Annotated in this window: 103 protein-coding genes and 1 tRNA gene (1 of these 104 cut by a window edge); 44 read left to right on the top strand and 60 right to left on the bottom strand. The window is 63.1% G+C overall.

Annotation, left to right across the window (positions count from 1 at the left end; genetic code table 11):
• Nucleotides 1-5: 5 nt before the first annotated feature.
• Nucleotides 6-1,508: an IMP dehydrogenase gene (gene guaB, locus NKI66_RS22785; RefSeq protein ID WP_023810190.1), complete on the bottom strand. Its 1,503-nt coding sequence runs from the start codon at nt 1,506-1,508 to the stop codon at nt 6-8.
• Between the two features lie 305 nt (nt 1,509-1,813).
• Here guaB and NKI66_RS22780 point away from each other — a divergent pair, with 305 nt between their 5' ends.
• On the top strand, nt 1,814-3,235 hold the full coding sequence (locus NKI66_RS22780; RefSeq protein WP_023810189.1) for an MFS transporter: 1,422 nt from the start codon (nt 1,814-1,816) through the stop codon (nt 3,233-3,235).
• Nucleotides 3,236-3,246: 11 nt separating this feature from the next.
• Here the strand turns inward: NKI66_RS22780 and NKI66_RS22775 are convergent, their stop codons facing one another.
• Both NKI66_RS22775 and NKI66_RS22770 read right to left on the bottom strand, forming a co-directional pair.
• The gene (locus NKI66_RS22775) at nt 3,247-4,041 is read right to left on the bottom strand and encodes an RlmE family RNA methyltransferase (protein WP_023810188.1); all 795 of its coding nucleotides are present in this window, start codon (nt 4,039-4,041) and stop codon (nt 3,247-3,249) included.
• Nucleotides 4,042-4,063: 22 nt separating this feature from the next.
• A complete protein-coding gene (locus NKI66_RS22770; RefSeq protein WP_023810187.1) occupies nt 4,064-5,422 on the bottom strand; it encodes a Ppx/GppA phosphatase family protein in 1,359 nt (452 codons plus the stop codon).
• A gap of 392 nt (nt 5,423-5,814) precedes the next feature.
• On the opposite strand from NKI66_RS22770, the gene NKI66_RS22765 reads away from it, so the two are divergent.
• From NKI66_RS22765 to NKI66_RS22750, 4 genes are all read left to right on the top strand, one after another.
• Nucleotides 5,815-6,747: a lysylphosphatidylglycerol synthase domain-containing protein gene (locus tag NKI66_RS22765; RefSeq protein WP_023810186.1), complete on the top strand. Its 933-nt coding sequence runs from the start codon at nt 5,815-5,817 to the stop codon at nt 6,745-6,747.
• 176 nt (nt 6,748-6,923) lie between these two features.
• Nucleotides 6,924-6,997, top strand: a tRNA-Gln gene (locus NKI66_RS22760).
• A gap of 214 nt (nt 6,998-7,211) precedes the next feature.
• The gene (locus NKI66_RS22755) at nt 7,212-7,814 is read left to right on the top strand and encodes a hypothetical protein (protein ID WP_352753057.1); all 603 of its coding nucleotides are present in this window, start codon (nt 7,212-7,214) and stop codon (nt 7,812-7,814) included.
• 70 nt (nt 7,815-7,884) lie between these two features.
• The gene (locus tag NKI66_RS22750) at nt 7,885-9,564 is read left to right on the top strand and encodes a hypothetical protein (RefSeq protein WP_023810184.1); all 1,680 of its coding nucleotides are present in this window, start codon (nt 7,885-7,887) and stop codon (nt 9,562-9,564) included.
• A 99-nt stretch (nt 9,565-9,663) separates the two neighbouring features.
• Here NKI66_RS22750 and NKI66_RS22745 read toward each other — a convergent pair whose 3' ends face one another.
• Nucleotides 9,664-9,885: a hypothetical protein gene (locus NKI66_RS22745; protein ID WP_023810183.1), complete on the bottom strand. Its 222-nt coding sequence runs from the start codon at nt 9,883-9,885 to the stop codon at nt 9,664-9,666.
• Nucleotides 9,886-10,154: 269 nt separating this feature from the next.
• Between NKI66_RS22745 and NKI66_RS22740 the strand changes: the two genes are divergently transcribed.
• Nucleotides 10,155-11,159, top strand: coding sequence for a L,D-transpeptidase family protein (locus tag NKI66_RS22740; RefSeq protein WP_023810182.1), 1,005 nt, complete (start codon nt 10,155-10,157; stop codon nt 11,157-11,159).
• Between the two features lie 69 nt (nt 11,160-11,228).
• Here the strand turns inward: NKI66_RS22740 and NKI66_RS22735 are convergent, their stop codons facing one another.
• The gene (locus tag NKI66_RS22735; protein ID WP_013532294.1) at nt 11,229-11,915 is read right to left on the bottom strand and encodes a D-lyxose/D-mannose family sugar isomerase; all 687 of its coding nucleotides are present in this window, start codon (nt 11,913-11,915) and stop codon (nt 11,229-11,231) included.
• 190 nt (nt 11,916-12,105) lie between these two features.
• Here NKI66_RS22735 and NKI66_RS22730 point away from each other — a divergent pair, with 190 nt between their 5' ends.
• On the top strand, nt 12,106-13,164 hold the full coding sequence (locus NKI66_RS22730; protein WP_023810181.1) for a D-TA family PLP-dependent enzyme: 1,059 nt from the start codon (nt 12,106-12,108) through the stop codon (nt 13,162-13,164).
• Nucleotides 13,165-13,338: 174 nt separating this feature from the next.
• Here the strand turns inward: NKI66_RS22730 and NKI66_RS22725 are convergent, their stop codons facing one another.
• From NKI66_RS22725 to hutI, 8 genes are all read right to left on the bottom strand, one after another.
• Nucleotides 13,339-14,103: a heme ABC transporter permease gene (locus NKI66_RS22725; protein ID WP_023810180.1), complete on the bottom strand. Its 765-nt coding sequence runs from the start codon at nt 14,101-14,103 to the stop codon at nt 13,339-13,341.
• Between the two features lie 135 nt (nt 14,104-14,238).
• A complete protein-coding gene (locus NKI66_RS22720; protein WP_352442518.1) occupies nt 14,239-16,020 on the bottom strand; it encodes a glucan ABC transporter ATP-binding protein/ permease in 1,782 nt (593 codons plus the stop codon).
• Nucleotides 16,021-16,530: 510 nt separating this feature from the next.
• The gene (locus NKI66_RS22715; protein WP_352753039.1) at nt 16,531-25,113 is read right to left on the bottom strand and encodes a glycoside hydrolase family 94 protein; all 8,583 of its coding nucleotides are present in this window, start codon (nt 25,111-25,113) and stop codon (nt 16,531-16,533) included.
• Nucleotides 25,114-25,381: 268 nt separating this feature from the next.
• Nucleotides 25,382-25,969, bottom strand: a complete 588-nt coding sequence (locus tag NKI66_RS22710; protein ID WP_352678533.1) for a HutD/Ves family protein — start codon at nt 25,967-25,969, stop codon at nt 25,382-25,384.
• Nucleotides 25,970-25,981: 12 nt separating this feature from the next.
• Nucleotides 25,982-27,652 (bottom strand): urocanate hydratase, encoded by a 1,671-nt coding sequence (gene hutU, locus NKI66_RS22705; protein ID WP_128305092.1) that lies wholly within the window; start codon nt 27,650-27,652, stop codon nt 25,982-25,984.
• A 26-nt stretch (nt 27,653-27,678) separates the two neighbouring features.
• Nucleotides 27,679-28,497 carry an N-formylglutamate deformylase gene (gene hutG / locus NKI66_RS22700; protein WP_352753035.1) on the bottom strand — a complete coding sequence of 273 codons (819 nt, stop codon included), beginning with the start codon at nt 28,495-28,497 and terminating at the stop codon, nt 27,679-27,681.
• Complete coding sequence (gene hutH / locus NKI66_RS22695; protein WP_352553968.1) at nt 28,497-30,038, bottom strand: histidine ammonia-lyase; 1,542 nt, start codon at nt 30,036-30,038, stop codon at nt 28,497-28,499. The genes hutG and hutH overlap by 1 nt, the downstream gene beginning before the upstream one ends.
• Nucleotides 30,035-31,270, bottom strand: a complete 1,236-nt coding sequence (gene hutI / locus NKI66_RS22690) for an imidazolonepropionase (RefSeq protein WP_352611669.1) — start codon at nt 31,268-31,270, stop codon at nt 30,035-30,037. The genes hutH and hutI overlap by 4 nt, the downstream gene beginning before the upstream one ends.
• Nucleotides 31,271-31,368: 98 nt before the next feature.
• On the opposite strand from hutI, the gene NKI66_RS22685 reads away from it, so the two are divergent.
• Complete coding sequence (locus tag NKI66_RS22685) at nt 31,369-32,721, top strand: formimidoylglutamate deiminase (protein WP_352753033.1); 1,353 nt, start codon at nt 31,369-31,371, stop codon at nt 32,719-32,721.
• Nucleotides 32,718-33,458 carry a histidine utilization transcriptional repressor HutC gene (hutC, locus tag NKI66_RS22680; protein WP_352611667.1) on the top strand — a complete coding sequence of 247 codons (741 nt, stop codon included), beginning with the start codon at nt 32,718-32,720 and terminating at the stop codon, nt 33,456-33,458. The genes NKI66_RS22685 and hutC overlap by 4 nt, the downstream gene beginning before the upstream one ends.
• A gap of 148 nt (nt 33,459-33,606) precedes the next feature.
• Here the strand turns inward: hutC and NKI66_RS22675 are convergent, their stop codons facing one another.
• Nucleotides 33,607-33,951, bottom strand: coding sequence for a RidA family protein (locus NKI66_RS22675; RefSeq protein ID WP_352721281.1), 345 nt, complete (start codon nt 33,949-33,951; stop codon nt 33,607-33,609).
• A gap of 227 nt (nt 33,952-34,178) precedes the next feature.
• Here NKI66_RS22675 and aztA point away from each other — a divergent pair, with 227 nt between their 5' ends.
• From aztA to NKI66_RS22655, 4 genes are all read left to right on the top strand, one after another.
• Nucleotides 34,179-34,988, top strand: coding sequence for a zinc ABC transporter ATP-binding protein AztA (gene aztA, locus NKI66_RS22670; RefSeq protein WP_352753030.1), 810 nt, complete (start codon nt 34,179-34,181; stop codon nt 34,986-34,988).
• On the top strand, nt 34,988-35,863 hold the full coding sequence (gene aztB / locus NKI66_RS22665) for a zinc ABC transporter permease AztB (RefSeq protein WP_031212890.1): 876 nt from the start codon (nt 34,988-34,990) through the stop codon (nt 35,861-35,863). Before aztA ends, aztB begins: the two co-directional genes overlap by 1 nt.
• A 27-nt stretch (nt 35,864-35,890) precedes the next feature.
• Complete coding sequence (gene aztC, locus NKI66_RS22660) at nt 35,891-36,832, top strand: zinc ABC transporter substrate-binding protein AztC (RefSeq protein ID WP_352753028.1); 942 nt, start codon at nt 35,891-35,893, stop codon at nt 36,830-36,832.
• A gap of 150 nt (nt 36,833-36,982) precedes the next feature.
• Complete coding sequence (locus NKI66_RS22655) at nt 36,983-37,321, top strand: protein tyrosine phosphatase family protein (RefSeq protein WP_127270126.1); 339 nt, start codon at nt 36,983-36,985, stop codon at nt 37,319-37,321.
• 13 nt (nt 37,322-37,334) lie between these two features.
• Here NKI66_RS22655 and NKI66_RS22650 read toward each other — a convergent pair whose 3' ends face one another.
• Nucleotides 37,335-37,802 carry an Lrp/AsnC family transcriptional regulator gene (locus NKI66_RS22650; protein WP_128305084.1) on the bottom strand — a complete coding sequence of 156 codons (468 nt, stop codon included), beginning with the start codon at nt 37,800-37,802 and terminating at the stop codon, nt 37,335-37,337.
• 137 nt (nt 37,803-37,939) lie between these two features.
• On the opposite strand from NKI66_RS22650, the gene hppD reads away from it, so the two are divergent.
• The 3 genes from hppD to NKI66_RS22635 all read left to right on the top strand — a co-directional run bounded on the left by hppD (nt 37,940) and on the right by NKI66_RS22635 (nt 39,719).
• The gene (gene hppD / locus NKI66_RS22645) at nt 37,940-39,052 is read left to right on the top strand and encodes a 4-hydroxyphenylpyruvate dioxygenase (RefSeq protein WP_128305110.1); all 1,113 of its coding nucleotides are present in this window, start codon (nt 37,940-37,942) and stop codon (nt 39,050-39,052) included.
• 68 nt (nt 39,053-39,120) lie between these two features.
• On the top strand, nt 39,121-39,345 hold the full coding sequence (locus NKI66_RS22640) for a type II toxin-antitoxin system Phd/YefM family antitoxin (RefSeq protein WP_023813589.1): 225 nt from the start codon (nt 39,121-39,123) through the stop codon (nt 39,343-39,345).
• On the top strand, nt 39,342-39,719 hold the full coding sequence (locus NKI66_RS22635) for a type II toxin-antitoxin system VapC family toxin (RefSeq protein WP_023813588.1): 378 nt from the start codon (nt 39,342-39,344) through the stop codon (nt 39,717-39,719). Before NKI66_RS22640 ends, NKI66_RS22635 begins: the two co-directional genes overlap by 4 nt.
• Before the next feature lie 18 nt (nt 39,720-39,737).
• On the opposite strand, the gene NKI66_RS22630 is transcribed toward NKI66_RS22635, so the two are convergent.
• Genes NKI66_RS22630 through hmgA form a run of 5 tightly spaced genes read right to left on the bottom strand, consistent with a single transcriptional unit; the run spans nt 39,738 to nt 43,793 of the window.
• Nucleotides 39,738-40,274 carry a DinB family protein gene (locus NKI66_RS22630; protein ID WP_023813587.1) on the bottom strand — a complete coding sequence of 179 codons (537 nt, stop codon included), beginning with the start codon at nt 40,272-40,274 and terminating at the stop codon, nt 39,738-39,740.
• 4 nt (nt 40,275-40,278) lie between these two features.
• Nucleotides 40,279-40,566: a hypothetical protein gene (locus NKI66_RS22625; protein ID WP_128305083.1), complete on the bottom strand. Its 288-nt coding sequence runs from the start codon at nt 40,564-40,566 to the stop codon at nt 40,279-40,281.
• Nucleotides 40,567-40,570: 4 nt separating this feature from the next.
• Nucleotides 40,571-41,584: a fumarylacetoacetate hydrolase family protein gene (locus NKI66_RS22620; RefSeq protein ID WP_128305082.1), complete on the bottom strand. Its 1,014-nt coding sequence runs from the start codon at nt 41,582-41,584 to the stop codon at nt 40,571-40,573.
• Complete coding sequence (locus NKI66_RS22615; RefSeq protein WP_352753055.1) at nt 41,581-42,468, bottom strand: MBL fold metallo-hydrolase; 888 nt, start codon at nt 42,466-42,468, stop codon at nt 41,581-41,583. The genes NKI66_RS22620 and NKI66_RS22615 overlap by 4 nt, the downstream gene beginning before the upstream one ends.
• Before the next feature lie 11 nt (nt 42,469-42,479).
• Entirely contained in the window at nt 42,480-43,793 is a 1,314-nt protein-coding gene (gene hmgA / locus NKI66_RS22610; protein ID WP_352753025.1) for a homogentisate 1,2-dioxygenase, read from the bottom strand.
• An 87-nt stretch (nt 43,794-43,880) separates the two neighbouring features.
• On the opposite strand from hmgA, the gene NKI66_RS22605 reads away from it, so the two are divergent.
• Together NKI66_RS22605 and NKI66_RS22600 are read left to right on the top strand one after the other, a co-directional pair.
• Nucleotides 43,881-44,342 carry a MarR family winged helix-turn-helix transcriptional regulator gene (locus NKI66_RS22605; protein WP_352553949.1) on the top strand — a complete coding sequence of 154 codons (462 nt, stop codon included), beginning with the start codon at nt 43,881-43,883 and terminating at the stop codon, nt 44,340-44,342.
• 154 nt (nt 44,343-44,496) lie between these two features.
• Nucleotides 44,497-45,003, top strand: coding sequence for a DUF2380 domain-containing protein (locus NKI66_RS22600; protein WP_023813581.1), 507 nt, complete (start codon nt 44,497-44,499; stop codon nt 45,001-45,003).
• Nucleotides 45,004-45,011: 8 nt separating this feature from the next.
• Here the strand turns inward: NKI66_RS22600 and tdh are convergent, their stop codons facing one another.
• Both tdh and NKI66_RS22590 read right to left on the bottom strand, forming a co-directional pair.
• Complete coding sequence (gene tdh, locus NKI66_RS22595) at nt 45,012-46,046, bottom strand: L-threonine 3-dehydrogenase (protein WP_013532321.1); 1,035 nt, start codon at nt 46,044-46,046, stop codon at nt 45,012-45,014.
• A 52-nt stretch (nt 46,047-46,098) separates the two neighbouring features.
• Entirely contained in the window at nt 46,099-47,286 is a 1,188-nt protein-coding gene (locus tag NKI66_RS22590) for a glycine C-acetyltransferase (protein WP_352753021.1), read from the bottom strand.
• 330 nt (nt 47,287-47,616) lie between these two features.
• On the opposite strand from NKI66_RS22590, the gene NKI66_RS22585 reads away from it, so the two are divergent.
• Nucleotides 47,617-49,683 carry a putative bifunctional diguanylate cyclase/phosphodiesterase gene (locus NKI66_RS22585; RefSeq protein WP_352753018.1) on the top strand — a complete coding sequence of 689 codons (2,067 nt, stop codon included), beginning with the start codon at nt 47,617-47,619 and terminating at the stop codon, nt 49,681-49,683.
• Between the two features lie 74 nt (nt 49,684-49,757).
• Nucleotides 49,758-50,498, top strand: a complete 741-nt coding sequence (locus tag NKI66_RS22580; RefSeq protein ID WP_023813578.1) for a polysaccharide deacetylase family protein — start codon at nt 49,758-49,760, stop codon at nt 50,496-50,498.
• Here the strand turns inward: NKI66_RS22580 and NKI66_RS22575 are convergent.
• The 3 genes from NKI66_RS22575 to NKI66_RS22565 form a co-directional block, all read right to left on the bottom strand.
• Nucleotides 50,486-50,935, bottom strand: coding sequence for a type II toxin-antitoxin system VapC family toxin (locus tag NKI66_RS22575; RefSeq protein WP_023813577.1), 450 nt, complete (start codon nt 50,933-50,935; stop codon nt 50,486-50,488). The two genes, NKI66_RS22580 and NKI66_RS22575, sit on opposite strands and share 13 nt — an antisense overlap.
• 8 nt (nt 50,936-50,943) lie before the next feature.
• Complete coding sequence (locus NKI66_RS22570) at nt 50,944-51,186, bottom strand: type II toxin-antitoxin system Phd/YefM family antitoxin (protein ID WP_023813576.1); 243 nt, start codon at nt 51,184-51,186, stop codon at nt 50,944-50,946.
• A 77-nt stretch (nt 51,187-51,263) separates the two neighbouring features.
• Entirely contained in the window at nt 51,264-51,689 is a 426-nt protein-coding gene (locus NKI66_RS22565; RefSeq protein WP_023813575.1) for a MarR family winged helix-turn-helix transcriptional regulator, read from the bottom strand.
• Between the two features lie 115 nt (nt 51,690-51,804).
• On the opposite strand from NKI66_RS22565, the gene NKI66_RS22560 reads away from it, so the two are divergent.
• The gene (locus NKI66_RS22560) at nt 51,805-52,212 is read left to right on the top strand and encodes a hypothetical protein (RefSeq protein ID WP_023813574.1); all 408 of its coding nucleotides are present in this window, start codon (nt 51,805-51,807) and stop codon (nt 52,210-52,212) included.
• 144 nt (nt 52,213-52,356) lie between these two features.
• Here the strand turns inward: NKI66_RS22560 and NKI66_RS22555 are convergent, their stop codons facing one another.
• Nucleotides 52,357-54,402: an NADH:flavin oxidoreductase gene (locus tag NKI66_RS22555; RefSeq protein ID WP_023813573.1), complete on the bottom strand. Its 2,046-nt coding sequence runs from the start codon at nt 54,400-54,402 to the stop codon at nt 52,357-52,359.
• A gap of 101 nt (nt 54,403-54,503) precedes the next feature.
• Here NKI66_RS22555 and queF point away from each other — a divergent pair, with 101 nt between their 5' ends.
• Nucleotides 54,504-54,965 carry a preQ(1) synthase gene (gene queF, locus NKI66_RS22550; RefSeq protein WP_010915503.1) on the top strand — a complete coding sequence of 154 codons (462 nt, stop codon included), beginning with the start codon at nt 54,504-54,506 and terminating at the stop codon, nt 54,963-54,965.
• Between the two features lie 9 nt (nt 54,966-54,974).
• On the opposite strand, the gene NKI66_RS22545 is transcribed toward queF, so the two are convergent.
• From NKI66_RS22545 to NKI66_RS22530, 4 genes are all read right to left on the bottom strand, one after another.
• On the bottom strand, nt 54,975-55,574 hold the full coding sequence (locus tag NKI66_RS22545) for a hypothetical protein (protein WP_023813572.1): 600 nt from the start codon (nt 55,572-55,574) through the stop codon (nt 54,975-54,977).
• A gap of 4 nt (nt 55,575-55,578) precedes the next feature.
• Nucleotides 55,579-56,058, bottom strand: coding sequence for a DUF3828 domain-containing protein (locus NKI66_RS22540; protein ID WP_023813571.1), 480 nt, complete (start codon nt 56,056-56,058; stop codon nt 55,579-55,581).
• A 96-nt stretch (nt 56,059-56,154) separates the two neighbouring features.
• A complete protein-coding gene (locus NKI66_RS22535; RefSeq protein WP_352753015.1) occupies nt 56,155-57,804 on the bottom strand; it encodes an ABC transporter substrate-binding protein in 1,650 nt (549 codons plus the stop codon).
• A gap of 41 nt (nt 57,805-57,845) precedes the next feature.
• The gene (locus tag NKI66_RS22530) at nt 57,846-59,396 is read right to left on the bottom strand and encodes a trimethylamine methyltransferase family protein (RefSeq protein ID WP_013532332.1); all 1,551 of its coding nucleotides are present in this window, start codon (nt 59,394-59,396) and stop codon (nt 57,846-57,848) included.
• Between the two features lie 90 nt (nt 59,397-59,486).
• On the opposite strand from NKI66_RS22530, the gene NKI66_RS22525 reads away from it, so the two are divergent.
• Together NKI66_RS22525 and mutL are read left to right on the top strand one after the other, a co-directional pair.
• A complete protein-coding gene (locus NKI66_RS22525; protein WP_352721293.1) occupies nt 59,487-60,389 on the top strand; it encodes a LysR substrate-binding domain-containing protein in 903 nt (300 codons plus the stop codon).
• A gap of 275 nt (nt 60,390-60,664) precedes the next feature.
• Nucleotides 60,665-62,539, top strand: coding sequence for a DNA mismatch repair endonuclease MutL (gene mutL / locus NKI66_RS22520; protein ID WP_352753053.1), 1,875 nt, complete (start codon nt 60,665-60,667; stop codon nt 62,537-62,539).
• A gap of 72 nt (nt 62,540-62,611) precedes the next feature.
• Here mutL and NKI66_RS22515 read toward each other — a convergent pair whose 3' ends face one another.
• The 4 genes from NKI66_RS22515 to NKI66_RS22500 all read right to left on the bottom strand — a co-directional run bounded on the left by NKI66_RS22515 (nt 62,612) and on the right by NKI66_RS22500 (nt 65,826).
• Nucleotides 62,612-63,502 carry a DMT family transporter gene (locus NKI66_RS22515; RefSeq protein ID WP_023813567.1) on the bottom strand — a complete coding sequence of 297 codons (891 nt, stop codon included), beginning with the start codon at nt 63,500-63,502 and terminating at the stop codon, nt 62,612-62,614.
• Between the two features lie 12 nt (nt 63,503-63,514).
• Nucleotides 63,515-63,841: an antibiotic biosynthesis monooxygenase family protein gene (locus tag NKI66_RS22510; RefSeq protein WP_023813566.1), complete on the bottom strand. Its 327-nt coding sequence runs from the start codon at nt 63,839-63,841 to the stop codon at nt 63,515-63,517.
• A gap of 58 nt (nt 63,842-63,899) precedes the next feature.
• Nucleotides 63,900-64,775 (bottom strand): alpha/beta fold hydrolase, encoded by an 876-nt coding sequence (locus tag NKI66_RS22505; protein WP_023813565.1) that lies wholly within the window; start codon nt 64,773-64,775, stop codon nt 63,900-63,902.
• A 157-nt stretch (nt 64,776-64,932) separates the two neighbouring features.
• A complete protein-coding gene (locus NKI66_RS22500; protein ID WP_023813564.1) occupies nt 64,933-65,826 on the bottom strand; it encodes a DMT family transporter in 894 nt (297 codons plus the stop codon).
• Between the two features lie 91 nt (nt 65,827-65,917).
• Between NKI66_RS22500 and NKI66_RS22495 the strand changes: the two genes are divergently transcribed.
• Nucleotides 65,918-66,844: a LysR family transcriptional regulator gene (locus NKI66_RS22495; protein ID WP_352611651.1), complete on the top strand. Its 927-nt coding sequence runs from the start codon at nt 65,918-65,920 to the stop codon at nt 66,842-66,844.
• A gap of 39 nt (nt 66,845-66,883) precedes the next feature.
• Here NKI66_RS22495 and NKI66_RS22490 read toward each other — a convergent pair whose 3' ends face one another.
• Nucleotides 66,884-67,519 carry a hypothetical protein gene (locus NKI66_RS22490; protein ID WP_352753011.1) on the bottom strand — a complete coding sequence of 212 codons (636 nt, stop codon included), beginning with the start codon at nt 67,517-67,519 and terminating at the stop codon, nt 66,884-66,886.
• A gap of 77 nt (nt 67,520-67,596) precedes the next feature.
• Between NKI66_RS22490 and NKI66_RS22485 the strand changes: the two genes are divergently transcribed.
• Complete coding sequence (locus tag NKI66_RS22485; protein WP_031213688.1) at nt 67,597-67,830, top strand: DUF2093 domain-containing protein; 234 nt, start codon at nt 67,597-67,599, stop codon at nt 67,828-67,830.
• 121 nt (nt 67,831-67,951) lie between these two features.
• Here NKI66_RS22485 and lpxK read toward each other — a convergent pair whose 3' ends face one another.
• The 6 genes from lpxK to NKI66_RS22455 all read right to left on the bottom strand — a co-directional run bounded on the left by lpxK (nt 67,952) and on the right by NKI66_RS22455 (nt 73,583).
• Complete coding sequence (lpxK, locus tag NKI66_RS22480) at nt 67,952-68,977, bottom strand: tetraacyldisaccharide 4'-kinase (RefSeq protein ID WP_352753009.1); 1,026 nt, start codon at nt 68,975-68,977, stop codon at nt 67,952-67,954.
• A gap of 1 nt (nt 68,978) precedes the next feature.
• On the bottom strand, nt 68,979-70,295 hold the full coding sequence (gene waaA, locus NKI66_RS22475) for a lipid IV(A) 3-deoxy-D-manno-octulosonic acid transferase (protein ID WP_128305059.1): 1,317 nt from the start codon (nt 70,293-70,295) through the stop codon (nt 68,979-68,981).
• The gene (locus NKI66_RS22470) at nt 70,292-71,083 is read right to left on the bottom strand and encodes a lysophospholipid acyltransferase family protein (protein WP_013532344.1); all 792 of its coding nucleotides are present in this window, start codon (nt 71,081-71,083) and stop codon (nt 70,292-70,294) included. Before NKI66_RS22470 ends, waaA begins: the two co-directional genes overlap by 4 nt.
• A gap of 5 nt (nt 71,084-71,088) precedes the next feature.
• Entirely contained in the window at nt 71,089-71,334 is a 246-nt protein-coding gene (locus tag NKI66_RS22465) for a DUF4170 domain-containing protein (protein ID WP_352753006.1), read from the bottom strand.
• A gap of 103 nt (nt 71,335-71,437) precedes the next feature.
• Nucleotides 71,438-72,253 (bottom strand): 3'(2'),5'-bisphosphate nucleotidase CysQ, encoded by an 816-nt coding sequence (locus NKI66_RS22460; RefSeq protein WP_352611647.1) that lies wholly within the window; start codon nt 72,251-72,253, stop codon nt 71,438-71,440.
• On the bottom strand, nt 72,240-73,583 hold the full coding sequence (locus NKI66_RS22455) for a TldD/PmbA family protein (RefSeq protein ID WP_352611646.1): 1,344 nt from the start codon (nt 73,581-73,583) through the stop codon (nt 72,240-72,242). The genes NKI66_RS22460 and NKI66_RS22455 overlap by 14 nt, the downstream gene beginning before the upstream one ends.
• A 168-nt stretch (nt 73,584-73,751) precedes the next feature.
• On the opposite strand from NKI66_RS22455, the gene NKI66_RS22450 reads away from it, so the two are divergent.
• The gene (locus tag NKI66_RS22450) at nt 73,752-74,168 is read left to right on the top strand and encodes a VOC family protein (protein WP_352753003.1); all 417 of its coding nucleotides are present in this window, start codon (nt 73,752-73,754) and stop codon (nt 74,166-74,168) included.
• Nucleotides 74,169-74,191: 23 nt separating this feature from the next.
• Here NKI66_RS22450 and NKI66_RS22445 read toward each other — a convergent pair whose 3' ends face one another.
• Nucleotides 74,192-75,442 carry an NAD(P)/FAD-dependent oxidoreductase gene (locus NKI66_RS22445; RefSeq protein WP_352753001.1) on the bottom strand — a complete coding sequence of 417 codons (1,251 nt, stop codon included), beginning with the start codon at nt 75,440-75,442 and terminating at the stop codon, nt 74,192-74,194.
• Nucleotides 75,443-75,555: 113 nt separating this feature from the next.
• A complete protein-coding gene (gene epmA, locus NKI66_RS22440; protein ID WP_352752999.1) occupies nt 75,556-76,596 on the bottom strand; it encodes an EF-P lysine aminoacylase EpmA in 1,041 nt (346 codons plus the stop codon).
• Between the two features lie 117 nt (nt 76,597-76,713).
• Between epmA and efp the strand changes: the two genes are divergently transcribed.
• Entirely contained in the window at nt 76,714-77,283 is a 570-nt protein-coding gene (efp, locus tag NKI66_RS22435) for an elongation factor P (RefSeq protein ID WP_128304774.1), read from the top strand.
• A 47-nt stretch (nt 77,284-77,330) separates the two neighbouring features.
• Here the strand turns inward: efp and NKI66_RS22430 are convergent, their stop codons facing one another.
• Nucleotides 77,331-78,197 carry a hypothetical protein gene (locus NKI66_RS22430; RefSeq protein ID WP_352752996.1) on the bottom strand — a complete coding sequence of 289 codons (867 nt, stop codon included), beginning with the start codon at nt 78,195-78,197 and terminating at the stop codon, nt 77,331-77,333.
• A 122-nt stretch (nt 78,198-78,319) separates the two neighbouring features.
• On the opposite strand from NKI66_RS22430, the gene NKI66_RS22425 reads away from it, so the two are divergent.
• The 3 genes from NKI66_RS22425 (at nt 78,320) to NKI66_RS22415 (ending at nt 81,433) form a co-directional block, all read left to right on the top strand.
• A complete protein-coding gene (locus tag NKI66_RS22425; RefSeq protein WP_352752994.1) occupies nt 78,320-79,624 on the top strand; it encodes a hypothetical protein in 1,305 nt (434 codons plus the stop codon).
• Nucleotides 79,625-79,927: 303 nt separating this feature from the next.
• Nucleotides 79,928-80,746, top strand: a complete 819-nt coding sequence (locus tag NKI66_RS22420; protein ID WP_352752992.1) for a hypothetical protein — start codon at nt 79,928-79,930, stop codon at nt 80,744-80,746.
• A 144-nt stretch (nt 80,747-80,890) separates the two neighbouring features.
• Nucleotides 80,891-81,433: a dihydrofolate reductase family protein gene (locus NKI66_RS22415; RefSeq protein WP_352752990.1), complete on the top strand. Its 543-nt coding sequence runs from the start codon at nt 80,891-80,893 to the stop codon at nt 81,431-81,433.
• A gap of 41 nt (nt 81,434-81,474) precedes the next feature.
• Here the strand turns inward: NKI66_RS22415 and NKI66_RS22410 are convergent, their stop codons facing one another.
• The 5 genes from NKI66_RS22410 to NKI66_RS22390 form a co-directional block, all read right to left on the bottom strand.
• Entirely contained in the window at nt 81,475-82,338 is an 864-nt protein-coding gene (locus tag NKI66_RS22410; protein ID WP_352752988.1) for a patatin-like phospholipase family protein, read from the bottom strand.
• Entirely contained in the window at nt 82,335-83,675 is a 1,341-nt protein-coding gene (locus tag NKI66_RS22405; RefSeq protein ID WP_352752986.1) for a M16 family metallopeptidase, read from the bottom strand. The genes NKI66_RS22410 and NKI66_RS22405 overlap by 4 nt, the downstream gene beginning before the upstream one ends.
• A 4-nt stretch (nt 83,676-83,679) precedes the next feature.
• Nucleotides 83,680-85,068: a M16 family metallopeptidase gene (locus NKI66_RS22400; protein WP_352442467.1), complete on the bottom strand. Its 1,389-nt coding sequence runs from the start codon at nt 85,066-85,068 to the stop codon at nt 83,680-83,682.
• Between the two features lie 302 nt (nt 85,069-85,370).
• Entirely contained in the window at nt 85,371-85,925 is a 555-nt protein-coding gene (gene rsmD / locus NKI66_RS22395) for a 16S rRNA (guanine(966)-N(2))-methyltransferase RsmD (protein ID WP_352752984.1), read from the bottom strand.
• Nucleotides 85,922-87,934, bottom strand: a complete 2,013-nt coding sequence (locus NKI66_RS22390) for a pseudouridine synthase (RefSeq protein WP_352461310.1) — start codon at nt 87,932-87,934, stop codon at nt 85,922-85,924. The genes rsmD and NKI66_RS22390 overlap by 4 nt, the downstream gene beginning before the upstream one ends.
• 182 nt (nt 87,935-88,116) lie before the next feature.
• Between NKI66_RS22390 and NKI66_RS22385 the strand changes: the two genes are divergently transcribed.
• Nucleotides 88,117-88,566: a nucleoside deaminase gene (locus NKI66_RS22385; protein WP_352752982.1), complete on the top strand. Its 450-nt coding sequence runs from the start codon at nt 88,117-88,119 to the stop codon at nt 88,564-88,566.
• Nucleotides 88,567-88,606: 40 nt separating this feature from the next.
• On the opposite strand, the gene NKI66_RS22380 is transcribed toward NKI66_RS22385, so the two are convergent.
• Nucleotides 88,607-89,287, bottom strand: a complete 681-nt coding sequence (locus NKI66_RS22380) for a hypothetical protein (protein WP_023813543.1) — start codon at nt 89,285-89,287, stop codon at nt 88,607-88,609.
• A 206-nt stretch (nt 89,288-89,493) separates the two neighbouring features.
• Entirely contained in the window at nt 89,494-92,487 is a 2,994-nt protein-coding gene (gene ileS, locus NKI66_RS22375; protein ID WP_352752980.1) for an isoleucine--tRNA ligase, read from the bottom strand.
• 43 nt (nt 92,488-92,530) lie between these two features.
• Here ileS and NKI66_RS22370 point away from each other — a divergent pair, with 43 nt between their 5' ends.
• Nucleotides 92,531-92,788 (top strand): hypothetical protein, encoded by a 258-nt coding sequence (locus NKI66_RS22370; protein WP_127257956.1) that lies wholly within the window; start codon nt 92,531-92,533, stop codon nt 92,786-92,788.
• On the opposite strand, the gene NKI66_RS22365 is transcribed toward NKI66_RS22370, so the two are convergent.
• The gene (locus NKI66_RS22365) at nt 92,778-93,584 is read right to left on the bottom strand and encodes a MipA/OmpV family protein (RefSeq protein WP_023813541.1); all 807 of its coding nucleotides are present in this window, start codon (nt 93,582-93,584) and stop codon (nt 92,778-92,780) included. The genes NKI66_RS22370 and NKI66_RS22365 overlap by 11 nt on opposite strands.
• 194 nt (nt 93,585-93,778) lie before the next feature.
• Between NKI66_RS22365 and NKI66_RS22360 the strand changes: the two genes are divergently transcribed.
• A complete protein-coding gene (locus NKI66_RS22360) occupies nt 93,779-94,333 on the top strand; it encodes an HdeD family acid-resistance protein (RefSeq protein WP_023813540.1) in 555 nt (184 codons plus the stop codon).
• 18 nt (nt 94,334-94,351) lie between these two features.
• On the opposite strand, the gene NKI66_RS22355 is transcribed toward NKI66_RS22360, so the two are convergent.
• Complete coding sequence (locus tag NKI66_RS22355; RefSeq protein WP_023813539.1) at nt 94,352-95,332, bottom strand: bifunctional riboflavin kinase/FAD synthetase; 981 nt, start codon at nt 95,330-95,332, stop codon at nt 94,352-94,354.
• A gap of 6 nt (nt 95,333-95,338) precedes the next feature.
• On the bottom strand, nt 95,339-96,199 hold the full coding sequence (locus tag NKI66_RS22350; RefSeq protein ID WP_023813538.1) for a TIGR01459 family HAD-type hydrolase: 861 nt from the start codon (nt 96,197-96,199) through the stop codon (nt 95,339-95,341).
• A gap of 230 nt (nt 96,200-96,429) precedes the next feature.
• On the opposite strand from NKI66_RS22350, the gene NKI66_RS22345 reads away from it, so the two are divergent.
• Together NKI66_RS22345 and NKI66_RS22340 are read left to right on the top strand one after the other, a co-directional pair.
• Nucleotides 96,430-98,415 carry a TadE/TadG family type IV pilus assembly protein gene (locus NKI66_RS22345; protein WP_023813537.1) on the top strand — a complete coding sequence of 662 codons (1,986 nt, stop codon included), beginning with the start codon at nt 96,430-96,432 and terminating at the stop codon, nt 98,413-98,415.
• Nucleotides 98,416-98,546: 131 nt separating this feature from the next.
• Entirely contained in the window at nt 98,547-99,179 is a 633-nt protein-coding gene (locus NKI66_RS22340) for a LysE family translocator (RefSeq protein ID WP_023813536.1), read from the top strand.
• A 39-nt stretch (nt 99,180-99,218) separates the two neighbouring features.
• On the opposite strand, the gene NKI66_RS22335 is transcribed toward NKI66_RS22340, so the two are convergent.
• Nucleotides 99,219-100,088 carry a LysR family transcriptional regulator gene (locus NKI66_RS22335; protein ID WP_164892996.1) on the bottom strand — a complete coding sequence of 290 codons (870 nt, stop codon included), beginning with the start codon at nt 100,086-100,088 and terminating at the stop codon, nt 99,219-99,221.
• 81 nt (nt 100,089-100,169) lie between these two features.
• Between NKI66_RS22335 and NKI66_RS22330 the strand changes: the two genes are divergently transcribed.
• Complete coding sequence (locus NKI66_RS22330; RefSeq protein WP_023813534.1) at nt 100,170-100,919, top strand: CTP synthase C-terminal region-related (seleno)protein; 750 nt, start codon at nt 100,170-100,172, stop codon at nt 100,917-100,919.
• 48 nt (nt 100,920-100,967) lie between these two features.
• Here the strand turns inward: NKI66_RS22330 and NKI66_RS22325 are convergent, their stop codons facing one another.
• Nucleotides 100,968-101,792, bottom strand: coding sequence for a DUF2189 domain-containing protein (locus tag NKI66_RS22325; protein ID WP_352611822.1), 825 nt, complete (start codon nt 101,790-101,792; stop codon nt 100,968-100,970).
• 300 nt (nt 101,793-102,092) lie between these two features.
• Here NKI66_RS22325 and NKI66_RS22320 point away from each other — a divergent pair, with 300 nt between their 5' ends.
• Nucleotides 102,093-103,316, top strand: coding sequence for a TadE/TadG family type IV pilus assembly protein (locus NKI66_RS22320; RefSeq protein WP_352752977.1), 1,224 nt, complete (start codon nt 102,093-102,095; stop codon nt 103,314-103,316).
• A 142-nt stretch (nt 103,317-103,458) separates the two neighbouring features.
• Here the strand turns inward: NKI66_RS22320 and NKI66_RS22315 are convergent, their stop codons facing one another.
• Complete coding sequence (locus NKI66_RS22315; protein WP_352611824.1) at nt 103,459-104,175, bottom strand: glutathione S-transferase family protein; 717 nt, start codon at nt 104,173-104,175, stop codon at nt 103,459-103,461.
• A gap of 106 nt (nt 104,176-104,281) precedes the next feature.
• Between NKI66_RS22315 and NKI66_RS22310 the strand changes: the two genes are divergently transcribed.
• Both NKI66_RS22310 and NKI66_RS22305 read left to right on the top strand, forming a co-directional pair.
• The gene (locus NKI66_RS22310; protein WP_352629684.1) at nt 104,282-104,638 is read left to right on the top strand and encodes a winged helix-turn-helix transcriptional regulator; all 357 of its coding nucleotides are present in this window, start codon (nt 104,282-104,284) and stop codon (nt 104,636-104,638) included.
• A gap of 59 nt (nt 104,639-104,697) precedes the next feature.
• Nucleotides 104,698-105,207, top strand: coding sequence for a CAP domain-containing protein (locus NKI66_RS22305; protein WP_352752974.1), 510 nt, complete (start codon nt 104,698-104,700; stop codon nt 105,205-105,207).
• Between the two features lie 9 nt (nt 105,208-105,216).
• Here NKI66_RS22305 and NKI66_RS22300 read toward each other — a convergent pair whose 3' ends face one another.
• From NKI66_RS22300 to NKI66_RS22290, 3 genes are all read right to left on the bottom strand, one after another.
• On the bottom strand, nt 105,217-106,749 hold the full coding sequence (locus tag NKI66_RS22300) for a DHA2 family efflux MFS transporter permease subunit (RefSeq protein WP_023813528.1): 1,533 nt from the start codon (nt 106,747-106,749) through the stop codon (nt 105,217-105,219).
• A 301-nt stretch (nt 106,750-107,050) separates the two neighbouring features.
• Complete coding sequence (locus tag NKI66_RS22295) at nt 107,051-108,232, bottom strand: HlyD family secretion protein (RefSeq protein ID WP_352752972.1); 1,182 nt, start codon at nt 108,230-108,232, stop codon at nt 107,051-107,053.
• Nucleotides 108,229-108,708, bottom strand: coding sequence for a MarR family winged helix-turn-helix transcriptional regulator (locus NKI66_RS22290; RefSeq protein WP_023813527.1), 480 nt, complete (start codon nt 108,706-108,708; stop codon nt 108,229-108,231). The genes NKI66_RS22295 and NKI66_RS22290 overlap by 4 nt, the downstream gene beginning before the upstream one ends.
• Before the next feature lie 213 nt (nt 108,709-108,921).
• Between NKI66_RS22290 and NKI66_RS22285 the strand changes: the two genes are divergently transcribed.
• The 4 genes in view from NKI66_RS22285 to NKI66_RS22270 are tightly spaced (at most 39 nt apart) and all read left to right on the top strand, a layout consistent with a single transcriptional unit that may run on beyond the window.
• On the top strand, nt 108,922-109,530 hold the full coding sequence (locus NKI66_RS22285; protein WP_352752970.1) for a CDP-alcohol phosphatidyltransferase family protein: 609 nt from the start codon (nt 108,922-108,924) through the stop codon (nt 109,528-109,530).
• A gap of 39 nt (nt 109,531-109,569) precedes the next feature.
• A complete protein-coding gene (locus NKI66_RS22280; RefSeq protein WP_502900961.1) occupies nt 109,570-111,354 on the top strand; it encodes a bifunctional alpha/beta hydrolase/class I SAM-dependent methyltransferase in 1,785 nt (594 codons plus the stop codon).
• 5 nt (nt 111,355-111,359) lie between these two features.
• A complete protein-coding gene (locus tag NKI66_RS22275) occupies nt 111,360-112,730 on the top strand; it encodes a phosphatase PAP2/dual specificity phosphatase family protein (RefSeq protein WP_352752966.1) in 1,371 nt (456 codons plus the stop codon).
• A protein-coding gene (locus NKI66_RS22270; RefSeq protein WP_352752964.1) for a hypothetical protein crosses the window boundary here: on the top strand, nt 112,727-113,129 show its 5' portion. 41 nt of this gene lie beyond the right edge of the window; 403 of the gene's 444 nt are visible here — the first part of the coding sequence; the start codon lies at nt 112,727-112,729; its stop codon lies off the right edge, out of view. Before NKI66_RS22275 ends, NKI66_RS22270 begins: the two co-directional genes overlap by 4 nt.

Genomic DNA, 113,129 nt, shown 5'->3' with positions numbered 1-113,129 from the left:
ACTGGTCAGGCTCCGCCGGGATAATTCGGGCTTTCGCGGGTAATCGTGACGTCATGGGCGTGGCTTTCACGAAGTCCGGCATTGGATATGCGCACAAAAGTGGCGCGCTCGCGGAAATCGGCAAGATCACGGCCACCAACATAACCCATAGCGGCTTTCAGCCCGCCTGCAAGCTGGTGCAACACTCCGGACACAGGTCCTTTGTAGGGAACCTGCCCCTCGATGCCTTCAGGGACCAGTTTCAGCGTGTCGCGCACCTCGGCCTGGAAGTAGCGATCGGCGGAGCCGCGCGCCATGGCGCCAACCGAGCCCATGCCCCGATAGGCCTTGAAGGAGCGGCCCTGGTGCAGATAGACCTCGCCAGGGCTTTCGTCGGTTCCAGCCAGCAGCGAGCCGATCATGGCGGCACTGGCGCCGGCGGCCAGCGCCTTGGCAAGATCGCCGGAATATTTGATGCCGCCATCGGCGATCACCGAGACGCCGGATTTGTGCGCCGTCTCGACAGCCGACATGATGGCGGAAAGCTGCGGCACGCCGACGCCGGCAACGATGCGGGTGGTGCAGATGGAACCCGGACCGATGCCGACCTTGACGGCGTCCGCCCCGGCGTCGATCAGCGCCTGCGTGCCCGCGGCGGTGGCGACGTTGCCGGCCAGGATGCGGACCGAGTTGGATAGTTTTTTCGCCCGCGTGACAGCGTCGAGCACGCGCTGCGAGTGGCCATGCGCGGTGTCGATCACCAGAAGGTCGACGCCGGCATCGATGAGGCGTTCGGCGCGCTCGAAACCGTCATCGCCAACGCTGGTGGCGGCGGCGGCACGCAAGCGGCCCTGCGAGTCCTTGCTGGCGTGCGGGTTGAGCTGCGACTTCTCGATGTCCTTGACGGTGATCAATCCGACGCAATTGCCCTGCCTGTCGACGACCACCAGCTTTTCGATGCGGTGCTGATGCAGAAGCCGCTTGGCCTCGTCCTGGTCGACGTTCTCCTTGACTGTGATCAGGTTGTCACGGGTCATCAGCTCATGGACCTTCTGCGCCGGATCGGACGCAAAGCGCACGTCGCGATTGGTCAGGATACCGACCAGCCGTCCGATCTTGTGGCCGCCGCTGCCGCCGTTCTCCACCACCGGAATGCCCGAGATCGAATAGCTGCGCATCAGGCCAAGCGCGTCGGCGAGCGTCGCGTCGGGGCCGATGGTGACGGGATTGACCACCATGCCGGATTCGAATTTCTTGACCTGCCGCACCTGCTCGGCCTGTTCGGCCGGCGAGAAATTACGGTGGATGACGCCAATGCCGCCGGCTTGGGCCATGGCGATGGCGAGCCGCGCCTCGGTGACGGTGTCCATCGCCGCAGAGAGGATCGGCACGTTGAGGTCGATGTCACCGGCGATGCGGGTGCGGACATCGGTCTCGCCGGGCATGACCTCGGAATGGCCGGGCTGCAGCAGCACGTCGTCAAAGGTCAGCGCCAATGCGCCGGTAGACGTTTCGATGATTTTTGCCATGGCCAGTCCCTCGATATAAACGCGGTGGGGGAATACAAAAAAGCGCTGGACCGGAATGGACAGCGCCGACTCGTTTCTTCCCTTTCAGGATTGGCGCTGGCTGGTACCACGTCCGAGCGCCGATGAAAAGCCGATGATTTCACGCTCCCGGAAAGGTGACTTTTCGGCGAAGGATGCGACCTGTGGTTGCCGGTCGCACAAAAGTGACAGCAAATTAATGCGACATGCCGGCGAAGGCATGGTAACCGCCCGCCTCAAGGCCGACATGCAACCGGCAACGCAACATTCAAGTCTGGACGCGTTCCTTGAACCGCACCATTCCGCTTATACTGGCGGTCGCCCTTTTCATGGAAAACATGGATTCGACCGTCATCGCGACATCGCTGCCGGCGATCGCCGTCGACATCCACACCAGCCCGATCGCGCTCAAGCTGGCGCTGACCGCCTATCTGGTATCGCTGGCGATCTTCATTCCGATCAGCGGCTGGATGGCAGACCGTTTCGGCGCCAAGAATATCTTTCGCGCCGCGATCGCGGTCTTCATCGTCGGGTCGATCGCTTGCGCCCTCTCCGGTTCGCTGCCGGCTTTCGTGGTGTCGCGCTTCCTGCAAGGCATCGGCGGCGCCATGATGACGCCGGTCGGGCGGCTGGTGCTGGTGCGCGCGACACCGAAAAGCGAACTCGTCGCGGCGATGTCCTGGCTGACCGTTCCGGCGCTGGTCGGACCGTTGGTGGGCCCGCCGGTCGGCGGCTTCATCACCACCTACTTCACCTGGCATTGGATTTTCCTGATCAATGTGCCGATCGGGCTGATCGGCATCTGGCTGGCGACGCGTTTCCTGCCGGAGACCGAACCCGCGCAGACCCCACCACTTGATTTCATCGGCTTCGTGCTGAGCGGGCTGGCGGCATCCGGCGTGGTGTTCGGCCTGTCGGTGGTCAGCTTGCCCTATCTGCCGCCAATCGTCGGTGTCCTCACCGTGGCGGTCGGCCTCGTATCGGGCGCGCTCTATCTGCTGCATGCGCGCCACGCCAAAAACCCGCTGCTGGCGCTCGAATTGTTCCACAACCAGGTGTTCCGCTCCTCGGTGCTTGGTGGCGGGCTGTTCCGCATCGGCATTGGTGCTGTGCCGTTCCTGCTGCCGCTGATGTTCCAGATCGGCTTTGGGCTGACGCCGTTCCAGTCCGGCATGATCACCTTCGTCTCTGCAATCGGCGCCATCGGCATGAAATTCGTCACCGCGCTGATCTTCCGCGTCGCTGGCTTCCGCCGCGTTCTGGTTGTCGGTTCACTGGTCGCCGCGGCCTCGATCGCCATCAACGGCCTGTTCACACCCGACACACCCTATCTCTTGATGCTGGCCATGCTGCTCGTCGGCGGCTTCATCCGCTCGATGTTCTTCACTGGCGTCAATGCGCTCGCCTATGCCGAGGTTTCGGCTGAAGACACCAGCAAGGCGACGCCGATTACCGCGGTCTTCCAGCAGTTGTCGGTCGCGCTCGGCGTGGCGCTGGCCGGCGGAATCCTGGAAGTATCGACGTCAATCCATGGCGGCCCGCTGTCGCTGGACGACTTCCACATTGCCTTCTTCATCGTTGCAGCGGTGTCGGCGGCGGCATCGCTATCCTTCGTCCGGCTGGCGCCCGATGCCGGCAACGCCATCTCCGGTCACGGCCGGCTGACAACACCCAAGACGCTGGAAACGGTGAGCCCGCCCGGCAATTGATGCGGCTGGCTTTACGTTTCGTCGTCCTCCGGCCCCTCGCTATGGCTCCGGGCGCTCGAGTCCTTCGGAACGTCCACTGGACGTTCCGATCCGCCTGGCGGACCGGCCTCTCGCCCTTTAAAATCCTTGGCCAGCAAATAGAGCTCGACCGATTCATCCCGCGACGCCGGCGGCTTGACGTGATGCACGGAGCGGAAGTTCTTCTTGAGCATGGAGAGCAGTTCGTTTTCGGCGCCGCCCTGGAAGGTCTTGGCAAGGAAATGCCCGCCCGGCTTCAGCACCGACAGCGCGAAATCGGCTGCCACCTCGCACAGATGCATGGTGCGGATATGGTCGGTCCGCTTGTGGCCGGTGGTCGGTGCCGCCATGTCGGACAGCACGATATCGGGATCCCCGCCCAACGCCTCGGCCAGCTTTTGCGGCGCCAGCGGATCGAGGAAATCCATCAACAGCACCGGCGCGCCGGGCACGGCGTCCATTTCGAGATAATCGATACCGATGACATGCGGCTTGTCGGCCGTCGATTTCGTCCGCGCGGCCGCAACCTGGCACCAGCCGCCGGGGGCCGCACCAAGATCGATCACCTTCATGCCGGGTTTCAGCAGATGATGCTTGTCGTCGATCTCGATCAGCTTGTAGGCCGCGCGCGAGCGATAGCCGTCAGCCTTGGAGCGCTGGACATAGGGATCGTTGATGTGGCGCTGCAGCCAGCGGCGCGACGATTCCTTCAGCCCGCTCTTCTTCTTGATCCGCGTCTTCAGCACACGAATGCTGGCGGACCCTGGTTTTTCCGGTTTCTTCGTCATTGCTTATTTCTTCGGTTCGGGCTCACGCTCTGCCACGCCCATCGTTGCGCCAGACGCCATCATCGGCCATCAGTTCGCTCAAAATACCTTCGCGCAGGCCACGATCGGCGACTCGCAGCCGCTCGGACGGCCACACGGCGCGGATCGCTTCGAGGATAGCACAGCCGGCCAGCACCAGATCGGCGCGATCGGCACCGATGCAAGGGTTGGCGCAGCGCTGCTGGAAATCCCAGCCAACCAGTCTTTCGACCATGCGATCGACGCTGTCGCGGTCCATCCACAGCCCGTCGACACGGCGGCGATCATAGCGCTCGAGCTCAAGGTGGACACCGGCCAGCGTCGTCACAGTGCCTGACGTACCCAGCAGATGGAAATTCGGACTGGCCTTGAGATGGCTCAGCCGATCGCGACCGTCGAAGCTGGCCAGCCGGCCGGCAACGTCGTCGACCATGGCGGCAAAGATCTCGCGCGTCACCGTGCGACCGCCAAAGCGCTCGGCCAGCGAGACGACGCCGACCGGCAGCGACGTCCACGACACGATATGATTGGCCAGCCTTGGCGAACGGCGGCCAGCGAGATCGATGAGCGCGATTTCCGACGAACCACCGCCAATATCGAACAGGACGACGCCTTGGGTGTCCCGCTCGACCAGCGAGCCGCAGCCGGACACCGCCAGCCGCGCCTCGGTCTGGCGGTCGATGATCTCAAGCTTCAGGCCGGCCTCGCGTTCGACACGGTCGATGAACTCGACGCCGTTTTCGGCCGTGCGGCAGGCCTCGGTGGCGATCAGCCGGGCTTTCCTGATTTTGCGGTTGCGCAATTTGTCGCCGCAGATTTTCAGCGCCTCGACCGCGCGGTCCATCGCCGGCTGGCCGAGCCGGCCATTGGCGGTGAGCCCCTCGCCCAGCCGGACGATGCGAGAAAAAGCGTCGATGACGCGGAACTGGCCATGCCGCGTCGGCACGGCGACCAGCAGCCGGCAATTGTTGGTGCCGAGGTCAAGAGCCGCAAACACCGGAAGCTCCTGGACCGGCGGCCGACGGGCGCTCTGTTCCGGCCGTGGCACTACAGCGGCGGGCGAGGCCATCGATTCCGCCGGTCTGTGGGACTCCGCCGCCGGGACACCGGTTTTGCCCGGCGCCGGCGATCGATTCTCCGTGGGACGTGCTTCGTCGCGCGCAAAAACCTTGCGCCCGCGCCTTCGCTTGCGCCGCTTCTTGGGCTTGCCTTTGTGGGGTGCGTCGCCCGCCTGCCCGTCCGCGGAGCGGAGCTCCGTCGGGCGGCGTTGCTGCCAGCTTGCGTTCCCCGGGCCAGCCGACCCCTGGGAAGCGCTGGACACGCCCACCTCCGGCGCGCCGGCGCCGGTGTCGTGGTCTTCCACTGTCGTTCCTTCCGGCGCCGCGCGAACCTATGATGGACGCAGCAGGCGCTTCAGTGTTTTAAGTTGCCGCCAGACTAACAGCGCCGCGCCCGATCACCAAGAGCCGCGTGCCGAATTTTGCCGGCAGGCCGCAAACCGCCGTTCCGGTGCGGCCGCGTAATGAACCCGCACGCCGCAGATGCCGGCGCTACGCCTGCCGGCATCTCTTTCGGCCGCTCACGACGGACAAATCTTGCCGGCCGCCGCTGCGACAAGGGTTCGCGGTTGAATAGCCGGCTTCGATGAGGCATTTCTGAAATGAGCGGAAGAATCCGGCAAGCCGGCCTCCCACCAGCCACGGAAAAGGAAGCGGACCCGCAACGCATGGCAGTCAGGCAATGAATTGGCAGGCAATGAACTGGAGACGCTATTTCTGGCCGGTTGTCGGCATCGCCGCCGTGATCTTCTCGCTGCTGCTGCTCTGGCACGAACTGCGCGGCGTTTCACTCGACGACGTCTGGGACGGTATCACGGCCATTCCGACCCGGGGTTGGGTCCTTGCCGCGCTGTGTTCGGTCATCGCCTATGCCTCGCTTGCCGGCTACGACCACATCGCGCTCCTGCATATCGGCAAGCGCGTGTCGTGGCTGTTCGTCACGCTGTGCTCCTTCACGACCTATGCGCTGTCGCACAACATTGGCGGTTCGGTGTTTTCCGGCGCCGTCATCCGCTATCGCGCCTACGGCACCAGAGGCCTGACCGGTCAGGATGTCGGCGTGCTGGTGGCGATCTGCTGGATCACCTTCGTGCTATCGACGATTCTCGCCTCTGGCCTCGTTCTGGTGTTCGAGCCAGAGGTACTCGACCGGTTTTCCGGCATCGCTCATCATGGCCTGTCGGAAGCGGCCGGTATCGCGATGCTGCTGCTCGTCGCCGCCTATGTCTTCGGCAGCTGGCTGCATCTGCGCCCGCTGAAGATCGCCAGCTTTCAGCTCCACTATCCGGCGCTGCCGATCGTCGCCCGGCAGTTGCTGATCGGCCCGATCGAACTGCTGGCCGCCGCCGCGATCATCTTCTTTGCCCTGCCAGCAGCCCACAATCCCGGTTATTTCGTCATTCTCGGCGTCTTCCTCGTCTCCTTCTCGATCGCACAGATCTCGCATGCGCCGGGCGGGCTCGGCGTGTTCGAGGTGGTGTTTCTCGCCGGCCTGTCGGACATGGATCCGGTCGGCGTGCTGGCGGCGCTGCTGGTGTTCCGGCTGTTCTACCTGATCATCCCGCTGATTCTGGGCCTGGGGGTGGTGCTGTTCTTCGAACGCTCGCAGTTCAGCCGGACGGAGCCTTGAGGCGCGGGATTGGACTGGGGGCCGCGCGCCGGCATCTGAAGAGTGGTGTCTGAAATCACCTGACGAAACCTGCCATTGAACCACAGAGCAGGCTTGACTATTTTCCGCTGGCGGCTACAAGGCAGCGCTCACAGCGGCTTGCCCGCTCGGCCCGCACGGTTCATGACCGCGCCTGCTGGGGAATAGGTTAACGGTAGACCCACGGACTCTGACTCCGTTAGTCCTGGTTCGAATCCAGGTTCCCCAGCCAAAATCCCACAAGCAAACCGATGATTTAGCACGCCAATTTGGCATCGTTTTCATCTGCATCGCTATGTCAGTTACGCACAGTACCGGGCTTTTACGGGCGCTACCCGCAGTTGCCCGCAATTGAGCCGGTCGAGATTCCCGGAGCGAAAAAGATCGTTGCCGCCGGCGCGTGCTACTCGCTAAGCTTCATGAAGGTTCCAGCACAATGCCGCGTCATGCTCACTGACAGCCAGTCCATTTTCGAAAGCATCAAGGAGGGCTGCTTGACGCTCTCCGATGACGAGTTCGTCATCGACAGGCTGGTGAAGTATTTCGGCAATGGGAGGATCCGATGGCATGTCGAATTCCGTGGGCATCGCGTCGAGCTGACGACAGGCCAGCTCAAGAAGCAGCCGACCTTCCGCAGGAAGATACTCGAACAGGCTGGGGTGCTGCCGCCCCAGCGTGCCGGAACCGACTACAGGCGATGGGCACTCGATCTGAGGAAGAATGCCATCGAGCTTCCGTGGCGGGATAGGCCGGTGGACGTCGGTTTCGCCATCGACAGGCTGACCAGCCATGGCGATGAGCGCTGGACGGTCGAATACCAGGGCAAGGCCATCAAATTCACGACGACCAAACTCCGCAGGCAGGTGAGTTTCCGCAAACGCATGCTGGCCAAGGCCAAGGTGTTGCCGCCTCAGTTGGACCCGGCTGCCTATCGGAAGTGGATGGACTGGCTCATTCAAAACGCCACTGACCCGCAGCCCGGCGATGTCTTGATGACGGAAAAAAGTTGGCTCGACGACCTGCCAGAGCTAGCCGGCTGGCAAAAATGAAGCGCCGCTTAAGGACCAGCTAGCAGTGGTGGCAATATCTAGAACAACAGCCCAAACTTGAATGGAAGACATGGACCGCTTCGACCTCGGCACCTACCGCCGCCCCATCTCCACTCGCTCGGCAGAAACCCAGCGTTGGTTCGATATCGGCCTCAACTGGTGCTACGGCTTCAACCATGAGGAAGGCATCAAGTGTTTTCAGAAGGCGCTGGAGACGGATCCTGACTGTCCGATGGTTCATTGGGGCATCGCCTATGCCGCCGGACCTTTCTACAATCTGACCTGGAAGGAGCATGGCGAGGCCGAGGCCGGCAGCGCGGCCAAGCGCTGCTTCGAGCATGTCCAGCTTGCGCGGGCCAATGCGGTTGCCGCCAACGAAATCGAGAAGCGGCTGATCGAGGCGTTGGCCGCCCGCTTCCAGAAGCCGCACCGGGTGAGCCCCGAGGAATTCGAACGGTGGGGTGACGCCTATGCCGCCGCGATGCGGCTTGTGTACAGCGACTTTCCCGACGACCATGATGTGATGGCACTGCTGGTCGAAGCGCTGATGATGCGCACGGTGCGGCGGCTGTGGAACCTCAAGACCGGCGCGCCGGCTCCGAATTCCGATGTCGTCGAGGCGCTCGATGTCTGCGAGCGGTCGATCCGGCTTGCCGATGAAGCCGGCGCGGCACAACATCCGGCGATCGTCCACCTGCACATTCATCTCCTGGAAATGTCCACCATGCCGGAGCGCGGCATGCGCTCGGCGGATCTGCTCGGCGAGATGTGCCCCGATGCCGGACATATGAACCACATGCCGGGGCACATCTATGTGCTGTGCGGCGAGTATGAGAAAGCCAAACGTGCCAGCGAAAAGGCGGTGCGCGCCAACGACCTCTATCTGGCCTATGCGGACGAGCCGACCTACTATTTGCTGGGCTGCTGCCACGATCTGCACCTGATGATGTTTACCTGCATGTTGTCGGGCCAGTACCGGCCTGCACTGTGGGCCGCCGACAGAGTGCGCAGCCTGGTCACGCGCGAGGTGGTCGCCATCCAGGGCCGGCCCAAGCTCACGCAGACGGTGGAAGGCTACCATGCGATGAAATCGCATGTGCAAGTGCGCTTCGGCCGCTGGCAGGAGATCATCGACGAGCCTGTAACCGCGGAGCCCGGCCTCTATGTGCTGACGGCGGCCATGCAGCACTACGCCAAGGGCGTCGCGCATGCGACGCTTGGGCAATTTGCTGAGGCCGAGCGCGAGCGCGAAGAGTTCCATCGGCATCTGAAAGGTATTGCGCCCGAGCGGCGCTTCCTCAGCAACCCGGCGCAGGCTTCGCTGGCTGTCGGTGTCGCTCTGCTCGACGGCGAGCTGGCGTACCACCAGGGCCGGCATGACGAGGCCTATGGCCATTTGCGGCAGGCGGTCGAGCTTGACGACAATTTGTCCTACACCGAACCGTGGGCCTGGATGCACCCGCCGCGCCATGCGCTGGCGGCGCTGCTTCTCGACCAGAGCAACGCGCAAGAAGCAGAACAGGTCTATCGCGACGACCTGGGCCTGAGCGGCACGGTGCAGCGCTGCGCCCAACATCCGAACAATGTCTGGGCACTGCACGGGCTGGTAGAATGCCTGAAACGGCGCGGCGAGACTGATGAATTGCCGATATTGCAGACAAGCCTTGCCGCGGCGATGGCCAAGGCGGATGTGCCGATCACCTCGTCCTGCCTGTGCAGGACGAGCGCGCAGCAAGGCTGCTGTCACTGACGCGAAGTCAGCCTGTCGCCACTGTTGCGGCCGATCGGCTCGCCAAACAAATTGTCGGCCGATCGTCGTTGGCGGTGGAAACCTCGCCGCCCGGTCGTGTCACCTGCCGATCAGCCAAGGCTCCATGCCGCGTCGTTCCACGCCTTCGTCGATCAGCACGGAGCAGTCTATCTCATCGTGAAGCTGGGCGTTTGGGTCAGACGAAAGCCAGGAAGCATAGGACCGAAGCTGCTTGAGCCTGGCTGTTTTCTCCAGCCGTGCCTGGCGCTCATCCTCGGCTGGTTGAGCCGGTCTTCTGTCCTTCTGGGCAGGAAATGTCATCCTGGCTCTCCTCGGTCACTGAGCCTATGAAAACAGGCGCTCAATGGGACCTTGGCCCATTGCCAACACAGGCGCTGACGAGAGTCGCCATCCATCTTGATGATGGCGGACCCTTATCAACAATGCACCCGCGCCACCGCCGGGTGCTCCTGGTCCGGGTTCGCTGCGGCGCATCGGCACTCGGCAGCCGGACTCAGATGCAGGGAAATGGAACCAGATCGGCCGTGCGACGTCATAGAAGCAGGTGCTCATACAGGAGTGTGACCTCCATGATCAGGCTCGTTCTTGCCGCGGCCGCCATGCTCGTCATGGCATGCGATGCAACGGCGGCGGCAAAACTGGACGCGGCCACCGTCAACAACGCCCAATTTGACGGCAGCGAAGCGAAAGGCGTCAGTGTGACCGTGCTGAAGGCGCAAATCCTCCTGGATCGTGCACGCTTCTCGCCAGGCCTGATCGACGGCCGCCAAGCAGAGAACTTCACCCGGGCAGTCAGTGCGTTTCAAGCGGCCAACGGATTGCCTGCCGACGGCAAGCTTACCCGCGAGACATGGGACAAGCTGGTCGCGACATCCTCGCGCCCCGCGCTTGAGACCTACGAGTTGACGCGCAAGGATGTGCGTGGACCGTTCACCAGGCGAATTCCGGCGCGCATGGAGAGGATGGCCCGCCTGCCCCGGCTCGCCTATCACAATGCCTTGGAAAAGATGGCGGAGCGCTTCCACATCAGCGAGCAGCTGCTTGAACGGCTCAATCCCGGCATCGGCTTCAGAAAGGCGGGGCAAAAGCTGCTGGTGCCAGCTGTCGCCCGAGGTGATCCGCCGCAAGACATTGGGAACGTCGAGGTCGACAAGAGCGCTCGCCAGGTTCGCGTGCTCGACCCTTCCGGCAAAGTGCTTGCGACGTACCCCGCCTCGATCGGGAGCCAGGAGAAGCCCGCGCCGAGTGGCGAGGCAGAGGTCAAACGCGTGGTGCGCCACCCAACCTATCACTACGATCCAGAGTTTGCCTTCAAGGGGGTGAAGACCAAGCGCCCCTTCACGATCGCTGCCGGACCAAACAATCCGGTGGGATCGGTCTGGATCGATTTGTCCATCGATAGTTATGGCATTCACGGGGCGCCGGACCCAGGCAAGATCGGAAAGACCTTCTCGCATGGTTGCATCAGGCTGACCAACTGGGATGCCGAAGACCTCGCCTCCGAAGTGCAAAAAGGCACAAAGGTCGTCTTCAAGGACGAAGCGGCAGGATCGGTCGAACAAGGATCGCAGTAGGTAGGCGCTACCGGCTAACCCGCTTTCGATCGTGGGGCTGGCGTCACCGAAGGCATGGGGCGGCGCCCCCTACCCCAGCCACTTCTCATAGTCGGACACCAGCAGGTGGATCGGGGCAACGTCTTCGTCGATGTTGGAAAAACGGCCGATCGGTTCGCGAAACACATTGTCGGTGAGATCGTCATTGACGGTCGAGACCTCGCCGATCAGCACGTCCTTGCCCTCGGCCCAGAAGGCATGCCAGACGCCGGGCAGCAGCGTGACGCTCTGGCCCGGGTCGAGCTTCAGGAGCCCACCCGCAGGCAGCCTGTGGATGGTTCCGTCGACCGGCACCGAGACCTCGGCCTTGGGATCGATGCCGCCGTCGCGGTCATGCATGAACAGTTCCAGCACCAGCTTGCCGCCGCCACGGTTGATGATGTCCTCGGCCTTGATGTTGTGGCGGTGCATCGGCGACAGCTGGTCCTTGCGCGAGATCATGATCTTTTCGGCATAGAGCATGCCCATGCCCTTCTTCATGTCCTCGTAGCGGCCGTTGCGAACGGTGAACAGGAACAGGCCGAGTTCCCTGAATTTCTCTTGCCCGTAATCGGTGATGTCCCAGCCAAGCCGCGAGGTGAATACGGCCGACGAGTCGACCTGACGCGCCTTCGCCTCCTGCGGCGACCAATAGGCGAAGGGCGGCATGATGTAGCCGAACGAGCGGATGAAAGCGTCGGCTTCGCGGATGATGTCGTTGATGGCGGAGCGCTTCATGATCATGATCCCTTCGTATCGATTTGTCTGGCAAATCGCATAGCCGAACGTCGATGCGGTGTCGATCCATCTCGCCGCCTGTCCGGCGTTGCGCTTAGGCGCATGGACCACAAATCCGCTTCGCTGGCCGCGTGACATCACGGATTTTCAGGGCCATAAAACCCGCGGATTCCTCATGGGGTGAAAGATGATGCCGACCGTTCACGATCTCGATACGCCATCCATCCTGATCGACACCACGCGCGCGGAAGCCAACATTGCCCGCGCCCAGGCGCATGCCGACAAGAACGGGCTGAAGCTCAGGCCGCATATCAAGACGCACAAATTGCCCTACTGGGCGAAGAAGCAGGTGGCGGCCGGCGCCGTCGGCATCACCTGCCAGAAGATTGGCGAGGCCGAGGTGATGGCGGATGCCGGGCTGACCGATATTTTTCTTCCCTACAACATCCTTGGGCGCGCCAAGCTGGAGCGGCTTCTGGGGCTGCACGGGCGCGTCACCCTGTCGGTGACAGCGGACAGCATGGAGACGCTCGAAGGGCTGGCAACCACCTTCACCGATGCCGGTCATCGCTTGCAGGTGCTGGTTGAATGCGACACCGGCATGGGCCGCTGCGGCGTGCAGTCGGCTGATGAAGCGGTCGCGCTGGCAAGACAGATCGACAGAGCCGGCGGCCTCGCCTTCGGCGGACTGATGACCTACCCGGCCGCCGGGCGGGCAGCGGAGGCCGAAGCCTGGCTCACCGAGGCCAAGCAGGCACTTGCCGCGTCGGGCCTCGCCTGCGAACGCATCTCCAGCGGCGGCACGCCGGATATGTGGCGCTCCAGCGATACATCTGTTGTCACGGAGTATCGTCCAGGCACCTACATCTATCTCGACCGCTATCAGGTCGCCAAAGGCGTCGGCGGCCTCGACGACTGCGCGCTGACGGTGCTGTCGACGGTGGTCAGCCATCCCACAGCGACGCGCGCTATCCTCGATGCCGGGAGCAAGGCGCTGTCCAGCGATACGCTGGGTCTCGCCGATTTTGGCGAGTTGCTCGGCGTGTCGGGAGCGCGGGTGACGGGCCTGAGCGAGGAGCACGGCACCGTCACGCTTTCGGGCGACGGCAAGCTGCGCATCGGCGAGCGCGTGCGTGTCGTGCCCGACCATTGCTGCGTCGTCACAAACCTGTTCAACGAGGTCAATCTGGTCGACGGCGACACGGTGCTGGAAACGTTGCCCGTGGCGGCGCGGGGAAGGATGGGGTGAGGGTCATCGTCAAGGCCAGCGAAACGCCGCAGTATCTTCAGCACGCCGGCGGGACAGCGCCCCCTCTGGCCTGCCGGCCATCTCCCCCTCAAGTGGGGAGATCAGCAGCTTCAGCGCCCCACTCACTGCTCAGAGATAGACGTTGGCGAAAGCGAAAATTACAGTCGACGCGCGTCAGTTGGCGGACCGCTCGGCCTGCCGTGCCGCAACCCTGCGCGTGGCAATCACCCGGCGGCGGCGGATTTCGGTGCGCATCGCCATCAGGTGCAGCGCGAAGAACAGCACGGTGAAGCCGAGCGCCATCACCAGTAGCGGCCATAGCAGGCTGGGATCGATGGTCGAGCCGCCCATGCGGAACACCGAGGCCGGCTGATGCAGCGTGTTCCACCAGTCGACCGAGAATTTGATGATCGGGATGTTGATGAAGCCGACCAGCGTGATGATGGCGGCGGCCCAGGCGGCGCGGCTTGCGTCGTCGAGTGCGCGGGTCAGCGCGATGATGCCGAGATACATCAGGAACAGCACGAAGACCGAGGTCAGACGCGCATCCCAGACCCACCAGGTGCCCCACATCGGCTTACCCCAGATCGAACCGGTGATCAGCGCCAGCGCGGTGAAGACGGCGCCGATGGGGGCTGCGGATTTCAGCGCGACATCTGCCAGCGGGTGCCGCCAGACAAGCGTGCCCAGCGCCGAGACCGCCATCAGCGTGTAGCACATCATGGCCAGCCAGGCGAAAGGCACGTGGATGTACATGATGCGGACGGTTATGCCCTGCTGGAAATCCTCAGGCGCGGCGAAGCTCATATAGAGCCCGACGGCGAGGATGAGTGTGGCGATCGTGGCCAGCCACGGCACGACCTTGTCCGCCAGCCCGACGAAGCGCGTCGGGTTGGCGAGATCCATCCAGCCGGTCAGGCGTGAAGTCGTGTCGCTCATGCGTTTCTACATAAACCGCCGCGGCGTTCGGGGCAATCGAGCGTGGTGTCGCAGACGCAATTGGGGCGGCCGTGCCTGTACTCTCACCTGGACCTATGGTCCGACCTCCCACAAGGGGAGGTCGGAGAAAGAAGCTCAGGCGGCTGCTTCCTGCTGTTGCTGTACGGTGCGGCTGAGGCGGCGGACTTCCTCGTCGTTGAGCAGGCCGCCGGCGCGCAACAGGCTGGCAAAGCGGCCATTGCGCAGCGACAGCTCGGTGAAGCCGCCCATCTCGACCACCCTGCCCTTGTCCATGAACACGACCAGATCGGCGTCGCGAACGGTGGTCAGGCGGTGGGCGATGATGAAGGTGGTGCGGTCGCGGCGCAGTTCGTCGATCGCTTCCTTGACGCGGTCCTCGGTCTCGACGTCGAGCGCGCTGGTCGCCTCGTCGAGCACCAGGATCGGTGCGTCCTTCAACACGGCGCGGGCAATGGCGATGCGCTGACGTTCGCCGCCCGACAGCTGGCCGCCACGTTCGCCAACCACCGTGTCGTAGCCATTGCTCTTGGACAGGATGAAGTCCTGTGCGGCAGCCGCATTGGCGGCGGCATGAATCTCGTCATTGCTTGCATCGGCGCGGCCAACACGGATGTTGTCCTCGATCGAGCGGTTGAGCAGCCCGGCATCCTGGAACACGGTGGCGATCGAATGGCGCACCGACTTGCGGGTCACGGTACGGGTGTCGATGCCGTCGATCAGGATACGGCCATGGGACGGCGAGAAGACACGCTGCAGCAGGTTGATGAGCGTGGTCTTGCCGGCGCCCGTCGGGCCCACAATGGCGACGGTCTGGCCCGCCTGCACCTCGAAGGACACGTCGTCGATGCCTTGGCCGGAATTGGCAAATTCGAAGCCGACATTCTCGAAGCGGACATGGCCGGTAACGTTGGCAAGATCGCGTAGGCCGTCCGGCTCGGCGGCATCAGCCGCGGAGTCCTCGAGATGGTAGAAATCCTCGAGCTTGGCACGGGCCTCGGAAATCTGGTTGGCGAAAGCCGACATCTGGTCGAGGCGAGCGATCAACATCGTGGCAAAACCGGTGAAGGCAATGACGTCGCCGACACCCAACTGACCACGAGTCACAAGATAGGAGCCGATCGACAACACGATCAGCATCGAGATTGCCGATGACAGACGGTGCAAGGCATTGGCCAGCGCCCACCAGTCGAGCACGGGGTTCTGCGCGTCGAGCAGGTTCTTGACGTAGCGGCGCAGCGTATCGGCCTCGTGGCCGAGGCGATTGTAGCTCTGCAGCACCGCAACGTTGCTGACCGAGTCGGTCACATGCGCGAACACCTTGTGGTAGTGACGCTCGACCGCAGCCTGGCCCGCCTTGGTGCGGCGCATGACCATCCGGCCGATGCCGACATAAAGCAGCCCGAGGCCAAGCAGCACCAGCGACATGCGCAGGTCCATGCTGATCGCGGTCGGAACCAGCAGCACGAGGGCGACAGCCGTGGACAGATGCTGGCGCATGAATTCGAGCCAAAGGCTGAACAGGGTTTCGACGGCGCGCAGCATCGTGTGCAGCGCATTGGAGGTGCCGTGCTGATGGTGCCAGGCGAGCGGCATGGTGATCACACGCTCGAAGGACTGGCACAGCACTTCGCTGCGCCGAGCATGGGCGAAGCGGTCAGCGCCGCGCGCCACCATGACGAAAGCAACGATGTTGAAGGCGCCGAGACCGGCCCACATGACCAGCGTGGTGAAGACAGAGCCACGCTCGGAGATGGCGCCGATGACGCGACCGAACATAATCGGCTCGAGAAGCGCTACGATGGCGAGAGCCACGTTGGCCGAACAGATCAACGCAACGCGTTTCCTGTCTGCGGCCAGATAACCGAGAGCTCGCCAGTAGATTTGCAGAAGGGTCACCCCAGTTACTCCGCCACGCTGTTTATTGTGCACTGCATCATTTTATTCGTACCGGTTGATACGTCGCAAAACAATGGCCGTGTACCCCTTCAGTTCCCTTAGAGCGAACAAAAGATGGCGACGTTCCGAAATCTGCCGTGATCACCTAACGGTTTGAGAAGACAGGTAAAATGTCAGGCATGCGGCGAAATCATGGCAGTTGGCACGTGCTGCCACAATTTTAATCAGCAACAATGTCGGGCGGATGACTAAGGCCGAAATCGCCTTTTGCGAAGTATAGAGCGAAACAAAGCTGCAGGGCGCCCTTCCAGGTGAAGGGAGGCCAAACTCTCACTGCTCGTGGCGCCCCTGTCGGATGCCTCAAGCCTTTGATTTCATGCACTCCTCGGTGGCATGTCCTTCAATCGGCAGGCGGCAACGCCAGGCGGGACGGCCTCTCATCCCGCCGTGGCGGCAAAAGTCGCGCCCCGGATCCCAGGCCCGAGCGCATAGTTTTTGAGCAACATTGCATTAAGCCGGGATCCGGATGACCACCTCGGCAACTTCGCCGTCCTTCAGTTCGACTGCCGAAACCTTGGTCTTTGCCCCATTCACCTCCAGCGACACGGCCTTGGCCTTATTGTCGCGGATGACGCGAACCCTGAGTTCCGCTCCCAGCATTTTGAGATTTGCCGAGTAACCGTCCCAGTGGCTCGGCAGCTTCGGCTTGAACTGGACACGCTTGCCACGCCGTTCGATGCCCAGAATGCCTTCGACCGCAGCCCTGTAGAGCCAGCCGGCAGAGCCGGTGTACCAGGTCCAACCGCCACGGCCGCCCTTGCCGTTGCCTGCATTGTCGTCGCCGGCATAGATATCGGCCGCCACGACATAGGGCTCGACACGATAGTGCTCGGCCGTGGCCTCGTCGGTCGCATGGTTGACGGGGTTCAGCATCGAGAAACAGCGATAGGCCTCGTCGACCTGTCCCATCTCGGCAAGCGCGATGACGAACCATGTGGCGGCGTGGGTGTACTGGCCGCCATTCTCGCGCACGCCGGGCGGATAGCTCTTGATGTAACCCGGGTCCTTTTCCGTCCTTGCGAAGGGCGGCGTGAACAGCTTGACGATCTTCAGCTTGTCGTCGACGAGCAGCTTCGTTGCTTGCTCCATCGCGGTCGTCGACCGTGCCGGATCGCCCTCTCCCGAAAGCACGCTCCAGGACTGGGCGATCGAGTCGATCTTGCACTCCTGCGAGTTGCGAGACCCCAAAGGGGTGCCGTCGTCGAAACTGCCGCGCCGGTACCATTCGCCGTCCCATGCGGTGCTCTCAAGCGCCCGCTTCAGAACATCGGCATGCTTTGCCCAGGCCTGTGCTCGCTTGGCGTCGCCCTCGGCCTTGGCGACGGGGGCGAAGTCGCCCAGCGTCTTCAGCAGGAACCAGCCGAGCCAGACGCTCTCGCCCTTGCCCTGCTCGCCAACGCGGTTCATGCCGTCGTTCCAGTCGCCGCCGAGGATCAGCGGCAGGCCCGCGGGGCTGCTGCGCTTGATGGCGAGATCGAGCGCACGCGCGCAATGGTCGTAGAGCGACGCTGTCTTCTTCGAGATTTCCGGGGTGAAGAAGGCATCGTGCTCGCCCTCGCCCAGCGGCTGTCCATCGATGAAGGCCAATTGCTCCTTCAGGATGGTGGCATCGCCGGTGACCAGCAAATAGCGCGCCGTGGCGTGGGCAAGCCAGACCACGTCGTCGGAGATCAACGTACGCACGCCAGCACCCGTGCGCGGCAGCCACCAGTGCTGCACGTCGCCTTCGGGGAACTGCCGCCGCGCCGCGTTGAGGATTTGGTCGCGCGCCAGTTGCGGGTCATGCGCCAGCAGCGCCAGCGTATCCTGCAACTGGTCGCGGAAGCCGAAGGCACCGCTGGCCTGATAGAAGGCGGAGCGGGCACGGATGCGGCAGGCCAGGCTCTGATAGGGCAGCCAGTGATTGACCATGGCGTCGAGCGCCTTGTCAGGCGTCTCGACCTGGATGGTGTCGAGAAAGCCGCGCCATTCGCGCTCATTGTCGGCCAGCCGCTGGTCGAAATCCTTGACCCGGTGCTCTTGCACCAGCGCGCTAGCCTCCTCGGCGGACTCGGCGTCGCCGAGCAGCCAGAGCAGCGTCACGTCGCCGCCAGCCGGAATCTCGACATCGCGGGCAATCGCCGCGCACGGATCGTCACCAGCCTCGACACGGCCAGACAGCGCCGCACCACTCAGCACCGCCTGGGGTAGCTCGCTGGAACCATGCCGGCCCAGGAACTCCGATCGGTCTGTTGTCACCGAATGGACGCCACCGTCGGCCGCGAGGAAAGCAACGCGCTCGCCGAAATCCAGCCCGTAGGGGTTTTGTGCCAGCAGCGCGCCGCTGGCGGCATCCCGCGACGGGACGATGGTTGCCGCCGTGCGCGACCGGTGCCCGCCGAGCACCCATTCGGCATAGGCATAGACACGCAGCCGCGCCGGCACCGAGCCGGAATTCTGGATGCGCAGCCGTGAGATCTTCAGCGGATCGACCGGATCGACGACATGGGTGAGATCCATCGACAATGGTCCGCGCTTCGAGCGGAAGGTCGAGAAACCCTGGCCATGCCAGGCCTCGTAGGTCATCGAGGGATCGCGCACCATGGCGGCGAGCGGCGAGAATGCCTTGCCGCTCGCCTGATCGTAGATATAGAAGCCCTCGCCCGGCCGGTTCGAGACCGGATCATTCGACCACGGCGTCAACTGGTAGTCGCGGCTGTTTCGGCTCCAGGTGAAGGCGGCGCCCTCGGCCGAGGTATGGAAGCCGAACGAGGCGTTGGAGACGACGTTGATCCACGGCTGCGGCGTCGTGCGCCGGCCGGCCAGGCGCACGACATAGTGCCGCCCGTCGCCGTCGAAACCGCCAAAGCCGTTCCACTGGCTGAGCCCGCTGCCATCGGCGCTGACATTTGCCACCGCCTGCGAGGCAGGAGCATGCGTCGTGGGTGTCGGCGACGGCAATTCACGCGGAATCGGCAATGCTGCCAGAGCGTCCCGCGCCTGCAGAGCCGCCGCCTCGGCGCGCTCGATCTGGTCGAAGATGGTGCCATTGCGCGTGTGCAGGACCACCCGGGCGACAGCGAGCAGCGTCTTGTAGGTGGTCTCGTCCATGAGGTCGCGGCGCACCGCGAAAATGTGCTGGCGCGGTCCGAGCTCCTTGCCGCGCAGGCGGCTGTTTTCGCACAGCGTCTCGACCGCCCGTTGCAGGTCCTGGACATAGGAGGACGCCTGCTCGTTGACGACGACGAAGTCGATCATCATGCCGCGGGTGCGCATATATTCCTGGAAACGCAGCGCCTGGGCAACGATTTCGAGATCGGCGACATCGCCGATCCTGACCAGGAAGATCGGGAAATCGCCGGAAATGCTTGTCGGCCACAGGCTCGACTGCTTGCCCAGCCCCGTGGCGATGGATTCAGCGGGAAGACGCAGGAACGGATCCGGATAGATCAGGTAGCGCGCCAGCTTCTGCACATTGGCGGCATCGGTCAGGCTGAGGCCCATATGGCGGGTCTGCACCTGGCTGCGCGTCCAGGCAAGCATGGCCTGGCGGGCAAAGCTCTCCGGATGGTCGAGGCGGGCGATGGCTTCGTCCAGCTCGGTGCGGCCAGCGCCGACGACGGTCCAGAAGGTCAGCGATATCTTCTTGTTGGCCGGCACGCGCACCTGGCGGCGGAGCGACGCGACGGGATCGAGCGTAAAGCCTGAATGGCCGCCCAGCCTGGCGCCCGGGTCGAAAGCGGCTGCGTCGACGATGGTACGGCCACGGCCGATGAAGGCGCGCCTGTCGGTCTCGGCCTCGGCATCGCGCGCCGATCCGGACGGATCGGTGACGAAATGCACCATGGCGATATCGGGCTCGCTGGTCTCGCGCTTGCGCCGCGTGGCGAAGATCGCCGCGTTGTTCGCAGAGATTTCGGTTTCCACGAACATCTTCGAGAAGGCCGGATGCGCGTTGTCGGACGCCTCCAGGCCGAGCACCAGTTCGGCAAAGGAGGTCACTTCGATGTGACGGTCGGACGGACCGTCATTGTAGAGCGTGACCCGACGGCCCTCGCCATTGCCTTCCGAGATGACGATGCATTCGACCTCGGAGCGCAACGTGCCCACCGATTTGACGAAGCTCGCCTTGTCGTCGGAGAACAAGGTCTGCGCCTTTTCCTCGGCGGCGCGCTTCGGTTCGGCTGTAGCCGACCACCAGTCACCTGAGCCTGCGTCACGCAGGAAGATGTAGGAGCCGAGCCGGTCCTCGGTCGGATCCGGTTGCCAGCGTGTGACGGAGAGATCGCCCCAGCGGCTGTAGCCCGAGCCGGTCGCGGTGACCATCACCGAATAGCGGCCGTTCGACATGACGTTGGTCGACCGCAGCGACTGCAGCGGATTGAGCACGATGCGGGTGTCGGGGCTGTCGACTTCGGTCTCGTCCTTGGAGCGTTCGTCGGCCTCGGTCCTGACGGTCGCGGTCGGGATGTCGCGCGGCGCCCTCTCCTGCAGCAAGAGTTCGGCCGATTCGATGACCGGGTCGCTGTGAAAGCGGTCGCGCATGCGACCTTCGAAGATGGCGTCGGCAACCGCCGCGATCGACATGCCCGAATGGTGGGCCATGTAGTTCTGGACGACGACGTGATCCGTGCCTTCCGGCACGCGCTGCGGCGTGAAGTCGACGGCATCGTAGTAACCGTGGCGGCCGAGCGCCCCGATCTCCCGCAATCGGGCGAGATTCAGCACGGCTTCACGCGGGTTGAACTGGGCCGCGAGTATGGTGGCGTAAGGCGCGATCACCGTGTTCTGGCCAAGGCCGCGCTTCAGCCCGAGACCTGGAACGCCGAAATTTGTGTATTGGTAGGTCAGTTCGCGGTCGCGCGCATTGTAGGCGGCCTCCGAAATGCCCCACGGCACGTTCTTCTGGCGGCCGTACTGGATCTGGCGCTTGATGATCAGCTTGCTGGTCTGGTTGAGGATCGAGCCCTGCGGCTCCTTCATCACCAGCGGCGGCATCAGGTATTCGAACATCGAGCCGGACCAGGACATCAGGGCGCCCTGGAAACCGATTTCGACGATCGGCCGGCCAAGCCGGAACCAGTGCTCGGTCGGCAGGTCGCCCTTGGCGATGGCGAACAGGCTGGTCAGCCGCGCTTCGGAAGCCAGAAGGTCGTAGCAGCTTTCGTCGAGCTGGTGCTCCTCGACCCGGTAACCGATCGACAACAGCTTGCGCTCCGGCCGCATCAGGAAGGAGAAATCCATCTCGAAGGCGTAGCGGCGCGTGCGCTCGCGCAAGGTGAGCAGCTTGGCACGCAGCGCCTCGACGGCATTGTCGTCGCTGTGCGCGTCATGGACGTGCGCTTCGCAGGTGGCTTCCAGCCTTGCCGCCCAGTCGACGATGACGTCGCTCTGGGGCGACACGGCCTCGGTATGGATGGCGGTGGCCAATTTGCGGATCTCGCCGGCCAGCACAGCCAGGTTGATGGTGCGGATCGACGCCATTTCGGGCTGCGCCTTGATGGTGTCGACAGCGCGCCGCATGCCGTCGAGACGGTCCGCGAGACGCTGGCGCAGCGGGCGCAACTGACGGCGGTCGTCGGGCAAATCATCGAGGCTTTCGCTGAGGATGGTGACCGTGTCGAGAATGCCTTCGAAATCGCCCTGGAGATGGACGGAGGGCGCTTCGGCCCATTCGGCGCAGGCCGCCGCCACCGCCACCAGATGGCCAGCGAGATTGCCGCTGTCGACAGCCGAGATGTAAAGCGGATAGAGCGGCTTCAGTGTCGTCGTGTCGTACCAGTTGAAGAGGTGACCGCGCTCACGCGGCATGCCCTCGATCGTCGCCATGGTGGCGTCGATGCGGGTGATGGCGTCGGACAGGCTGATCCAGCCGAAGTCGCGGGCGGAGACGACGGACAGCAGGTAGACGCCGATATTGGTCGGCGAGGTGCGTGGCGCCACCACCGGCGCCGGGCTTTCCTGGAAATTATCGGGCGGCAGATGGTGGTGTTCTGCCGTCACGAAGCTTTCGAAATAGTGCCACGTGCGCCGCGCCACCGTGCGCAACGTGTGGATGTCGGCCTGCGATATGCGCAGCCGATCCTCGGTTTCAGCCGAACGGCTGATCCAGCTGGCGATGGCCGGCGAGCCAATCCAGAACAGGGCGAAGAAGAAGGCGACGAAGGCGCCGGTCGAATCGGCCAGCACCGGAATGGCAAGGCCGACGAAGCCGATGATCACGGCGCCATACATCATGCCGTAATACGACCCGACATCGTTGTCGCCCGCCTTATGCGCCTGCGAGGCGGTGCGCCATTCCAAAAGGTTCTGGCGGCTGACGAACAGCCGGTAGAGGGTACGCACGATGGCATCGCCCATCATCCAGGCGTTGTGCGCCATCAGCACGATTTTCAGCGCCACCATAGCGGTGCCGAAAGCGACGTCGCGCGCCAGGGCCGAGAAATGGCCGCGCGGCGTCTGGTCGCCGCTCTTGGGCAGGATGGCGTTGACGATGTCGAATGTCGGCGCCATGAACAGGCTGAGGATCAGCAGGGCCTGCCATTGCGCGGCCTGCGTGAAGGGCAGCAGCGTCCAGCCGGCGATCGCCGCCATCACCCAGAAGATCGGCGTCAGCGAGCGGCGCAGATTGTCGATCATCTTCCAGCGCGACAGCGCCGGCACGCCGGAGCGCGGATCGAGCATGAAGCCGAGCAGCTGCCAGTCGCCGCGCGCCCAGCGATGGTGGCGCGAGGCGTCGACCGAATATCGGGTCGGATAGTCCTCGACCAGTTCGACGTCGGTGACCAGCGCCGCGCGCGCGAGCGCGCCTTCCAGCAGATCGTGGCTGAGGATGGTGTTTTCCTCGATGCGGCCCTGCAGCGCGGCCTCGAAGGCGTCGACATGATAGAGGCCCTTGCCGGTGAAGGACCCGTCGCCGAAGACGTCCTGATAGAGATCGGACACGGCAAAGACATAAGGGTCGAGGCCGCGATTTGCCGAAAACACCCGCTGGAAGAACGACGCATCGTCGCCTGATGTCAGCGACGCGGTGATGCGCGGCTGCAGGATCGCATAGCCGGCCGTGACGACGCGCTTGCTGGCATCGAAATGCGGCCGGTTGAGCGGGTGGCAGAGCTTGCCCACGAGGGTGGCGACCGCGTCACGGGTGGTGCGCGTGTCGGCATCGAGCGTCATCACATGGACGACGTTCTCCGGCAGCGGCACGTCGAGCGGCAGGAACGTGGTGTCGCTGTCGCCGCGCAGCAGAAGATCGAGCTCGTGCAGCTTGCCGCGCTTGCGCTCCCAGCCCATCCAGGCCCCTTGCGCCGCGTTGAAGAGCCGGCGCCGGTGCAGGATGTAGAAACGCGGCGCGCCTTCGGAGGGATAGCGGGCGTTGAGACGGGCGATTTCGGTACGGGCGAATTCGAGGATTTCGGTGTCCGCCGCATCGATCTCGGTCTTCGAGTCTGGCCAGTCCGACAGCAGCGCGAAATGGATTTCATCGGCCGTGTTGGCGAGATGATGCACCTCGATGTTGCGGATGTTTTCCTCGACATCGTCGCGCGAGCCGATCAGCGACGGCACCACCACCAACGTGCGCGCCTCGGGCGGCACGCCGTGTCGGTAATCGTAGCCGACGAGGCGCGTCGGTTTCAGGAACAGCGATACGACCGTGTTGAAGAAGGCGAGCGCGCCCTCGCTGGCCGGCACGGCAAAAAGCGCCAGCATGAGGACGATCGAGGGCACCGACAGGCCGAGATTGGCAAGCGCGTTGCCGGAGAGGACGAGAAGCAGGGCCGTCAGCGCAAACACGGGTACGACGATGCCGAGCCACCCGGTCTTGCGGAAGGCACGCTTGACCGTCTGGCTGATGGTGGGCCGGTAGCCGATCGCCTTCTCCAGCTCTAGCCGGCGTGGGCCGACGAGAAAGAAGCCGACATCGGTGTGGGCGGACCCGGTTAAAACGACGTCGCCATCGCCATCACTAGCAGCGTGGCCGGCCAGCTCGATGGCCTTCTCGGCAACGCGATATTCCGAAAGGTTCGAGCGGCGCGCCAATTCCTCGATCGCGGTCCGGTACTGATCGCGCGAAAAAAAGTCGAGCGCGGCGAAATCGGTGCGCTCGCGCAGCACGGTGTCGATGCGGCTGACGCCTTCGAACCACACCGTCCAGTCGACGTCGTTGATGAGGCGCAGGCCGCGGATGATGTTGCCCGTTGTCACATTGCCGCTGGACAGCGTGTGATGTTCGGAAATGATGATTTCCTCGGCATCGGAGCCGGTCTTTTCAAGCTCGCCTTCCAGCCATTCCAGAGCCTTGCCGGCATTCTGCGATCCATCGCGCAACCGATAGAGCAGCTGGGTGGCGAAGGTGGTGTCCTGCGCGTGGGCGCTGAAGTTGGACAGGATCGCCTGCCGGTCGGCGCTGTCGTCGGTGGCCAGGACCTTGTCGGCCACATCGTTGGCGATCTGGCGCATCTGGCGGGTGCGATTGACCCTGACGGCCAGCCGGCGGAGATTTTCGATCAGGACGAAGCGCAACAGCGAAGGCAGCGCCCAGAGTTCGCCGATCTTCAGCGGCTCGACCGACTGGAAACCCTGGACGATGGACTTGAACATCGTCGCCGAAACGGAACTGTCCGAATGCGCCACATAGGTCCAGGCCAGCGCCAGCGCGCGCGGCACAGTGCCGTTGTCAGGCAGTTTCAGCGTCGGCAACTGACGATAGAACCGGCGCGGCAGGTCGCGCTTGACCTGGAAAATGGTCTCTTCGACCAGGTAATTGTTGTCGAGCAGCCATTGTGCCGCCGGCGTGATCGTCTCGCCCCTCGCCTGCGCAGCATTGGTCGACCGGTAGACTTCCAGGATCTTCTTGGCGCTATCCCGGATACGGGCCTGAAAATCAAAGGGCGTCAGGCCGAACAGGTCCGTGAGGTCGCCTTTTGCCAGGCTTTCGCCAAGCAGCCGAAGGCGCTCTTCGGGCAGGTAATTGGAACGGATCGGCTCTTCGGTAATGGCCGGGAAGCTTGCGCTTGTCTTCTCGATTTGGGCAGGATTCGTCTGAATATTCATTGAAAATTCCGTAAGCGGGCACTGCGCGGCGTCACCGCCACGGCAATGGCCCTAAAACCGGTTCAAATGCAATTGGTTGCATAAACCCCACTTGGCGAAAGTTTGTTTCCGCACCGCGACAGGGCGTCATCTCTCAGCAAGACTCAAAGACAAGCACCCTACTTCCCCGCCAAGCCAGATCGGCGGAGAGGATTCAGGCTTTTTCGTGATGCCGCCAGCAGCTTACGCTATATTTCGCCGGTACCGCGATCATGTTTGGAAACAAGCGTTAATCGTTGCCGGCGACGGCGCAGATCCGGATCACGAACAGCGTTGCCTCATGGGCGGGCTGGACAAGCAGGCCGGTGCTGACCGGACCGGACCGCAGCGTGTCGAGCGGCCCGAGGCGAACCGGTTCAGCGGCGGGCACGCTGACGTCGCCGTTCAAGCACAGGATGAGCGTTGTGCCGGCTTCAGTCCGGATTTCCACGGGGGCCGAAATCACCAGGCGTTCGACCGAATGCGTCATCCGGCTTCGGCGGGTCATGACATTGAGATCAGTGATCGGTCCGCCGATCAGCGCGGCCGAGGTCCGCACGTCGGCAGGGAAAGAAAACAGGGCAGTCGTCCTGTTTATGGATGTCGGCGGGTGGCCGGCAATCTCGAGGACGATGCCCTCGCCTTCGAGCACGGCAAGGGTGCGATCGATCCCGGCAAATTGCGAGAAAGGACCGCTCAATTCGACGCGCGCCATCGAGACGCGCCAGTCGAAATCGTCGAGCCCGGCACCAGTGGGCGAGACGGCGATTTCCGTCGTCACGCCGCCGCCGTTCTTCCACGGCATCGACCGGTATTCGGCTGCCCGCAGAACACGCATCGGCTCAACCAATCAGCCGAGAATGCCGGGCAAATTGAGCTGGTGCTCCTTGGCGCATTCGACGGCGATCTCGTAGCCGGCATCGGCGTGGCGCATGACACCGGTCGCCGGGTCGTTCCACAACACCCGCTCCAGGCGCCTGGCGGCTTCGCGCGTGCCGTCGGCGACGATCACCATGCCGGCGTGCTGCGAGAAACCCATGCCGACGCCGCCGCCATGGTGCAGCGACACCCAGGTGGCGCCGGACGCCGTGTTGAGCAATGCGTTTAGCAGCGGCCAGTCGGATACCGCGTCCGAGCCGTCCTTCATCGATTCCGTTTCGCGGTTCGGCGAAGCGACCGAGCCGGAATCGAGGTGATCGCGACCGATGACGACAGGCGCCTTCAACTCGCCCTTGGCCACCATTTCGTTGAAGGCGAGCCCGAGCCGATGCCGGTCGCCGAGGCCAACCCAGCAGATGCGCGCTGGCAGACCCTGGAAGGCAATGCGCTCACGCGCCATGTCGAGCCAGTTGTGCAGATGGGTGTTGCCGGGCGTCAGTTCGCGCACCTTGGCGTCGGTCTTGTAGATATCCTCCGGATCGCCCGACAGGGCCGCCCATCGAAAGGGGCCGATGCCGCGGCAGAACAGCGGACGGATATAGGCGGGCACGAAGCCGGGGAAGGCAAAGGCGTTCTCGAACCCCTCCTCCTTGGCCACCTGGCGGATGTTGTTGCCGTAGTCGAGCGTCGGCACGCCGGCGTTCCAGAACGCCACCATCGCCTCGACATGTTCGCGCATGGAGGCGCGGGCTGCCTTCTCGACTTCCTTGGGGTCGCTGACGCGCTTCTCGCGCCACTCGGCCATCGTCCAGCCCTTCGGCAGGTAGCCGTTGATGGGATCATGCGCCGAGGTCTGGTCCGTGACCATATCGGGGCGAATGCCACGCCTGAACATCTCCGGCACGATGTCGGCCGTATTGCCAAGCAGGCCGACCGACTTCGCCTCCCCGGCCTTGGTCCAGCGTTCGATCTTTTCCAGCGCCTCGTCGAGCGTGTCGGCGCGCTCGTCGACGTAGCGGGTGCGCAGGCGAAAATCGATCGAGTCCGGATTGCATTCGATGGCGAGACAACAGGCGCCGGCCATGACGGCGGCGAGCGGCTGGGCGCCACCCATGCCGCCGAGACCGCCGGTCAGGATCCATTTGCCCCGGAGATTGCCGCCATAGTGCTGGCGGCCGGCCTCGACGAAGGTCTCGTAGGTGCCCTGCACGATGCCTTGCGTGCCGATGTAGATCCACGAGCCGGCCGTCATCTGGCCGTACATCATCAAGCCCTTCTTATCGAGCTCGTTGAACTTTTCCCAATTCGCCCAGTGCGGCACCAAATTGGAATTGGCGATCAGCACGCGCGGCGCGTCGGGATGGGTGCGGAACACGCCGACCGGCTTGCCGGACTGGACCAGCAAAGTCTCGTCATCGGCCAGTGTCCTCAAGGAGGCGACGATGCGGTCAAAGTCGTTCCAGGTGCGCGCCGCCCGGCCGATGCCGCCATAGACGACCAGCTCGTTGGGATTTTCTGCAACATCCGGGTCGAGGTTGTTCATCAGCATGCGCAGCGGCGCTTCCGTCAGCCAGGAGCGCGCGCTGATTTCGGTGCCGCGCGGGCTGCGGACTTCGCGGATGTTGTGGCGAGGATTGTTCATGGCGTCACTCCATAAAGGACCTGATGTCAGACGCGCGCCCAGGATGTCGCGGTCTCGAGGATTTTCCGCAGGGTGGCGCGGATCGGTGCTGCGAACTCGGCGTCATAGGGCACCGGCCAATTGTCCGGCGTGCCCTTGCCATCGGGCTCGCGCATATAGCCGCGGTTGGAGAGTTCCATCTGCAGCGCATGCACACCTTGTTGCGGCTGGCCGAAATGGCGTGTGATCCAGCCGCCTTTGAAGCGGCCATTGATGACAGAGGTTCCACCGGTTTCGGCCATGATCTGGCCGACCATCGCCTGCAGCGTCGGATCGGCGCTCCTACCGTCATTGGTGCCGAGATTGAAAACCGGCAGCGTGCCTTCGAAGAGGCGCGGCAGCACTGAACGGATCGAGTGGCAGTCATAGAGCACGATCTTTTCGTGCAAGCCACGCAACCGGTCGATCTCGACCTGCAAGGCGGCATGGTAGGGCACGAAGAATTTCTCGCGACGTTCGTCGATCTCCGACGGCCCCGGTTCTTCGCCCTCGCGGTAGAGCGGATCGCCATCGAAGGTTTCGGTCGGGCAGAGGCCGGTCGTCGCCTGACCGGGGTAAAGCGAGGCGCCGGAGGGATCGCGGTTGACGTCGATGACGGTGCGCGAGATCGCCGTGTGCACGACAGTTGCCCCCAGGCTGCCGGCGAAATCATAGAGCTTGTCGATCCACCAGTCGCAATCGCGGCGACCGAGCCAGGGCGACATCAGCCGGTTCTCGAGGCCGGCGAGATCGATACCGGTGTGCGGGATCGACACCAACAACGGGGCCATGCCGGGCGTGACGGTGAGCCAGGGCGTGCCTGCCATCATGCCGCTCCAGAAATCGACGGCAGCGTTATCGCGCCGGCGGCCTTGATGGTCGCGCCGCTGCGCACCATGGCGATGGCCTTTTCCATGTCGGGATGGAAATGCCGGTCATTGTCGAGATGCGGCACCTCGGCCCGGACCAGCTTGCGCACCGCTTCCAAGGCATCGCTCGACGCCAGCGGCGCATGGAAGTCGCAGCCTTGCGCGGCGGCCAGCAATTCGATGCCGATCACTGCCGTTGCATTCTCGACCATGCCGATCAGCCGGCGCGCACCGTGCGCGGCCATCGAAACATGGTCTTCCTGGTTGGCCGATGTGGGGATCGAATCGACGCTGGCCGGATAGGCTTTCTGCTTGTTTTCCGAGACGAGAGCCGCCGCCGTCACCTGCGGGATCATGAAGCCGGAGTTCAGACCGGGCTTCGGCGTCAAGAAGGCCGGCATGCCCGAAAGTGCCGGATCGACAAGCATGGCGATGCGGCGTTCCGACAGCGAACCGATCTCGCAGACCGCGAGCGCGATCATGTCGGCGGCGAAGGCCACCGGCTCGGCGTGGAAATTGCCGCCGGAAAGCGCGGTGTCGTCCTCGGCGAAGATCAGCGGATTGTCGGTGACGCCATTGGCTTCGGTGCCCAGCGTGTCGGCCGCCTGGCGCAGCACGGTGAGTGCGGCGCCCATGACCTGCGGCTGGCAGCGCAGGCAATAGGGATCCTGCACGCGTTCGTCGCCAACCCGATGCGATTCACGGATGGCGCTGCCGGCCATCAGATTGCGCAGGGCGTCGGCCGTCTCGATCTGGCCGGGATGCTTTCTCAGCACATGGATGCGCGGATCGAAGGGGGCGTCAGAACCTTTTGCCGCGTCGGTCGATAGGGCACCAGCGACCAGCGCCGATTGATAGAGCACTTCGGCCTCGAACAAGGCGGCCAGCGCATAGGCGGTCGAAAACTGGGTGCCGTTGAGCAGCGCCAGGCCTTCCTTGGCGCCCAGTGTCACCGGCTCCAGTCCATGTGAGACGAAGGCGACCTTGGCCGGGAAACGGCCATGCGGGGTAAAACATTCGCCGACGCCGATCATCACCGCGGTCATGTGCGACAGCGGGGCAAGGTCCCCGGAGGCGCCGACCGAACCCTGCGCCGGCACCACCGGGATGACGTCGTTGGCCAGCATTGCTTCCAGCAATTCGATGGTTTGCGGCCTCACGCCGGACGCGCCCTGCGCCAGGCTGGCGAGTTTCAGCGCCATCATCAGCCTGCAGACAGCAACAGGCATCGGCTCGCCGACGCCGGCGGCGTGCGACAGAACGATGTTGCGCTGCAAGGTCTCGAGATCCTCGGCCGGGATGCGGACGCTGGCCAGTTTGCCAAAACCGGTGTTGATGCCATAGACCGGTTCGCCCTTGGCGACGATCCTGGCGACGGCCTCGGCGCTCGCCTTGATCTTTGGCCGGCAGGCGTTGTCCAGCTTGGGCACGGCGCCACGATAGATGGCGCGCCAGTCCGCCAGCGTCGCATTGCCGGGCTTCAGGGTCAGTTCGGTCATTGTCCTCTCCAAATGCGGGCATGCAGCGGGTTGAAGCCCATGCGGTAGACGAGTTCGGCGGGGCGCTCGATGTCCCAGATCGCCAGGTCGGCGGACTTTCCGACCTCAAGCGTGCCGGTTTCTTCCAGCAAACCAAGCGCGCGGGCCGCCTCGCGGGTGACGCCGGCAAGACATTCATCGACGGTCAGGCCGAACAGGGTCGCGGCCATGTTCATGGTCAGAAGCAGCGAGGTCAGCGGCGAGGTGCCGGGGTTGTTGTCGGTGGCGACAGCCATCTTGACGCCGTGCTGGCGAAACAGGCTGATCGGCGGCTTCTTGGTTTCGCGGATGAAATAGTAGGCGCCGGGCAGGATCGTCGCCACGGTTCCGGCCTTGGCCATCGCCGCTGCACCTGCATCATCGGTGTATTCGAGATGGTCGGCCGACAGAGCGCCGTAGCGGGCGGCGAGTTCGGCGCCATGCAGGTTGGACAGCTGGTCGGCATGGAGCTTGACCGGCAGGCCGGCCGCTTTGGCCGCATCGAAGACGCGCGCCATCTGTTCCGGCGAAAAGGCGATGCCCTCGCAGAAACCGTCGACGGCATCGGCCAGCCCCTCGGCGGCAACCGAAGGAAGAATCTCATTGGCGACCAGATCGATAAAAGCGTCCTTGTCGCCCTTGGCTTCCGGCGGCAGCGCGTGAGCGCCGAGGAAGGTCGTGCGGATCGTCACCGGCCGTTGCTCGCCCAGTTGGCGGGCGGCACGCAGCGACTTCTTCTCGTTTTCGAGGTCGAGGCCATAGCCGGACTTGATCTCGACGGTGGTCACGCCTTCGGCGATCAGCGCATCGAGGCGCGGCAGCGATTGAGTGACCAGTTCGTCTTCGCTGGCGGCGCGCAGCGACTTGACCGAGGAGACAATGCCGCCGCCGGCCCGGGCGACCTCTTCATAGGTGGAGCCGGCCAGCCGCATCTCGAATTCGTTGGCGCGGTTGCCGGCATGGACCAGATGGGTGTGGCAGTCGATCAGGCCGGGTGTGATCCAGCGGCCCTCGCAATCGATCGTCTCGACGCCCTGGGCAAGTGTTGGGGGCAGCTCCGACTCGGGGCCGGCATAGACAATGCGGCCGTCACGCGAAGCGACCGCGCCGTGTTCGACGATGCCAAGTCCGGCAGACCCTTCGGCCATGGTCGCGAGCCGCGCATTGCGCCACAGACGAAGATCCCCTGCCCGGCTTTTGCTCTGTCCAGCCATCATCTTTTCCGTTTCAATCGATGACGATTATGTATATACATATCGAAACGCACTGCAAGTGCCATCATCGCATGAGAGACAGAGAACCGGAGAGAAAAGTGGCAGCGATCTTTGCGGAACAGGCGCTCCTTCCCAATGGCTGGCGCGATAATGTGCGGATCACCCTGGCCGAGGGGCGCATTACAGCCGTTCAGCCTGGTGCCGCTGCGACAGCCGACGACGAACGCCACGCGATCCTGTTGCCCGGCATGCCCAATTTGCACAGCCACGCCTTCCAGCGCGGCATGGCCGGCCTTGCCGAGCTTCGCGGCCCCTCCGCCGACAGTTTCTGGAGCTGGCGAGAGGTGATGTACCGCTTCGCCCTGTCGATGACGCCCAATCAGGTCGAGGCGGTTGCAGCGCAGCTCTATGTCGAGTTGCTGGAGGCCGGTTTTTCCCGCGTCGGCGAATTTCACTATCTGCATCACGACCGCGATGGAAAACCCTATGCCAACCTCGCCGAGATGGCCGAACGCATTGCGGCCGCGGCCGGCGAGACGGGCATCGGCCTGACGCTGTTGCCGGTGTTTTATGCGCACTCGTCTTTCGGCGGTGCCGTGCCAAACGAAGGCCAGCGGCGATTCATCAACGATGTGAATCGGTTCTCGCGGCTTGTTGAGAAATGCCGCGAATCGGTTCGTGCACTGAATCAGGCTGTCGTCGGCGTCGCTCCGCACAGTTTGCGCGCCGCGACACCGGAAGAACTGATTGAGGTGACTGCCATAGCACCGGATGGGCCTATCCACATCCACATTGCCGAGCAGGTGAAAGAGGTCGAGGATTGCCTTGCCTGGTCGGGCGCGCGGCCGGTCGAATTTCTGCTTGGGCATGCCAAGGTCGACAAGCGCTGGTGCCTGATCCACACCACGCACATGACCGATGCTGAAACCGTTGCCATGGCCAGGAGTGGCGCCATCGCCGGCCTTTGCCCGATCACCGAGGCCAATCTCGGCGACGGCACTTTTGCAGCGCCACTGTTCAGAGACCATGGCGGCCGCTTCGGGGTCGGCTCCGATTCCAACGTGCTCATCGGCCTCCCGGACGAGTTGCGCCAGCTCGAATATTCGCAGCGCCTCGCCCGCCGCGCCCGTAATGTGCTGGCGGTCGCCGGCGGCTCGACTGGCCGCGCGCTGTTCGACGCCGCACTCGACGGTGGCAGCGTCGCGCTTGGCGCCGGTGCTTCCGCGATCGCCGCCGGCGCCTCGGCCGATCTCGTCTCGCTCGATCCCAAAAATCCCTCGCTGGCTGGCAAGACCGGCGACGCAATTCTCGACGCCTGGATCTTCGCCAATGGCAGCAAGGTCGACTGCGTCTGGGTGCATGGGCTCAAACAGGTCAGCGGCGGCAGGCATGTGAAGCGAGAGGCCATCGCCGGGCGGTTTCGCAGCGTGATGACGGCGCTTTCGGCATGAGCATGGCCGACACAGTGGTAGCGGAAGGTGGCGGCTCGCTGCACCAGCGCATCCTGACCGACATTAGCGAGAAGATCACGTCCGGGGCCTGGGCGCCCGGCCATCGCATCCCGTTCGAGCACGAATTGAGCGTGCAATACAATTGCTCGCGCATGACGGTGAACAAGGCGCTGTCACAGCTTGCCAAGGCCGGGCTGATCGAACGCCGCCGCCGCTCAGGCAGCTTTGTGCGCCGGCCGCAGTCGCAAGCGGCGGTGCTGGAAATCCACGATATCCGCATCGAGGTCGAAGCGCTCGGTCTGCCCTATCGCTACGAGCGCGTGATGCGACACAAAAGGCGCAGCAGCGCCGGGGACCGCGCCTCGCTGGAATTGGGCTTGGCCGGACCGGTTCTGGCGCTGGAATGCGGGCATTTCGCCGGCGAGCGGCCGTTCGCGCATGAACAGCGGCTGATCAACCTCACCGCCGTGCCCGAGGCAGCGGACGAGGAATTCGTGGCCATCGCACCAGGGCCATGGCTGATCGGCCGCGTGCCGTGGAGCGAAGCCGAGCACCGGATTCGCGCTGTCGCAGCCGACAGGCATATCGCCGCGGCACTCGACATAGAAACCGGTGCGCCTTGCCTGGTGGTCGAGCGGCGGACATGGAGCGCCGAACATCCGGTCACCCATGTACGCTTTACCTACGCAGCCGAGAGCCACACGCTGGTGGCAAGGTTCAGGCCGTCGCAGGGGTGAGGCGTGTCCAGCCGCAGGCTGGCGAAAAGCCAACGATTTGGCTTTTCGAACACCGAACGCCCGGAGCCATAGCGGAGGGCAGCGGCGCCGACCCCCACCCGGACCTTCGGTCCGACCTCCCCACAAGGGGGAGGTAGAAGGCCGCCGATCAAATCGCCGCGGTAATAATAATCTCGACCAGATAATCCGGGGTGGCGAGCTTTGCTTCGCCGGTGGCGCGGGCTGGCGTGTTGCCTTGCGGCACCCACTTGTCCCACTCCGCGTTCATCTCGGCAAAGGTGCTCATGTCGGCCAGCCAGATGATCGCCTGCAGTATCTTGGTCTTGTCGGAACCGGCCTTGGCCAGCAGTTCGTCGATGGCCGCCAGGATGTCCCTGGTCTGCGAAGCGACGTTGCCGGTTGGCTGGCCGACCTGACCAGCCAGATAGACGGTATTGCCATGGATGACGATCTGGCTCATGCGCGGGCCAATATCGATGCGACGAATGCTCATTGGATGGTTCCTTCCTGTGGCGGTTGCGCTTCTTTAGAGTCGCGACCGGCTTCGGGCAAGATCGTCAGGTCGAATCCCCTTGGGCCAACGGCATATGGATGTGCAAACACGGCAAGTTGACCCTGCGGCCGCAATTCCGCCGGATTGGCTTGTTGACTAATGTAATAACATCACATATCCAGTCGGCCGCTGCCAGCAGCCGGATTTCGCCGCCTACGGATCGCAGAATGACAAATACCTGCCTGACATTCCGCGACCTGACGCTTGGCTACGGCAGCCATCCGGCGATCCATCATCTCGACGGCACCATCCGCAAGGGCTCACTGACCGCTGTGGTCGGCGCCAATGGCTCCGGCAAATCGACGCTGATGAAAGGCATTGTCGGCGTCCTGAAGCCGATGGCCGGCGAGGTTATCCGCGCGCCCGGTGTACGTGCCGCTTATCTGCCGCAGCAATCGGAGCTCGACCGCTCCTTTCCGGCACGGGTGGTGGATCTGGTTTCGCTCGGCCTGTGGCCACGGCGCGGCCTGCTTTGCCGCTACACCAAGGAAGATCGCGAAGACGTCAGCAAGGCGCTGATGGCGGTTGGCCTCGGCGGTTTCGAGAAGCGGCCGATCGACACGCTGTCGGGCGGCCAGTTGCAGCGCACGCTGTTTGCGCGTGTCCTGCTGCAGGACGCCGACCTCATCCTGCTCGACGAACCCTTCAATGCTGTCGACGCCAAGACGGTCGGCGACCTCATTGCCCTGATCAAGCACTGGCATGGCGAGGAACGCACCATCATGGTTGTCGTGCACGATCTGGACCTGGTGCGGCAGAATTTCCCCGAAACGCTGCTTCTCGCCCGCCAGCCGATCGCCTGGGGCGAAACCAGGGAAACGCTGAAGCCTGATAACCTGTTGCGCGCCCGCCGCTTCCACGAAGCCTGGGAAGAAAATGCACCCTGGTGCGAGCCGGGCGAGGACGCTCATGGTCACGATCACCATGGCCACGATCACCATGACCATCAACACGGCGTCGGACCGAGGGCTGCCTGATGGACATGCTTTACGGTCTTGTCATCGCGCCCTTCGCCGATTTCGGCTTCATGCAGCGGGCTTTGATCGGTTCGCTGATGCTGTCGCTCGGCGCCTGCCCTATCGGCGTCTTCCTGATGCTGCGACGCATGAGCCTGTCGGGCGACGCGATGGCGCACGCCATCCTGCCCGGTGCAGCCGCCGGCTTCCTGTTCTATGGACTGGAGATCCTGCCGATGACCATCGGCGGCCTGATCGCCGGCGTCATCGTCGCGCTCGGCGCCGGCGCCGTCTCGCGCTTCACCATCCAGCGCGAGGACGCCTCGATGGCGGCGTTCTATCTGATTTCGCTCGCCATCGGCGTGCTGATGGTGTCGATCCGCGGTTCCAGCGTCGATCTCATGCACGTGCTGTTCGGCACCGTGCTGGCGCTCAACGATGAGGCCCTGACGCTGATCGGCGGCATCGTCGCGGTGACGCTGGTCAGCCTCGCCATCTTCTGGCGGGCGCTGGTCGCCGAATGCCTCGACCCGCTGTTCCTGCGCTCGGTCAGCCGGCTCGGCAGTCCGGTGCATTTCATCTTCCTCGGCCTTGTCGTGCTCAACCTTGTCGGCGGCTTCCAGGCACTCGGCACGCTTCTGTCGGTTGGGCTGATGATGCTGCCGGCCGCAGCCGCCCGCTTCTGGACAGTTCGCGTCGAGCCGATGTGCGTGCTGGCGGTGCTGATCGGCTTCGCGTCCTGCGTCGCCGGGCTGCTTTTGTCCTATCACGCGTCACTGCCGTCCGGCCCGGCCATCATCCTGTCGGCCGGCGTCGTCTATTTCGCCTCGATCCTGTTTGGCACGCGCGGCATTCTGCGCGCGCGCATCATCCATCACCGTCACAGAACGGCCTGATCCCCGCCCCTAGAAGGAGACCCGTCTATGCTGAAATCGATCCATGCCGCCTTGGCTATGAGCGTTATAACATTAACCGCCTTTGGCGCATCGTCGGCCTTGGCGGCACCGCTGAAAGTGGTCGCCAGCTTCACCGTCATTGCCGATTTCGCCAAAAATGTCGGCGGCGACCGCATCGACGTCACCACCATTGTCGGGCCGGATGGCGACGCCCATGTCTACGAGCCGAGCCCGGCCGATGCTGTGGCCATGGCCAAGGCCGACATCGTGCTGGTCAACGGCCTGCATTTCGAAGGTTTCCTGCAGCGGCTGGTCGATGCCAGCGCCACCAAGGCGTCTATCATTACCTTGACCAAGGGCGTGACGCCGATCGATTTCAAGCCTGAATTCGCCGACGCCGACGCGGCCGAAGGTGCCGGCACCGGCGGCGGCAAGACGGTCACCGATCCGCACGCCTTCCAGTCGATCGCCAACGCCAGGATCTACGTGAAGAACATCGCCGAGGCCTTCTGCGCGGCCGATTCCGAAGGCTGCGTCAGCTACCAGACCAATGCCGCCGCCTACACCAAGAAGCTCGACGCGGTCGAAGGTGAAGTGAAAATGGCGATTGCCTCGATCCCGGAGAGCAAGCGCGTCGTCATCACCTCGCATGACGCCTTCGGCTATTTCGAACACGCATACGGCCTGACCTTCCTCGCCCCGCAAGGCATCTCGACCGACTCCGAGCCATCCGCCGCAGACGTCGCCAAACTGGTCAATCAGGTGAAGCAGGACAAGGCGGCTGCGATCTTCGTTGAGAACATCACCAACCCGCGCCTGATCGAACAGATCGCCAGCGAAACCGGCATCAAGGTCGGCGGCACGCTCTATTCGGATGCGCTGTCGCAGCCCGACGGCCCGGCCGCGACCTATATCGACATGATGCACAACAACATCCGTCAGATCAAAGGCGCTATTCTCGGCAGCTGAGTATGAAGGATTGTCCAGCCGGGCCGCATCGGCCCGGTTGGATTTTCCGGCACGCAGTGTCTATTTGGCAGAGAATTCCTTCGGTATGGATTGCCGCCCATGTCGGGGAGTGGCAAGACTGCCGCCTGACCAGTTTGCGAGGATGCTGCCATGGAATACCGCGAAATCAGCGAGGACTATTCGGTTTCGGGCCAGATCCAGCCTGAGGACGTCGCCGCCATCAAGGAAGCCGGCTTCAAGAGCGTCATCTGCAACCGGCCCGATGACGAACAGCCCGGCCAGCCTTCTGCCGACACCGTCAAGGCAGCGGTCGAAGCCGCAGGGCTTGCCTTCCGCTACATCCCCGTCATCAGCGGCCAGATCACCGCCGAGAATGTCGAGGATCAGGCCGAAGCGCTCGACGAGCTCGACGGCCCGGTCTTCGCCTATTGCCGCTCCGGCGCCCGCTGCACCAATCTCTATGGGCTGATCCAACAGTCGAAGGGTTAGATCCGCTCAAGATTTAGATCGGCAGCGCGGCGGTTTCCTTGAGTGTCTCAAGCACGATCGCCGTCTTCACATGCTGCACGGATTCGTGCGGCAAGAGCACGCCGTTGACGAATTCCGACAGCGACTTCAGGTCGGGCGTCACCACTTTCAGGATGTAATCCATCTCGCCGGTCAGCGCGTGCGCTTCCTGCACCTCAGGCAGCCGTGCCACCAGCTCGCCGAAGCGCCGCGCATTGTCGCGATTGTGCGTGGCGAGCGTGACCGAAATGACGTTGACCAGCGAAAAACCGAGTTTGTCGCGGTCGAGCACCGCCCGATAGCCCTTGATAAAGCCATCCTCCTCGAGCCGCTGGCGGCGGCGCGAGCATTGCGACGCCGACAGGTTCACCCGCTCCGAAAGATCATTGTTGGTCAGCCGCGCATCACCCTGCAATAGCGCCATTATCTTGCGGTCAAACTGATCAATGCGCGCTTCATCCATGGTTTTTCCTCGCATCATGCACGATTCACGCATGACATCATCATTTCAAGCGTTTGAATGCAAGCACCGTGCGCCTCCTCCGCGTTATGATCGTGTCAAAGGGCCTTTTCAGGCCAGGCCAGCTTCGGAGGAATATGATGGGTCCCTTCCCGCACGACGCCCCGCCCGCCAAGATCAGCAAGGACAACCCGGCCGGCACCGACGGTTTCGAGTTTGTCGAATTCGCGCATCCGGAGCCCCAGAAGCTCGCTGAACTGTTCACCCGTATGGGCTATGTCGCGGTGGCTAAGCACCGCACGAAAGACATCACCATCTGGCGGCAGGGTGACATCAACTATGTCGTCAATGCCGAACCCGGCTCGCATGCAATGAAATTCGTCGACAAGCACGGCCCCTGTGCTGCCTCTATGGCCTGGCGGGTGGTCGATGCCAAGCACGCTTTCGATCACGCGGTTGCCAAGGGAGCCACGCCTTACGAAGGCGCCGACAAGGCGCTCGACGTGCCGGCAATCATCGGCATTGGCGGCTCGCTGCTCTATTTCATCGAGACCTACGGCAAGAAGGGTTCGGCCTATAATGCCGAGTTCGAATGGCTGGGCACTCGCGACCCGCGGCCGGAAGGCGTCGGCTTCTATTACCTCGATCACCTGACCCACAATGTCTATCGCGGCCAGATGGACAAGTGGTGGGATTTCTACCGCAATCTGTTCGGCTTCAAACAGATCCATTTCTTCGACATCGACGGCAAGATCACCGGCCTGGTGAGCCGCGCCATCACCTCGCCCTGCGGCAAGATCCGCATTCCGCTGAACGAGTCCAAGGACGAGACTAGCCAGATCGCCGAATACCTGAAGAAGTACAATGGCGAGGGCATTCAGCACATCGCTGTCGGCACCGACGAGATCTACGCCGCCACCGACAGGTTGGCCGAGAACGGCCTGAAGTTCATGCCCGGCCCTCCGGAGACCTACTACGACATGTCGTATGACCGCGTGAATGGCCATGACGAACCGATCGAGCGGATGAAGAAGCACGGTATCCTGATCGACGGCGAAGGCGTGGTCGACGGCGGCACGACCAAGATCCTGCTGCAGATCTTTTCGAAGACCGTGATCGGCCCGATCTTTTTCGAGTTCATCCAGCGCAAGGGCGACGAAGGTTTTGGCGAGGGCAACTTCCGCGCGCTGTTCGAATCGATCGAGCAGGACCAGATCAAGCGCGGGGTGATCAAGGTTCAGGCTGCGGAGTAGTAGATTCGAACCGGGCTTCTTGCGGCGCGACCAATTATGACCTAAATTATGGTCATACGGATCGCGCTATGAATGTTTCCATCGCCGAGGCCAAGGCCAAATTGTCGGAACTCGTCAGCCGCGCGGAAGCCGGCGAGGAGATCGTTCTCACACGCCACGGCAAGGTGGCCGCGCGCATCGTACCGCCGGCAGCGGCCGAACCACTGCCGCGTATTGGCGCCTTGAAGGGCAAGATTTGGATTGCGGACGATTTTGATGAACTCGGTCCCGAATGGGACGAGTACGTGAAATGACGGTCGGCCCGTTTCTCGCCGACACGCATATCATCCTGTGGTCGATTTCAGACGATCCACGTCTCAGCCAGCACCACCGCGCTATCTTGGCTTCGGAAGCGGTGGTGTTCGCGAGCGCGGCAAGCGTCTGGGAAATTGCCATCAAACGCTCAATCGGAAAACTCAACGCGCCGGACGATCTGCCAACGCTGCTTCCCAGAATGCAATTTCAGCCACTTGCCGTCACTTTGCAGCATGCGAACGCCGTCAGCAGCCTACCCCACCATCATGGTGATCCATTCGACAGACTGCTGATCGCGCAGGCGCAAGTAGAGAACCTGACCATCTTGACATCCGACCCGCATTTCGCCCGTTACGGTGTCGCTGTGGCATGATCGGCCAAGCAATTGGTCTCACAAACCCAGCCGCTCAACCTCCACTTGTCTCAGCTTCAAATCATAATCGAGCAAGAACTCGTCCAGTTGCGGCGGCTTGACCGACGTGCCGGACAGCATGGCGTGCACCTGGCCGCGGTGATGGATGTCGTGCAGAAAGACATGGGCGAGGATATCGCCGATGCGCTCGGGGATCATGCCGTCCTCGCGCCGGTCGGTGATGACGCGGCGATCGAGATCGTCGGCCGACAGCCTATCGCAAAAGGCGATCAGCCGCCGGTCGGCTGCGACCTGCGCGGCAAACAACGCCGCCGGCTCGTCGAGGGGCACGAAGTCGTCATGGGCGGCAGCACCGAGACCACCCTCTTCGAGAAAATCGAGATAGAGAAGATCGACCGCAAGGATGTGGTTGAGAGTTGCCTTGATCGACGGAAAGAAGCTGGTGCGTTCGGCCTCGAACTCACCGGGCTGGAGGGACAGCACCGCGCGGTAGAGCCGGTCGTTCGACCACAGATTGTTGCCGGCCATACGGCGCAGATGGTCAAGCAGGTTCACGAGATCAGCCCCCTGCCCGCACCAGATACAAGCCCGCCCACATAGCTGCAAATCCCGCAAGAACGATCAGCAGCAGCCGGTTCATGCGCCGACGCATGGCTTGCGTCTCCTCATCCCGGGCGACTTTCATGTTGGTGATGGTGTGCAACATCATCGCCTTGCGCGGAAAGCCGCTGCGGTTGGTCAGGTCAGGCGAGCGCGCCTCGATGCGGTAACTCAGCCGGATCGCCTGGATGAAGACCGCCAGTATGGCGAGTGCCCAGACACCGGCCAGCAGATAGACCCCCGTCATTCCCTTACCTCTCGTATTTCTCGACCTTCTGCTCGATGGCGCCGAAAATCGAATGCCCGGCCTTGTCCCTCATCTCGATGCGTACCGTGTCGCCGAAGCGCAGGAACGGCGTTTGGGCTTCGCCTGACACGATGGTCTCGATCATGCGCAGTTCGGCGATGCAGGAATAGCCGGCGCCGCCGGCCGAGACAGGTTTGCCCGGCCCGCCGTCGAGCTTGTTGGAAACGGTGCCGGAACCGATGATCGTGCCGGCGGCAAGCGGCCTGGTCTTGGCAGCGTGAACGATCAGCGCCGGAAAATCGAAGGTCATGTCGACACCGGCATTGGCCCGGCCGAACGGCTTACCGTTGAGGTCGGCGAGCAACGGCAGGCTGACCTTGCCGCCGTCCCAGGCGTCACCCAGTTCGTTCGGCGTGACCGCGACCGGCGAAAACGCCGAGGACGGCTTTGACTGGAAAAAACCAAACCCCTTCGCCAGTTCCGGTCCGGTGAGCGCGCGCAGCGTGACGTCATTGACCAGCATGACCAGCCGGATCGCAGCGCGCGCTTCTTCGAGAGTGGCGCCCATCGGCACGTCGTCGACAATGACGGCGACCTCGCCCTCCATGTCGATGCCGAAGCCTTCGTCAGCCATGCGGATCGGGTCACGTGGCGGAATGAAGGCGTCCGAGCCGCCCTGGTAGATCAGCGGGTCGGTCCAGAAGCTCGCCGGCATCTCGGCGCCGCGCGCTTTGCGCACCAGCTCGACATGGTTCACGTAAGCCGAGCCGTCGGCCCATTGATAGGCGCGCGGCAGCGGCGAGTGGGCGTCATGCTCGTGGAAGCGCTCCGCCGGCATCGCATTGTTCTCAAGCGATTCCGCTATTGTCGCGAGATGCGGGGCGATGCGGCGCCAGTCGTCGAGCGCCGCCTGCAGCGTGCGCACCAGGAACGAGGCGTCGGTGAAGCGTGTCAAGTCGCGCGAGACGACGACGAGTTTTCCGTCGCGCGTCCCGTCCTTCAATGTGGCAAGCTTCATGCAGTTTCCTCTCCTTGTGCAGCTTTCTCGCTGCTTAACTCCACAACAAGGCCGTCGCGGGCGATCGTCAAGTCGCCGGCCCATGTTTTCCTGACAGCGTCAGTCCAGTCGGCCTCGCCGATCCCGGGATCGTCGGCCGGAATGAGGTGGTTGAGCACCAACCTCTTCACGCCGGCATCGCTGGCGATGCTGCCGGCCTCTTCGGCAAAGCTGTGGCTCGCGAGCAGGTGGCCTTTCAGCCGCGCGCCATTGCCGGTCCTGGCCACCAGCCGCTCGATGCCTTCCTCCAGCATGGCTTCATGGACGAGGATATCCGCACTCCGGGCGAACTCCGCGAGCGGCGGATAAAAGGCCGTGTCAGCGGAGAACACCACGCTTTTCCCGCCGTGTTCGAAGCGGAGGGCAAAACAGTCGGTCACCGGCGGATGCTCGACGCGCAGCGCCGAAACCGTCAAGCCGCCCTGCTCGAGCACCTGGCCTTCGCCGAATTCGACGATCGAAACCAGGTCTCGAATATCCGGCCGGCCCTCGTCGACGATGCGGATTTCGATATCGAACTCGATCGCCTGGCAAAAGCGCTGCCAATAATGATCCGTGCCGGGCGGACCGAACACGTGGACCGGCGCCGCCAGACCCGCCGTCCAGGCGGTGTGGATCAGCGGCCCCAGCTCCAGCACATGATCGGAATGCAGATGCGTGATGAAGATCAGGTCGAGCGATTTCAGGCTGATGCCGGCGTCGACCAGACCGCGCGTCACGCCAAGTCCGCAGTCGACAACGATGCTGCGGCCGCCGATCCGCAGCAGCGAGGAACTCGGCCATGGACCGCCTGGCCGGAGCGCAGGACCACCCTTCGAACCCAAAATCACCAGGCGGTCCGGCATTGGCTCGGTGCTCAAGACCAGTCGCCCTCGGGCGTGCCGTTGAAACGCTTCTTCAGATCCGCCCAGCAGTCGATGTAATTGTCCTGCCGGGTTTCGAGTTCGGCGCCGTAGCGGGTCAGCATCTGCGGAAATCGGGTCTCGAACATGAACGCCATGGTGTTGTCGAGCTTGACCGGTTTCAGGTCCGCGCGCGAGGCCTTTTCGAAGCCAGGCGCATCCGGCCCATGGGCCAGCATCAGATTGTGCAGGCTGATGCCGCCGGGCACAAAGCCTTCTTCCTTGGCGTCGTACTGGCCATGGATCAGGCCCATGAACTCGCTCATGATGTTGCGGTGGTACCAGGGCGGCCGGAAGGTATCTTCGGCCACCAGCCAGCGCGGCGGGAAGATGACGAAGTCGATATTGGCCGTGCCCTCCTCGCCGCTCGGTGCGGTCAGCACCGTGAAGATGGACGGGTCGGGATGGTCGAACAGCAGCGCTCCGACCGGCGAAAAGGTCGCCAGATCATATTTGTAGGGCGCGTAGTTGCCGTGCCAGGCAACGACGTCGAGCGGCGAATGGCCGATCTCGGTGACATGGAAATTGCCGCACCATTTCACCGTCAGCCGGCAAGGCGTTTCCTTCTCCTCGAACCAGGCGCAAGGCGTCTTGAAATCGCGCGGATTGGCCAGGCAATTGGCGCCGATCGGGCCACGGTCGGGCAGCGTCAGCTTGGCACCGTAGTTTTCGCAGACATAGCCGCGCACTTCCTTGTCGACCAGCTCGACCTTGAAGACCAGACCGCGTGGCAGCACGGCGATCTCGCCGGGCCGAAGCTCTATGACGCCCATCTCGGTGACGAAGCGCAAGGCGCCGACCTGCGGCACGACCAGCAACTCGCCGTCGGCGTTGAAGAAATGATCGTCCGCCATCGAGCGGTTGGCGACATAGACATGGGCTGCCATGCCGGTCTGCCCGAGCACATCGCCTGATGTGGTGATGCTGCGCATGCCCTTGATAAAATCGGTCGGCTCCTTCGGCATCGGCACCGGATTCCAGCGATACTGGCCAAGCGCCAGTTCATGATCGCCGACATTGGGAGCGGTCTTCCACAAGGGATAGCTGGCCGCCTTGAAACGCCCAGTGTGCTTGACGCTCGGTCGGATGCGGTACAGCCAGGAGCGCTCATTGGTGCCGCGCGGCGCAGTGAAGGGAGAGCCGGAAAGCTGTTCGGCGTAAAGACCGTAGGCCGGCCGCTGCGGCGAATTCCGTCCCTGCGGCAGCGAGCCGGACAGCGTCTCGGTTTCGAAGTCGTTGCCGAAGCCCGGCATATAGAAAAAGGCCATTGCTTCCTCCCAAAATGGATGTCAATTGACCAAACTGGTTTCATTTGTAACCATTGAAAATGTAACCATCAATGGCGGCTTTGAAAAATGGTGATCGAAGCGTCCGACGCGCCTGAAATTCTCAATCTGGAAAATTTCCTGCCCTACCGGCTGCACCGGCTTGCCGAGGCCGTCAGCCGGGAATTCTCGAGGATATACAAGGATCGTCACGGCCTCACGCGTCCCGAATGGCGCACGCTGGCCGGGCTCGGACAGCGTGGCACGATGACGGCGACGGCGCTGGGCGAACAGTCGGCCATGCACAAGACAAAGGTTTCGCGCGCTGTCGCCGAACTCGAACGGCGTCGCTGGCTGACGCGAAAACCGGACGAAAAAGACCGCCGTATCGAACATCTGACGCTGACCGGAACGGGGCTTGCCGCCTATCGCGAGATGGTGCCGCTGGCGAAAGCGTTCGAACGGGATTTGCTGGCAAGACTAAGTGCTGAAGAGCGCGCGGCGATCACCAGCGGACTGGCTGCATTGGAGACCAGTCTGGTCCCGAGCTAGTCCAAGATCAAGCCAATCACTCTGAACGACAGAGTTCGAGCGAGACTGCGTGGGAGCTCCCACCACAGCCAAAGCATAGCATTGCCTTCGATTTGATCGTGATTTGCGTTGTCAGGCCGCGTATAATGCCCATCACACCGACGGGAGGACTACGATGAGCATTCGCACATTAAGTGTCCTAGTGACGCTGCTTGTAGGCACCTGCACATTTGCGCAGGCCCAACAGACAAAGCCGATGTCGATCGAAGTGTTCCCTTTCGAATTGGAGGACAAGAGCGCCGGGGCGGGAATAATTCCCCCGGATGAATATGACAGGCGCTATCTGTCGGAATCGGCACAAGTTGCGAGGGACATGCTCTCCCAGTCTGGGCGTTTTACAGTAATTGATGTGCCGGCGAGGGATACACAGGCTGCTGCGCCGCACGGATTGCGCAACTGCGCTGGTTGTGAAGGCCCGATTGCCAAGGAGCACGGCGCGTCGCTTGCCTTGCTTGGCGTCGTAACGCGCGTCAACCGAACAGAACATACTATGTTCATTCGCATCCTTGACGCCGAAACCGGGAGACATGTTTCGGAGGGGTTTACCGATCTTCGCATGGGTGCGAACCACGCGTGGCCCCGCTCCGTGAAATGGCTGATGAAAAACAGAATCCTGCGGTAGGGCGGCATCTACCAGTCCATCACCACCTTGCCGGAACTGCCGCTGCGCATCGCATCGAAGCCGGCTTGGAAATCGTCGATGCCGATGCGGTGCGTGATCAGGCCGGAGACATCCAGCGGGCCCTGCACAAGCGCGATCATCTTGTACCAGGTTTCGAACATCTCGCGGCCGTAGATGCCCTTGAGATGCAGCATCTTGAAGATGACCTTGTTCCAGTCGATCTCGAAGCCGGTCGGCGCGATGCCCAGAATGGCGATCTTGCCGCCATTGTTCATGGTGTCGATCATGTCGCGGAAAGCGGGGGCGGCGCCCGACATTTCGAGGCCGACGTCAAAGCCTTCGGTCATGCCAAGCGCCGGCATGACGTCGCGCAGCTTTTCCTTCGAGGCGTCGACGACATGCTGGACGCCGAGTTTCTTGGCCAGCGCCAGCCGCACCGGGTTGATGTCGGTGATGACCACTTTGCGCGCGCCGACGCATTGCGCGACGAGCGCGCCCATGATGCCGATCGGCCCGGCGCCGGTCACCAGCACATCCTCGCCGACCAGATCAAAGGACAATGCGGTGTGAACGGCATTGCCCAGGGGATCGAAGATGGCGGCGATCTCGTCGGGCACATCATCGGGGATCGGCACGACATTGTGCTGCGGGATCGCCAGATACTCGCCGAAGGCGCCCGGACGGTTGACCCCGACGCCGAGCGTGTTGCGGCACAGATGTCCCCTGCCCGCCCGGCAGTTGCGGCAATGGCCGCAGACGATGTGGCCTTCGCCCGACACGCGCTGGCCAACCTTGTATTCGGTGACCGCAGCGCCGAAATCGGCAACGGTGCCGACGAATTCATGGCCGGTGACCATCGGCACCGGCACCGTCTTCTGCGCCCACTGGTCCCAATTGTAGATATGCACGTCGGTGCCGCAGATCGCCGTCTTCTTGATCTTGATCAGCACGTCGTTGGGACCGATCTCCGGTACCGGCACCTCTTCCATCCAGATGCCTGGCTCGGCCTTGGCCTTCACCAGCGCCTTCATCATGTTCGACATGCTTTTGTCCCTTGAATCTCTTGATCCGGAATCGCTTTTCGATTCCGGCCTTTCAGGAAATGACCCCGAGTTCGCGCCCGACGGCGGCAAACGCTTCCACTGCCCGATCGATATCCGCGCTGGAATGGGCCGCCGACATCTGCGTGCGGATGCGGGCTTGCCCTTTCGGCACCACCGGGAAGGAAAAGCCGATGACGTAGATGCCGCGCTTCAGCATGCGCGCCGCCATCTCCTGCGCCAGGCTGGCATCACCCAGCATCACCGGAATGATCGGATGATCGGCTCCGGCCAGCGTGAAGCCGAGTTTGCCCATCTGCGACCGGAAGCGCGCCGCATTGTCGTAGAGTTTGTCGCGCAGCCCATCGCCGTCTTTGATCAGTTCGAACACTTTGATCGAAGCGCCGGCGATCGCCGGCATCAGCGTGTTGGAGAAGAGATAGGGCCGTGAGCGCTGGCGCAGCCAGTCGACCACCTGCCTCTTGCCCGAGGTGTAACCGCCGGACGCGCCGCCGAGCGCCTTGCCGAGCGTCCCGGTGATGATATCGACCCTGCCCTCGACGCCGCAATGCTCGGCCGAGCCGCGGCCGTTCTGGCCGACGAAGCCGACGGCATGGCTGTCGTCGACCATCACCATGGCGTCGTATTTCTCGGCGAGGTCGCAGACACCCCTGAGATTGGCGATGATGCCATCCATCGAAAACACGCCGTCGGTGGCGATCAACCGGAAGCGGCAGTCCCGGGCTTCTTTCAGTCGCGCCTCGAGATCGGCCATATCGTTGTTGGCGTAGCGGAAACGTTTGGCCTTCGACAGCCTCACGCCATCGATGATCGAGGCATGATTCAAGGCATCCGAGATAATGGCGTCTTCCTCGCCCAGCAGCGGCTCGAACAGGCCGCCATTGGCATCGAAACAGGAGCCGTAGAGGATGGTGTCTTCCATGCCGAGGAAAGAGGAAATCGTGGATTCGAGCTGCTTGTGCTCTTCCTGCGTACCGCAGATAAAGCGCACCGATGCCATGCCGTAGCCATAGCGGTCGAGCGCCTGGCTGGCCGCCGCACGCAAATCGGCGCTGTCGGCGAGGCCGAGATAGTTGTTGGCACAGAAATTCAGCACCTTGTCGCCGCCGACCTCGATCTCGGCCGACTGCGTTGAAGTGATCACCCGCTCCGACTTGTAGAGGCCTGCCGATTTGAGCCCCGCGAGCTCGCTGTCGATGTGGGAGAGGAATGCTGCGGTCATGGTCGGCCTCGTTTGATGTGGGCTGACTGTCGTCTCGTCCGCGCGAAAAATCCATCGCAAAAACGACCGACCGGTGGCAAGCAGCACGATGCGGCCCCGGTGTCGATCATCATGCGGCCCAGGAACGACACCACGACAAAGGGTTCTGGCCGATGACCGCTCAAATGCCGGTATGGCGCTAAACGAGCCGATAACCATTTCGCGATCTTTCGACAGCCGCCCCTCGCCGGGCAGCCGTCGATTTCCGGTCCTGTTAACGTTTGCAGTTCAATGGTGCTCATACAAGAATCTTTAGGCAAGAATCCGTAGGCGAGAGGGCCGCCCCCGAAAATGTCGCAGCAGCCGGTGCAAACCGTTTCAGGCAAGCTCATACTGCTGATCAAGGCTGGCTATTGGCTGGCCCTGCTGATCATTGCGGCCATGGTGATCGCCTCCTTCATCCTGCTGCAGCAGATGATGGCCACCCAGCAGCACAACCACACCTTGCTCGACATCGTCAGCACGCAAAAGACGCTGTCGCAGCGCATCGTCTTCCTTGCCAGCGCAACGGGTGCCGGTTCACGCGACAAGCAACCGGCGCTGGTCAGCGCGCTCAAGCAGGCAACGGCGGAGTTCGAGACGAACTATGATCTGCTGCTCGATCAGACGGGAGCCGATCCGCAATCGCCGGCCAAGCTTGACCCGAAGTCGATCGAAAGCGTGCTTTTCGCCAAGCCCTTCCACCTCGACTATTTCTCGGTCGGGCTTATCGCCAATGGCGACCGCCTGATCTCGGCCTATGAATCGCAATTCAGCGGCAATGGCGGTTACAAGGGCGGCGGCGAACGCGTCAATCTCGACGCGTCTGTCGCCAACGCGACCTTGTCGGGCTATGCCGCGCTTGGCCAGCGCATCACTGCCGACGCCGACGACCGCTCCGAGAAGCTGCTCGCTCTCCACCGCACGCTGTTCTACGCCACAATCGGCGTCATCATACTGGTGGCGCTGTTCATCTTCAGGCCGATGTCGAACGCCATCCTGCGCAAGACGCATGAATTGATCGACGCGCGCAATTCCATGGCCTTCATCGCGGTGCATGACGGCCTCACCGGCCTGCACAACCGCACGTTCCTGACCGATCATTTCGACACGCTGATCAAGGGCACGCACCGGCGTCGCGAACGCCTTGCCGTCGTCCAGCTCGATCTCGACCGATTCAAGCAGATCAACGATACGCTCGGCCACGCCGCCGGCGACTATGTGCTGGTCGTCACGGCACAGCGCATGCGCGATTCCTGCCGGGCGTCGGATCTGTGCGTGCGCCTGGGCGGCGACGAGTTCGTCATGATCCTCGGCGGCGCCGGCGGCACCGAAGACATCAATATGCTGGCGCGGCGCATCCTGGCACACATCAACGAGCCGATCGTCTTCCAGGGCACGACCATTCTCCCAGGCGCCAGCGCCGGCATCGCGGTCTATCCGATCGACGCCGACAATGCTGGGGATTTGCTGGTCCACGCCGATCTGGCGCTTTACTCCGCCAAGAAGCTTGGCGGCGGCAACTTCTCCTTCTTCTCCGAGGAGCTGCGCCGCGAACTCGACTATCGCAAGCAGCTTGAGCACGACATCAAGGTCGCCATCGCCGAGCAGGCGTTCCAGGTCTATTTCCAGCCGCAGGTCTCGCTGAGCAACGGCACGATCAGCGGCATCGAGGCGCTGGTGCGCTGGAACCATGCCGAGCGCGGCATGATCCCACCCGGCGAGTTCATTCCGGTCGCCGAGAAATGCGGCTTCATGCCCGAGATCGGCCGCATCGTCATCACCAAGGCGATCAACGAGGCCGCCGAATGGAATCGCGCCGGCATTGCCTTCGGACGGCTTGCCGTCAATGTTTCCGGCACCGAGCTGCGCGAGCACGATTTCGATGCGTTCTTGTTCGAGACGCTGGAAAAGGCGGGGCTGCCGCCGCAGAAACTGTCGCTGGAAATCGTCGAATCCGTCATCCTCGACGACGAAAAGACGGGCATCGCGGCCAAGCTGCGGCACATCCGGGCAGCCGGCGTCCATCTTGAACTCGATGATTTCGGCACCGGCTATGCTTCGCTCAGCCATGTCAACCCGAACGAGATCGACCGGCTGAAGATCGATCGCCGCTTCGTCCAGAACATCCATGAGAATGGCGACAACTCGAAGATCGTCCGCGCCATCACCGAGCTGGCGCGTGGCCTTGGCATCTCGATCGTCGCAGAGGGCGCCGAAACCGAGGCCGAGCTCAATTCGCTGATGGCGATCGGCTGCGACCAGGTGCAGGGCTACTCCATCGCCTTCCCGATGCCGCACGACAAGGCGCTGGAATGGCTGACCGCCCGCATGCCCAAGAAGGCCAAGCTGACGGTGCTGCAAGGAAGCCTGGCATAGGTACGGCCGGGCTGCCTTGACAACCGTGTGTGAAGATGGCGGCTTTGTCGGATCGCAACCGGGTATCGGGGCCGATGACACCGTTTCGGTTTGTCCTGGCGGCGCTTTTGATTTTTGCGGTCCCCGCCCAAGGGGCCGATCGCATAATCTATCTTACCTTCGACGATGGGCCGCTGAACGGCACAAGCAACATCCTCGATGTGCTGGAAGCCGAACAGGTTCCGGCGACAATGTTCATGGTCGGCATGCATGCGCAGGCGAGCGCCGCCAACAGAGCGCTCGTCCAGCGCGCCAGGCAGCTTCCCCTGGTGACGCTCGGCAACCACAGCTACAGCCATGCCTACAATCACTACCGGCATTTCTACGGCAACACCGAGGGTGTCGTCGCCGACATGGTAAGGGCGAATGCGGTGCTCGGCTTGAAGCCCGTGGTGCATGCAAGACTGCCGGGGCGCGACGTGTTCAGGCTGCCCTCCATGTCGAAGAACGACACTTCGCTTGGCCTCGCCCAGGAGGGGCGTGAAGAGCCCGATTACGAGTTTGTCGCGGCCTCAGGCTTCTATCTCTACGGCTGGGACCATGAATGGGTCCACAAGGACAATGGCGAGCCGGTGCAGAGCGTCGATCATCTGGTCAGCGAGATCGATCACCTGTTCGGCTATGGCCGCTTCGTCAAACCCGGCAAGCTGATCCTGCTGATGCATGACGAGATGTTCCAGAACGCGTTCGACGGCAAGACGAAGCTGACCAATTTGATCGCCGCGCTGAAGCTGCGCCATTACACTTTTGGGACAATCCAGGGCTACGACGACTGAGCCGGCAAAGACGGCAAGCTCTTCAGCGGATTGAGCATTGGCACACCAAGTGGCGCGAAATGACGCTCGTTGTCCGTCAGTATCGTTAAACCATGGACCTCGGCTGTGGCAGCAATCGCTATGTCTTCAAATCCAGGCCGGTGCGCCCTCGCCCGATCCAGGATTAGTCCCGCAGCATGCGCGGCGCGCAAATCGAAGGGAAGCACTCTTTCTCCATAAAGGTGCTGAACCGCTTGCCACCAGCCGCGCAGCGAGTTCGCCTTTGTTGTCGCACCCTCACGTTCGGCCTTCGCTATTCCAGCGGCAACTTCGGATGCGGTGACAACGGACAGGAACAGATGGTTGCTCGCCTGGTCGAGCCAAGTCGCCAATGCATGCCGATCCGCTTTCTTGGACGGCGCCATTGCCGAGATGATATTGGTATCCAGCAGAAACATCGACCGCGTTACAACGCAACCTTGCGAGCCGGTTTGCGGGAACGAGGCGGAATATCGCCAAGGTCACCAGGGAAGGCCGCCAACAATTGTCCAAAACTTGGCACGCGCGAAAGCCTTTCATAGTCTTCGAAAGACAGAATGACAGCCTGCTTGCGCCCGTGACGGGTGATGACGGCAGGCGTCCCGGCGACGGCTTGATCGACCACCGCTGAAAGTGTTGCCTTGGCATCCTTCAACTGAATCTCGCGCATAGCTTGCTCCAAAATGACTAGAGTGGTCATATAGCAGAGCAACTCGGATCAAACAAGGCCTGTCGATCCCACCAAGATCATCCCACATTCGCCCGCAACACGGCCAGCACCTGCGCGAACTCCGCCAGCCGCTCGTCGGACAGTCCGACCCGCAGCCGCTTGTCAAAGGAAAGCGCGGCCTTACGCAATGTCTCGAACATCGCTTCTCCGGCCGCGGTCAGTTCGACCAGATGAACCCGGCGGTTGATGGGATCACGGCGGCGCGTCAGCAGGCCCTGCGCCTCCATCGCGTTGAGATGGTGGGTCAACGTCGCGCCTTGGATGCCGATCATGCCGGCGAGTTCACGCTGATTGGCAAGCTTGCTCGACTTGACCGACAGCAGCGTGAGCCAGACCGGCAGCGTGCCACCGGCCTCGACCAGGGCAGCGTCGAAGGCCTGGGCAACCAGCTTGGCGGTTCGTCCGAGATTCATGCCGACTGGCGGGCGTTCGAAGGGTGTCATTGCAGGACACTAGACGGTGTCATGCACGGATGGAACTGGCGCGACTTATACATTGACATCTAACCATTTGATATCTAATTACCGAGAGATGGCGGGCTAAAGAGGAAATCCGGTTATGCAATATGTCTACATCGTCGTTATCGGCCTTCATGTCATGGCAGGTGTATTCTGGGCGGGTACGACGATCGCGGTCGGCCGTGACCCGGACATCCGGGCGGAACGGTTCTTCCGGCCGCAAATGGGCGCTGCCAGTCTGGTTTTCCTGACCGGCATACTGCTCTGGTATTTCTTTCACGAGGGCGTTTTCGGCTCGATGGAGAAGGTGCTGGCGCTGGGCATCGTGACGGCCCTGATCGCCGCCGGCGTGCAAGGCGCGCTGGTGGGCTCAGCCAGCAGGCAGCTTGCCGGTGCCGATGCGGCAACGGAAAGCCAGTTGCGCGCGAAGATGACAAGAGGCGAGCGCATCGCAGGGGGGCTGCTGGTGCTGACCGTGCTGTGCATGGCCACGGCCAGAATGTTTTGAGCGCCGCCCACGCAGCACAAGCTCACAGAATCGTACGTTGTCTGGCGACGAGCCAATGACGTGCGGGCGCGCGGCCAGACCGAAGTATACGGGCTCTCGTACGCAGGTCCGACCGCGCGCCACCGATCCTCGCAATAGCTAATTTCAGATACGCAAGCCGAACCTGATGCCGTCATAGATGGCGGCGTGGATGTTGCGCGAGGCGACCGCGTCGCCGATGCGGAACAGCACGAAGCCGCCTTCTGGATTGCGCTTGGGAAAGATGTCGCCACCACTCACCAGCCGTTCGTAGTCGACCGCACCGCCATTCTTCGACAGAGGCTTTAGCGATAGGTAGAGATCATCGAGCGGCAGCGTACCGTGCTCGACCACCACCTGGTCGACCCTGCGCTCGCCGCGCCAGCCATCGGCGAAATCCGAAGCCAGCTCTGCGATCAGTTGATTGCCCTCGCGCCGCACCGAACGCAGCCGCGTGTTGATGGTGATGGTGACGCCCTTTTCCTGAAAGGCCCTGATATAGGGCACATGGTTCATGCCGCCCATTTCCGGGGCAAAGAAACGCTCCGGCGATACAAGCTCGAGTTTCGAGCCGGCATTGGCGATCAGTTCGGCGGCGCCCATGCCCTGATGGCCGCCATTGTCGTCATAGAGCAGCACATTTTCGGCCGGCTTGACGCTGCTGGCCATGATGTCCCAACTCGAGGTGACAAGGTTGTCGCCGGCCGTCAGCGGCGGGTTCTGCGGCAGGCCGCCGGTAGCGACCACCACCACATCGGGCGACAGCGCCAGGACATCGTCTTTTTCCGCCCAAGTGTCGTAGCGGATCTCGACGCCGAGCCGGTCGAGTTCAGCCAGCCGCCAGTCGATGATACCGATCAGTTCCTTGCGGCGCGGGTTCTGCGTCGCCAATCGCACCTGGCCGCCGGCCTGGCTCGATGCTTCAAGCACCATCACCTTGTGGCCGCGCTCGGCCGCGACCCGCGCAACCTCCAGCCCGCCGGCGCCGGCTCCGACGACCACGATTTTCTGCTTCGGTCCTTCGGTCTTGACGATGATATGCGGGATTTCGGCCTCGCGGCCGGTCGCGGCATTGTGGACGCAAAGCGCTTCGCCGCCCTCATAGATGCGGTCGAGACAATAGGTGGCGCCCACGCACGGGCGGATCTCATGCTCGCGCCCCTCCATCACCTTTTTGATGATGTGCGGATCGGCGATATGGGCGCGGGTCATGCCGACCATGTCGAGCTTGCCGGTGGCGATGGCGTGGCGTGCGGTGGCCACGTCGGATATGCGCGCCGCGTGGAAGGTCGGGAATTTCGTCGCCGCCCTCACCTCTCCGGCGAAATCAAGATGCGGCGAAGAGCGCATGCCGGTTACCGGGATGACCTTGGTCAGCGCCGCATCGCTCTCGATCGAGCCACGAATGATGTTGAGGAAATCGACCTTGCCGGAGCCCGCCAGCCGCCTGGCGATTTCGATCCCCTCCGCCTTCGACAGGCCTTTTTCGAAATCTTCGTCGGCGACCATGCGGATGCCGACGACGAATTTGTCGCCGACAGCTGCCCGCACGGCATCGAGCACCATGTTGGTGAAGCGCAGGCGATTGTCCAGCGAGCCGCCGAATTCGTCGTCGCGATGATTGGTGGCCGGCGACCAGAAGCCGTCCATCAGATGGCCGTAGGATTCGAACTCGATGCCGTCGAGGCCGGCGGCCTCGCAGCGCTGGGCGGCTGAAGCATAGTCGGCGACGATGCGCTCGATGTCCCAGTCCTCGATCGTCTTCGGGAATGCGCGATGCGCCGGCTCACGCACCGGCGAGGCCGAGAGCACCGGCAGCCAGTCGGCCTTGTTCCAGCCGGTACGGCGGCCGAGATGGGTGATCTGGATCATCACCTTGCAGTCGTGCTCGTGGCAGGCGTCGGCGAGCTCGGCCAGCCACGGCACGATCCTGTCGTCATAGACATGCAGATTGCCGAAGGCGGCCGGGCTGTCGCGCGAGACGATCGCCGAGCCGGCGGTCATGGTCAGCGCCATGCCGCCCTTGGCCTTCTCTGCATGGTAGAGCCGGTAGCGCTGTTTCGGCATGCCGTCCTCGGAATAGGCCGGCTCATGGCTGGTCGACATGACCCGGTTCTTCAGCGTCAAATGTTTGAGCTGGTAGGGCTGGAGAAGCGGATCGTTGCTGGTCATCGTCTTCCTGCGGTTTCAAATTGTGCTAATGAGCGGCAAAATTCGTTTTCAAGCATGTCGTCCCGCACGCACTCCGGGCGCATGCGACAAGGATTGCGCCCATGATCGACACCAAAACTCTCACCCAGCTCGGCGCGCACGTCGAGACGCCACAAAGCCCCGAAGCAGCGGTCCTGGAGACCGTACCGTTTTCGCGTGGTGACGGACCGCCGGCGATCGTGCGCTTCACCTGTCCGGAATTCACCTCGCTGTGCCCCGTCACCGGCCAGCCGGACTTCGCCCATATCGTCATCGACTACGCACCCGATGCGGCTCTGGTGGAATCGAAGTCGCTCAAGCTGTTCATGACCTCGTTTCGCAACCATGGCGCCTTCCATGAAGACTGCACCGTCATGATCGGCCGCCGCATCGTGGCGGCAACCAAGCCGCTGTGGTTGCGCATAGGCGGCTATTGGTATCCACGCGGCGGCATTCCGATCGATGTGTTCTGGCAAACGGGCGCTCCGCCCGAAGGCGCCTGGCTGCCCGACACCGGGGTGGCGCCCTATCGCGGGCGGGGTTGAGCTCGCCCATCATTCGCACTGATATTGGCTGAGTGCCCATTCGCCGGTCACCGACAGCAGGTCCGATATCTTCCAGTCGCCGTCGACCCTCTTGAATTTCCATTCCAGCCGGTGCGGGTTGCCCGATATGACGAAGGCGACGATGACCTTGGCCTGGTCGCCGTTGATCGCCTCGAGCGTCTTCAGGCTCTTGTCGATCTCGGCCTTGTCGTAATCGGCATTATCGAGCGCCATGTTGGGGTCGAGGCACTCGCCCTGCCCGGATTTGCGCAAGGCGTCGCTCTTGTCGAGCACGGTTTTGGCCGGGTCGATGAAATGGCTTCGCTCGGCTGGATCGATCTCCAGCCCGACCTGATCGTAAAACGGCCGCACCACAGCGGTCGGCGAGCCCGGCTGGATCGGTGCGGCCGGCGCGGCTTCGGCTGGCGACCATCCAACAGGCGGCGTTGCCGGTTCCACTCCGGTTCCGGGTGCATTTGCGGGCGGAGCCCCGCTGTCGCCCGGCGCGGCGTCAGCCGGCGGCGCACCCAACAGGCCTTGCGCGGCGGCGCCGCTCAGAGCCGCCAGCAGACACACACCCGACAGGGCCAGCAACCGGCGATGGGCCATCGCTTCACTCCGGCGTCTGGCCGGCCATGCATTCCAGCGCACTGAGCGTCCAGTCGCTGGTCTTGGAAGCGATGTCCGATATCTTCCACTTGCCGTCGATCTTCTTGAGCGACCAGAGCATTTCACGTTTGGAATCATCGCCCTCGGAGAACAGGCTGAAGGATACCGTGACCTGTGCGTTATCGCCATCCAGCTTCTCAGACAGTTTCAGCGTTTTCGAGACGGTTTTCTGATCGAAATCCTGGGCGTCGAGACCAGGATCGAAATCGATGCAGGCGACCTGGTCCGGGTTCTTCTTCGTTGCCTGGTCGTTCAACTCGAACAGTTTCGTCACCGGTTCGGTGAACCGGTCCCGATATTGTTCGTCGGCCTCGAACTTGACCGCCGGGACATAGAAGAACTTCACCGCATCGGACGCCGGTCCGGCGACGGCGGCGGCCGGCAGGGCTATCGAAAGGGCGGCAACGAGCACTGTCAGTCTCATGCAGAATCTCCGGCTTTTGATGGCTTGAGCCTATCAATACCACGTATCCTGCATATCGGCTTTTTTGCGGCTCATGAAGTCCTGCAGCGCCTTGTTTCAGCCGTCCAGCCAGACGTTCTGAAGGTCCATCTCGAATGTCTGGTGGACACCATAGTTCTTCACCTTCTTGTTCTGGTGGCTGTAGAGCTTCTGCCAGAACGGCTGAATAATGACGCCCGAATCCTGCAGGATCTGCTCGACATCCTTCATGACCTCGCGTCGTTTCTCCACGTCGATGAGCGATAGCGCCTGCTTGAGCTTGGCGTCGAAATCGGGGTTGGAATATGCCGATTCATTCCAGGCCTCGCCGGTGCGATAGCCGAGCGCCAGCACCTGGACGCCAAGCGGGCGCATGTACCAGATCGTCATCGAATAGGGATATTTCGTCCAGTCGTTCCAGAAGGTCGAACCCGGCAGCACCGTGCGCTTCACCTTGATCCCGGCATCGCGCAGCTGGCCGGCAATGGCGTCGCCGGTATTCTTCTGCCAATCGTCCTCGATGGTGATCAGCTCATGCTCGAAGTCAGCCTGTCCGGCTTCCGCCATCAGCTTCTTGGCGCCGGCGGCGTCGCGTGTCTTCTTGGGCAGCGGATAGTATTCCGGATGGATCGGGGCAACGTGGTGGTTTTCACTAGGGGTGCCTCGCCCGGCGTAACCAAGTTGGAGGACCGCATTGTTGTCGACGGCCATTTGCAGGGCGTTGCGCACCCGCTTGTCGTCATAGGGCTTGTGGGTAATGTTGGTGCGCGCAACCAGCGTCGTCGCCGTCGCCACCTCCGATTTCACCAGATCCATCTTGTCGAGAATGTCGATGAAGTCGGCGGGCGACTCGAAATTGAGGTCGATCTCACCCGATTCGAACGCGTTAACGGTGGCGTTGAAATCGGTGCCGTAGTCGATGAACTCGACGCTGTCGAGCGGCGCTTCACCACCCCACCATTTGCCATTCTCACGACGCTTGACGACCGCCTTCTGGCCGACATCGTAGGAGACCAGTTCGAACGGTCCCGTGCCGATCGGCTTCTTGATCGGATCGGCACCATCGGCATCGAAGCTGCGATGGACGACGAGCGCCGGATAGTCGGTGAAATTCGGGATCAGTGAAATGTCTGGTTCGCTTAGCTTCAGCTTGACCGTGTTGTCGTCGACCTTGGTGATCGCACCATCCCTGGCCTTGCCGGTCTTTGTGTCGATCAGCGCGCCGACACGGGCGGCCATGGAATTGCCGGCGACATTCTTCTCGCACCAGCGCGTCAGATTGTGAGCGACGTCATCGGCGTTGAAGGCATCGCCGTTGTTCCATGTGATGCCCTTGCGCACATGCAGCACATATTCGGTGGCGTCGTCATTGATATCCCAGCTTTCGAGCAGAACCGGCTCGAAGGTGAACTGCCTGGTATAGCGGACAAGCGGCTCCAGCCAGCAACGCGAAATGTTCGCCAGTTCCACCCAGTCGTAAGTGCGCGGATCCTTCTGTCCCTTCACCGACATCGAGACGCGCAGCGTTCCGCCTTTCTTCGGCTCTTCGGCCAAGGCCCGATCCGGCACGGCAAGACCGATCATGCCATAGGCAAGCGCCGTCGATGCGCCGAAGGCGCTTGCCAGCGCCAGGAACTCGCGCCGGTCGACACGACCCGCGCGTGCTTCGACCGCCATTGCCTCGATAGCGCTCGGCACGCGATCGCCACTGCTTCTGAAGAATGCCATTTTTTCCTCCCGTCTGGTTCCCTTGATCTTGGTTCTTCGCGTCAACTGACGCTGTCCGGCAGCCTCTCCTCGCGCCGCGCGATGAAATCCATCAGGCCATCGGCGATGCCTTCATCGAGCTTCGGCTCCTCGTAATCCGCCAGCATGTTGCGCGCCTTCTCGCGGCCGCGCGTGTCGTGGTCCTTCGCCCCTTCCGCCTTCCACTGTTCGAACGAATTGAAGTCCATGATCGAGGGCATGAAGAAGGCGGATTCGAAATGTTCGAGCGTATGCTGGGTGCCGAGGAAATGGCCCTGCGGTCCCACCTCGCGGATGGCCGCCATGGCTTCCTTGAAATCGTCGAACGGCAGACCGCCGGCATATTTGTACCAGCCGATGAGCTGTTCGCAGTCGGTGGCGAATTTCGAATAGCCGCAGGTCAGGCCGGCCTCGAGCCATCCCGCGGAGTGCCAGATGTAGTTGGCGCCGGCGAGGATGGCGGCATGCATCAGCATGTTCGCCTCGTAACCCGCCTGGGCGTCGTTGAGCTTCGACCCGACATGAAAGCCGGACGTGCGCCACGGCAGCCGGTATTTCCGCGCCAAGGCTCCCATCAGATACATCATCTGCGCCGCCTCGGGCGTGCCGCCCATCGGAGCGCCGGTCTTCATGTCCACCGTGACCATGAACTGCCCGTAGATCTGCGGCGACCCTGGGCGCAGCAGTTGCGTGAAGGCGACGCCCGCCAGCGCTTCCGCATTGACCTGCGCAACCGCGCCCACGGCGGACGCCGAAGTCGAGGCGCCGCACAGTGCGAAGGGTGCGAGGATCAGCGGCTGGTTGCTTCGCGCATAGACCTTCATCGCGTCCAGCATGGTGGCGTCCCACACCAGCGGCGAATTGCAGTTGGTGATCGACACCAGGACCGGATTGTCGCGGACGTAATCCTCGCCGAACACGATGCCTGCCATCGCCATCGTGTCTTCCGCCCGCTCCTTGGACGTGACGATGCCCATGAACGGCTTGTCGGAATGCTTAAGCGCGGAATGGATGATGTGGAGGTGACGCTTCGGTACCGCGATTTCCATCGGCTCGCAAATGACCGAACTCGATGAATGCAGCGCCGGCGCCATGTAGGCGAGCTTGTGGAAATTGTTGAGGTCGGCCAGCGTGCCGTAGCGCCTGTTGTTGTCGAGATCGCGAACATAAGGCGCGCCATACATCGGCACGAAGATGGTATTGTTGCCGCCCACCCGCACCGTACGCTGCGGATTCCTCGCATTGAGCGTGAACTCCGACGGGACCTTCGATACCAGCTCCATCAGCAGGGCCCGGTCGATCCGCACACGAGTTTCCGAGACATCCGCGCCCGCCGCCTTCCACAGCGCGATAGCCTCGTCGTCGCGGAATTCGCATCCCACCTCTTCGAGGATCAGGAGCGACTCCTCGTGGATCAGCTCGACCGCCTCATCGGGGACCATCTGGTAGACGGGGATCTGGCGGACCAGGGTCGGGAACGACGTTACGGGGGCTCCGCGCAGCGCCTTGCGCCCCAGGCGGCCGCCACTGCGGCGGTTGGCATGTTCGGTCACTTCAGGGGCCGGTGCGTTCATGGCAACTCCATTCCACTCATGAAGGAGCCTAGCGCGACAAAATGGTGATGTGACGCTGGAAAATCCTGATCTCTTGTATAAGCTCAGCTTATGCGAAGCCTGCGCCACCTCCTGCCCTCGGCCGGCAGCCTGATCGTCTTCGAGGCGGCCGGGCGGCTTTCGAGCTTCACCGCCGCCGGCCGCGAGCTCGGCATGACGCAGGCCGCCGTCTCCTATGCCGTGCGCGGGCTGGAAGAGCAGCTTGGCGCCAAGCTGTTCCAGCGCCGCCACCGCCAGGTTCTCCTGACCGAGGCCGGCGAGCGCTTCCATGCCGATGTCTCGCTTGGGCTTTCGCATATCCGCAAATCGGCGGAGGATCTACGCCTGCAGGCGACCGGCGGTCATGTCACGCTGGCCGCCTCGACCGCGTTCGGTTCGTTCTGGATGATGCCGCGGCTGCAGCAGTTCCGCGACGAACTGCCGGGCATCGACCTGCGTATCCAGACCGCCGACCGCGACCTCGACATCATCGCCGAAGGCATTCCGCTCGGCGTGCGCGGCGGCGCGCCGCGGGACTGGCCGGACTATCACTCGTTGCCGCTGGCTGACGAGGAGATATTTCCCGTCGCCGGCACCAGCTATGCGGCAAAGTTCGGCCTGCCCAAATTCGCTGCCGAACTGGCCACGCACCGCCTCATCCATTTGGAGGAGCCGTATCGCGAGGCGGCCAGCTGGGACGAATGGTTCCAGTCGGCGGGCGCCAATCTCAGCGATACCGCGCGCGGCCTGCGCATCAATGACTACGGCCTGGTGATTCAGGGCGTCATGGAAGGCCAAGGCATCGCGCTCGGCTGGCGGCATCTCGCCGAGCGGTTGCTGGCGTCGGGCTTGCTGGTGCCGGTGACGGATCATGTGCTGAAGACCGGCAAGGCGTTCTATGTCGTCTGGCCGAAGAACCGGGAACTCAGCGACAACGCCCGCAAGGTGCGCGACTGGCTGGCCGCTCAGGCATGAGGGGCAGTGCCTCCCAGTCCCTTGGAAGTCGGCGGGACAGCACCCCCCTCTGTCCTGCCGGAGATCTCCCCGCAAGTGGGGAGATTGGCAGTTCCAGCCTCGCCACCCTTCCTGCAGCGCTGCAGATTGGCGAAAGCCGTGGCGACATCCGATCTCCCTCCTTGCGGGGGAGATGGCCGGCAGGCCAGAGGGGGGTGCTGTCCCGCCAGCATCATCGCTATTCCGCCGACATCGAATGCTTCCTCATCGGCGTCGAATCCGCCTATAGTGGCGCCATGCCCATCCGCCAGCTTTCCGAAACGATGATCAACCAGATCGCCGCCGGCGAAGTCATCGAGCGTCCCGCAAGCGTGGTCAAGGAACTGGTCGAGAATGCGCTCGACGCCGGTGCTTCGCGCGTCGAGATCGTCACAGCCGGCGGCGGGCTGAACCTGATCCGCGTCACCGATGACGGTTCCGGCATTCCCGAACGGGAGCTGACGCTGGCGATCGCACGTCATTGCACCTCCAAGCTCACCAAGGATATCAACGACATCCGCTCGCTGGGCTTCCGCGGCGAAGCGCTGCCGTCGATCGGCTCGGTGTCGCGACTTTCGATCCGCTCGCGCACGGCAGCAAGTGACAGCGCCGCCGAGATCGGCATCGAGGGTGGCCGCGTCCTGCCTGTCAGGCCGGCGGCGGCCAATCGCGGCACCACGGTCGAGGTGCGCGACCTGTTCTTCGCAACGCCGGCCCGATTAAAGTTCATGAAGGGCGAGCGCGCCGAAAGCTCGGCCACCAGCGATGTGGTCAAGCGCATCGCCATCGCCTTCCCCGCCGTGCGCTTCACGCTGGCCGGCTCGGACCGCTCGACGCTGGAATTGCCGGCGGCGGATGACAGCGCGGAAGGCAGCCTGCGCCGTGTCGCCCAGGTGATGGGCGCCGACTTTCCGGACAATTCTATTGCCCTCGACGCGATGCGCGAAGGCGTGCATCTGACCGGCCACGTGTCGATCCCGTCCTTCACCCGCGCCAACGCGCTGCAGCAATATGCCTATGTGAACGGCCGCCCGGTGCGCGACAAACTGATCGCCGGCGCCATACGCGGTGCCTACGCCGACGTCCTGCCGCGCGACCGCCATGCGGTGACGGTGCTGTTCCTGACGCTCGACCCGGCCATCGTCGACGTCAATGTTCATCCAGCCAAGGCCGATGTGCGCTTCCGCGATCCCGGCCTTGTGCGCGGACTGATCGTCGGGGCAATCCGACAGGCACTGGACGATGCCGGCGTCCGCGCCGCCACCACGGGGGCCGCCGGCATGATGGCGGCGTTCCGGCCAGGGGCCGCATCCTACGGCCACGGTGGAGCGGCAAACGGCCACCGCAGCTACGACGCGGCCTACCGCGCCTCGGGTCCGTCCGGCTTCGATCCCGCCCGGTCGTCGCAGCGGCCGCTCGATATGGGTTTCGAGGGTGCGGGCTTCCAGCAGCGCGGCTTGCATGAAAACGAGCAAGCGGCTTTCGATGCCGGTCCGCAGCATAGCGCCGATGCACGCGCAGGGCAGGATGAAGCGGCCGAGACGCTGCTCGGCGCGGTGCTGGGCGCGGCGCGCGCCCAGGTGCATGAGAACTACATCGTCGCCCAGACCAGGGATTCGCTCATCATCGTCGACCAGCATGCGGCGCATGAACGGCTGGTCTACGAGGCGCTGAAGAATGCGCTGCACTCGCGCCCGGTGCCCTCGCAGATGCTGCTTCTGCCCGAGATCATCGACCTGCCGGAGGAGGATGCCGAGCGGCTTGCGCTGCATTCGGAAACGCTGGCCCGCTTCGGTCTCGGCATCGAGCGCTTCGGCCCCGGCGCCGTCGCGGTGCGCGAGACGCCGTCGATGCTGGGCGAGACCAATGTCGGGCAATTGGTGCGCGACCTCGCCGACGAGATCGCCGACAACGACACGGTCGACACGCTGAAGGAGCGGCTGGACAAAATAGCCGCGACCATGGCCTGCCACGGCTCTGTGCGCTCCGGCCGCCTGCTCAAGGCCGAGGAGATGAATGCCCTGCTGCGGCAGATGGAGGCGACGCCCGGCTCGGGCACCTGCAATCACGGTCGCCCGACCTACATCGAACTTAAGCTGGCGGATATCGAACGGCTTTTCGGGCGGCGATAGCTGCGGACGGATTGCGGGCCATCGCTTCACCACTTGAGACCGGCAAGCCAAGGAGATCGGCCGACAATGCGGTCACCCGCGATTTTCGCCTGGCGGCCCGAGCAGCGCGATCGCAGCCGCCGCCAGCAGGAGGATCGCACCGGCGATTTCAGCCCAGCCGACCGCCTCGCCGAAGAGCCAGGCTCCGGCCGCTAAAGCGACGATCGGCGAAACGAAGGCGTAGAGCCCGGCACGGACGGTGCCCCAATCACGCATCAGCACGAGATAGAGCGTATAGGCGACGATCGTGCCAAACAGCGACAGGAACAGCAGACTGCCGATGGCGGCCGGCGTGTGCAGCGCCTCGAGCGTCTCACCCGAGATCGGCTCCAGCACGAGCGACAGCGCAAGCAGTGCAACACCGCCGATCGCAGCCTGGACCATTGTCAGCGCCAGTGGTTTGACCGCGCCCACCAGCGGGCGCGAAACCACGCTGCCGAAGCAATAACAAGCGGTCGCAACGACGATCGCAGCGAGCCCGATGCCGCTCGAACCGCTTCCCGCGCCAAGCCGCGTCCAGAACAGCCCAACCAGCCCAATGCTGCCGATAGCGAGCGCGGAAGCGTGGCGCCAGGTCGGTCGCTCCTCGCCGGTGAATGCGGCAATCGCGAACAGCAGGATCGGGATCAGCGCCAGGTTGACCAGCCCCGACAATCCCGAGGGCACGTGCTGCATTCCCCAGAAAAGCAGACCGTAGGTGCCGGTATTGACCAGCAATGCCGAGACCACCGTTCGCCCCGTTCGCCCGTGGGCGAATGCCGCGCCGGCTCCACGCACCGCTGTTGCCAGAAGCGCGGCGGTCAGCAAATAGCGCGCCGCCGCCAGCAGTAGCGGAGGCACGTCATTGAGACCGAGCTTGATCGCCGCCCAGGTCAGCCCCCAGATCAGCGACATCACCGCGAAGAAGGCGAGATTGCGAACCACCAGATTCGCCGCTCAGCGCAGTCCCTGACGATCGACAAGTATCCGGTGGATGTCGATCCGCTCCGGCAGCTCGATCAGGAACTCGGCATCGCGGTCCAGATGATGGACTTTGGTCGGTTCGCCTCTGGTAAAGGCCGTCATCGCTTGCATGTCGGCCCAATACGAGATGGTTGTGAACCACGTCTCGGCATCGCGGTCTTCGCGCAGCAATTGGACGCCAAGCGCCGTCTTCTCGAGGGGCGGAATACCCTCGGCACGCAGGTATGGCTCATAGGCGTCGGCGACGTCGCGGCGGGTGCGACCGCGCCAGATGCGCGCGATGGTCGGTTTGGTCGGCATGAGGTTCTCCTTCAGACAGGGGACAGCAACTGAGCGCAGCAAGCAACGCCGGGTGGGATCAGGCGTGAACACGAGCCAGGAACTCGCGGACCAGCGGCATCGCGTCGTCGAAATGTGTCTCGAGCAGCCAGTGACCCGCCCCTTCGATCAGATGCAGTTCCGCATCGGGCAGATCGCGATGATAGGCCCGTGCCGACGCCGCGGGCATATAGCCGTCCTCTGGCCCCCAAAGGATCAGCGTGGGCGGGTGGTATTCACGCAAATAAGCCTGGTAGCGCGGAAACCAGGTCAGATTGGCTTCCAGCTTCTCCATCAGACCGACGGCGATCTGCTGGCGAACCGGCGTGTTCATCAATGGCCAGTGAAGGCTCCAGAGATCGGGCGGCACGCGCGTGGCAACGTCATCAGCCACTTCCCCGATGAACTCGGCCCGGAACCCATCCTCGCTCACGGCGGCCTCGAGCGGACGGTGCCTGTCGGGCGTCTTGTCGGTCCACCAAGCCTTGATCGTGGCGTATTTGGGGCCAAGCACGTCCTCGTAGATGTCGCCGTTCTGGATGATCAGGGCGCTGATCCGCTCCGGATGCGAGATCGCATGCCGGAGTCCTATCTGCGAGCCATAATCATGCAGCCACAAGGCGTAGCGTTCGAGACCGAATTCACCGGCAAGTTTGGAAAGCACGTCGGAATAGGCGTCGAAATCATAGCCAAAGGCGGCCGGATCTGGTGTGCCACTGTATCCGAAGCCCGGCCAGTCGAATGCAATCGTTCGCCAGCGGTCGGCGAGCGCCGGCATCAGTCGGCGGAATTGGAACGAAGAGCAGGGATAGCCGTGCGGCAACAGCAAGACAGGTGCTTCTGGCGGCCCTGCCTCGCGATAAAAAATGGATAGATCATCCAGTTGCATGCGTCGGTGCGTCGTTGCACCCGGCATTCGGACCTCCGTCGAATAAACACCGGCTAAACGCCTTTGACCGAGGGATCGTTCCGAATGAGGGAAACGGCAATATGGATCAGGCCGGATCTCCGGATGACCAGCAAGGCAGGCAAAGGCGCAACTCCCGCCCGGGGAATGGCTCCGACTTACCAAATCATCTCTTCAAATTCACCACGATGACACCGCCCAGCGCCAGCGCGCCGCCGATTATGCCGAGCAGCGTCGGGACTTCGCCCAGCCAGAAGAAGCCGATCAGCGCGGACATCGGCGAGACCAGATAGAGGAAGTTGGAGGCACGTGCGGCGGGCAGACGCGACAGCGCGGTCGCCCAGGCGGCATAGGCGATCAGGCTGGGCACGATGCCAAGAAAGATGACGGCGCCGAGGCCTGCCGTGTCGGCAACCGCCGCCTGCGAAAAGGCCGACGGCAGGAAGGGCGCCAAGCATAGTGCGCCGAGCACCATGTTCGAAGCCGAAATGGTCAACGGATGATGGCGGGCAAACAGCGGCTTCTGGACGATAGTGTTGACGGCCGAGCACAAGGCCGAACCAAGCACCAGAAGAGCACCGGTGTTGAAAGACAGGCCATGCCCGTCGGCCATGGCGATGACGCCAATGCCGGCGAAGGAAATCACCGTGCCGGCCCAGGCCATGCCCGAAAAGCGCTCGCCCAGCAGGACCATCGCCATGATGGCGGTGAAGATCGGGCTGACATTGATGATGAAGCCGGCGGCACCGGCCGAGACGGTCAGTTCGCCGAAATTGAGCATGACGGTATAAAGCGCGACGAAGATGGCGCCGCCAAAGACAAGGCGCCACACTTCGTCGAGCCTGGGCAGCACCGGGCGCTTGACGGCCAGGAAGATCGCCGCCGGCACCGCGGCGATGGCAAAGCGCAATGCACCCAATTCCAGCGGTCCGAAGGCGGCGAGACCGGCTCGGATGGCGGGAAAGGCAGAAGCCCAGCCGACCACCGTCAGCGCGACAGCAATGGCTGCCGTGGTGTCCATCCGCTGTGTCGAATTCAACGTGCCCGTCATCGCGCTCATCTCACTGCCCTCGTATTCTTCGGTCCTGAGAGGCAGAAAACGCCATTTCAGGCCAGTTGACAAACGACCAAATCGAGGATCACCTGTGACTATGGATCACAGCTCGGACACAATGGTGCCGCTCGAGACGCTGCGCGCCTTCGATGCGGCGGCGCGGACAGGCAGCTTTTCGGCGGCCGCCGAAAAGCTCAATATCACCCATGGCGCCGTCAGCCGGCAGATCGCCAAGCTCGAGGACTGGCTGGGATTGAAAGTCTTCGACCGTGGTGCGCGCGGCGTCTCGCTGACGATCGAGGGGAACCGGCTGCATCTGCGCACGTCGGAAGCCTTTGCGCTGATATCGACCCATTCCGACCGCTGGGTCGAGCCGCGTGGCACCGCCGTGGTGCGGCTGACCTCGATCCCCTCGGTCAGCGGGCTGTGGCTGATGCCGCGCATGGCGGCTCTGGAGAACAATCCCTCGAAGCTGCGCATCGTGCTCGATGTCGACATCCGCCAGGCCGACCTTGCCGATGAGGGTATCGATCTCTCCATCCGCTGTGGACGCGGCGGCATTCCGGGCCGCGTCTCGGTGCAGCTTTTCGAGGAACATGTCTTCCCCGTCGCGTCACCCGGGCTTGCCCGCGAGATCGGCCGCGGCGACCCGGCCCGGCTGCTCAAATATCCGCTGATCAACGATTCCGACGCGTCTGCCTGGCGCGCCTGGTTTGCCGCGCAAGGCATGGATTATCGCCCGCGCCCGCAGGACCGCCGCTTCGAGGACTACAATCTGGTGCTCGACGCCGCCGCCTATGGGCTGGGCATCGCGCTGGCACGCCCACCCCTGACCGGGCATCAATTGCAATCGGGCCGCATCACTCCCGTCGATGAGCGCACCGCGCTCAATCCGGTGTCCTACTGGCTTGACCGGCCGATCGGGCGGCCGCGTGCCGCAGCCGCCGACCTCGCCCGCCGCATCGCGGCAGAGGCCGGGCTGGCTCCGGACAAGATCGAGGCGTTTATCGAAGCCGAGCGATAGGCCTCTCGGACATATATCGAGAACCGGCCGATTCGAAGCTCAGCGAAGCAACAACAGAACGAACCCGAGGATCACGATTCCCAGAAAACCGGCCATTATCGAAACAAAGCCAATTTTCACCAGCAACTGCTCAGGGTTCGGCACCGCACCATGGGATTGATTGGCCGGCCTGTGCCTGCCCGCCAATGTACCCAGGGCGGCAGCGTTGCGCGGGACTGGAGCCTGCGGCGGGATAAGCGACAGCAATGACAGCCCCGCAACCTTGGCAGGGGCATTGTCATTGGCCGTTGTCGAAAGCGGCAAGAAGGCTCGCAGCGTTTCGGCTTCGGGTTCTGCCTTTCTCGCCGCGATCGTTGCCAACGCCGCCTCTTCGCCCGTCTCAAGTTGGGCAAGATAGGCATCGACGATGCCAGCCGATGCGATCTGCTGCGATTTGACGGCCATCGGCGCGGCCGGCAAAGTCAACAGCGCTGGCGCTGTCTGTTGTGCGAGCAGAGACGGCGCCGGCGGCTGGACCAGCGCCTTGACCAGTGCCGTCATGACTGGATCAGCCTGCCCCGAGGGCACTGCCTGCGGCGTCATCACTTCCCTGAGCAAGGCGGGAAGACGAGTGGAGGAAATGTCCATTGCGGCCTGCCAACACCATTTTTCCGCCTCACAATAAGCGTTCAGCATTGTCTCAGGCTTGTCGCATGCTTGACCTCGCCGGGAATTTATGGCGATGAAATCCTCATGAACCCTGGCGTCCCCGCATGATGAACCGTTTCGAAGGCCCCGGCGGCAAGGAAGCCCGCATCCGCTATTTGGATGGCGACTTCCAGGTTACCAGTCCCGGCGCGTTCGTGCGTTGCGCGGTGACAGGCGAAAGCATTCCGCTCGACGAGTTGAAATACTGGAGCGTCGCCAGGCAGGAGCCCTACATCAGCGCCACCGCCTCGCTGCGCCGCGAAATCGAGATGCATCCGGAGCTGCGTAAGCGCGGTTAGAGCAGTTCCCCGTTTCACGGAACGGCGAACCGCTCCAGCTCTTTGTTTGACGCAATTCCCAAGGGAAAGCGCTATGCGCTTTTTCCCAGGAAAACCGTTTCACACTTTTCCTGGAATTGCTTTAGCCCTTCAGCTTGCGCTGGCGCCAGGCATCGAGCGTCTCGTCGATGATGCGCTCGGGAACGTGGTCGAGTTCGAAGACCGTGTCGATCTCGAGCACCTCGAGCCGGTCGAGGAAGTCCTGTGAGGCGCCGTGGCGCAGCCGGGCGGCGTCCTTGGCGGTGGTGATGAGCACCAGCCCTTCGGCGTGCGCGGTCGCCGCCAACTCGGCAAGTTCGTCCTCGGCATAGAAATGATGGTCCGGAAACGGCCGCGTCAACGCCAGTTCGCCGCCGGCTTCGCGCACCGTGTCGAAGAATTTCTCGGGATGGCCTATACCGGCGAAGGCGAGGAACCGCTTGCCGGCAAGCCCTGCCTTGCCGCTTGGCTCTGTATGGGCCTCGAAGATCGGCCGGCCGGCGCGTGCCGCCTGGCGGACGACGGCGTCGGCGGCAGTGCCCTCGCCCATTTTCAACAGCCCACTGGTGAAGACCAGTTGATCGACGATCCTGGCTCGGAGCGGACCGCCCGGAATGACACGGCCATTGCCGATGCCATAGCGCGCATCGACGACGACCAGCGCATAGTCGATGTGGATGCGGGCGCTCTGGAATCCATCGTCCATGATCAGGAAATCGCAGCCATGCCGTTCCAGCAGCAGCCGGGCACCGGCGGCGCGGCTGGGCGTCACCGCCACCGGCGCGTGTTCGGCCAGCAGGAGCGGCTCGTCGCCGACATGCCTGGCGCTGTCGTGATGGATATCGACGACATGCGGCTCGGCGAAGGAGCCGCCATGGCCGCGCGACAGGAAGCCTGGTTTCAGATGCATGCGCTTGGCCTTTTCGGCGAGCGCGATGGCCACCGGTGTCTTGCCGGTGCCGCCAACCGTAAAATTGCCGATGCACAGAACGGGTGCCTCGATCTTCTCGCGCTTGGCCCGCCGCATGCCGCGGCCGGCGGCGGCGGCATAGATGGCCGATAGCGGCGACAGCGCCAAGACCCGCCAGTCCGGCTCTTCCCACCAGAATGGTGGTGCTTCGGAGGCCACGTTAGCGCCCGTTAGCGCCCTTCAGGCGCGACTTGACGACCAGCGGCTGGATATAGGGCTCGAGCGATTTCAGCGTGCGCGCCAGCGCGCCGCGCATTTCGTCGACGGTCGCCACGCCTGCCGCCATCATCTCGTGGCGCGCCACTTCGTTGGTCAGGAGGAAATTGACGGCGCCGGCCAGCATGTCGCGATCGCGCACCAGCTTGGCGCCGCCGCTGTCGAGCAGACGCTGGTAGGCCTCGCGAAAATTCTGCACATTGCGCCCGGCGAGAACCGCCGTGTCGAGCATGGCCGGCTCCAGCGGGTTCTGGCCACCCTCGGAGGTAAGCGAGCGGCCGACGAAGGCGATTTCGGTCAGCCGGAGATAGAGTCCCATCTCGCCGATCGTGTCGCCGAGCAATATATCCGTGTCGGCGGCGATCCTGTCGCCCTTGCTGCGCCGCGCGACCTTCAGGCCCATGCCGGAAATTTGTGCCGCAAGCGCCTCGCCGCGATCGGGATGACGCGGAACGACGATCGTCAGCAGACCATGGTGGCGTTTGTGCAGCGTCGCGTGGACTTCAGCCGCGACCACTTCCTCGCCGTCATGGGTCGAGATCGCCGCCCAGGTCGGGCGCGTGCCTACCTGCCGCCGCAGCGTCGCCAGCGCCCGTTCGTCGACGGGCGGCGGCGAGGTATCGACCTTGAGATTGCCCGACACGGTGACCGGCCGCGCGCCTAGCGCCAGAAACCGCTCGCCATCGACATCCGACTGCGCCACGACGTGAGCCAGGTTCTCGAACAACGCCTCGGCGATGTTGGCCCGTTTCTTCCACGACTTGAACGAGCGGTCGGACAGCCTGCCATTGACCAGCACCTGCGGCACGCGGCGCGCGCCGAGCTCGAGGATGGTCATCGGCCAGATCTCGGATTCGGCGATGATCGCCAGATCCGGCTGCCAGTGATCAAGGAACCGGCTGACCGCCGGCTTCAGGTCGAGCGGTACGTATTGATGGATGATCCGATCACCGAGCCGCTCGTCGGCGACCTGCGCCGAGGTGACCGTGCCGGTCGTCAGCACGATGTTGACGCCGTAGTCGAGAATGCTTTCGACCAGCGGCACGACGGCTATGGTCTCACCGACGCTCGCGGCATGGATCCAGATCACCGGCCCGTCGGGGCGCGCGCGGCCGGCGACGCCATAGCGCTCGCGGCGGCGGTAGCGGTCTTCCTTGCCGCGCGAGGTGCGCCAGGCAACATAGGGCCCGACCAGCGGATAGGCTGCCGCACCCGCGAACCGGTAAGCCGACAGCATGGCCCGTGCCCAGCGGCCGCTCATCGCGGAGCATCCACGAGACGGTAGGCCTCGGCAGTCGCGGCATTGAGCGCGGTCGTCACTTCCTGGCGCTTGCGCTCCATTTCGGCGTCATCGGCGCCGGCCGCCACGAAGATCGGCTGGCCGATGACGATCGACGAACGGCCGAACGGCAGGTTGATGGTGGTCTTGTCCCAGCTCTTCTCCAGCACCTTGCGGCGGCTGGTGGTGATGGCGACGGGCACAAGCGGCCGGCCCGAGAGGCGGGCCAGGAGAACGATGCCAAGCCCTGCGTCTCGCGGCGTGCCGTGCGGAATATCTGCGATCATGGCGACGTTCTTGCCGACGGCGAGCGACTTTTTCAGGGCGATAAGCGCTTTTGCCCCACCCTTGTCGAGATGCCTGGCATTTTCCCGCCCGCCCGACCCGCGCACCGCCTCGATGCCGAATTTTTCCAGCATCAGCGCGTTGAGCTCGGCATCGGCGCTGCGTGAGACCATGGCGACCAGCGGCTTGCGCTTGGGGTAGTAGGCCGGCGTCAGCAGATGCTGGCCGTGCCACAAGGCTATGATGCCAGGCTCGAACTCGGTATAGGCGCCGCCCGAAAACCGCGCCGAGCCCTCCACGACGCGATTGGTGAGGCGCACGAAGCGGACGAACTGGGCGAACAGGCTGGCGATGGCGTTCTTGACGAATCGCGACTGCGCCAGCGGTTGGCGAATCTTGCGCCAGAAGGCCTTGGTCGTGCGGCTGCGTCCCCTGCCCGTGGGCGCGGCATCGCTTGCTGGCCCTTTCGCCAGGTCATGCTCCATCGAAGTCAACCGGAAGCCTTGTTGTCGGGGTCCAGCAGCCGGTGCAGATGAACGACGAAATAACGCATGTGGGCGTTGTCCACGCTGGCTTGCGCCTTGGCTTTCCATGCCGTGTGCGCGGATTGATAGTCGGGATAGATGCCGACGATGTCGAGGCCCTCGAGATCGCGGAATTCGGTGCCGCCAAGCTTCTTCAGTTCACCACCGAACACCAGATGCAAAAGCTGTTTCTTTCCGTCTTCCGCGGGCATGTCGGTCCTTCACATATCGTGAGTTTGTCACAGGTCTAGACCAAAGCCGCCAACTTTGGAACCTTTAGGGCGAGATGAATTCATCTCGCCCGGGAAAACGCTTTCACGCGTCCAGGCCGGCGATGACGCCGGCGAGCACGGCCAGCAATTCACCGCTGCCGGCAGCAAGGGCGCCGTGGCGGGTCACCTCGCCGGCATAGAGCGGAGCGCGACCGTGCTGGTCGAGCAGCTGGCCGCCGGCCTCGCGCAGGATGAGGTCGGCCGCCGCAATGTCCCAGTCATGCGCGTTCGGCTTGACGAAAGTGGCGTCCAGCGCGCCATTGGCGATCATCGCCAGCCGATAGGCGAGCGAAGGGCTGTAGGGCGCCCGCTTCAGCCGCGCCTGCCATTCGGCCGGCATCAGGTCGGTCAACTGCTTCAGCCCGGAAATCTCGGCCGTGTCCGCCAGCTTGCGAACCGCAATGCGCTTGCCGTTGCGGAAGGCACCTTGGCCGGGCAGCGCCCAATAGGTTTCCTCCATCGCCGGGCATTCCAGCACGCCGGCCAGCGTACGGCCACGCTCGACGACGGCGACGCTGACGCACCAGGTGCGCTGGCCTTCCAGAAAACCGCGCGTGCCGTCGATCGGGTCGACGACGAAGGTGCGGCGTGCCGAAAGCCGGACCGGATCGTCGACCGTCTCTTCCGACAGCCAGCCATAATCCGGCCGCGCCGCCAGCAATGTTTCGCGCAGGTAGGCGTCGGCGGCATGGTCAGCCTCGCTCACCGGCGATGTGCCGCCCTTCATCCACACTTGCGGGCTGTTGCCGAAGTAGCGCATGGCGATGAGCCCCGCCTCGCGGGCGGCATCGCGCAGCAGCGGCAAGTCCCCAGAGGCGCCGGAGATGGCCCCGGCTATGGTCAGGTCATGCTCCGGCAAGGGTCATGCCTTCGATCAGGAGCGTCGGCGCGGCGGTGCCGAAATTGCGGTCGAGGTCATCGGCCGGCACCATGTTGAGGAACATCGTCTTCAGGTTCGAGGCGATGGTGACCTCGGCGACCGGATAGGCAAGCTCGCCATTCTCGATCCAAAAACCGGAAGCGCCACGGCTGTATTCGCCAGTGATCATGTCGACGCCCTGGCCGAACACTTCGGTGACGTAGAAGCCGGTCTTGAGCGATTTGATCAGCTCTTCCGGCGACCGCTCGCCAGGCTCGATGGCGAGATTGGTGGAGGATGGCGTCACGGAAGAGCCGCCGCGTGCGCCGCGGCCGTTGGTGACGAGACCCAGTTCCCTTGCGGCCGAGGTCGACAGGAACCAGTGGTTGAGCACGCCTTTCTCGACCATCAACAGCTTTTCGCCCTCGACGCCCTCGCCGTCGAACGGCCGCGAGGCCTGGCCACGCCGCCTGAGCGGCTCGTCGGTGACGGTGATGGCGGACGCGGCCACCTGCTTGCCCATCATGTCGCGCAGAAACGAGGTCTTGCGCGCGACCGAGGCGCCATTGATGGCGCCGGCCAGATGGCCGGCGATGCCGCGCGCGACGCGCGGGTCGAACACCACGTCTACCGGTCCGGTCGCCGCCTTACGCGCGCCAATGCGGCGCACCGCGCGTTCGCCGGCCTTGCGGCCGATGTCTTCGGGCGCATCGAGATCGGCAAAATGCTGGCGCGAGGAGAATTCATAGTCGCGCTCCATGCCGGTGCCCTCGCCGGCGATGACGCTGGCCGAGCGCGAGAACCGCGAGCCGATATAGTGGCCGAGGAAGCCATGCGAGGTGGCCAGCACCAGGCCACCCAGACCGGCACCGGCGCTGGCGCCGGCCGAATTGGTCACGCCCTTGACGGCAAGCGCTGCCGCTTCCGCCGCCAATGCGGCTTCCTTCAACTGGTCTGCCGACACTTCGGTGGCGTCGAAAAGATCGAGATCGCGCGTCTGTTTGGCGAGCAATGCCGGGTCGGCCAGCCCCTGATAAGGATCCTGCGGCGACACTTTCGCCATCGCCACGGCGCGCTCGGCCAGTGTTTTCGGGTCGGACGCCGCCGTCGCGGAGACACTCGCCACGCAGCCGCCAACGAAAACGCGCAGCGCCACATCCTCGCTTTCGGAGGCTTCGGTAGCCTCGACCTTGCCGAGACGCACCGACACCCCGGTCGAGCGGCCGCGCACGGCCACCGCGTCGGCGGCATCGGCGCCGGCCTTCTTGGCAGCCTCGACCAGAGCCGCGACGCGGTCGGTCAATTTTGCTGCGTCTGATATATCGGTCATGCCTGAAATCCTGCTGGTGCGGCCGGTGTGCGGCCGTTGCCCACCCATCTATTGTTCCGGTCCGGCTTGTGCAATGGCATAGGCTTCAATCAAAATGCAGCGTGGACGGTTCAAAACCGCGAACCCTGTGACGCAAAATCGGTTCGCAGCCTGCACGGAGCATTTTCGATGACGCCTTTCCATCTCGCCTTTCCGGTCCGTGATCTCGATGAAACCCGCGTTTTCTATGGCGAGGTGCTGGGCTGTGCGATCGGCCGTTCATCCGCGACCTGGGTGGATTTCGACCTCTACGGCCACCAGATGTCGGCGCATCTGCGGCCGCAGGCCGCACAGGCCCCCAGCGACGGCAAGGTCGACGGCATTGTCGTGCCGATCCCGCATTTCGGCGCCGTGCTGTTGATGGACGACTGGCAGAGCCTGGCGGCACGGCTGGAGGCGCGCGACGACATCGACTGGCTGGAACGGCCGATGGTGCGTTTCAAGGGCGAACCCGGCGAACAGGCGACGCTGTTCATCCGCGATACCTCGGGCAATGCCCTGGAATTCAAGGGCTTTCGCTCGCTGGAGCAGGTTTTCGCGCACTAGCTCAGATCGATGACATCGGTCGATCAACGGCCGAAACGGCCCGCCGCGAAAGGTGCGAGCCGCGCTGGATCGCCGCGTCCGCCGATCAAATCGGCGACCAGCCGCGCGGTGATCGGAGCCAGCGTCAGGCCGAGATGGCCGTGCCCGAAAGCATGGATTATGCGGGAGCTGCCGCGCGAAGCGCCGATGACCGGCCTGGAATCCGGCAGGGACGGCCGGAAGCCGAGCCATTGCGAGGCAGGCGAGCCGAGCCCGGGAAAAATTTGCCTGGCGCCACGGTCAAGCAGCGCCAGCCGGCGCGGATTTGGCGGCGCGACCAGGCCGCCGAGTTCGACGGTGCCGGCGACCCGCAAGCGGCCAGCCATCGGCGTCAGGTAGAAACCAAGATCGACGGGACAGACAGGCCGGTTGAGCAGCGGCGCGTCGGTGTGGAATTCCAGATGATAGCCGCGCTCGGTCTCGAGCGGAATCCTGTCGCCGGCCTGCGCGGCCAGTGCGCGTGACCGTGCACCGGCGGCGATCACCACCGTGCCAGCCTTGATGCGAACGCCGGGGCCGCTGAGCTGGACACCGCCAGCCTCGACCTGCAGCCCGGTGATCTCAGCCTGCTTCACCGATGCACCACGGGCGCTCACCGCGCCCAGCAACCGCCGCATCACCATTGCCGGATCGGTGACATTGATCGAGTCGGGAAAATACACGCCATGCGCTGCTGTCGCCGGCAGGCCCGGCTCAAGTGCCGCCACCTCTTCCGGAGTCAGCACCTCTTGGTGGATGCCAAACCCAGCGCGCATTGCCCGGCCGCCGGCGCCAGCGGCAAAATCGCTCTCGCGGCGATAGAGGTAAAGACAGCCATTGCGGCGCAGCAGATCGTCCAGATCGGCCTCCCCAGCCATTTCCTCCCAGGCCGGGAGGGCGTCGGCCAGCAGTCCGGCGAGCGCCAGCGCATTGGCCCGGGTGGCCGCCGGCAGCGACTGCCGCATGAACCGAACGAGCCATGGCGCCAGCTGCAGCAGCGCCGGCCAGCGCAGCGAAAACGGGCTGTCGGGATCAAGCAGCAGCTTTGGCAACGCCCGCAGCACCGCAGGAGTGCCGACCGGCATGCAGGCATATTCGGCGATCGTCCCGGCATTGCCGAACGACGCGCCGGAGCCCGGCTCGTTCGGATCGATGAGCAGAACTTCGCGGCCGTCCGCGACAAGGCGAAGTGCCGTCGCCAGCCCGACAACTCCGGCGCCGACAATGGCGATTTCGACCGTTTCAGAAGCAGCCACTGTGGATCTTCCCGATTGACCTTGAAATCCCGTACCGATCATGTGGTCTCTTGGTTCGGGGTCACGGTCCAGTCTTGATCCCTGGAATCGAATAGGCCAGATCTTTCCGCGCCTCAGGCGACCGGCGTCCAGATCACGTCCTCGATCTTTTGCGCGCCGGTTGCCAGCATCGCCAGCCGGTCGAAGCCGAGCGCGATTCCGCTGGCCAGCGGCATGATGGCAAGGGCGGCAAGAAAATCCTCGTCCAGCGGATAGCGCTCGCCATAGATGCGCTGTTTCTCATCCATCTCGATGACGAAACGCCGGCGCTGCTCGTCGGCGTCGGTCAGTTCGCCAAAGCCGTTGGCGAGTTCGACGCCGCAGCAATAGAGCTCGAAACGCTCGGCGACGCGCGAGTCGTTCGGGCTCGGCCGCGCCAATGCCGCCTCGGCCAGCGGATATTCGCACAGGATGGTCGCGCGCCCCTGCCCGAGCAACGGCTCGATTTTTTCCACCATCACCCGGCTGAACAAATCGGCCCAGCTGTCGTCGGGCGCAGTGCGCAGGCCGGCCTGGGTCAACGCCGCATACAGCGCGTCGCGATCGGTGCTGCCGTCGGCGGCGACCGTGGCCAGCAGGTCGATGCCGGAATAGTGGGTGAAGGCGTCCGCCACCGTCAGCCGTTCGGGCTCGGCAAACGGATCGCAGTCGCGGCCCCGGAAAGAGAAAAGAGTCGCCCCTGCCCTTGTCGCGGCCAGCGCCAGAAAGGCCGCGCAATCCAGCATCAGGCTCTCATAGGCCTCGCCCACCCGATACCATTCGAGCATGGTGAATTCGGGATGGTGCAAGGGGCCGCGCTCACGGTTGCGGTAGACCGGACCGAAGCTGAAAATCCTGACTTCACCGGCGGCGAGCAGCTTCTTGCAGGCGAATTCCGGCGAGGTGTGGAGATAGAGCGGCGTCCTTGCACCGTCCGGCCCGACCGCTTCCGTGGCGAAAGCCGCCAGATGCGCCTCGTTGCCGGGTGAGACCTGCAGGGCCGCCGTCTGCACCTCGACGAAATCATGGGCGGCGAACCAGTCGCGCAGGCTGGCGGCGATGCCATTGCGCAGCATCAGCCGCGGGCGGCGGTCGGCGTGGACATGCGGCGTCCACCAGGGCGAAGCTTCGGTCATGGGGCTCAGATCATGGTGGAAGGGGGCTGGCGGCGGCGGCCAAGATGCGCTAGGCCCCCTTCCAGCGCCGCACAAGCCGGCAAACGCCAGTCAACTCTTCTTGCAGGATTTAAAACCGTGGTGAAAGTCATCGCCAGTTCGCTCCGCAAAGGCAATGTCGTCGACAGGGACGGCAAGCTTTATGTGATCCTCTTTGCCGAAAACATCCACCCAGGCAAGGGCACGCCGGTGACGCAGCTCGACATGCGCCGCATCGGCGACGGGGTGAAGGTTTCTGAGCGCTACCGCACCACTGAACAGGTGGAGCGCGCCTATGTGGAAGAGCGCGAGCACACGTTCCTCTATCGCGACGGCGAAGGCTTTCATTTCATGAACCCGGAAAGCTACGACCAGGTGGCGGTATCGGAAGCCGTGGTCGGCGACATGGCGCCCTACCTGCTGGAAGGCATGGCCGTGCAGGTGTCACAGTTCAACGGCATTGCGATTTCCCTGGTGCTGCCGCAGCGCGCCACCTTCGAAGTGGTGGAAACCGAGCCCACGACCAAGGGACAGACGGCCTCGTCGTCCTACAAGCCCGCCGTGCTGTCCAACGGCGTGCGCACCCTGGTGCCGCCGCACATCGCGCCGGGCACCCGCGTGGTGGTGATGACGGCTGACGGGGCGTATGTGGAGCGGGCTAAGGACTGAGAGGGGCGGGCTAGTGAAGGCAAGCTAGACTTGGGTTACTACCTTATCTAAACCTTCGACGGCCCTTCTCGAATTGCTGTTTGGCGTTTATTTTTCGCCCCGGCATTGAAGCCGTGAGTGGCGGCCAGAATCAGTGGCCCGAAACGTTTCTCAAACTCCTCCCAAAGTTGATCATAGAGACTATCGAGCAAACGAACGAGGCGCCGCGTTGCGCGATTGAAATCGCGCTGGAGTTCAACAAGGGCTTCCTTAAAGAACCGCGTGACATTGATACGCCGACCAAACTGGTCCTCGCCTTTTATACCTTGAAACCGATGCTCGAACAGCGCAGCCATCCGAAACGTCTGATCGTCTTGCGTAAAGTCGCGTTCTACGCCCTGATGCACCCGAAAATTCCGCTCAGTTCTCAGTCGCCCTTGATCAACGAGCATGTCGTCTAAGATGGCGGCCACATCCGGGACGACGCCTTTCTTGCGCAACGCCTCGCTTGTACAATTTCTGACCTTAACGCCGCATTGGAAGACCTGATTCGTGAGGAGAAGCGCGCAGTCAACGACTGAGACATAGCGTACAAGAAATACGTCAAGCGCGATCGTAAGCCATTCATAACGAGATACGGGAAAGTCACGAAAATTCGTTGGAAGCGGTTCTGGCCAAAATAGGTCACCAACAAGATTTAGTGATTCAACGCGCGCTGCCAAAGCATGTAGATATTCGTTCGTTTCGAGAGCATACTTGCAGTCGGGATGCTTGTTTACCTCCTCCCAGCTGTCGAAATTCATATTGACGATGCTGAGGCCGTAGATGCGGCCGATAAATGGATGGTAGTCCGACTGCAAGATGTATCGGACAAGCGACGCCGAGCGCGCCCGCCTCGGCTTGGAGAATTCCTCATCAATTGTTTTAGAATGCATCACGAGTATTGCTTCCCGGCTGTCTCTGACACTGTATAATTCTTCGAGGAACCCATAGCATAAGTGATGGGCGCCGGGGTATCCTGTGCTGAGCGAGCAGAAAACGTGCGGCGGAGGGGTAAATGTCTATTCGAAGGATCGCACTCAGTGCGCTGGTCGTGAACCGTGCGAACGATCGACATGGAGAGCTTGAAAACGAAACCGCTGCTATCGCGCAACTCTTCGCGTCGCAAGAACAACACATGCGCAATTTGGCGAAGGATCTAGCCGCCAAGGGCGAGGTTTTTGAGCCACCGCTCGTATTCCCCGACGGCGACAAATTCGTTGTTGCCGACGGCAACCGACGTACTACCTGCCTGAAACTACTATCCACGCCGCGCCGCGCACCGACCGTGGAATTGCAACAGTTCTTCACGGAGTTGCGCAAGCAGTGGAAAGGTAAGTTCCCCGATAAGATCGAGTGCCGGGTCGAGACTGACCGCGACCGCGTAGATGACATCCTCTTCCGCCGCCACATCGGCGTTCAAGGCGGCATAGGGCAAAGCAATTGGAACGATCGGATGAAAAACAATTTCGTCATCCGAACAGGGAAGAGTAATGGGCTTCATGTCGCCGATGAGATCGAGGCAAAGCTAAGGTCGGCGAAAATGCTGCCTAGCAGGAAGATTCCTCGATCCAATATGAACCGCCTACTCTCGTCCGAATCATTGCGCAATCGGTTGGGAATTTCGGTTCGTAAGGGAAAACTAGAGTTCATCCGCGAAGAGCAGGCGACGCTCCGTGCCCTGCAGCGCGTCGCCAACGATCTCGCCGCTCGAACCATTACCCTCGACGACATCTGGGACACGGAGGCTAAGCTCGAATATATAGATGACCTCGACCGTGAAGGCGTACTGCCGACAGTGGCGCCAAAGTCCAAGCCAGTTCAAGCCTCGGTGTCGATATCAACGCACCCGGCACCTCAGAAACCTAGTCCGGCCAAATCCGCACCTTGGCCGCATCTCATCCCTCAAGTGAACTATGGGGTGACGTGGGCTGCACACCTCCAGCGCCATCGTGAAATTTGGGAAGAACTGCAGTTTAAGCTGAAGCTCTCCGATCACCCCAATGCAATCTCAGTACTGCTTCGCGTTCTGCTTGAACTCTCTATCGACAATTATATCAAGGAAAAATCACTGACTTCAGTCCATGAGAACGACAAGCTGGCCCAAAAAGCGGCGAAGGTTGCAGAAGATATGTATGCTAACGGCAAACTAGATAAGAAGTACCTCGGGGAGATAAATAAACTCAAGCATGGTGAAAAACTCATCTCGATGGATACACTGAATCGCTACGTCCATTCACCGAATTTCAACGTCTCGCCAGAGCATCTAAAAATGCTATGGGGCACGCTGTCAACGTTCGTAGTCCTCTGTCTTAGTGCTTAAAGCCTGAGCGCCAACGTGGGGTTTGAAGGCCGACGACCCTCGTTGCTGGTTTGCCCAAGGGTATGGAGGCGCTGAACGATGACACTTGTTGCAGGTCTGAGTGTGGGAGGGCTACCTGCATTCATCGGTGACTTACTCGTCTCGTGGCGGATCCCATCCGCGGTTGATTTGCCGACCCAGCATCGGGAGGGAGTCTACCCCGGACTAGGAGGGGACCACGCTGCCGGCCTTGCTCAGAAACTAATAATAGTCCGACCGTATCTAATGCTTGCTTGGGCCGGAGAGCGCGCAGAAGTAGATCGGATGATCCGCGAAATCGATGATGCGTTACCACTAGATGAGTCTGATTTGCGCGACCCCGAGATAATCCTAGAAATTCTTGACACGTGTGGCGCAAATACCGAGCTGGTTGCGCTGCTGATATCGGCTGAAGCAGTCTACCCGTTCTGCGTCCGTACACGCGGGTTTGAGCTGGGCAACAAGCGGATCTATCTCCTTGGTAGCGGCGCATCAGACTTCTTTGCGTATTTGCAAGCGCACCCCGACCTTTTACCAAATCAGGAGCGAGCGGACGGCTTAGTTGCCCGGGCAATCATGCTCCGTTTCGCAGCGCGGGCCATGGTTCTGCAGCTTAAAATCGGAACAGGAATCCGAGATTCGTGGGGCGGGGGCTTCGAAGTCGCCTTCCTTGACAGAGACGGGTTTAGAAAGATCGGCAATCTCATGTTCAGGGCATGGATGGTTGACGAGGAAGGTGGATACCACAATTCCGGGCGATCGTTCTTCTTGCGGTACTACGGGCAGGATCTTCATCTGAGTTGGTTCAACCCAGGGGAAAAGACCTACGTGGTCCGGTCTCCTATCGGCAAACCACTTGAGGTGCCAGAGTATGAGGAAGTGCGTCCCGAATGGGTGCTCGATGTTTTTGTGATGAAGAAGAACGGTTCGTTTGTCGAATTTGCACGCTTCCAGCCTCCCCATCGGCCAGCCTCGGATCGAGTTCATTTGGAGAATGGGTTGCTGGTTGGTTGGGCTATGGATCAGCAGTATGTCGAGCAATGTGTAAAGAAAGCGGTCAAAGCAGCTGACAAAGGTGCGCACTTTGAGATGATCCGCTACTGAGAACGTTGCGGATTATCGGGTGACGACGGTTAGCGAAGACTTACTTCTGGCATCGGCCGAAGAAACAAACCGCCGCGGTATTTTCTCATGGAGTGTAGCAAAGGGCCTGCGCGGTTCGTCCTCTGACGGAAAAGGGAGAGCGCCATGCCAAAACTCATCGTCACCGAATTCATCAGCGTCGATGGCATTGCCGAGGTCGAGAAGCTGCCCAGCGTGACCTGGAACGACGAGATGAACAGGTTCAAGGAAGACGAGCTTGCCGATAGCGGCGCCATGCTTTTGGGGCGCTCGACCTATGAGATCTTTGCCGGCTCCTGGCCCACGGAAACCGGAGATTTTGCCGACCGGTTCAACGCGCTGCCGAAATATGTCGCTTCGGCCAGCCTGAAGGCGCTCGACTGGAAGCCGGCCGAATTGCTGAAAGACCCCCTGCCGGAAGCGGTCAGGACGCTGAAGCAAGGCAGCGGCGGCAACATCTATGTGCATGGCAGCCTCAGCGTCGCGCAGGAATTGCTGCGCCACGGCCTGGTCGATCGCCTCAGGCTGCTCAGCTATCCAGGCACCGTCGGCCGGGGTAAACCGCTGTTCCCAGCCGGCGAGCCGGTCCGGCTCGAACTGATTTCGGCCACGCCGTTCAGCAACGGCGTTGTGGCGCTGGAGTATGCGCCTGTGGTGGCAAAGTCGTGAATCGGTTGGAGCCTTTCAGATCGAATGGGGAAGATGCATCCTCACCCGACCTGCTTCCCCCGCCTCCTCTTGATGGCGGCACTATTCCTCGCCTCAACCACCTTCTCCACCTGCCGCTTCAGCTCGTCCTTGATGTCCACCGTCTCGTTCATCAAGGCGTCGATCTTCAGGAAATCGAGGACGCGGTATCTTGAGACCGCAGGGCGGACCAGGATGTCGGGGCGGCATTGTCTCAGCTTGTTGGCGGTGATCGACTGCATCATCAATTGCGTGGCGCCGAACATCAGGTCGACGGAGGTCGGCTGTTTGCGGTCGGCCTCTTCCGGCGCGCCGACGACGTCGACGCCGATGATGATGTCGGCGTCGTTTTCGATCAGGTCGAACGGCACGGGGTTGTAGATGCCGCCGTCAATCAGCAGCCTGCCGTCGCGCGTCACCGGCCGGAACACGGCGGGGATGGCCGCCGAGGCCGCCAGCGCCGAGTGCAGGTCGCCGTCTTCGAAGACAGCCAGCTTGTGGCCGAAATAGTCGGTTGCCGTCACCTTGAGCGGGATTTTCAGCTCGGCGAAGGTTTCGGGAATGGCCTCGGGCAGAAAGGCTTTCAGGATGCGCTCGACATTGAACTGGCTGACGCGGACCTGCATGGCTTCGGCGATGGTGCCCGGCCGCGCCCGCCACATGCGGCTCGCCACTTGGGCGCGGCGGCCGAGGATCGAGCGGGCATAGTCGTGGATGTCCTTGCCGGTCATGCCTGATGCCATGCCGGCGCCCATGATGGCGCCGATCGACGAGCCGGCAACCGCCACCGGTCTGATGCCCAGTTCGTCCAGCGCCTCGATGACATGGATATGTGCCAGCCCGCGCGCGCCACCGCCGCCGAAGGCTATGCCGAAGGTCGGGCTCATCCCTTGCCGGCTCCGGCCAGTTTCGGGCCGATGACCATGATGGTCGGCTCGGTGGTCAGCAGCTTCCTCGCCGCCGCCTTGACCTGGTCGAGCGTCACCGCGTTGATGTAACCGGTGCGGCTCTGCATATAGTCGATGCCGAGATCGTCGAGCTGCAGTTCGACCAGCGTCGAGGCGATGGCGCTGGACGAGTCCAGATTGTTGATGGCGTAGGCGCCGATCATGTATTTCTTGGTCGCCGCCAGTTCCGCTTCGGTCGGGCCTTCTTCGGCCAGTCGCTTGACCACGTCGCGGATGATGCCGAGCGTTTCGGACGCACGGTCGGAGCGGGTGCCGGTGCTGACGATCAGCGCGTTGGCGTGGTCCTGGTTGATGAGCGAGGAGTTGACGCTGTAGGCCAGCCCGCGCTTTTCGCGCACTTCCTGGAACAGGCGCGAGGTGAAGGTGCCGCCGCCGAGGATCTCGTTCATCAGAACGGCGGGGAAGAAATCCGCCGCCTTGCGCTCCACGCCGGGAAAAGCGAGCTGTAGGGAGGTCTGCGGCAGGTCGTAATCGACCTCGATATGCTGCGCCAGCTTTGGGTCGATATCGGCCACTGGCCTCAGCGCCTGGTTTTGCGGCAGGTCGCCGAACACCATGTCGAGCTTCTTCTTCAGCGTCTCCGCGTCGATGGCGCCGACAACGGCGACACGCAGGCCGCCGCGCGCGAACACCGCTTTGTGCAGGGCTTTGAGATCGTCGGGCGTGATGGTGGCGATGCTTTCCTTGGTGCCCTGGTCGGAGCGGGAATAGGGATGATCGCCATAAAGCGCCCGCGCCCATTTGTTCTGCGCCACCGTGTCGGGATCATTCTCGCCGGCGATGATGCCGGACAGGATCTGGGCGCGGATGCGGTCGATCGGCAGCTGGTCGAAGCGCGGCTCGTTGACCGCCAGCCGCAACAGGTCGAAGGCCTGGTCGCGCTGCTCGGCCAGCATGCGCATCGAGCCGTAGATGCCGTCGCGGCTCTCGTCGAAGCTCATCTCGGCGCCGGCATCGTCGAGCTTGATCTGGAAGTCTTCGCTGTCGAGCGGGCCGGCGCCTTCGTCGAACAGGCCGGTCATCAGATTGGCCAGTCCCTCCTTGCCGACCGGATCCTGCGTCGAGCCGCCGCCGAAGACGAAGCGGATGGCGACGACCGGCACGGAATAGTCCTCGACCAGCCAGGCGGTGATGCCCTTTGGCGAGGTGACGGACTGGATGTCCATGGCCCGCGCGGTGAGTGCCGGCAGGATGAGGAAGAGGATGGAGAGGAAAAGGGTGGTGAGGGGTGCGCGTACCGCGTTCGTGCTCGTCATCAAATCAATTCCCCGCCTGTTGCTGCGGCAAGAGATAGCCGGTGGTCGACCGTGCGAGCACGAGATAGCGCGCGGCGACGGCCTTGACCTCGTCTGTCGTGACCTTGCGGATGCGGTCCGTCCACTGCTGGACGTCCTGCACATTGCCGCCGGTGGCCAGCGTCGAGCCGTAGATGTTGGCCATGGAATCCTGCTTGTCGCGGGCAAAGATCATCGACCTGACATAGCGGTCCTTGGCCTTTTCCAGCTCCGATGGCGTGACGCCATCCTTGACGATGCGCACCACTTCGGCATCGACCGCCGCTTCGACGTCGGAAATCTTCGCATCGCCGCGCGGCGCGCCATAGACGGTAAAGTTGGTGTCGTCGAGCATGGTGCCCTGGAAAAAGGCGCCGGCGCTGGATGCGATACCTTGCTGGACGACGAGCGCCTGGTAGAGCCGACTGCGATTGCCGCCGCCAAGAATCTCCGCCAGGAGGTCGAGCGCTTCCGCCTCGCCCGGCTTGCCGGTGTGATAGGACGGCACCACCCATTGGGTGGAAAAGCTCGGCACGCTGACGCGGGCATCGGCGAGCGTCACCGTGCGCTTGGTGTTCTGCTCCGGCTCGACCGGACGGATGCGCGGCGGCAGATCGGGGCCGCGTGCCACCTTGCCATAGGTCTTTTCGGCCAGCGCCCGCACCGTGTCCGGTTCGACATCGCCGGCGACGATCAGCACCGCGTTGTTGGGCCGGTAATATTTGTCATAGAAGGCAACAGCGTCGGCGCGGTTCAGCTGCTGCATCTCCTGCATCCAGCCGATGACCGGGATGCGATAGGGCTGGTTCTGCCACAGCGTCGCATCGACCTCCTCGTCCAGCACGGCCTCGGGGCTGTTGTCGATGCGCGAGCGGCGCTCCTCGAGGATGACATCGCGCTCGGTCTTGATGACATCGTCGGTGAGAATGAGATTGCGCATGCGATCAGCCTCGAAGCTCATCATCAGCTCGAGCGCCGACGGCGCCACTGTCTCGTGGAAGGCGGTGTAGTCGTAAGAGGTGAAGGCGTTGTTGGAGCCGCCGATATCGGAGATGGCGCGGTCGAACTCGCCCGCCGCATGGTTGGTCGTTGCCTTGAACATCAGATGTTCGAAGAAATGCGCAATGCCGGATTTGCCGGGCGGCTCGTCGGCGCTGCCGATCTTGTACCAGACCATGTGGGTGACGATCGGCGCACGGTGGTCGGGAATGACGACCACCTCCATGCCGTTGTCGAGCAGGAAATCCGTGACCTTGAACTCGGCCGGAACCGTGTTGGGCAAGACGGGGCTCTCGGCCAGCACCGGGCTGGTCATGACAAAAGCCAAAGAGGTCGCCAACAGCGTTCCCCGCAGCCATTCAATCCTGGATGTCATCAACGGCTCCGGTTCTGTCTGCAGACGATAGGCAAGGTATTGGCGACAAGCAAAGTTAATTGTTGGTCATTTTAGAGGCGGTGCTCGGTTCCTCGCCCCCATGAAGCGGGGGAGAGGTGGCTCGGCGAAGCCGAGACGGAGAGGGGGTCTGCGCCGACGAGCCGAGGAAAAGCTGGCCTGACCGTCTCGAAAGCCGTCGAAGACTACAGTTTCGCACAACCGACCCCCTCTCCGGCCGCTGCGCGGCCACCTCTCCCCCAATGAAGGATTGGGGGAGAGGAACCGCCAATCGCGAAGGCGTATCAGGCCGCTTCGATAAAGCGGATAACGGTCTCGCCATAGTTGCGCTCGTCCAGCACCGAAAAACCGGGGCCCGGCTCGAAGGGCGCCACTGCCGCCTCCTCGACCACGCACAGCGCGCCAGGGCGAAGCCAGCCGCCGGCTTTCGCCGACTGCAAGGCGCGCTCGCCAAGACCCTTGCCATAGGGCGGGTCGGCAAAGACGAGGCCGAACGGCGCCAGCGTGCCCGCTTCGCCAAGGCCGGTGGCATCGCGGCGGAAGATCTTGGTGCGGCCGGTCAGGCCGAAGGCCTCGACATTGTCGCGGATCAGGCCACGGCCTTCGGCCGATTCCTCGATGAAGACGCCATAGGAGGCACCGCGCGACAGCGCCTCAAGCCCCAGCGCACCGGTGCCGGCGAACAGATCGAGCACGCGCGCACCGTCCAACTGCGCGGCAAAGCGATGCGCCAGCACGTTGAAGACCGCCTCGCGGGTGCGATCGGTCGTCGGACGGATGGCGCTCGAACGGGGCGCCGCCAGCGGACGCCCGCGAAACTCACCACCGACGATTCTCATCTCGCTTTGGGGCCTCGGGGACCATTGCGCGGACGCTCACCGCCGCCGGCCCCGCCCGGACGTTCGCCTCTCGGCTTGCCGAACGGCTTGGCACCGGCCGGTTTGCCATAGGTCGGCTTGAACGATGCCTTGCGCGCCTTGGCTTCAGCTGCTTTGGCGGCATCGGCGTCGGCCCTGCCCTTGCCGATCGGCCGCGCGCCCGGTGCCATCCAGACATTGGCCTTGCGCTGGCCGGGCGGCTCGATCGGCCGCTGCTCGCGCTCGGACTTTTTGCCACCACGTGGCTTGTCACCGAAGCCGCCGCGCGGTTTGTCGCCAAAACTGCCGCGTGGCTTGTCGCCAAAGCTGCGTTCGGGACGCGGGCCGCGTTCGCCAAAACTCTTCTCTGCGCTTCTGTCGGGACTTGTCGACAGCTTGCCCAGAGCCTCGTCGCGGCTGCCTTCGCGGCGCTTGCGGTTCTTGATCAAACCGCCCTCGCCGATCGGGCGGCGCTCACCGTCGCGGGTGAATTTCGGCCGCTCCGGCTCCGGCTCGCGAACTTCGGTGCGCCGCACCGGCTTGTTGGAAAACGGCTTGGTGACATCGGCGTCGAAATTGGCGCCGGATTCCTCGACCAGGCGCTCGCCGAGCTGGTCACGCAGCACGCGCCCCTTGATCTCCAGCACATGGCCCTCGGCGAGGTCATCGAGCTGGAATGGCCCGTAGGAGATGCGGATCAGCCGCGTAACGTCGAGGCCGAGCGAGCCGAGAATGTTCCTGACTTCGCGGTTCTTGCCCTCGCGCAGACCGATCGTCAGCCAGGCATTGGTGCCTTGCTCACGGTCGAGCGTCGCTTCGATGGCACCGTAGAACACGCCGTCGACGGCAATGCCTTCACGCAGGCCCGCAAGCGCGCTTTCCTCGACCTTGCCGTGGACGCGCACCCGGTAGCGACGCAGCCAGCCGGTGGCCGGCAGTTCGAGCACGCGCGACAGGCCGCCATCATTGGTGAGCAGCAGCAGGCCTTCGGTGTTGATGTCGAGCCGGCCGATGGTCATCAGCCGCGGCAATTCAGCCGGCAGCACGTCGAAGACGGTCTTGCGGCCCTCGGGATCGCGGTTGGTGGTGACGACGCCGGCCGGCTTGTGGAACAGGAACAGCCGGGTGCGCTCGATCGGCGGGATTTCCATGCCGTCGAGATGGATGATGTCATCAGGCATGACGTTGAAGGCCGGTGAAGTCAGGGCGCGGCCATTGACCTTGACGCGGCCGGCGGCGATCAGCTCCTCGGCATCGCGGCGCGAGGCCAGGCCGGCGCGCGCCAGCCGCTTGGCGATGCGCTCGCCTGCCTCTTCCGCGCCCTCGGCGGGACGCGGGCGTGGCTTGAAGCTGCCACCCGATGCGCCTTGCGGCCGATCGCCAAAGTCGCGCTTGGGGCGGTCGCTGAAATCGCGCTTGGGGCGGTCGGCGAAGTCACGCTTCGGGCGATCGCCGGCGTCGCGCGGCGCGCGGTCACTGAAATCACGCTTGGGACGGTCGAAACGCTTTTCGCCGCCCGCTGCCGCCGCAGCCGGGCGATCGCCTCGGGGGGCATAAGGCTTGCGCGGCCCCTCGCGCTTTTCATAGGGCTTGCGCTCGCCTTCGGCGGCCACCGGGCGATCTCCACGGGGCGCATAAGGCTTGCGCGGCCCCTCGCGCTTTTCATAGGGCTTGCGCTCGCCTTCGGCGGCCATCGGGCGGTCGCCGCGCGGTGCGTAGGGCTTGCGCGGCCCTTCGCGCTTCTCAAAAGGCTTCCCTTCGGGTCGCGGGCCTTTGCTGAAAGGCTTGTCGCCGCCCTTGAAATCGCGCTTCGGCCGCTCGCCATCGGCGGCCATCGGCCGATCGCCACGCGGTGCGTAAGGCTTCTTGGCGCCAAAGGACGGCTTGCCGCCCTTGCCGGCGGCGCCATCACGGCTGCGCGGTCCCGCGGCTTTCGGCCCACTCTTGGCCGGACCCTTCCTGGGTCGGAATTTCTTGTCGTTGTCGTCCATGTGGCCTTTATCCGTTTGCGCTGCTACAGCGTGGCGCATCCTTTCGGGCGCGCAACGAACGCTGTAGCACTTTTGATGTGGCGCATGATCATTTTCGAAAACCGAGTCCCGATTTTCGAGGTCCTGCGCTCCATAACAGGATCACCGTCAGGTGGCGAGGAGATAATCAGAGTGGAAATCGCGTGAAGCGGCCCGATTTCATGGCGCTGGCGCTGAAGGCGGCCGAGGCTGCCGCCTTGCGAGGCGAAGTGCCGGTCGGCGCCGTCATCGCCAATGGCGCTGGTGTTGTCGCCAGCGCCGGCAACCGCACACGCGAACTTGCCGACCCGACCGCGCATGCCGAGATGCTGGTCATCCGCGAAGCTTGCCGCAAACTGTCGGCCGAGCGGCTGACCGGCCATGATCTCTATGTGACGCTGGAACCTTGCGCCATGTGCGCCGGCGCAATTTCCTTCGCCCGGCTGCGCCGGCTTTATTTCGGTGCCGCCGACGACAAGGGCGGCGCGGTGGTCAATGGCGTGCGCTTCTTCGCATCGCCAACCTGCCACCACAGGCCCGACATCTATCCAGGCATGGGCGAGACCGAGGCGGCCTTGTTGCTCAAAGGATTTTTCCGGGAACGGCGCGGCTGAGCCGGGCGCCCTTCGGCAAGAAATAAGAAAGAAGCGGTTTTTACAGGGACGGCATCCAGTCGAACCAGCCGCTGCCCTTCTTGCCTTCCGCCTCTTTCTTGAGACGGCGTTCCTTCTTGTACTCGTCCTCGCCAAGCTCGTTCTGCGGCGCCGTGCCGGCCGCGACACGATACTGCACTGGAGGCTCGCTCAGATATTTGCGGGTGTTCGGATCGCCCTGCTTGCTGTCGGCAAGGCGGCGCTGGATCTCGGCGGCGCGACCCTTGTCGGAATCGGCCGGTGTCCATGCCGGCGGGTGGCTCGAGCCTGATTCCGCCATTGCCCTCTTCACCGAGGCCGGATCGGTCTGCACGTCGTCGACGATCTCCGACTGGTAAGCCGGGTCGTTCTGATGGGCGGTGGCGTCGGCGCGCAGGCGGGCGCGGCGCTGCTCGGGCGATTCGGGCCATTCGGCGCTCGCCGTCTCGATGCTGTCCTGCGGGGCCGGCAGCGCTTCCTTCTGGCCTGGCGCCGGCTTCACAAGCGTCGGACGCGGCTTGTAGTCGATCTGTTCCTTGCGCTTCGGCGCGAATGAAAAGGCACCTGAAATATCGCCGGCCAGCTGTTCGCCGGCGGTCTTGTCGGTGCCGTAGGTCGGAGAGCCCATGCAGCCGGACAAAGCGAGGCCCGACGCGACAAGCGGCGCCAGCAGCGCCAAGCGCGCGTTATATCTCTCGGTCATGCCAAAAAGTCCCACTCTAGACAGCCTCTCGATTGCCGCCGGCCTTGTGGCCGGTCCCCATCGTCCAAGCACTTGCGACGGAAATCCGGCGACAATTTGTCTTCCGGAGTTTCGCGTGTTTACCTCAACCACTCGTTAAGGGCAACGCGCGGGCGGTTTTCGCCCGCCCGGCGTGGCATTTGTGCACCGATCCAGCCGACTAACCGTTAAAGTCGGCCAAGCGTCTTCAATTCATGCAGCACCGCCGCATCCCTAGCCGAAACATCCGGGAATTCCGGATCCTGGCCGACATCGGCGGTGTAGCGCCAGGAGCGTGCACATTTTAACAGGCCACGATCCTCGGCCTTCTCGACCACCACGGCGACACCCTTGACGTCGTCGATCGCGAAGGCACCAGCCGGTGCCTCGCCATGAGCGATGACCAGATCGCTGGTGATCGCCATCTCGGCCATGTCGACATCTGAAATCGCCGCTTCGAGCGCTGCGTCGTTGATTGTGACGACCGGCACCGCTTCCAGCGACGATCCGATCACCTTCTGGGCGCGCGCGATCTCCAGCGCGCCGGTGACGACGCGCCGCACTTGCCGCACCTGGCGCCACTTTTCCGCCAGCGCCTCGTTCTTCCAGTCCGCCGGGATTTGCGGGAACTGGTCGAGATGCACCGAGACGGCGTCGGGATGACGGTCAAGCCAGGCCTCCTCCGTGGTGAAAGGCAGCATCGGCGCCAGCCATTTCACCAGGCAATCGAAGAGATGGCGCACCACCTGCACCGAAGCCTTGCGCTTCAGGCTCGACGGCGCGTCGCAGTAGAGCGCATCCTTGCGGATGTCGAAATAGAACGCCGACAGCTCGACCACCATGAAATCGAGCAGCATGCGGGTGATGCGCTTGAATTCAAAGGCGTCGTAGCCCGAACGCACGACCTCATCGAGCTCGGCCAGCCGGTGCAGCATCAGCCGCTCCAGCTCCGGCATTTTCTCCATCGGCACCTCTTCGCCATCGTCATGGGCAAGCGTACCCAGCATCCAGCGGATGGTGTTGCGCAGCTTGCGGTAGGCGTCGATGTTGGTCTGCAGCACGTTCTTGCCGAGCCGCTGGTCCTCCCAGTAGTCGGTCGTCACCACCCACAGACGCAGTATGTCGGCGCCCGACTGCTTGATGACGTCCTGCGGCACGACGGTGTTGCCGAGCGACTTCGACATCTTGCGGCCATCCTCGTCCATGGTGAAGCCATGGGTGACGACGGTGTCGTAAGGCGCCCTGCCCCTGGTGCCGCAGCTCTCCAGCAGCGACGAATGGAACCAGCCGCGATGCTGGTCGGAGCCTTCGAGATAGACGTCGGCTGGCCATTTCAGGTCAGGACGATCCTCCAGCGTGAAGGCATGCGTCGAGCCCGAATCGAACCAGACGTCGAGGATGTCCATCACCTGCTTCCACTTCGAAGCGTCGTGATTGCCAAGGAAACGCTCCTTGGCATCAGCCGCGAACCAGGCGTCGGCGCCTTCCTGCTCGAAGGCGTCCATGATGCGCTGGTTGACCGCCTCGTCCTTCAGCACATTGCCGTCGGCATCGGCGAACACGGCGATCGGCACGCCCCAGGCGCGCTGGCGCGACAGCACCCAGTCCGGGCGCTCCTCGATCATGGCGCGGATGCGGTTCTGGCCTGCGGCGGGCACGAAGCGGGTGTCGTCGATGGCCTTGAGCGCCCGGCTGCGCAACGTCGAGCCATCGCCGAGGTCCTTGTCCATGTAGACGAACCATTGCGGCGTGTTGCGGAAGATGATCGGTTTCTTGGACCGCCAGGAGTGAGGGTAGCTGTGCTTCAGCCGGCCACGCGCGAACAGCGCGTTGCGTTTGATCAACTCGTCGATGACGGCCTGGTTGGCGTTGCCCTTCTTGCCATTGTCATCGATGACGCGTGCCGGTCCACCCTCGCGGTCGGGGCCGAACCCCGGCGCGTCCTTGGTGAAGAAGCCGCCATCGTCGACGGTGAACGGGATGCCGGGATCGATGCCGCGTGCGCGCAGATCCACCGCCGCGTCCATCCAGGCGTCAAAGTCCTCGCGGCCGTGACCGGGCGCGGTGTGGACGAAGCCGGTGCCGGCATCGTCGGTGACATGGTCGCCGACGAGCATGGGCACATCGAAATGATACCCTCCGTTTAACGCAAAAAACGGATGATCTAACGTTACGTTGGCAAGTTCCTCGCTTGTCACGGTGCGAAGTCGCTTAAAATTCACCTTGGCTTTGGCTGCGCTTTCATCGGCAAGCGCGTCGGCAAAGACCAGCTTCTCACCGGGCTGAGGGCCAAAGTCATTTTCGGCTGCCACGATCTCGTAAAGTCCGTAGGCAATGCGTGGCGAATAGGCTACCGCCCGGTTACCCGGGATCGTCCAAGGCGTTGTCGTCCAGATGACAACTGAAGCATGGGACAAACTGTGCGGCGGCTTTACGACAATTTTCCTGCCAGTTCGCTCACCACCTTCGTCCTCGACGTGTAAAATCGTATCCCCATCAGCAGACTGGATCGGAAACTTCACCCAGATCGTGTCGCTCTCATAGTCGTGGTACTCGATCTCGGCCTCGGCCAGCGCCGTACGCTCGACCACGCTCCACATCACCGGCTTGGAGCCGCGGTAGAGCTGGCCCGACATGGCGAATTTCAAAAGCTCGCCGGCGATCCGCGACTCGGCATGGAAAGCCATCGTCGTATAGGGATTCTCGAAGTCGCCGATGACGCCGAGGCGCTGGAACTCGGCCCCCTGCACCGTGATCCAACCTGCGGCGAACTCACGGCATTCCTTGCGGAATTCGTTGACCGGCACCTCGTCCTTGTTCTTGCCCTTGGCGCGGTACTGCTCCTCGATCTTCCATTCGATCGGCAGGCCGTGACAGTCCCAGCCGGGCACATAGTTCGAGTCGTAACCGCGCATCTGGAACGAGCGGGTGATGACGTCCTTGAGGATCTTGTTCAGCGCATGGCCGATATGGATGTTGCCGTTGGCGTAGGGCGGGCCGTCATGCAGCACGTATTTCGTGCGGCCGGCAGCGCTCTCGCGCAGCTTGCGGTAGAGGTCCATGTCCTGCCAGCGCTTGACCAGCAGCGGCTCCTTCTCCGGCAAGCCGGCACGCATCGGGAAATCCGTCCGCGGCAGGTAAAGCGTCTTGGAATAGTCGATCGTTTCAGTTGTATCGGTCATTGGTCTGCCATGTGCATTGCCCGGCGGCAAAAGAGCTCGGGCGTTGAACTATACTTTTGCGCATGTCGTTTTCCCAAAACCGGGGCCACTTTTGGGCGACATGCCTGATGATCTGGAAAAAGCGCGAGAGGCCGCGCGCAGAATTCCCGGCGGTTCCGGCGACCCTCAGGCCGCCCGGAACACCGGGCCGGTAATTCGTATCGTCAGCACGCGAAGGCGCGAAAAGCTCGTCATTGGTGGGCTTTTAGCGGAGATAGACGCAGGAATAAAGCGTCTCTCGTTCGATTCACCTACATCGTGAAATCGAAGCGGTAGGTGGTCGACACGCCAATCATAAACTGGTTGCGGTCGCCACGCTCCTTGACCAGGCTGGAATCGGCCGCCGGTCCCATCAGGCGCGAATATTCGCCAAACAGGCTGGCAGTCATCGGCTCGGTCACCTTCCAGGTGATAGCGCCGCCGAGGCCGGTCGATTTCAACCCGCCACCGGGATGGTATTCGCTCAAGCCCGAGGCCACCGCTTCCTGCGCGTTGACGCCATAATAGGCGTCGAAATAGTTGCCTGAGGCGAAGGAAACACGCGGTCCTCCCGAAATCCTGACGGTCGGCGTCACGTCGTAAAAGGCGTCGGCGGCGATGTCGGCGACAAAGCCGTTGTGGGCGCGAATGCCGTGGCGCAGCTCGGCGCGGGCGCGCAGCCAGTCCGTCGGATAGAATTCGAAGAAGCCGCCGACTTCGCCGCCCCAGCGCACCGGATCGAGGCCCTTCAGCTCATCGGCGTTGTCATCGTCGCGGGAAAACAGGAACTTGCCGGTCAGGCCGGCGCGGACACCGCCATCATCGACCAGCGCCAGCGAGATGTTGTCGTTGCGCGAGACAAAGCGGGCGGCAGGTCCGGCCTTGCCCAGCGAAATGATCGGCGAGGCGCTGAGCAGGTACTTCTTGCCGCCCTCGAAATTCGGCGCCACCATGCCAGTGGCGCCAACGGTCAGATACCAGTCGCCGGACAGCCAGCTGCCCTCGCCCGCATTGGCAACGCCCGCGCCACCCAGCATCGCAGCGGCCAACACCAGAGAGATTCTTCCGACCGGACTCATGGCCACTCCACTAACACAACACACACGGTTACCGACGACAGCTTTGACGGCCGTTTGGTAAAATTTGATTTAAACCCGAGACATACGCTCGCGCTTTGCCGCGATCCGGCTGCCGGTCATCGACTGGACGTTGGCCCGCGCCCGGATTACCTTCCATTCGCAGTATTCCGCAGCCCTCGATGGAGACCGCGACAATGACCCTGCATGGCGACGCCTTGAAAATCGCGATCGAACAGACACGGACAAAATGGGGATGGTTTGTCGCGCTCGGTGTGCTGCTGCTCATCTTCGGCGGCATTGCCTTTGCCAATCTGTTCGTCGCCACGGTGGCTTCCGTCTACGTCGTGGGATGGCTGATGCTGATGGCGGGCATCATCGAGATCGTGCATGCGTTCGGCGTCAAGACCTGGAGCCGCTTCTTCTACTGGCTGCTCAGCGGACTGCTGTACGCCGTTGCCGGCTTCTTCGCTTTCGGCAATCCGTTGCTTGCCTCGGCGGTGCTGACGTTCCTGCTGGCGATCGCGCTGGTCGCGTCAGGGGTGCTCAGGGCCTGGGTCGGCTACAGCCATCGGCCGGAACGCGGCTGGGGCTGGATCGTCGCCGCCGGTGTCATCAGCGCCCTTGCAGGTCTGATCATCGCCATGGGCTGGCCGGTCAACAGCCTGTGGGTGCTCGGTCTGTTCCTTGCGATCGATCTGATCTTCCAGGGCTGGACCTTCATCGCCGTCGGCCTCGCGCTGAAAAAATAGCCGGGATCACGCCTGGACTCAAAAAGCCATGGCCGCGTCGAGATCGGAGAGCGGCTTGACGCCGGCAAGCAGCGCGCGTGCCTCGGCTTCATCGCGCTTCATCTGCGCGACCAGCGCATCGAGCCCTTCGAACTTCACCTCCGGGCGCAGGAAACCGAAGAAGGAAACCTGACAGACCTCGCCATAGAGGTCTTCGGAGAAGTCGAAGACGAAGGTTTCAAGCAGCGGCGCGCCATTGTCGTCGACCGTCGGGCGACGGCCGAAGCTGGCGACGCCGTCGTGAAGCGTGCCGTCGGCGCGGCGGAAGCGGACGGCATAGATGCCCTCCTTGAGTGCGGCTTCAGCCGACAGCCTCATATTCGCGGTTGGAAAGCCAAGGGTGCGGCCAAGCTGCTGTCCGCCGACCACCTCGCTTTCGACGGTGAAGCGGTAGCCGAGCAGACCGGCGGCTTCAGCCACCTCGCCCTCGCCCAGCAATCCGCGGATGCGGCTGGACGACACCACCTCGGCGCCCTCGTCCCGGAAGGCGTCGACGAGCGTGACGCCGAAGCCATGACGTTCGCCGGCCGCCATCAGGTAGGCCGGGCCGCCTTGACGATCCTTGCCGAAGTGGAAATCGAACCCGGTCACGGCGTGGGTAATGCCAAGGTTCGTTTCCAGCACATCCGTCACGAACGCTTCCGCCGACAGCGAGGCGAAGTCGCGCGTGAACGGCTGTTCGACCAGCGCGGCAAAGCCCAGCAGCGACAGGAGCCTCGCCTTCATCGGCGGCGGCGTCAGCACGAACAACGGGATATCAGGCCTGAAGATCTTGCGCGGATGCGGTTCGAATGTCAGCACCAGGGCCGGCACTCCACGCCGTCCGGCCTCGGCAGAGGCCCGCTCGAGCACCGCCTGATGGCCGCGATGGACGCCATCGAAATTGCCGATCGCCACCACGCCGCCGCGCAGGTCGGCGGGAAGCGGCGCGGTTGCCAGGATGCGTTGGAAGGCTGCCATCGTCACCTACCGAAGTCTGGGAATGACGGCCACCGGACCATAGCCATGCTTTTCCAGGAACGCCGCCAGTCTTGCCGGGTCCGGGTACAGGGCATCGCCATAGTCGCGGGCATGGATGCCGCCGGAGACATAAAGAACATCGAAGCCATTGTCGGCGGCGCCCTTCACATCGGTCATCATGCCGTCGCCGATGGCCAGCACCTGGCCGCGCTCGACCGGCTGGCCAAGAATCTCGGCGACCTCTTTCATCGCGAGATTGTAGATCGGCGCGTAAGGTTTTCCAGCGATCAATGTGCGGCCGCCGAGCTGGGCGTAGTCACGCGCCAGCGCGCCGGCACACCATATGATGCGTTCGCCGCGCTCGACCACGATGTCGGGATTTGCGCAGATGAAAGGCAGGTTCCGGGCGCGCAGCCGCCGCAGGAGCTCCGTGTAATCCTCGGGGTTTTCGACCTCGTCGTCGAACAGGCCGGTGCAGACGATGCCGGACGCCTCGAACTCCTCGACAAGCTCGACGTCGAGACCTTCATAGAGGGTGAAGTCCCGGTCGGCGCCGATATGGAAAATCTTGCGCGGCCCTTCGGCGATCAGATCCCGCGTCACGTCGCCTGAGGTAACCACCCGGTCGTAGGCTGACGGTGGAACACCGATCGCGTTCATCTGCGCCACGACATCGGCACTTCTGCGCGGCGAATTGGTGATGAGGACGACGGGGATTTTCGCCTCTCGAGCCCTTGCCAATGCCGAGGCCGCCGCCGGGAAATGCGTTTCACCATTGTGCACCACGCCCCAGACGTCGCACAGGATTGCCGAATAGGCCTTCGACACGTCTTCGAGCGAGCTGATGATTTCAGGCGAATCCGCCATGCCGTTTCCTTCAGTCATGATCGTTGCGATCGCCGCGACCGACGGTTCGCCGCAGCCGGTTCGGATTAGCCGAACCGCCCCGGCCTGTCATCAGCTTTCGCCAGGCACGATTGGTTAGCGGTTGGTGAAGCGCTGCCCCGGCAATCGAGCGATTTCCCAAACACGGCCTTCAGCGTTTTGTGGAAAGCTGGCATTGATCGAGAATCCGCCGGCGGGGGCCGCTGCAAGACATGCATGGACTTTGGCGTCAGTTCTGCCGCGACCAACGCGGCAACTATGCTCTTATGACCGTCGTCGCGATGGTTCCGCTCATGGGCGCCCTGGCGATGGCCGTCGACTTCACCGAGATGAGCCGCGAAAAACAGGCGGTTTCGAATGCGCTCGATGCCGCAAACTTCGCCACGGCGCGCCGGCTGACGGAAGGTGCTACCGACGACCAGTTGAGAGCCTATGCGCTCGATTTCTTCAATGCCAACCTCAACAAGATCAACCCTGCCAACACGACGCTCAGCGTCACCTTGCCAAGCAACACCGCCGGCGGGGGCTTGCTCAAGATGAGCGCGCGGCTTGACTACAAGCCCTATTTCTATCCGGTCTTCGGTCAGCTCGTCGGCAAATCCGAAACCGACGCCAACCAGAAGATCAGCTTCAACGTCTCCTCGGAAGTGCGGCTGAAGAACACTCTTGAAGTCGCCCTGGTGCTCGACAATTCCGGGTCGATGACCAAGACCGGAACGGGCTCGGGGCAAACGCGGATCGACCTTCTCAAGACCGCGGCCAAACAGCTGGTCGACACGCTGGCCCAGCAGGCGGCGATGATCAAGCAGGTCGACAGGCCGGTGCAGTTCGGCCTCGTGCCGTTTGCCGCCTCGGTCAATGTCGGACCCGGCAACGGTAACGCGTCCTGGATGGACACCGAAGGACTGTCGCCGGTATCGAACGAGAATTTCGACTGGTCGACGCTGAACGCGGTCGACAAATACGCCCAGCAGACCAACGGTATCTGGTACAAGCGCGGCACCGGATGGGGTACCGGCGAAGGCCAGATGCTGACCCGGTTTTCGCTCTACCGAGACATGAAGGTCGTCACCAACCATGAGCGTGTCACCAACAGCAAGCGCGTGGTTTGCGACGAATACAACTCGAACAACACCTGCAAACGCGACCACGACGAATACGACTACATCGATTCCTATGGCCCGTTCGCCAGTTGGCAGGGTTGCGTCGAGGCCAGGCCCTATCCCTACAATGTCAACGACGCGGCGCCTTCCGGCGGCTCTGCGAACACCGGCATAGGGATTGGCGATCCGGCGACGATGTTCGTGCCGATGTTCGCCCCTGACGAACCCGGCAACCATTGGAAGATCACTCAGGATCCGGATGAGGCCGCGCCGACGGCCTATGGCGCTATCAACAGCTGGTGGAATGACGACCCGACAAGCAGCACCGGCCAATCCCGGTTGCGCAACATGGCCAAATATTTCCAGCCGCGGCCGATCAATGCGCCGGCGCTGGCCGCCGGCAACGGGCCGAACTACAGCTGCTCCACCAACCCGATCACGCCGCTGACCGATGTCAGCGTTGCCACTGGGCTCACGGCGATCAAGGCCGCGATCGACCTGATGAAGCCCGATGGCGGCACCAATGTTCCCGAAGGCATCGCCTGGGGATGGCGCGTGGTTTCGAGCGGCGAGCCCTTCACGCAAGGACGCCCGGAAACCGAGAGGGGCAACGACAAGGTCGTGATCGTGCTGACCGACGGCGCCAACACCTACTACACGCCTTCCTCGCTCGGCTATTCCGACCCCGCCGATTCGAAGTCGACCTATGCGTCCTTCGGCTATCTCAAACCCGGCTACAACGGCACGTCGGTGGGCCGCCTGTTCATGGGCACATCGAGCACCATTGGCCAATTCGATTATTCTAACGGCAATTATACCAACGCGCTCAACGAGCAGATGGCGACGCTTTGCAACAACGCCAAGGCAGCCAACATCATGGTGATGACTGTGGCGCTCGATCTGTCGACGACTAAAATCGCCGACCAGCAGGCGATCGAGGCGCTGAAATCCTGCTCGTCGAACTCGCGCTTCCGCAAGGATCCAACGGACGCGAGCAAGCCGGCAAAACTGTTCTGGAACGCCACCGGCGCCAGCTTGTCGAACGATTTCAAGGAAATCGGCAACGAACTGTCGAACCTGCGCGTCGTCGGCTGATCCGTAGGCACCGGCGGCTAGCTGGAACAACGGCTGGCGCCGCCATGCACTTGCGCGCGCCTGCCGGGACAGGCACATGTTGGCCGCCTGCCGGATCGTGCATCCATTCGCGGCGCGCTGGGGAAGAACAGATGCCCGAAACGGCCAATCATCTCGCCTTCGCGCTGGTCTGCCTCGGCATGGTGCTGACGCCTGGCCCCAACATGATCTATCTGATCTCGCGTTCCCTGTCGCAGGGGCCGAAGGCGGGGCTCATCTCGCTTGGCGGCGTGGCACTCGGCTTTGTCTTCTATGTGCTGGCGGCGGCGTTCGGCATCACCGCGCTGCTGCTCGCCGTGCCCTACGCCTATGACGCGCTGCGCTTTGCCGGCGTGCTCTATCTCCTGTGGCTGGCCTGGCAGGCGGTGAAGCCGGGCGGACGCTCGCCGTTCGAAGTGCGCGAATTGCCGAGGGACAGGCCGCGCAAGCTTTTCGCCATGGGCCTGATGACGAATCTGCTCAATCCGAAGGTGGCCGTGCTCTATCTGTCGCTGTTGCCGCAGTTCATCAGCCCCGGCAAAGGCCACGTCCTGTCGCAGCTACTGGTGCTCGGCGCGACGCAGATTTCGATCAGTCTCAGCGTCAATGCCGTCATCGCGGTGACGGCCGGCTCGATCGCCACCTTTCTCGCCGGACGGCCTTTGTGGCTGGTCATCCAGCGCTGGATGATGGGCACCGTGCTGGCGGCACTTGCGCTGAAGATGGCGACAGAGGCGCAGCGCTGAATTCGCCTTGGACGATGATCGCGAGCTGAGCTAGAAACGTCAGGGCGCCAGCAGCTGCACGAATTTCTCCGCGGCTGGCGAACGATTGGCCCTTGCAAGACTGACAACGAGCAGCCGCCTCTGAACACAAGGAACAATGGGAATTCGACACACGCGAGCGTCTCCTTCCGGAGTGGAAAGCTCAGGCATCAGTGTCACACCGATCCCCTGCGACACCATTTCCACCAGGGCAGCCGTATCGCGAACCGTAAGGACAACCTTAGGCGAGATGTTCACGGATGCGAAGAGCTGACGGATGACCGGCTCGCAACCAGAGCCCGACATGATGAAATTCTCGTCGGCCAGGTCGCACAATTTGACGCGCGCCGTCGCTGCTAGCGGGTGGTCGCAAGCAGCAAGAAAGACGAAATCATCCTCCAGGACTACATCCCCGACAGTTTCGGCTGATTGTTCGGAGGTCAGGCCGACGTCAACGACTGCTGTTTCAACCCATTCCAGAACCTCATGATCGGTTCCTTCCAGCAAAACCAGTTCGACGCCGGGGAAAAGCCGCTGGAAGCGGGCAAGTATTTGCGGCAGCAAACGCTCTACCGCGCTTGCCACGCTTCCAATGCGCAACCGCCCGGTCTGAGCGCCTGAAGCTGCGGCGCTCCTTTGCTGGATTCGCTCGATGGCCAGAACGGCCTCTCGCGCATCCTGAAGCACTGCTTGTCCAATTTCCGTCGGAAACACCCCGTTCTTGCCGCGAACCAGAAGCTTCACTCCAAGAACGCCTTCAAGGCTTCTCATCGCCTGGCTTGCGCCCGACTGCGTCATGCCGATCCGCGTAGCGGCCGTCGAAAAGCTCGCGTCTTCGACAATCATGGTCAGGACCCGCAGCTGAGCGAGAGTGATATTAGTGATAGTCATGATAGATATCATCCGAATGCATTTTACTTATGCATCTCCGATAACGCATCTGGAAGCTCACTTCAATTCATAGGAGCTCTCATGACACAACGACTCGCATTGGCGCTGATCGGTGAATACACGCCATCTTTCGAACCACACGCCAAGATGGACGAAGCGCTGGATCATGCCGGGTCCACGCTCGGTATCCAGTACGAACACCAGTGGATTTCGACCGAAGAACTGATCACCGGGGTCAGCGACAAGCTGGCACCTTTTGATGCGATCTGGATCGCTCCAGGCAGCCCGTACAGGAGCATGAATGGCGCTCTGAATGCCATCCGGCATGCCAGGGAAAACGAAATTCCTGCTTTGGGAACCTGCGGCGGTTGCCAGCATATGGTCGTCGAATATGCCCGCAACGTGCTGGGTTTCCAGGACGCCGAGCATGCGGAATACGATCCCTATGCTTCCACCCTGTTCGTCACACAGCTGACCTGTTCACTCGTTGGGCAAACCATGGACGTATTTCTGACGCGAGGGAGCCGGGCAGCGCGGATTTATGGACAAACGAACACGAAAGAGCGCTACTATTGCAACTTCGGCATCAATCCAGCCTACCAGAAAGAACTGGACGCCGGCGGCTTTCACATTGTCGGCAGGGATTCGAATGGCGAGGCTCGCGTCCTCCTGCTGCCATCCCACCCATTCTACCTTGCCACGCTCTTCGTGCCGCAGCTGACGTCGACAAAGCAGCACCCGCATCCAATCATTGTCGCCTTCCTGGAAAGCGCCCGGTCAAGACCGCGCGCCGCGTTTTGGGGCGGTGATGTTTCCCAGCTCAATCGCTGAACGGCCTATCGTCGTTGAGTGATTGCAAGAAGTTAGCGACAGCGCACCCTACATCGGCCACCTTGTCTGCTGCGCCCGCTCGGGCTCGACCACCTTGCGGTAGAGATGCCAGGTGGCATGGCCGAGCACCGGCATGACGACGGCTAGCCCGGCAAACAGCGGGATGGAACCGATCACCAGAAGCACGGCGACCAGCAAGCCCCACAGCGCCATCTGCAGCGGGTTGGCCATTACCGCCCGTGCCGAGGTCTCGATCGCCGAAACGGCGCCGACGTCACGGTCGAGCAGCAGCGGGAAGGCAACCACGGTGGTGGCCAGCACGATTACGGCAAAGACAAAGCCCGCGGCATTGCCGGCAAGGATCAGCGTCCAGCCCTTGCTGGTGGTCAGCACGTCGCGGATGAAGCCACCGATCGAGGCCGGCGGCTGGTCGCCGAACAGGCCGGTGTAGATCGATTGCGCGGTGTAGAGCCATAACAGGAACAGCGCCACCAGCATGATCCCGATGACGGCGATCGACGGAACCGCGGACGAGCGCCGCACATCAAACGCGTGCCGCCAGGAGGTGTTCATGCCGAGTTCGCGCCGGCGGCTGATCTCGTAAAGGCCGAGCGCCGCAAAGGGCCCGACCAGCGCGAAACCCGACATCAGGGGATAGATGAGCTGGATGGCGTTGGCCCCGGACGTCCACTGCGTCAGGATCAGGCCGACGATGGGATAGATCAAGCACAGGAACACATAGTGCGAAGGTTTTGCCCAGAAATCCTCGACGCCGAGGCGCAGCGCATCCCAAAGGTCCGACGTGGTGATGCGGCGCACCGTTGGCTGCACATGCATTCCACGTGCGTCCGCCATGACATGAAAGCCGGCCATAACCTTCCTCCCGTGTGTCGGGGCGGTCACCGCCAGGATGGCCGCCAGAGCTGCCACTTCAAGAACGAGAGGCACGATAGCAGAGTTGGCGGCGATTGTCGCCGCGTCAATTGCCTGGGGAGCAACTCCTCGTAGTGTTCAACTCTCCGTATGGCCTCTCATATGGCGTACCTTGGCGGTCCTTCATTTTGACCAATCATTGTGCTGCATTTTAGCATTTACGCATTTTAGCATTTACTTAAATTGCTCGTAGGGATCTTTGGCGTATCACCTGAGCTTTACGAAGTTCGGCGAGGAACTATGTTCGCATTGAAAGGCTTCTGGTCTTCGGAGCGTGGCAACTTTGCCATAACGACCGCCATCGGGATGCTGCCGATAATGATTGGTTTGGCCGGCGCCGTTGATCTGATCGGCACGAGCCATGACGCCTCGCAACTACAGAACTCGCTTGACGCGGCGGGGCTCGCCATCGGCACGAAGTTCTCTCCCGATATGGCGGCCGGCGATGTCCAGCAGCTTGGGCTGCAATTCTTCGCCGCCAATATGAGCGTGGCCGACCAGCAGGAATATCTGGGCAGCGTCTCCGCTTTCGCGGCAACGGCAAGCGGCAGCCCAAGCGCCTACTTTATCTCGCTGTCGTCCAGCATAAGCCGCCCAAGCTTCATCAGCGCCTCGGCCCCCTGGCAGGCCTACCGCTCGGCCTCGGTCAAGATAAAACCTGGCGCGCAGGCCTGCGTGCTGGCGCTCGATCCGCATGCGTCCGCCGCCGTGAACCTGCAGGGCTCGACCAACGTCTCGATGGACAATTGTGTGATCGCGGCGAACTCGGACGCCCCCGATTCCGTGAACAGGGGCGGCTCCGCCCTGGTTTCAGCGGGCTGTGTCTCAACTGTCGGCGGCACCAGCGGGCTGTTGCCACCCAGCGCCAGTCTCGCCTGCGGAACGCCGCACGAACATCGGTACGCATCCTTTGATCCGCTGGCCGACGTCGTTCCTCCCCCTTACGCATTGTGTTTGCCGGTCCCGAACGGCAAAACCTACACGCTGTCGCCAGGCACTTATTGCGACAAGACATTGTCGGGAAACATCACGCTCGATCCGGGCGTCTACATCATGCGCGGCACCACCATAAAGCCAGGGGGAAACGGCAGCCTGACTGGCCAGGGCGTGACCATATTCCTCATGGAAAGCGCTCAGATCTACATAAATGCCAATGAGAAGGTGAACCTTTCCCCGCCCACCAGCGGCCCTTATGCCGGTATCACCATTTTTCAGGATCACGGCAACACGTCTGCTCTGACATTGAATGGCGGCGCAAATTCCGTGATCAGCGGTTTTATCTACGCGCCGGACGCGCCCATTTCCTACGCCGGCAACTCTGATATGAGCGCCCAGGGCAACTGTCTCAGGCTTGTCGGCAATACGATACAGATGACCGGAAACTCGTCCGTCAAGTCGGATTGCGCGGCGGCGCTTGGAAATCGCACAATGTATGCCGATCGGATGATCACTCTGGTGAAATGAGAAACGACCCGATGTCCGGCGGCGCAAGCGGTCGCGTTGAGAAAAATGGCGGTCGCGTTTAACAATGCCGGAGTGCGGCGACCGCACTCCGGCAGATCAGTGCCTCTCACAAAGTCACATCCTGGTTGAAGATGGAGTATCGCTACGATTGCGCCGGTGCAGCGAAGCGATCGATCACCTCAGTCAGCGGGACGTGGCCAAGGCAGGCGCCAGAACCGGCTGGCTCTTCGCCATCCTCGACAGCCAGGGCATAACGCACGGCCGGATCGGCTTCGATGCGAAGGCGCAATCCGGCCAGCTTGGGATAGGCAGCGCCGTCGATCGCCTGGTGAAATTCCGCCCAGCGTGCCACGCCGATCAGCGTGGTATCGGCCAGAGTCAGCCGGTCGCCGACCAGGAAATCCGTATCGGCGATCATCGCCTCGAGCCGATCATGACGTTCCGCAACGGCCTTGCGGCCGAACTCCCGCAAGGTCGCCTTCAGCGCGGGTTCATCCGCCGCCATTTCCAATGCCACCCAGAGCGGGCTGAAGGCGGCGGTGAAACCGGTGTTCACGACGGCCATCAACTGGTGCATGCGGTCGGCTTGCGGCGTGCGCGGTTCGAAGCTGATGCGACGCTGTGTGTCGCGGGCTTCGAGCCATGCGGCGATGGCCATTGTCTCGGTGAGCACCCGGCCTTCGTCGGTGATCAGCACCGGCGTTTCCTGACGGTCGTTGATGCTGGCATAGGCATCGTTTTTCATCTCGGTGAGCATGTCGACGCGGCACAGGCGATAGGGTTGCCCGACGCGTTCGAAGGCAGCGACGAGCCCCATCGAGCTTCCCGCCGGGAAGCCATAAAGCAGGATAGGTTCCATTTGTTTTCTTCCGTGATTGAGGAGATCACGCCGCGCAGCGAAACTTGACCCTAAACGCTGGTCGTCCCATGTAAATTACGCACAATTCTGTAACCAGGATCCGCCCATGAAAGACGTCGTCTCATGCTGTCCGATCGAAGAGACCATGCGCGTGCTCAGCGGCCGCTGGCCCACTTTGCTGCTCTACTATCTGAAGGACGGGACCAAGCGGTTCAGCGACCTGAGGCGCGACAACCCCACCGTGTCGCACCGCATTCTGGCTCTGGAACTGCGCAAGCTGGAGGAAGCCGGTATCGTGCGGCGAACGGCGCACTCCGGCTATCCGCTGCGGGTCGACTATGACCTCACGGCGCCTGGCCGCAAGCTTGTACCGCTCATCGACGCGCTGGGCTCGTGGTGGGTGCATACGGAAGACGACCGGATGCGCGGTTCCTCGGACGCAGATCTCGATACTGCCGCCTAACATCTTCGATTTTCGCCGCCCTGCCCGGCAAAAGCCATGATCGACGTTATCTCAGGGGCATGACCATAGCGAAAATCGAAACCCCCGCGATGCCGAAACTGAACAGGCGCATGGTGCTGGCCGGCCTCGCCGCCCTAGCGGGACTCGCCGCCTGCAGCACTGTTTCACTGCCAACCGGCGAAGGCGCCGGGGTCTCCTCCTCCGCCACCGGCACGCTGGCCAGTATCCGCGCCTCGGCCGGGCTGGCGCCGATGGTCCCCGACCGGCAGCTCGAACAGGCCGCCCTGCAGCAGGCCGGCTACATGGCGCAGCGCCGCCGCATGAGCCACACCACCGGCTGGGGCAAGGATTTCGCCTCGCGCGTCAGGGACAATCGAATTTCCGGTGCCGCGGCGGAGAACATCGCCGAGGGTCGTTTCGACCTCGAGAAACTGTTCGACATCTGGGGGCATTCACCAGGCCATCGCCGCAACATGCTCGACCCGCGCTTCACCCGCTTCGGCCTTGCCTATGTGCGCGACGGCGGCGACAGCAAGCTCCGTTACTGGAGCCTGGTGCTCGGGAAATAGGGTGGAAAGCTAATCCATATGCGCTGCCGGCGCGCCGCCGGCAGGCGCCTGCTTCGGCTTGCGCAGCAGGAAAACAAACGGAATGGCAAGCAGCGTCATCACCATGAGCATTTTGAAGTCATTGACGTAAGAGATCATCATCGCCTGGAGATTGACCATGCGATCGACCTGTGAGAGCGCCATGGGATCGCCGCTCGCGGCGGCTGGAGAGACCGCCCACAGATTCGGATTGAATGGGTTGATGAAGGCCGAAAGCTCGGTGTGGTTGACCTGCGTGTTGCGCACCATCAGAACCGTCACGACCGACACGCCAATGGATGAGCCAAGATTGCGCACCAGGCTAAACAAAGCCGTGGCATCGGTGCGGAAGCGCACGTCAAGCGTGGCGAAGGCGACGGTCGACAGCGGCACGAACACCATTCCCATCCCCAGGCCCTGGATGACGCCGGAGCTGAGGATCAGCCAATTGTCCATCTGTGGCGTGAAGCTGGACATGGTGTAGAGCGATTGCGCCGTGAGCAGAAAGCCGATGACGACAAGAATCCTGGCGTCGATCCTGCTCATGAGCCGCCCCACGACAAGCATCGAAATCATGGTGCCGACACCGCGCGGCCCCAACACGACACCGATGGTGACGGTCGGATAGCCGAAGATGGTCGACAGCATCGGCGGCAGCAGCGACATCGAGGCCAGGATCAGCACGCCCATGACGAAGATGAATGCCAGCCCGGTCACGAAATTGCGGTCGAGGAAGATCTTGGGATCGATGAAAGGACGTTCCGCCGTCAGCGTGTGGATGATGAACACCCAGAATCCGGTGATCGAAAGAGCAAGCTCGATCCAGATCTCGACCGAGGAAAACCAGTCGACCTCGCCGCCGCGGTCGAGCAGCAGCTGCAGCGCACCGACACCGAGCGATAACATGGCGAAGCCGAAGAAATCGAAGCTGCGCACCCGCCGGGCAACCGCCGGCAGATAGGCGGCCATGCCGAGGAAGGCGATGATGCCGACCGGCAGGTTGATGAAGAACACCCAGCGCCAGTTGAAATTTTCGGTCAGCCAGCCGCCGAGCGTCGGACCCAGGATCGGCCCCAGCATGATGCCGGCGCCCCAGATGGCCATTGCCTGGCCGTGACGTTCCCTGGGGTTGATGTCGAGCAGGAAGGTTTGCGACAGTGGCACGATGGCGGCGCCGAACACGCCTTGCATCAGCCGGAAGAACACTATGCTCTCCAGACTCCAGGCGATACCGCACAGCATCGAAAACACGGTGAAACCGACAACCGCCCCCAGGAACAGTTCCTTGCGGCCGAAGCGATCGGCCAGCCAGCCGGTGACCGGCGTCATGATGGCGGCGGCGACGATGTAGGAGGTCAGCACCCAGTTGATGTTGTCGGGTGAGGCGCCGAGATCGCCGGTCATGGTCGGCAGCGCGACGTTGGCGATCGTCGTGTCGAGCGCCTGCATGATCGTCGCCAGCATGAGCGCGACCGTGATCAGGCCGCGATGCGGCACTTCTTTGAAGGGTTCGGGCGTGCTCATGGCATGAAACTTCCAGCAGGTAACAAAAACGTGTACAAGGGGTTTCCGGGCGGCAACGCCTTCCGTTGAGAGACCCTCGTCGCGGTGGGACGCGATTGTCGATGTGGGGGTTACATCGACTGAAAGTCTCTGATGAGCGGATGCCTGCCGCCCGGAAACATGAGGACCGACGGGTCCGCGTCGGAGATTTCAGATTTCGGCCAGGCCGCTACGCGGCGCGCCCAAACGCTGATCCTCCAGCTCCTCCCATCAGACCAATCCTGCTATTCACCTCCGCCGCTGGTCCTGCGGCATTCTGACGTTACTGCGCGGCCTCGCCAGCCGTGGCGTGACCGAAGATCGAAGGCAGGCCACGCGCCACGCCGGTGTCGACGGTAACGGTGGCGCTCATGCCGGTGCGCAACGCCATCTTGGCGTCCGCATCGGTCAATTCGAGACGAACCGGGATGCGCTGCGTGACCTTGACCCAGTTGCCGGTGGCATTCTGGGCTGGCAGCAGCGAGAACTCGGCTCCCGTGCCGGCGCCGATCGCCTTGACCGTCGCCTCGAAGGTGCGCCCTGGATAGGTGTCGACCACGATCTCGGCCTTCTGGCCGGGCTTCATGTGGGTGAGCTGCGTTTCCTTGAAATTGGCATCGATCCAGGTGTCGCCGGTCTCGACCAGTGAAAACAGCGGCGTGCCGGAACCGACATACTGGCCGACCTTGAACGACGAGGCCTGGCTGACGATGCCGTCCGCCGGCGCCTTGACCGTGGTCTGCGCCAGGTCGTAGGCCGCCTTGTCGCGCGCGGCGAGCGCGGCCATCACGGTCGGGTGCTTGTCGGTCTCGATATCGGGATTGCCGCCAAGGGCTGCCTTGGCGCTGATGATGCCTTGCTCGGCAACGGCCAGCTGCTGCTTGGCCTTGTCGAGATCGTTCTTGGCCTCGTCCAGCGACGATTTGGCGTTGATGCCCTTCTGGGCAAGATCGGCGGCGCGGTCGAACTGCGACTGGGCGAAGACGACCTGGCTGGCATCGGACTTCTGCTGAGCCATCGACTGGCCATAGGCCGCGCGCAGCTGCTCGACATTGAGACGCGCGCCCGCCACCGCCGCGTCGGCCTGCGCCAGCGCGATCCGGTATGGCTCGGGGTCGATGGCAAAGAGCTCGTCACCCTGCTTGACCAGCTGGTTATCGAAGATGTCGACCTTGACGATGCGGCCTGCCGTGTCGGAAGCGATCGACACCTTGGCCTGCTGCAGGTTGGCGTTCTCGGTCTCCTGGTAGCGGCCGCCGGTGACCCAGACGTAGCCGCCCCCGACAGCGAGTGCCGCGGGCAGCGCGACCATCAGCAGGAAGCGGCCCAGCCGGCGCTTTTTCTTCACCGGCGCCGGGGCCGGCTGCACTGGGGGAGCAACCGCCACCGGGGCCGCGGCCGGCTGCGCCGGCGCTTCCATCTCCAGTTCGGTCGTGTTCTTGTCTATCTTGGCTACCGCGTTCATGCTGCTGCGCCTTCTGTATTCTTCACTTTTTCAATGGACGGCGTCTCGTCGTCGGTCAGGTTGCGGACCATCGCCTCGAGCCCTTCGACGAGGACGCGACGGGCTTCCGGCTTCACGCCGACCAGCGATTCCTCATAGACTTCCCCGGCAATGCTCTTGATCACGGCGTAGGCGTCGCTCGCCTTGGGCGTCAGGAAGATCATGCGGACGCGACGATCGGCGGCGTCGGCACGACGCTCGATCCAGCCTCCCTCCTCCATGCGGTCGACCAGGCGCGAAACGCTGATCGGCTCGATTTCGAGAAGTTCGGCCAGCCGTGCCTGCGCGACGCCGTCTTCCTTGGCAACGCGGACCAGAAGCCGCCATTGCGCCGAAGAAAGCCCCAAGCCACTGGCCCTCGCCTCGAAGCGCTTGCGCATCAGGCGCTGCACGTCGTGAATCAAGAAGCCCAATCTGTCGATGCCATCAGAAACCATGAGCGGGATATATAATAAGCGTGCTCACTATTCAAGATGCCGCGTTGCATAAGAAGCCGGCAGATATGCACGACAGTCATGCGATGCAGGCATGGTTACCGATTGGTGAGCGCCTGTCGCCATGCCAGCCGGCTTCGCCGCTCCGCCACGTCATGCTGGTCGGGTCTGACATATTGATGTACAGCCGTTGGTCAGGATCGGGGGATCACGAAAATGCCGACGCTCTACGCTCTCAAGCCGGCCTTCCAGGGACGGCTGCGGCCGCTGGTCAATCGGCTGGCGGCAATCGGGGTCACCGCAAACAGCATAACCATCCTGGCGGCCGTGATGTCGATAACCGCCGGCGCGGCCATCGCGATCCTGCACGAATGGCGCTGGCTGCTGTTGCTTATCCCCGTGGTGATGTTCGTGCGCATGGCGCTGAATGCCGTGGATGGCATGCTGGCACGGGAACATGGGCAGGCGTCGACGCTCGGCATGTATCTGAACGAGTTGTGCGACGTCGTTTCGGACCTCGCACTGATTCTTCCTTTTGCCGTCTTTCCGGAATTTGGCGCATGGGGCGTCATCGCCTTCGCGATATCGGCCGTGTTGACCGAATTCGCCGGCGTGCTCGGCATTGCCGCCAAGATCGGACGCAACTATGCCGGGCCATTCGGCAAGAGCGACAGAGCGCTGGCGCTCGGTGTGGTCGCCGTGCTGTGCGCCGCCGGGATCTGGCCGGCATCGATAGCACCGTTTGTGTTTCCGGCCATGGCAACGCTTTCGCTGCTGACCGCCATAAACCGGATACGCGCCGGCCTTATTGGCAGCGCCAGCTGAGCATCGAGGCTCGCCATGCCGCCAGAGGGGAAGACCATGATGCACGAACCAATCGCCGCCGCGGCCACGCAAAGCCTTGCGCGGCAAGCGCAGGAGCGGGTTTTCCGCAGCCATGACGGGACGGAGATCTTCTACCGATTCTGGCCGGCGGACTCCGCCGGTGCCAAGGGCGCGGTGGTGCTGTTCCATCGCGGCCACGAGCATGGCGGCCGCATGGCCCATCTCGTCGATGAATTGCGGATGCCGGACCACGCCTTCTATGCCTGGGACGCCCGCGGCAATGGCCGCTCATCCGGCGAGCGCGGCTATGCCCCGTACTTCTCGGCGCTGGTGCGCGACATCGACTGCTTCATGCGCGAGATTGCAGCCAGGGATGGCGTCGCCACTGGGGATATCGCGCTGATCGCGCAGTCCTTCGGCGCCGTGCTCGCCGCCGCCTGGGTGCATGACTATGCGCCGAAGCTGCGCGCCATGGTGCTGGCTTCACCGGCCTTCTCGGTGAAACTCTACGTACCCTTCGCCAAGGAGGGCATCGCGCTCTGGCAGAAGATCAAGGGCCGCTTTTTCGTCAATTCCTACGTCAAGGCGAAATTCCTGACCCACGATCCTGTGCGCATCGCCTCCTTCGAGAGCGATCCGCTGATCGCGCGGCCGATCGCTTCCAACATCCTGGTCGAACTCTACCAGCATGCCGCACGCATCGTCGCTGACGCCCGCGCCATCAGCGTGCCGACCCAGCTTCTGCTCTCGGGCAGCGACTGGGTGGTGCGCCACGGCCCGCAGCACGAGTTCTTCGTCAATCTCGGCAGCCGCACCAAGGAACGCCATGTGCTGCCGGGCTTCTTTCACGACACGCTGGGCGAACGCGACCGGGCGCAGGCCCTCGAGCTGATCCGGCCGTTCCTCGCCAGGCAATTCGCGGCACCGGACGCGCCGGTCGACCTGAAGCAGGCGGACACCGCCGGCTACACCCGCGACGAGGCCGACCGGCTTGCCTCGCCGCTCGCTCTGATGTCGCCCAAGGGCCTCTATTGGGCATTCAGCCGCGCCTCCATCCGCATGGGTGCCTGGGTCTCGCAGGGCATGAAGACCGGCATCGCCACCGGCTTCGATTCCGGCTCGACATTGGATTACGTCTACGAGAACGACGCGCGGGGTCTCACACCTCTTGGCCGCGTCGTCGACCGTGTCTTCCTGGAGGCCATTGGCTGGCGCGGCATCCGCCAGCGCAAGCTGCATCTCGAAGAGCTCATCGGCTCTTGCGTGGCGACGCTCAAGGCCGCTGGCCGGCCGGCGCACATTCTCGACATCGCCGCCGGCCATGGCCGCTATGTTCTCGATGCCATCGCGAAGAGCCCCGACCAGCCAGCGAGCGTTCGCCTGCAGGATTATTCCGACCTCAACGTCCAGCTTGGCCGCAAGCTGATCGCTGAGCGGCAATTGCCGGCTGATGTCTCGTTCCAGCGCGCCGATGCCTTCGATGCCGACATGCTCGCCAACGTCGATCCGGCCCCCGACCTCGCCATCGTTTCCGGCCTCTACGAGCTGTTCTCGGACAACGCGATGATCGCCCGCTCGCTTGGTGGTTTGGCCAGCGCCATGCAGCCGGGCAGCCTGCTGCTCTACACCAACCAGCCTTGGCATCCGCAGCTCGAGATGATCGCCCGCAGCCTGACTTCGCATCGCGGCGGCGAGGCCTGGGTGATGCGGCGGCGCACGCAGGGCGAGATGGACCAGCTCGTCGAATCCGCCGGGTTCGAGAAGCTCGACCAGCGCATCGACCAATGGGGCATCTTCACCGTCTCGGTCGCGCGGCGCCGCTGAACAGCATGGTCTTATCGCCTGCACCCACCGCGCGCGCCGAGCCTTATGGACGGGTGGTCGTCAGGGCTGCGCTCTGGCTGGCCTTGCTGGCACCATTCTTCTATCTCAGCTACGGCTTCGCCAACTGGCTGGCCTCGCGGCGCGACGATGTCGGCAGCATCGTGTTCTCGTGGGAGCACGGCATTCCGTTCGTCGCCTGGACCATCGTGCCCTATTGGTCGATCAACCTGTTCTACGGCCTGTCGCTGCTGCTCAACAACGACAGGCAAGGGGTGGACCGCCTGGCCGGGCGTTATCTCACCGCGCAAATCGTCGCCGTTGCCTGCTTCATCCTGTTCCCGCTGACCGCGACATTCGTGCGACCGGCGACGACCGGCCTGCCCGGCTTCCTGTTTGCCGTGCTCGGCGGTTTCGACAAGCCGTTCAACCAGGCGCCCTCGCTGCACATCGCCCTTCTGGTGATCATCTGGGATCATTGGCGCCACCGGCTCGGCGGTTTTCTCCTGGCGCTCTGGCACGGCTGGTGCTTCCTGATCGGCGCCTCGGTGCTGACGACCTGGCAGCATCATTTCATCGACATCCCGACCGGCGCGCTGCTCGGGCTCTTTGCGTTGTGGCTGTTTCCGCGCAGCGGCGCGCTGCTCGGGCTCTTTGCGTTGTGGCTGTTTCCGCGCAGCGGCGCGTTGCCGTTTTCAGGCTTCCGGCTGACCAGCGATGTGCAAGCGCGGCGGCTGGCGCGGTTCTATGCGCTGGGCGCCGTTCTTGCGCTGGCGGGCGCCGCGCTCGGTGCATTCGTTTGCGCTGTCGCCCTCTTCCTGCTTTGGCCGGCTTTGGCGCTGGCCATCGTCGCCCTCGCCTATGCAGGGGCAGTCGAAAAAGTGTTCCAGAAATCCGCCGATGGCAGCATCACGCTTGCAAGCCGTGTCCTGCTCTTGCCTTACCGTCTCGGCGCCAGGGCAAACATATGGGCCTGGACGCGCAAACTTGCTCCCCAGGTGGCGATTGCCGATGGCGTCTTTCTCGGGCGCTTTCCTACGGCACGCGAGGCCAACGGCTTCGGCACGGTCATCGACCTTGCCGCCGAACTTGAAAGACCGGCGGCAGCCGATTGCCGCTGGATCAGCTTTCCGATGGTCGACCTGTTGCCGCCGCCAGTGGCGATACGGCAACAGGCAGCCGGCGCGCTGGAGAGTGCGCGCCGCGACGGCACCGTGCTGGTGTGCTGCGCGCTCGGCTTCCAGCGCAGCGCCGGCGTCGTGGCCGAATGGCTGGTGGCGACCGGCAGGGCCAAAACGTCGACGCTCGCCCGCGAGATGCTCGCGGCCCTCGGCCGGCCGGTTCATCTTGCAGAAGCCACGGATCCGGCGGCGTCATGACCGGCAATGCCTATCAGGACCGCACCCATCGCTTCGCTGGCATGCTGATGCGGCAGGCAGCGTGGCCGGCCGCAATCGTGGTGGCCGCGGACATCCTTGCGCCGCTGGCTGCCTCGACGCGCGGCGCTTTCGAAAACTTGCCCGCGGCCGTTGCTTTGTCGATCACCGCCGCGAGCGCGGTGGCGGTGCTGATGCTGTCGACACTGCTGGCGTTTGACGCGCTGCTGTTCCGGATCATGGCCAGCCATGATGACGAAGCTTCCGGCGGTGCCGCAGTGGACGACATGCTGGCGCGCATGCGCCTGAAAACGGCTCCGTCCGCGACACGCTCGCTCGATGACCGCATGGCCGGCACGCGTCGTCTGCTGTTCAAGCAGCGTGCCGCCCTGGCTCTGTTTG

The sequence above is a fragment of the Mesorhizobium sp. M0518 genome (genome assembly GCF_040321125.1).
Taxonomy (GTDB): domain Bacteria; phylum Pseudomonadota; class Alphaproteobacteria; order Rhizobiales; family Rhizobiaceae; genus Mesorhizobium.
This window is presented reverse-complemented; position numbering and strand designations above follow the sequence as displayed.

What these genes read in the sequence shown, in the direction of transcription:
- guaB (WP_023810190.1), bottom strand. Translation starts at nt 1,508, where the DNA reads ATGGCAAAAATCATCGAAACGTCTACCGGCGCATTGGCGCTGACCTTT.
- NKI66_RS22775 (WP_023810188.1), bottom strand. Translation starts at nt 4,041, where the DNA reads ATGACGAAGAAACCGGAAAAACCAGGGTCCGCCAGCATTCGTGTGCTG.
- NKI66_RS22765 (WP_023810186.1), top strand. Translation starts at nt 5,815, where the DNA reads ATGAACTGGAGACGCTATTTCTGGCCGGTTGTCGGCATCGCCGCCGTG.
- NKI66_RS22755 (WP_352753057.1), top strand. Translation starts at nt 7,212, where the DNA reads ATGCTCACTGACAGCCAGTCCATTTTCGAAAGCATCAAGGAGGGCTGC.
- NKI66_RS22750 (WP_023810184.1), top strand. Translation starts at nt 7,885, where the DNA reads ATGGACCGCTTCGACCTCGGCACCTACCGCCGCCCCATCTCCACTCGC.
- NKI66_RS22745 (WP_023810183.1), bottom strand. Translation starts at nt 9,885, where the DNA reads ATGACATTTCCTGCCCAGAAGGACAGAAGACCGGCTCAACCAGCCGAG.
- NKI66_RS22740 (WP_023810182.1), top strand. Translation starts at nt 10,155, where the DNA reads ATGATCAGGCTCGTTCTTGCCGCGGCCGCCATGCTCGTCATGGCATGC.
- NKI66_RS22735 (WP_013532294.1), bottom strand. Translation starts at nt 11,915, where the DNA reads ATGAAGCGCTCCGCCATCAACGACATCATCCGCGAAGCCGACGCTTTC.
- NKI66_RS22730 (WP_023810181.1), top strand. Translation starts at nt 12,106, where the DNA reads ATGCCGACCGTTCACGATCTCGATACGCCATCCATCCTGATCGACACC.
- NKI66_RS22725 (WP_023810180.1), bottom strand. Translation starts at nt 14,103, where the DNA reads ATGAGCGACACGACTTCACGCCTGACCGGCTGGATGGATCTCGCCAAC.
- NKI66_RS22715 (WP_352753039.1), bottom strand. Translation starts at nt 25,113, where the DNA reads ATGAATATTCAGACGAATCCTGCCCAAATCGAGAAGACAAGCGCAAGC.
- NKI66_RS22710 (WP_352678533.1), bottom strand. Translation starts at nt 25,969, where the DNA reads ATGCGTGTTCTGCGGGCAGCCGAATACCGGTCGATGCCGTGGAAGAAC.
- hutU (WP_128305092.1), bottom strand. Translation starts at nt 27,652, where the DNA reads ATGAACAATCCTCGCCACAACATCCGCGAAGTCCGCAGCCCGCGCGGC.
- hutG (WP_352753035.1), bottom strand. Translation starts at nt 28,497, where the DNA reads ATGGCAGGCACGCCCTGGCTCACCGTCACGCCCGGCATGGCCCCGTTG.
- hutH (WP_352553968.1), bottom strand. Translation starts at nt 30,038, where the DNA reads ATGACCGAACTGACCCTGAAGCCCGGCAATGCGACGCTGGCGGACTGG.
- hutI (WP_352611669.1), bottom strand. Translation starts at nt 31,270, where the DNA reads ATGGCTGGACAGAGCAAAAGCCGGGCAGGGGATCTTCGTCTGTGGCGC.
- hutC (WP_352611667.1), top strand. Translation starts at nt 32,718, where the DNA reads ATGAGCATGGCCGACACAGTGGTAGCGGAAGGTGGCGGCTCGCTGCAC.
- NKI66_RS22675 (WP_352721281.1), bottom strand. Translation starts at nt 33,951, where the DNA reads ATGAGCATTCGTCGCATCGATATTGGCCCGCGCATGAGCCAGATCGTC.
- aztA (WP_352753030.1), top strand. Translation starts at nt 34,179, where the DNA reads ATGACAAATACCTGCCTGACATTCCGCGACCTGACGCTTGGCTACGGC.
- aztB (WP_031212890.1), top strand. Translation starts at nt 34,988, where the DNA reads ATGGACATGCTTTACGGTCTTGTCATCGCGCCCTTCGCCGATTTCGGC.
- aztC (WP_352753028.1), top strand. Translation starts at nt 35,891, where the DNA reads ATGCTGAAATCGATCCATGCCGCCTTGGCTATGAGCGTTATAACATTA.
- NKI66_RS22655 (WP_127270126.1), top strand. Translation starts at nt 36,983, where the DNA reads ATGGAATACCGCGAAATCAGCGAGGACTATTCGGTTTCGGGCCAGATC.
- NKI66_RS22650 (WP_128305084.1), bottom strand. Translation starts at nt 37,802, where the DNA reads ATGGATGAAGCGCGCATTGATCAGTTTGACCGCAAGATAATGGCGCTA.
- hppD (WP_128305110.1), top strand. Translation starts at nt 37,940, where the DNA reads ATGGGTCCCTTCCCGCACGACGCCCCGCCCGCCAAGATCAGCAAGGAC.
- NKI66_RS22640 (WP_023813589.1), top strand. Translation starts at nt 39,121, where the DNA reads ATGAATGTTTCCATCGCCGAGGCCAAGGCCAAATTGTCGGAACTCGTC.
- NKI66_RS22635 (WP_023813588.1), top strand. Translation starts at nt 39,342, where the DNA reads ATGACGGTCGGCCCGTTTCTCGCCGACACGCATATCATCCTGTGGTCG.
- NKI66_RS22625 (WP_128305083.1), bottom strand. Translation starts at nt 40,566, where the DNA reads ATGACGGGGGTCTATCTGCTGGCCGGTGTCTGGGCACTCGCCATACTG.
- NKI66_RS22620 (WP_128305082.1), bottom strand. Translation starts at nt 41,584, where the DNA reads ATGAAGCTTGCCACATTGAAGGACGGGACGCGCGACGGAAAACTCGTC.
- NKI66_RS22615 (WP_352753055.1), bottom strand. Translation starts at nt 42,468, where the DNA reads ATGCCGGACCGCCTGGTGATTTTGGGTTCGAAGGGTGGTCCTGCGCTC.
- hmgA (WP_352753025.1), bottom strand. Translation starts at nt 43,793, where the DNA reads ATGGCCTTTTTCTATATGCCGGGCTTCGGCAACGACTTCGAAACCGAG.
- NKI66_RS22605 (WP_352553949.1), top strand. Translation starts at nt 43,881, where the DNA reads ATGGTGATCGAAGCGTCCGACGCGCCTGAAATTCTCAATCTGGAAAAT.
- NKI66_RS22600 (WP_023813581.1), top strand. Translation starts at nt 44,497, where the DNA reads ATGAGCATTCGCACATTAAGTGTCCTAGTGACGCTGCTTGTAGGCACC.
- tdh (WP_013532321.1), bottom strand. Translation starts at nt 46,046, where the DNA reads ATGTCGAACATGATGAAGGCGCTGGTGAAGGCCAAGGCCGAGCCAGGC.
- NKI66_RS22590 (WP_352753021.1), bottom strand. Translation starts at nt 47,286, where the DNA reads ATGACCGCAGCATTCCTCTCCCACATCGACAGCGAGCTCGCGGGGCTC.
- NKI66_RS22585 (WP_352753018.1), top strand. Translation starts at nt 47,617, where the DNA reads ATGTCGCAGCAGCCGGTGCAAACCGTTTCAGGCAAGCTCATACTGCTG.
- NKI66_RS22580 (WP_023813578.1), top strand. Translation starts at nt 49,758, where the DNA reads ATGACACCGTTTCGGTTTGTCCTGGCGGCGCTTTTGATTTTTGCGGTC.
- NKI66_RS22575 (WP_023813577.1), bottom strand. Translation starts at nt 50,935, where the DNA reads ATGTTTCTGCTGGATACCAATATCATCTCGGCAATGGCGCCGTCCAAG.
- NKI66_RS22570 (WP_023813576.1), bottom strand. Translation starts at nt 51,186, where the DNA reads ATGCGCGAGATTCAGTTGAAGGATGCCAAGGCAACACTTTCAGCGGTG.
- NKI66_RS22565 (WP_023813575.1), bottom strand. Translation starts at nt 51,689, where the DNA reads ATGACACCCTTCGAACGCCCGCCAGTCGGCATGAATCTCGGACGAACC.
- NKI66_RS22560 (WP_023813574.1), top strand. Translation starts at nt 51,805, where the DNA reads ATGCAATATGTCTACATCGTCGTTATCGGCCTTCATGTCATGGCAGGT.
- NKI66_RS22555 (WP_023813573.1), bottom strand. Translation starts at nt 54,402, where the DNA reads ATGACCAGCAACGATCCGCTTCTCCAGCCCTACCAGCTCAAACATTTG.
- queF (WP_010915503.1), top strand. Translation starts at nt 54,504, where the DNA reads ATGATCGACACCAAAACTCTCACCCAGCTCGGCGCGCACGTCGAGACG.
- NKI66_RS22545 (WP_023813572.1), bottom strand. Translation starts at nt 55,574, where the DNA reads ATGGCCCATCGCCGGTTGCTGGCCCTGTCGGGTGTGTGTCTGCTGGCG.
- NKI66_RS22540 (WP_023813571.1), bottom strand. Translation starts at nt 56,058, where the DNA reads ATGAGACTGACAGTGCTCGTTGCCGCCCTTTCGATAGCCCTGCCGGCC.
- NKI66_RS22535 (WP_352753015.1), bottom strand. Translation starts at nt 57,804, where the DNA reads ATGGCATTCTTCAGAAGCAGTGGCGATCGCGTGCCGAGCGCTATCGAG.
- NKI66_RS22530 (WP_013532332.1), bottom strand. Translation starts at nt 59,396, where the DNA reads ATGAACGCACCGGCCCCTGAAGTGACCGAACATGCCAACCGCCGCAGT.
- NKI66_RS22525 (WP_352721293.1), top strand. Translation starts at nt 59,487, where the DNA reads ATGCGAAGCCTGCGCCACCTCCTGCCCTCGGCCGGCAGCCTGATCGTC.
- mutL (WP_352753053.1), top strand. Translation starts at nt 60,665, where the DNA reads ATGCCCATCCGCCAGCTTTCCGAAACGATGATCAACCAGATCGCCGCC.
- NKI66_RS22510 (WP_023813566.1), bottom strand. Translation starts at nt 63,841, where the DNA reads ATGCCGACCAAACCGACCATCGCGCGCATCTGGCGCGGTCGCACCCGC.
- NKI66_RS22505 (WP_023813565.1), bottom strand. Translation starts at nt 64,775, where the DNA reads ATGCCGGGTGCAACGACGCACCGACGCATGCAACTGGATGATCTATCC.
- NKI66_RS22500 (WP_023813564.1), bottom strand. Translation starts at nt 65,826, where the DNA reads ATGAGCGCGATGACGGGCACGTTGAATTCGACACAGCGGATGGACACC.
- NKI66_RS22495 (WP_352611651.1), top strand. Translation starts at nt 65,918, where the DNA reads ATGGATCACAGCTCGGACACAATGGTGCCGCTCGAGACGCTGCGCGCC.
- NKI66_RS22490 (WP_352753011.1), bottom strand. Translation starts at nt 67,519, where the DNA reads ATGCTGAACGCTTATTGTGAGGCGGAAAAATGGTGTTGGCAGGCCGCA.
- NKI66_RS22485 (WP_031213688.1), top strand. Translation starts at nt 67,597, where the DNA reads ATGATGAACCGTTTCGAAGGCCCCGGCGGCAAGGAAGCCCGCATCCGC.
- waaA (WP_128305059.1), bottom strand. Translation starts at nt 70,295, where the DNA reads ATGAGCGGCCGCTGGGCACGGGCCATGCTGTCGGCTTACCGGTTCGCG.
- NKI66_RS22470 (WP_013532344.1), bottom strand. Translation starts at nt 71,083, where the DNA reads ATGGAGCATGACCTGGCGAAAGGGCCAGCAAGCGATGCCGCGCCCACG.
- NKI66_RS22465 (WP_352753006.1), bottom strand. Translation starts at nt 71,334, where the DNA reads ATGCCCGCGGAAGACGGAAAGAAACAGCTTTTGCATCTGGTGTTCGGT.
- NKI66_RS22455 (WP_352611646.1), bottom strand. Translation starts at nt 73,583, where the DNA reads ATGACCGATATATCAGACGCAGCAAAATTGACCGACCGCGTCGCGGCT.
- NKI66_RS22450 (WP_352753003.1), top strand. Translation starts at nt 73,752, where the DNA reads ATGACGCCTTTCCATCTCGCCTTTCCGGTCCGTGATCTCGATGAAACC.
- epmA (WP_352752999.1), bottom strand. Translation starts at nt 76,596, where the DNA reads ATGACCGAAGCTTCGCCCTGGTGGACGCCGCATGTCCACGCCGACCGC.
- NKI66_RS22430 (WP_352752996.1), bottom strand. Translation starts at nt 78,197, where the DNA reads ATGCATTCTAAAACAATTGATGAGGAATTCTCCAAGCCGAGGCGGGCG.
- NKI66_RS22425 (WP_352752994.1), top strand. Translation starts at nt 78,320, where the DNA reads ATGTCTATTCGAAGGATCGCACTCAGTGCGCTGGTCGTGAACCGTGCG.
- NKI66_RS22420 (WP_352752992.1), top strand. Translation starts at nt 79,928, where the DNA reads ATGATCCGCGAAATCGATGATGCGTTACCACTAGATGAGTCTGATTTG.
- NKI66_RS22415 (WP_352752990.1), top strand. Translation starts at nt 80,891, where the DNA reads ATGCCAAAACTCATCGTCACCGAATTCATCAGCGTCGATGGCATTGCC.
- NKI66_RS22410 (WP_352752988.1), bottom strand. Translation starts at nt 82,338, where the DNA reads ATGAGCCCGACCTTCGGCATAGCCTTCGGCGGCGGTGGCGCGCGCGGG.
- NKI66_RS22405 (WP_352752986.1), bottom strand. Translation starts at nt 83,675, where the DNA reads ATGACGAGCACGAACGCGGTACGCGCACCCCTCACCACCCTTTTCCTC.
- NKI66_RS22400 (WP_352442467.1), bottom strand. Translation starts at nt 85,068, where the DNA reads ATGACATCCAGGATTGAATGGCTGCGGGGAACGCTGTTGGCGACCTCT.
- rsmD (WP_352752984.1), bottom strand. Translation starts at nt 85,925, where the DNA reads ATGAGAATCGTCGGTGGTGAGTTTCGCGGGCGTCCGCTGGCGGCGCCC.
- NKI66_RS22390 (WP_352461310.1), bottom strand. Translation starts at nt 87,934, where the DNA reads ATGGACGACAACGACAAGAAATTCCGACCCAGGAAGGGTCCGGCCAAG.
- NKI66_RS22380 (WP_023813543.1), bottom strand. Translation starts at nt 89,287, where the DNA reads ATGACCGAGAGATATAACGCGCGCTTGGCGCTGCTGGCGCCGCTTGTC.
- ileS (WP_352752980.1), bottom strand. Translation starts at nt 92,487, where the DNA reads ATGACCGATACAACTGAAACGATCGACTATTCCAAGACGCTTTACCTG.
- NKI66_RS22365 (WP_023813541.1), bottom strand. Translation starts at nt 93,584, where the DNA reads ATGAGTCCGGTCGGAAGAATCTCTCTGGTGTTGGCCGCTGCGATGCTG.
- NKI66_RS22360 (WP_023813540.1), top strand. Translation starts at nt 93,779, where the DNA reads ATGACCCTGCATGGCGACGCCTTGAAAATCGCGATCGAACAGACACGG.
- NKI66_RS22355 (WP_023813539.1), bottom strand. Translation starts at nt 95,332, where the DNA reads ATGGCAGCCTTCCAACGCATCCTGGCAACCGCGCCGCTTCCCGCCGAC.
- NKI66_RS22350 (WP_023813538.1), bottom strand. Translation starts at nt 96,199, where the DNA reads ATGGCGGATTCGCCTGAAATCATCAGCTCGCTCGAAGACGTGTCGAAG.
- NKI66_RS22345 (WP_023813537.1), top strand. Translation starts at nt 96,430, where the DNA reads ATGCATGGACTTTGGCGTCAGTTCTGCCGCGACCAACGCGGCAACTAT.
- NKI66_RS22340 (WP_023813536.1), top strand. Translation starts at nt 98,547, where the DNA reads ATGCCCGAAACGGCCAATCATCTCGCCTTCGCGCTGGTCTGCCTCGGC.
- NKI66_RS22335 (WP_164892996.1), bottom strand. Translation starts at nt 100,088, where the DNA reads ATGACTATCACTAATATCACTCTCGCTCAGCTGCGGGTCCTGACCATG.
- NKI66_RS22330 (WP_023813534.1), top strand. Translation starts at nt 100,170, where the DNA reads ATGACACAACGACTCGCATTGGCGCTGATCGGTGAATACACGCCATCT.
- NKI66_RS22325 (WP_352611822.1), bottom strand. Translation starts at nt 101,792, where the DNA reads ATGGCCGGCTTTCATGTCATGGCGGACGCACGTGGAATGCATGTGCAG.
- NKI66_RS22320 (WP_352752977.1), top strand. Translation starts at nt 102,093, where the DNA reads ATGTTCGCATTGAAAGGCTTCTGGTCTTCGGAGCGTGGCAACTTTGCC.
- NKI66_RS22315 (WP_352611824.1), bottom strand. Translation starts at nt 104,175, where the DNA reads ATGGAACCTATCCTGCTTTATGGCTTCCCGGCGGGAAGCTCGATGGGG.
- NKI66_RS22310 (WP_352629684.1), top strand. Translation starts at nt 104,282, where the DNA reads ATGAAAGACGTCGTCTCATGCTGTCCGATCGAAGAGACCATGCGCGTG.
- NKI66_RS22305 (WP_352752974.1), top strand. Translation starts at nt 104,698, where the DNA reads ATGACCATAGCGAAAATCGAAACCCCCGCGATGCCGAAACTGAACAGG.
- NKI66_RS22300 (WP_023813528.1), bottom strand. Translation starts at nt 106,749, where the DNA reads ATGAGCACGCCCGAACCCTTCAAAGAAGTGCCGCATCGCGGCCTGATC.
- NKI66_RS22295 (WP_352752972.1), bottom strand. Translation starts at nt 108,232, where the DNA reads ATGAACGCGGTAGCCAAGATAGACAAGAACACGACCGAACTGGAGATG.
- NKI66_RS22290 (WP_023813527.1), bottom strand. Translation starts at nt 108,708, where the DNA reads ATGGTTTCTGATGGCATCGACAGATTGGGCTTCTTGATTCACGACGTG.
- NKI66_RS22285 (WP_352752970.1), top strand. Translation starts at nt 108,922, where the DNA reads ATGCCGACGCTCTACGCTCTCAAGCCGGCCTTCCAGGGACGGCTGCGG.
- NKI66_RS22280 (WP_502900961.1), top strand. Translation starts at nt 109,570, where the DNA reads ATGCACGAACCAATCGCCGCCGCGGCCACGCAAAGCCTTGCGCGGCAA.
- NKI66_RS22275 (WP_352752966.1), top strand. Translation starts at nt 111,360, where the DNA reads ATGGTCTTATCGCCTGCACCCACCGCGCGCGCCGAGCCTTATGGACGG.